This is a genomic window from Carnobacterium iners (assembly GCF_900177385.1).
In the GTDB taxonomy this organism is placed as follows: Bacteria; Bacillota; Bacilli; order Lactobacillales; family Carnobacteriaceae; genus Carnobacterium_A; species Carnobacterium_A iners.
Map to the genome: position 1 here is coordinate 557,672 of NZ_FXBJ01000002.1, position 115,343 is coordinate 673,014.

Genomic DNA, 115,343 nt, shown 5'->3' on the forward strand with positions numbered 1-115,343 from the left:
GCAACAAACTCTTGTTTGGGATATGTTTTCTGCAAGTTTAGCTATTACGCCTTTTACCCAGCAAGCGAACTTAACCGGACAACCTGCTATTAGTTTGCCTGTTTATTTGACAGAAAAAGGCTTGCCTATGGGAGTCCAATTTACCGCTCCAAAAGGCAAAGAGGACTGGCTGTTATCAATAGGCTATGAAATAGAAAAAGCGGGTTTATTTATCTAAATAAAAAAACAGTCTACCTTTAAAGCTATAAGTGCTTTTTAAGGTAGACTATCTTTTTTAAGCTAGTTGAGCCAAAGCTTCTTCAAAGCTTCTTCAATACTTGTATCACCTGAAATCAAATCAACTGCTTGACGACTTATTGTTGGATAATCTAAAGCCGAAACAATCGTACTTGCTACGTCTTCTCTAGGAATTGCCCTAATGGCTGTCTCTGTTCCAATTTTTACGTTACCTGTCCCAGGCTTATTTTCTAGCATACCTGGACGGAAAATAAGATAATCCAAACCACTTTTTTCTAGCATTTGGTCCGCGTAAAATTTAGCAGCCATGTAAGGCTTCATATCCTCACTCCATTTTTCACGGTGATTCGATGCAATCGAACTAACCATTATAAAGCGTTTAACGCCGGCTTTTTCAGCAGCTTCTATCGTTTTAGCAGCACCATCTAAGTCAATCAATATCGTTTTATCGTAACCTGTAGAGCCACCTGACCCGGCTGAGAAAACAACTGCATCTATATCTTTCATTGTAGCTTGTATCGCATCAACTGAACCTTCTAAGTCAGCCAGTCTCGCTTCTATTCCTTTACTTTTGAAATCCGCTACTTGCTCTTCTTTTCGAACCATAGCTCGAACGTTGTGCTGCTTACCTTCTTGTAATTTTTCTACTACCATTTTTCCGATTTGACCATTTGCACCAACAACTAATACGTTCATCTTTAAACAACCTCCTTGTTTTATTATTCTAGTACTAGTCTAACAAAGATAGCCAAATAAGCCACTGAAAAGAACTTAGCAGCTTCTCTAGAATGTCTTAAAATTTAATAGAAATCAATCTAATGCAAAATAACCACAGACTACATCACCTACCGCTTTTGCAGCAACCATAATAGCCTCTTCATCGATATCAAACTTAGGATGATGGTTGGTATAATAGTCTTTTTCCCGTTGTGATCGGCAACCGACAAAGAAAAAACAACTTGGTATTTTTTGAGAATAATAAGAAAAATCTTCATTAGCTGCTTGCATTGGCGCTTCGACTACTTCATTCAAGTAATCATCAAGCCCATTTTTTAAATAATCCACTACGCTACTAGTCAGTTCAGGATCATTGGTTACTGGCGGACAGCCTTCTTCAAGTGTCATCGTTGTTTGAACAGCAAACATTTCTTCTAATCCTTTTACTAAATGCATCACTTCTTTATTTAAACTGTCAAAAGTAGCTTGTTTCATATAGCGTATATCACCTTCGATTGTAACGGTATCTTTAATGGTATTAAAGGACCCTCTACCTTCAAATGAGCCTACTGTAACCACACCAACTTCAAAGAGGTCCAATCGTCGACTAATGACCGTTTGGAGTACTGTTACAAAATAAGAGCCAGCTACAATCGCATCATTGGCTTTATGTGGTGTTGAAGCATGACCACCTATCCCTTTAATAATAATTTTGAACTGTGTTCCACCAGCCATCGCTGCGCCACTTCGATAGGCAACAGTACCAACTGGGTATTCAGGCATCACATGAATGCCCACTATATGATCTACATCATCTAAAATACCAGACTCCAAAATATATTTAGCCCCTCCAGGAGGCGCTTCTTCAGCGTGTTGGTGTACAATTTTTATTATTCCTGGAATTTCAGCCTTTAATTCAATCAAGCAATCCGCTAATACCATCAGATAGGCAGTATGCGCATCGTGTCCACAAGCATGCATGGTGCCTTTATTTTTTGATGCAAAAGATAAGCCAGTTTCTTCTTCAATTGGTAAAGCATCAAAATCAGCTCTTAAAGCGAGTATCTCGCCAGCCTTCCCACCTGCAATAGTTACAACAACGCCATTTCCACCTACATTTGTTTCCAACGTTACTTCTTTACCTTGATAAAAATTTGCAATATAAGCTGCCGTTTCTTCTTCTTGATAAGATAATTCTGGGTGTGCGTGCAAGTGTCTTCGAATTTCAATCATTTCTTCTTTTCGTGCATCTAACATCACCATCATTTTTTCTCTCATCTAAATTCCTCCAATTAAATTCAGTCTAGCTGATCTTTAACTTTTTAGTTGTGGTAACGTTATTTTATTTATTTAGTTAACTAAAAAATTGCAATAAAACACCGGCAGCTACGGCAGAACCAATAACACCGGCAACATTAGGACCCATTGCATGCATAAGTAAGAAATTTGACGGGTTTGCTTTTACTCCTTCTTTTTGGACAACACGTGCAGCCATTGGTACCGCTGAAACACCCGCTGCGCCAATCATTGGATTGACTTTACCATTTGTTAATTTACACATTAACTTACCCATTAATACACCGCCTGCTGTTCCAATCGCAAACGCAATTAGTCCTAACAAAATAATCTTAGCTGTTTGAATGGACAAGAACAGCTCCGCTTCAGCTTTTGCACCAACCGTTATACCTAAAAATATCGTGATGATATACATTAAAGAATTTTGAAGTGTATCGGTAATGTGTGGCACTCGGCCACTTTCTTTAATGAGATTTCCTAACATTAACATTCCGATTAAAGGAGCCGATGAAGGCACTAATAAGATAACGAAAATCGCCACAACTATTGGAAACAGTATTTTTTCTTTTTGTGAGACAGGTCTTAACTGCTCCATTTTTATCTCTCGTTCTTTTTTTGTTGTCAATAATTTGATAATAGGTGGCTGAATGATGGGAACAAGGGCCATATAGGAATAAGCTGCTAAGGCAATGCTTGAAAGTAAGTGAGGAGCCAATTTACTAGTTAGAAAAATAGCTGTTGGCCCATCTGCTCCACCGATAATTCCTACAGAAGCCGCTTCTGGACCTAACATCCCCATAGCTAAAGCACCAAAAAAAGCGACAAATACCCCAATCTGAGCTGCACCACCAAGCAGTAACGTTTTGGGATTTGCAATCAAGGGGCCAAAATCTGTTGCTGCCCCTAAACAAAGAAAAATTAAAGGTGGATAAATACCTAGGTTCGTCCCTTGATACAAATAATACAATAACCCACCATTATTACCATCCATAGGCGGCGACATTAATCCTCCTATTGGTAAATTGACTAATAACATGCCAAAAGCAATGGGAATCAATAAATAAGGTTCATACCCTTTTTTTATTGCTAAATATAGAAATAAACAAGCAATTCCAAGCATAATAACATGTTTATAGGATAAATTCGCAAATCCTGAATGCATCAATACGTCTTTTATTGCTTCAATCATAATAATAGCTCCTCACCTGACATTATAGTCTGACCAAACTAGCTCCTGCCTCGACTGCCATCCCTTTCGAAACCATTACTTCTTGTATTGTCCCATCTTCAGGTGCAACAATTTCATTTTCCATCTTCATTGCCTCTAAAACACATAAGACTTGTCCAGCTTTTATGGTCTCTCCTAACTGAACTAACACACTAATGATAGTTCCAGGCATTGGTGCTTTTACCTCGATTCCACTTAAAACGGGAGTCTTTACTGGTTCTTCTTTTTTGTTTTCATTATCTAAGGCTATTGCTTTATTTTTACTATCCGCTTCGTTGACTTCTTCTACTGAAACCTGGTAAACTTTATTGTTTACTGTAACTTCATACGTTTTCATCCTACTGAACTCCTTTATCTTACTCGTTTTATAGAGATCACTTGATAGTGTTTATCTTGTTGGTCTTCATTAGCTAAAATTAAAGCCGTTAAAACTGCCACTGTTTTTGTTTCGTCCTCTTCTTCTAAAGTGTTTTTTATTATTGGAAGAGGAGTCTTTTCTTTTTTTATTGTTTTTTCTTCTTTAAAAATATATTTAAACGACATCAAAATCAGTTGTAATCCAAAAAGCACAAGGAAAACAATCACAAGCGATGTGATAGACACATTAAGGCCTTCTAATAAGCTGATATCAGACATTTAATCCCTCCTACATACTCGCGTTGATTCGGATAACTTCCTTAACAGATACTTTTTTAGACTGGTATTTATTCTTTAGAAATGTTTCACCTAATTGCGGAAACATTGCATAAATTAAAACATCCTCATCCGTCTTAGCAAGAGAACTTATCTCTTTTTTTTGCTTTTCAAATTCTGGTTCTAGTAAATCTGCTGGTCTACCTGTGATAACTTCTTCTTTTCCAATGATGAGTAGCCTCATTGATTCACTAATCGGTGCTGGTGGAGTACCATACAAACCACGAACATAATCCTTAATCTCGTTTGGGATTATTTTATAGCGTTCACCTGATAAAACATTAAATACTGCCTGTGTTCCTATCATTTGACTCATTGGTGTTACTAGTGGAGGAAAGCCTAAGTCTTCACGTACTTTTGGTACCTCACGCAAAACTTCTTCATACCGTTCTTTTGCATTGGCTTGTTTCAGTTGTGAATACAGATTAGATAACATACCACCTGGAACTTGATACAGCAATGCTTTTGGGTCAGCGGTCATCATTTTAGGATCTAAAATCATCTCTTTTAAATAATGATCTTTAATTGGCTTAAAATAATCGGCTATTTCTTCTAAAACTTCTTTATTTAAATGGGTATCATAGCCTAACTCTGTCAAAACAATGCTTAAGGACTCAGTAGCTGGCTGACTTGTCCCACCTGAAAAAGGAGAAATAGCTGTATCGATAATATCTGCCTCTACTTCAATAGCTGTTAGATAGGTCATTTCTGACACGCCACTTGTTGCGTGTGTATGAATTTCGATAGGTAAAGAGGTAACCTGTTTAAGAGCGGGAATTAATTCTTTTACAACATACGGTGTTAAAATACCAGCCATGTCCTTAATGCAAATTGAATCTGCTCCTAATTCAACCAGTCTTTTCGTTAGGTCTTGATAATAATGAACCGTGTGGACTGGGCTAATCGTATAACAGATGGTTAATTGGGCATGTCCACCATGTTTTTTTATCGCGTTTATACACGCTTCCATGTTGCGACTATCATTTAAAGCATCAAATACTCGGATAATATCTATTCCATTCTCAATCGTTTTCTCGATAAATTTATCGACAATATCATCTGCATAATGGCGGTATCCTAATAAATTTTGACCACGTAAAAGCATCTGCAAAGGAGTGTGTGTTACTCTTTTTTTGATTTCTCTCAATCGTTCCCATGGATCCTCGTTTAAAAATCGTATCGATGCATCGAATGTTGCTCCTCCCCAACACTCAATAGCATAGTAACCTGCTTCATCCATTTTCTCTAGAATTGGCAACATATCTTCTGTTTTCATACGCGTCGCCATCAAACTCTGATGGCCATCTCTTAAAACTGTTTCTGTAAACTTGACTTCTTTCTTCTTATTCAATTCCTTCACATCCTATCTTAAGTCGTTTCTTAGCCCTTAAAATTTATTCTTCTGCAAATAAACTGATTTCCTCACAATCGACCTTTCTTGATTATTTTTCATTGAGTTTCTCCCTTAAGTAAAGCGCTTACATTTAAAAACTTACCCTTTGTGTTTATTTTAACATAAGATTCTATAATCGCACTGATTATCCTACTAAAAAAAGTTATTTCTTTAAAAATTGAATTTAAACTATTAGTACAGTAAACTTTAATCTATATGGGAACTCCTATTTTAAAATAAAAAACTAACATACTCTCTACAAAAAAGTTTAATGGAGGAATAATAGATGCGGATTGGAATTATTGGTTTAGGTGATATCGCTCAAAAAGCTTATTTGCCTGTTCTCAGTGAAAAAGAAGGAATTGAATTAATCCTTTGTACTCGTGATAAGGAGAAACTAGAGAGGCTTGCTAAAAAACACCGCATATCAGAATACGTACGGACTGTCGATGAATTAATTGATTTGAAGATTGATGCTGTTTTAATTTGTACTCCTTCTCCTACTCATTTTGAACTAATTAAAAAAATAATGGAAAATAATATTCATGTCTATATCGATAAACCAATTGCAATGAATTTAGCAGAAACAAAGCAAATTGTCCAACTAGCTAAAGAAAAAAAACTAATTGCAATGGTTGGATTCAATCGAAGATTCGCTCCAATGATTGCCGCTCTAAAAGATGAAGGAAAAGCGGATATGGTCGTAATCCAAAAAAATAGATACATTCTTCCTGGTGATAAGAGAAATTTTATCGTTCAAGATTTTATTCATGTTGTTGATACATTGCGTTTTCTTATGGATACACAAGTAATAGACTTAACGGTTCAGCATTTAGAAAAAGAGGACTCACTGTATAATGTTGTGATTCAATTAATTGGAAAAGATTGTACCGCTATTGGTATTATGAATCGCAATAACGGTACAACAGAAGAAATTATCGAGTATATGGCTGAAGGAAATAAGCTTGTTGTTAATGATCTCGTTGAAACGACTCATTATTTAAATAATAAAAAAACAACGCTTGATTTTAATGGTTGGGAACCAACCTTGGTTAAGCGAGGATTTCATCAAATTATCAATCACTTTATTGAATGTGTTAATCAAAATAAACAGCCTAATCCCTCTCTTTCTGATTCTCTTATTACCCACGAAATTTGTGAAGAAATTTATGAAAGAGTGACAAAATAGTCGCCTGCTTTAGCAGTCATTAAAATAAGTCCTAAAAATGTATCTTTATAAAATAGATACTTATTTTTAGGACTTATCTTTTTTCATATTTAGTTATGCCAATCTCTTGGACTCCACAGTCTTCCGTCTAGTTCACCTTCCATTTGATTTATCCGTTTAAATTGTTCTTTTACTAGTTCCATTGCCGCTTTAAGAAGTGCCTTTTGTTTGTATTCTTGGCTACTCGTAAACAATTTTTCTAGTTCTAATAATAGCCAGTCTTCTTTTTCCATCATAAACCTCCTAGTTCATATCATCTAATAAAATTTTCAAATCATCAATTGTTTCTCTATTTTCTTCGATCATTTCAATAACGTGCTGCAGTATTTCTTCGTTTCCTGTCCCTAACGTAGTCACATTCGTTTTTTCTAGTTGATTTAATAGCCAGTTTTCGCGCGATAATAAACTTTGTTCTGGATCACCAGTCACAAATAGTTGGTAGTCAATTAACAACGTCATTTTTTCTTGTTCGGTCATATAGACAAACTGATAGATAGAAAACGTCTTAAGAAATATCATTCCTGTTTTATGAGCCATTGCCTGGAAAGGTTTCGTTAATTCATCCATACTAAACAATTCTTTTCCACCAGCTTGGTAATCTGATTTTGCAGCACCTATCAACAAAACAAGCGCAAATTCTTTATTCTGTAATTGAGTGCCTTTTTTCCCATAGGCAAAATCACCTGTTAAGACTTCGTCCTGCCATTGTTTAAGCAATGCCGGCGAACTGTACCAGTAAAGCGGAAATTGAAAAATAATGCGGTCATGAGCGGCTACTAATTTTTGCTCCGCAACAACATCAATCGGAGTATCAGAATAAAACTCCTCTAAGTGATGGATGGTTAAATCATGGTCATCAGGAATTGAATGAAGCAAATATTGTTGACTACTTGATTCTTTAATTTCAGGATGAGAAATAATAATTAATGTTTTCACTTATTTATTCTCCTTCGTCTTTCATTTCTATACTCACTATAACCTGTTACTTATTTATAAGTATAAATAAATTAGAAAAAAAAAGAAAGAAATCGACTTTTATTGATTTCTTTCTTTTTTTCTTACTTTTATTATAAATAGTCGAGTAGTCCTTTTTTAAAAGCAGAAATCATTGGTAATTTTTGAATAGGAACTAACTCAATCTCTAAGTTAAGTAATAAATTTTCTAAATACCTAGCAACTCTGCAGTACTGATTAGTACTAACAACAATTTTAGGAGGCTTTTTATTTTCTGATAAAATTAATTGAATGAGTAACCGCTGAATCGTTTCGCTATCTCCTGGTTTGAAAAACTCACTGCAAATAATTTCACTTTCTTCACTATCTACTATTAGCAGCGCTAATGGAAAAAAAGGTCTCTCTCCTTCTATCGAGACAACAGGAGAGCTCATAAAATCAATATCTATTTCCCATATACCAGAACCAAGTTTTTGACTATTTACTCTTTTCATCTCAAAAGAGGTCAATAAAATTGGTGCGGTTTTTTTAAACTGAGAAGTTCCTTCCATTATTTTTTTAGGTAATCTAAATAAGCCATCTGTATAAGTATCATTTTTTTGATAGGTTCGAATGGGTATCTCTGAGGGGTGTTTTTTATCTTTATCAAGCACTAATTTCTTTTTAAAATCTTTAGCTGTTTCTATTAATTTTCCAATTACTTCTATGATTAATAAATTATCTGATTCATCCATTATTGAAGGGTAGTAACCTGGAAAATAATCCACAAAAATTGGCCAAGATTTTTTCCCTCTAAATGGTACGCCACTATCTTTGATGAGTCGGTACTCTTCTTCACTAATAGCCCCTCTGTCTTCGAATTCTAAAGACAGACAATTTTGTAATTGGATGACATCTGGCATAGCCCGAAAATTTTGTTGTTTTGCTCTTATTGTTGCTTCAAAAAAACAAGCTAATTCTTCTAAATTCCGATAAAATAAAAACCCATAGTTGTGATCTGTTTGACCCAACACAGAGATAATGACCGGCTCTTTCCGGTTAGCTAGTTGGATAGCGATCAAATCAGTCTTTAAATAATCATTCCAAAAATTTTCTTTATATAGTTGTTTAGCAAGTGAATACAACTGTTTTTGCTGATCCATCCTAGTCTAACCCCTCTCTTAAATAGCTAACTATCTTATTCTTTTTATTATACCAAATTAAACCGGTTACAAGTCAGTTATTTTATTGCGTTATTTAACTAACCTTTCTTCTACTACTTTGAGCTAAGTATTTGTTGTTATCTAAAAAAACGGTTACAATGAGAGAATAGAGACAAATAAATTAATAGGAGGACTTTTTAATGAAAAAAATTATGAATGATCCCTCATCCATTTTAGATGAGATGCTTGATGGTATAGCTTTTGCCTACGATAATTTGGTAGAACGTTTGCCTGAATCAAATGTTATTCATCGAAAAACTTCACATAACAAAAAAGTAGCACTTGTTAGTGGTGGAGGAAGCGGTCACGAACCTGCTCATGCTGGTTTCGTTGGGCAAGGAATGCTTTCTGCTGCAGTTTGTGGAGAAGTATTTACATCTCCTACACCAGATCAAATTCTAACAGGCATTAAAGCTAGCGACGAAGGACAGGGTGTTTTCTTAATTATCAAAAACTACTCTGGAGATATTATGAATTTTGATATGGCAAAAGAATTGGCTGAAATGGAAGACATCGCTGTTGACTTTGTTGTTGTTGACGATGATATCGCTGTTAAAGATAGTACCTATACGGCTGGAAAAAGAGGCATTGCCGGAACTGTATTTGTTCATAAGATTTTAGGTGCTGCAGCCGATGAAGGGTTCTCTTTAAAAGAAATCAAACAACTAGCTGACCAACTGATTCCAGCCATTAAATCTCTTGGCGTAGCTCTAGGTGCTGCTACTGTTCCAGAAGTAGGAAAACCTGGCTTTGAATTAGCTGAAGATGAAATTGAATTTGGTGTTGGTATTCATGGTGAGCCCGGTTATCGTAGAGAAAAAATTAAACCTTCTAAAGAATTAGCAAAGGAAATGATCAAAAAATTAAAAGATGAGTTTCAATGGGAAAAAGGCGAAAAATATGCCTTATTAGTTAATGGTATGGGCGCAACACCTTTAATGGAGCAGTTTATCTTTATGAACGATGTCAAAGAATTACTAATAAAAGAAGGACTCGAATTACCCTTTAAAAAAGTGGGAGATTACATGACCTCAATTGATATGCAAGGACTCTCATTAACGTTAGTCAAATTAGAGGATGACAAATGGCTTGACTATTTGAACGCACCTGTAAAAACTATTGCTTGGTAGGAAAGGATGACTAGTATGCTATCTTTAGAAAATACAAAAAAATGGCTCACTCTTTTTACAGCTCAATTAATAGAGAATAAAGCTTATCTTAGTGAATTGGACACAGCCATTGGCGACGGAGATCACGGCAACAATATGGCTCGAGGAGCAACAGCTTTAAACGATGCTTTAGATTCTGAAACTCCAGAAGATATTCCTTCTTTATTAAAATTAATTGGGATGACTTTAGTCAGTAAAGTCGGTGGTGCTTCTGGACCATTGTATGGCTCTGCTTTCATCAGTATGGCAAAAGCCAGTCAAGAAAGTTCTGATTTATCTCTCTTACTGGAAGCCGGCTTAGAGGGTATTCAAAAAAGAGGAAAAGCTGTAGTTGGTGAAAAAACAATGATCGATGAGTGGTTCCCAGTTATTGAAGCTATCAAAGAAAATAAGCTAACCGTTGAATTAATTGAAGAAAGTGTTCAACTTACTAAAGATATGAAAGCTACTAAAGGACGCGCATCTTATTTAGGCGATCGCTCAATAGGTCATATTGACCCAGGTGCTATGTCTAGTAGTTATCTATTTAAAACGATGATGGAAGCAGGTGTTTACGATAACTAGAGAGTATGCAGTTCTATTGATTTCACATGTAGAAGACTTAGCAAATGGTGTTGCAACATTACTAAACGAGATTGCCGCAGATGTTACAATTAAAACCGCTGGCGGAACTTCACAAGGAACGGTTGGAACTAGCTTTGATAAAATAAATGACAGGCTAGAATCTTTTGAAGAAGAAACTATTTTAGCTTTTTACGATTTAGGCAGTGCAAAAATGAATTTGGAATTAGCTTCTGAGATTTCCGATAAAAATATACTCGTTTATGACACAGCTTTTGTAGAAGGTGCCTACACAGCTGCTGCGTTACTGCAAGCAAAGGCTCCGCTCAAGGCAATTGAAGAACAGCTCATACCTCTGAAAATAAAATAAAAAGTATCTTTTTTCAAAAAAATATTTTGAATACGATGGCTAAAAAATAAAGCTAATTATCTATCAGCTTCCTTTTTAGTGTTCGTATTCATTTGCCTGTTATTTCTGTGAATAAGTGAGCATAAAGCGCTTTTTTATGATACAATAGATGTATAAATGAATAGGAGGTTATTTTTATGGCAATAGAAACATTTCATGCAGTAGCTAAATCAATCGGTGGATTAAAAGTCTCATGTACCTCAAGAAATTTTGAATTCATATTGGATGAACCAAAGAACTTAGGTGGATCAAATGAAGCGATGAATCCTGTTGAAGCGCTACTATCTTCTCTTGGTGGTTGTAAAGTAATCGTAGCTCGCTCTTTTGCTAAGATGCACGGTATTAACTTAAAAGATATTCGTGTAGAGTTAGAAGGCGAATTGGATCCAGATGGTTTTATGGGAAAAAATAAAGATGCTAAAATAGGTTTCTCCTCAATTGTATCTAAAATGTATATTGATGCAGATAATACAGATGAAGAAATTGCAAATTTCGTAGCTTTCATTGACCGCACTTGTCCAGTAGCTGATACGATTCATAATGCACCAACTACTAAAACAGAAATACACAAACTTTAATTCAAAAACACGAAATTTTTCTCTTTTACTTAGAGAAAAGTCTCGTGTTTTTTTAGTTGTTTTTAGTCATTTCGGTAACGAATAGCTAATCCTTTCAAGAAGTTTCTAGCGTAACGGTCACCACATTCTTTATAATTGCGCTGTCCTTCTCTTCTTAAAACAGCACTTAATTCACTTTTTGATAAGTGAACACCTGTTTCGTCTAAAATCCCTAATATATCATCACTAGTCAAAGAAAGAGCTATTTTTAATTTTTTCAACAAAACGTTATTAACACTTTGATCGTTTCTTATCATTACTTCTGCTTTTTTTATCGGTTCTCCTGGTTTAACTTCTTGTTTGCCTCTTTTAAAGACAATCAATCCATTTAAAAAAGATTCTAATACCGTATTCTTACATTTTTTCATGTATTCATTAACTGAGTAGCCTTCGTCATCTTCTTGATTTTGTTTGGCTTTAACCTTTGTTAAAAGTTGTTGAACTTCTTCTTTAGTTATTTCTAACTCACCTAATTTAAATATATCAACCATTTCTGCATCTTTAATGTCTAATGCATATCTTAAGCGTACAAGTCTATCATTATTATTCATTTTTCATCCTCCGATTCTATTGGATTAGGCTGCTTATCCCTAGACGAGTTCCTATACCTTGTTTATTGCATTATGCCATGAAATAATACTCTTGACCAGCTAGGCAAAAGTTACTGTTTCTATTACTAGTGAGTCCTTTTCTTAAAAATATCATTCCTTTATTGTAATTCCTATTTTTTACTGCTAGAATAATTGAAGCGAAGTCCTTTTAAACTAGTCCAGAGAGATTAGAAAGGGTAACAAATCAAATTTTGATACCTTAGGTCCTTTTGCGAATAACACATTCAAAAGGCTTTTTTTGTGCCTAAAACAGGGGGAATCATAGATGTCAAAGAAGAATATTATTCAAGTAGATGAAAAGGTCCCAGTAAAATTACTTATTCCTTTAAGTCTTCAACATACGTTTGCAATGTTTGGAGCATCGGTTTTAGTGCCTATCATTTTCGGAATTGATCCAAGTATTGTTTTATTAATGAATGGACTTTCAACATTGTTGTTCATTTTCATTACAAGAGGAAAGGCTCCTGCTTACCTTGGTTCAAGTTTTGCTTTTATCGGACCAACCAGTATCATTATTGCCAATCAAGGATTCCAATACGCACAAGGAGCATTTGTTGTTTTAAGTTTAATCGGTTGCCTTTTGGCACTCTTCATTCATCGAGTGGGAACAGGATGGATCAACGTTGTCCTTCCTCCAGCAGCTATGGGAGCCGTTGTCGCTTTAATTGGTCTAGAATTAGCAAGCAATACTGTTAATGGTGGGACAATCGGTGCTAACTTAATGACTGATACTGCGACTCCTCAAAACTTTATTATTTTCTTCATCACTTTAGGTGTAGCTGTTTTAGGCTCGGTATTATTTAAAGGCTTTTTATCTACTATCCCCATTTTAATCTCCATTATTGCTGGTTATCTTACCGCAATCGCATTTGGTATGGTTGATTTTGCTCCTGTTTTAGAAGCATCTTTGTTCACAATACCATATTTTCAATGGGCAAAATTTGATTTACAATCTACTTTAACAATGCTGCCGGTTCTTCTAGTGGTAACTTCGGAACATATCGGACACCAAGTTGTGACGTCTAATGTGATTGGCCGAGATTTAATGAAAGAACCAGGCTTGCACCGTTCATTATTTGCAGATTACTTAGCTTCGGCTATTTCCGGCTTAATTGGTGGTGTTCCTACAACTACTTACGGTGAGAATATCGGCGTGATGGCTATTACCGGCGTTTATAGCGTTCGAGTCATTGCTGGTGCAGCTATTTTCTCTATTTTCATGGCTTTTGTCGGACCATTAGCAGCTTTAATTTCTACTATTCCTGGAGATGTTATTGGCGGAGTAACCTTTTTGCTTTATGGAATGATTGGAACAAGCGGATTACGTTTATTAGTTGAATCAAAGGTTGATTACAGTCAATCTAGAAACCTCATCTTAACATCAATCGTTTTCGTAGCTGGTTTAAGTGGCCTAACTGTTAACTTTGCCGGCATTGAGTTAAAAGGAATGATTCTTGCCAGTGTTGTTGGTATTATCTTGAGTGTCTCATTTTACTTATTTGATAAATTAGGCTGGATGAACGAATAAATAAATAAACGAAAAAAAGATTCCATGCTAGTCAAAAGCATGGAATCTTTTTTATTTTGTAAAGGCTATTTTTTTGCATACCTTTTTAATTTTTGATTTAACTTTTGATAGATAACTTTCATCTCTGCTTCACTGCATGCCATAACGGCATCGTCTAATTCCTTCCATTCTACGCCACTGTTTTCATCCGGTTTAATAGAGGTTAATTCATCTTCATCTGCCTCAATGAGATAGGTAAGATTTAAATGCAGGTGTTTGGCTATTGGTTTATCTTTTTTTATATGAGCTGGAACTTCTAGAATCTCAATGGAGTAAATTTCTTTGGAAATTGCTGTAAGATTTGTCAAGCCTGTTTCTTCTTGTGTTTCCTTGAAAGCTACGTGTAGCAAATCAGTATCGCCGTCTGTGTGTCCGCCAACCCATGACCACGATTGATAAATATTATGATACGCCATCAATACTTTTGTTCTCTTCTTATTTACCACCCACGCTGAAGCAGTGAAATGAGCCTGTTCATTTTCTCTAGTTAATAAATTATCGAAAGTCATCAAGTAACGCAGTATTTCTTTTTGATCTACAGCTTCTCGATCATTGTACGGTTTATATTGAGTTAATTGTTCTTTTAAGTTCATCTAAGATTCTCCTTTAGTTCTATCATTTATTTAAGCTTTTATCTGATACCTATTATATCAGAAGAACCAACTGTAGAAAAATAAATCAGTTAAAACTAACTAAAACGCTTCTCTTAAAATAAATTAGTTCATTATTTGAAGAAAAAATGAATACTTCCTGTTCATTAGCTAAATAGGAAGATTGCTTGTCTTTCTCTACTTACTACTACCTTTTTTAAAATTTAATCTTTCAAAGATTTAATTAATTAACTGCAAATCATATTTATATACCCAGTATTACAATATAACGTTTTACATCTATCCATCCAGAAAGGTATAATGGACCAGTAGTATATAGATAGTTGTACTTACTTATTTATATATAAAGTAATTTGTTAGGGGAGATTTTATTGGAAAGAGCCGTTGGAACAGTTGTACGTGGTCTTCGAGGACCAATTATTAATGAAGGTGATAATATTGAGAAAATCGTAGTAGATACTGTATTGAATGCAGCAAAAGTTGAAGGCATAACTTTTGAAGATCGCGATATTATAACGATTACCGAATCAATCGTCGCACGCGCACAAGGAAATTATGTTAGCATCGATGATATTGCTGAAGATATTCAAACAAAATATGGAGACGAAAAAATTGGGGTTATCTTTCCAATTCTTAGTCGTAATCGTTTCTCAAATATTTTACGCGGTATTGCAAAGGGAGCAAAAAGTATTGTTTTGATGTTGAGCTACCCTTCTGATGAAGTGGGTAACCAACTTGTTGATATCGATGAATTAGATGTTAGAGGCGTTAATCCTTGGACAGATGTATTGACTGAAAGTGAATTCCGTGAGCACTTTGGTTATAAAAAACACGAATTTACTGGTGTTGATTATATCGAATACTATCGCTCAATCATCGAAGCTGAAGGAACGAGTTGTGAAATTATTTTCTCAAACGATCCAAAAACAATTTTAAAGTATACAAAAAGTGTACTAGCAAGTGATATCCATTCAAGAGCTAGAACAAAGCGAATTCTTACTAATGCTGGAGCCGAAAAAGTATACGGCCTTGATGATGTGTTATCAAAATCAATTAATGGCAGTGGCTTTAATGAATCTTATGGTCTACTTGGATCTAATAAAGCTACCGACGATACCTTAAAATTATTTCCTCATAGTTGTCAACCCATTGTTGATCATATTCAAGAAAAAATGAGAGAACAAACAGGTAAACTAATCGAGGTAATGGTTTATGGAGATGGAGCCTTTAAAGATCCTGTCGGAAAAATTTGGGAATTAGCAGATCCAGTTGTTTCTCCTGCTTATACGTCCGGTCTTGCTGGTACACCTAATGAGGTAAAACTGAAATATTTAGCAGATAACAACTTCTCGCATCTTCGTGGGAAAGAGTTGAAAGAAGCGATTTCTAGTTACATTGTAAACAAAAAAGAAGATCTTGTTGGCGCGATGGAAGCTCAAGGGACAACTCCTCGTAGACTAACTGATTTAATTGGATCTTTATCTGATTTAACTTCCGGTAGTGGAGATAAAGGGACGCCTATTATCTATATTCAAGGATATTTTGATAACTTTACAGAATAATTCACTTATCGAAAAATAGTTTAATAAAAAAGCAATAATCCTAATCTAAAATAGGATTATTGTTTTTTTTCATTCACGTATCCTTTTTATCTCTTCAAAATCGTTTAATTGTTTTTTGAAAACTAACTTGTCTACTATTTTATTGATTTTTAGATTTAGATAAGATTTCCGAATTATAGATAAGATAACTATCACTTCTCCTTAATCCTTATTCCCAGTGGTAAATGATTGTTTTAAATTTTATTAGTTTTATAAGTTGGATAAGGAGGTAAAGATAGTACGTGTCCTTCTGGCTAAACGACTGGTAGCTTTTTATTCGTTTCTCTTTGTTCAACACACTATCCTCTTTATCTACTTTTTACTTAACTCTCTTATAAACATGGACTTGGTTACGTCCTGCTTGTTTTGCAGAATATAATGCTTTATCCGCTTTATTCAATAACTGATCTATCGTTTCTATTTTATCCGGTACTGCTTGGGCTACTCCCATACTAAAAGTAACTGAGATAATCCCTTTAGAAGAATAAAGGCTCTGTCCTTCCAAACTTTCACGTAGCCTATTTCCTAATAACTCAGCCTCTACTGCTGTATATCCATTTAAGGATAAAGCAAATTCCTCCCCACCATATCTAGCAAAAATCTGTCCTTTTGTTAATTGGCTTTTAAAAATGTTTACAACATGTTTGAGTAATTGATCCCTTATATAATGTCCATACGTATCATTTACTTTTTTAAAATGATCAATATCCATCAAGATAACTGTAAAGGGAATCTCTTTCTGCTCTGCTTCTAAGAAATTTTGTTCGCAATGTTCCATAAAAGCACGGCGATTGTATATTTGAGTTAATCCATCATAGCTAGCCTGATACTCTAGTTTAATTTGTAATTCTCTCAATTCAGTAATATCTGTAAAAATTATAATCAGACCTTTGTTATTTCCAACTTCAATCAATGGCGAGACGCGAATTTGATAAATACGTTTTGTTTCTTTAACGACCAATTGTATCTCTTGGTTATGACTCTCCAGCTCAAGTACTAAGGGGAAAGTCTTACCTATTAGTTCAAGCCAAATATCGTAGAAATATTTTCCAATCAACGTCTTATTTAACTTCGGGAAATATTTCCCACAAATTTGATTAAATTCAATTAACTGAAGAGACTCATCCAATACCATTACTCCATCATTTATACTATTAAATATAAGGTTTTTTGCAACAGGCATTAATGTAAACATTCGAGACGAACTAATTGACCATAAATATAAAATCGAAGAAAGCCATAAAATCATTGGAACAGGATCAACCCCTCGAGGAGTAAGTTCCATTAAATATAAAAAAGCTGTTACCATAGGAATAAATTGTCCTAATATCAAAGAAAGTAACTGTGGCCGATATATTTTTGCTATCTCTTTCCAATGTGATATAGCTAGTAAAAGAGCGACTAGCATACAAAAAAAGATATACGCTCCATGAATCATATACCATAGGCCTATCTCTTGATTTATGTAAGGTGCTCCTAAAACAGGATCTATTTCAAAAACCCGATAATAAAGATGATGAAAGTCATTCGTTGCTACCATAATTGAAGTGATTATTGGTACAACAAGTAAAGCAACTATCTTAATTTTTGAAAGATGAAGTCCTAGATAGTGCATGATAAATAGTAAACCTAATATCGCAGAAATTGGCATACCGATGTATTGAATAGTTGTCCAAAATTTTATTTGTTCTAGTGTCACACTCATTAAAGAAAAAGCTGAAGCAAAACAATAAATCGCTATTGTTGCAGTATAGATCATAAAATAACAAGCAATATTTCTATAGCGTTGACGTTTAAAATACACATATAAACATAAATACACGTTTAATACGCCCGATGCAGAAATAAGTGCTATATAAGCTGTCAGAGGTGAGTTCATAGTTATATATCCTCTCCTGGTAAATTTCACAACGAATCATTAAACAGCTTTAATTTTTTATTTATTTAAGTAATAAAAAATCGTTACTTATTTCACTAAATAATTAACGATTTTTATTATAAGAGTTTAAAAAAAGTGACACATAGTCCGATTAATACCTGTAAGTCTCACCTTTCATTTTCTATTACATGTAGGGTGCGTAATCTTCTTCCATTACTTTGAAAAGCTGTCCTTTTAGCTCTGGAGTCGTGAAAGCACCTTTTAAGCCATTTAGGTTTAATAATTTCATTGTTGGATAACTAATTCCAGTATGTTCAGCTAATAGCATATATTCTTTCGTCAACGTTGTATTTGAAACGGTACGATTATCTGTATTGATACAACAGCTTATTCCTTTTTCCAAAAAATCGACTAAAGGATAATCTTCCCAGTCTTTAACCGCATTGGTTTGGATATTACTAGTCGGGCACATTTCGATGATGGTTTCCTTTTCTAAACAAAGTGCTTGCGCCGCTTCATTTTTTTGAATAGCTATCCCATGTCCAATACGTTTTGCTCCCAAGCGTATCGCTTGAACAACATTATGAGCACAACCACACTCACCAGAGTGAAGTGTGATTTGTAATTCATTTTCTTTTGCACAGGTCGTTAATGGTTCAATATGATCGTTTGCAAAATCAGGTTCTGGACCAGCCATATCAAAACCAACCATTAACTCTTCTTTTATCTTTATGACTTCAGATAACATCGTAAGATTATCTTCGTTAGAATGCTGGCGCATCCCACATATCAATAAATTTACTACAATGGTAGACTCTTCCATAGCACGGCGAATTCCTCCACTGACTGCTGCAATAACTTCTGGTACGGTTAAATCCGCTTCGATATGCAAGAGTGGAGCGAAACGCAACTCCATGTAGCGAACATTTTCTAAAGCTGCAGCTTTTGCAGTTGCGTAGGCTGACTCTTCCAGTTGCTCATAAGTTTGCATTAGCTGATGAATAATATCAAAACCTTTTAAATAATCGACTAAGTTAGTACATTTTGCTGGTGCAATAATTTGATCAAGTAAAGCTAGATCAAACTGTTGTTTTTTTGCCATTTTTTTTAGTGTTTCCATAGGAACAGAACCGTCTAAATGACAGTGTAATTCTACCTTAGGTAATTGATGAACGATTTTTTCCTCCATATTATTAAATCCCTTCTTAAATTATTTTGTAATTTAATTGCTCTTTTTAACAATGACTTATTTCTTCTTATCTCTTGAACTATAGAATCAGAATGTGCTAAAGTGTAGGCAAAATAAAAGTACTCTAGCTCTATATTTTCCCTTTAAATTTTTTTACTATTTACGACTACTTAAAATTAGCATGAATTAGTTATTTCTATTCATTATAAGTTATTAGAACGCTAATACAACCGTCTTCATCTTATTGATTAGTCACGATACATATTTTATATTCTACTTTAAAATAAATATAGCTTTTAAAAATAATAAGCAAAAAGTACCTCTATTAATAAAATCTGAATAAAGAATTTTGTAATTATAAATATAGCAGAAATCTTTCTATTTAACCCTGAATAATTCATAGCTTTTCTAAAAATACTAATCGATGTTGATTTTACAGCGTTTAAACTAATTTGCTTTATCACCCATTAGGTGATGAAAAAAGAACCCCTTTCTGCTATGGTTATATCATCACAACCAACCAATAGAAAGGGGTTCTCTCAATGATTACTTTACAAGAAAAAGCAATGAAATTCAATAACCATTTATATGTCTCTCATACAGGTGGTCGTTTATCGAGTGATTCAGGATTAATTTTAGTTGATGAATTAATGGATACTTTTCATTTTGAAGAATTGTCAAAAAAACTCATTTCATATAATGAAAATCGTCGCTATTGGAAACACACTAACCATAAAATTTTAAAACAACTAATTCTTCAACTAATTGCTGGCTATAAAGCTGATTCGTCTGCGACTATCTTACAATATGATCCAGTATTACAAACTCTATTACAAGAAGAGTGTTTGGCTTCTCAACCGACTATCTCTCGGTTTCTTGATCGCATTACAGACCAAACGATTAATGATTTACAAACCTTTAATCAAACATTAATTGACCAAGCGAGATTTGTTCGCAATGATATGAATATGATTATTGATTTGGATTCTACACACTCTGATACCTTCGGTATTCAGGAACAAACAGATTATAATGCCCACTATCGAACAAACGGTTATCATCCATTAGTCGTATTCGATGGATTAACGGGCGATTTTTTAAAAGCTAAACTTCGTTCAGGAAATCAATACACGTCTAAAGGAGTTAAAGGGTTTCTTGAACCGTTATTAGATCATTACAATCGAGCAGTCCCTACGACAGATATTTTAGTGCGTGGAGATAGTGGATTTGCAACACCTGATATTTATGAGTTATGCGAAGAATATGGGTCAAACTTTGTCATTCGCCTAAAACATAATAATAATTTATACCGATTAGCAGAAGAGTTTGTGTATTACGACGATAATTATCCTTGGAATGAAAAAGAAGAATACTATTATTCCGTTTCCTATCAAGCAGCGTCTTGGTCTAAACCGCGTAGAGTATGCATTCAATCCATTCGAGAAATGGGTGAATTACTTTTCAAGCATACGTTTATTGTCACAAATTTTTCAGAAAATATTTCATCAAAACAAGTTTTTAAGACGTATAAAAAGCGTGGTGCTATGGAAAACTACATTAAAGAAGCAAAAAATGGTTTCTATTTTGATAAGACAGATAGCCCTAAATTTATTGAAAATCATGCACGTATGATGATAAGTGTCCTTGCATACAACCTAATCAATTTTTTGCGTACAACTTGTTTTGATAAAAATTATAAAGGACTTCAAATTAATACGATTCGTCTTCGCTTATTCAAAGTAGCTGGCAAACTAGTGAGTACTGCGAGAGAAATGTATCTAAAAATTTCTAGTTCGCATGTTTATCAAGCGGAGTTTTATGCCGTCTTTAATCGAATCCAAAGGATTCGGCATTATATTTAAAAACTCCTTAATTTTTTTTAAAAAAACCAATCAAAACCAAGGACCAACTATGCCCAAAATTCGTACTTTCTTAATGAGAAACCAATAAATAAATGAATTAAGTACCAAAAAGTAAAACTATTAAACGTTAATTTGAAAAAAATTTGAAAAAAGTGTGTTAATTGATTAAAAACAACAAAAAATTAAAGGTATGAATTATTCAGGTTAACAACTCAACTTGTAATCGCTTTAATTATTTTGTGCTTGTTATTTTATTTGATTACTATGAGGTCTATTTATATAAAAAATCACTAGTGTTGCATGAAACATTATGTGTTTCACAAATTTGTTTATATTATTCCAATATGCAAAAAAGTCCTTTATACTGAACTCAGATGACTCATCCAAGACCAATAAAAAGGACCCAACACATGGATAAGTATAAAACAAATTCTGCTTTTAATAAATGGTTTTCTTCCATTAAGCTAAATCTTTTACCAAGCCCTATTCAAAAAAAGATTGTTGACTTTGATAAATACCATAAGAAACTTAGTTTCTTCCAAGCTCTTCAACTTTTTCTTCATGGAATCAATGACGAAAAAGAAAGTCTTAGAGAGATGGATGCGGCTTTTGTTTCGAAAGAACTTCAAAAAGAAATGGGTATGACTAGTATCAGTTATTCTCAGCTCTCTAGAACTCTCTCAAAAATAGATTCAGAGATTCTTTTAGCCATTTTTAGTCAGCTAGTTAGTCAGGCTAAAAATAAAAGGCCCGTAACGAAACGAAATAGTCTCTACCTAATTGATTCTTCGACGTTTTCACTTAACCAAAACCTTTATCAATGGGCTGATTTTCGTAAAACAAAATCAGGAGTTAAGCTTCACTTAAAACTCTGCTTTATGGATAATGACCATCTTTACCCAGATGAATTTACACTGACTAACGCCGTCGAGCACGATACAAATCAGTTAGAAGTATTGGTTAATCAACCTGAAGCGACTTATGTGTTTGATCGCGGTTACCTTGATTTTGAACGATTAGATACGATGCACTCGCAGGGCTACTTCTTTGTGACAAGAATCAAAAAGAATACAAAAGTTCATGTTTTAGAACCATTAGTAGCTTCCAAGAGTGAGTCCGTTATCAGCGACCAAATGGTCGCATTAGGTGCTCAGAACCATCTAACGTCCAGATTTCGTTTAGTAACCGTTCAAGACAAAAAGGGGAAAACTCTCCAGTTTATTACCAATCGTTTTGACTGCTCCTCTACTGACATTGCAGAAATGTACAAAGCACGTTGGCAAATAGAGCTGTTCTTCAAGCATATTAAACAACATATGACGATTAAAAAGTTTTTTTCGAGAAGTGAAAAAGGGGTTGTCAATCAGCTGATTTTAGCCATGATTGCCAGTTTATTAACCTATTTGATTAAGTTAAAAACAAAAAGTAACCAGTCTGTTTTCCAAATCAAACGATTTTTTCGTTATCTGTTATTTCAACCGGCAGAAGAATGGTTTAATCTTTTGATACCGACTTAGACCCTTAAAGAAAGGGTGTCCGTTGGTAATGGAATCAGTTGAATAAGTAAAATTTTCTGGAAATAGTCATCTTTTGCGTAAGCACTCCCTTTTTTTGCCTTTTTTCAGAAAAACAAGAAATGAGGTCAAATTAAGCTATGTTTATGCAACACTAGTGATAAAAAATATATCATTTTTCTTTTATCTTCCTTCAAGACTTTTTAGAATGTCCTATTCTATTACTAGCTTATTATTATATTTTACATTAATTAACAATAGGCGTTTCCAAAAATAATCTTTATATCATTATTGAGTATAAGTACCTCTATCGTCAAAAAAGTTGTTCATTTTTTAGAATAATTAAGATTTTATGACAAGCTTTTAGAGTTTCCTTCCTAGTTCCATATACCATCCAGAATAACATGTGTAAATTAATTACCAAAAAAGTTTATTATCACACAGATTTTTAGTATTAATGAACATAAAAAGCTAATTTCGTCTCAAAATTTTGACTACTCTCCTAATTAATAGAGCACATTTTCTTGTGTCCTATTTTTTAAATAGTAAATAGAATTAGATTATTTAGTGATAAAGAGTTTTTTCTGGTATTATATTCTTACTAACATTTAAATAGGAGGTAAAGACACCATGCTGAAATTTGAACATAAATTACGTGGAAACGTAGCACTAGGCATAAATCCAGTTGGATGTATGCAAGAAGTAGTGAATGAAATTGATTATGTAAAAAAGAAAGGACCTTATGAAGGAGCAAAAAAGGTTTTAATCGTTGGTGCATCATCAAGCTATGGTTTAGCTACTCGAATTAGTCTAGCTTTTGGAGCAGGAGCAGATACAATCGGTGTTTCTTTTGAAAAAGGCCCAAAAAGTGAAAGAAATTTAGGCACCGCTGGTTGGTATAATAATATTGCGTTTCGAGAAGAAGCTGAAAAAGAAGGATTAATTGCTAAAAACTTTGTTCAAGATGCTTTCAGCTATGAAAGTAAGCAAGAAGTTATCAATTATATAAAGAATGATTTTGGTGGTAAAATAGATTTAGTCGTTTATAGTTTGGCAAGTGGTGTTAGAAAAGATCCTGACACTGGAGAAGTCTACCACTCTTCTATTAAAGCTATTGGAGAACCCGTCGTTGGTCCAACCATTGACATGCAAGAACAACTGTACTACACTGAAACACTCGATTACGCAACGGATCAAGAAATCGCTGATACGGTAAAAGTAATGGGTGGAGAAGACTGGCAATTATGGATGGAAGCACTAAAAGAAGCGGACGTATTAGCTGATGGTGTTTTAACAACAAATTATTCTTATTTAGGAACTGAACTGAATCATTCTTATTATGGTCAAGCAACTCTTGGTGCTGCTAAAGCAGATTGCGATGAGAAGGCAAATAATATCAATGCATTACTGTCTGATATCAATGGTAAAGCTCAGATTGTTGTAGCAACTGCTGTTACGACTAAAGCAAGTGCCGTTATTCCTTTTTTCCCTGTTTATTGTATTGCACTTTATAAAGTAATGGCTGAGCAAGGTACCCACGAAACACCAATCATGCATCAAGATCGAATTTATCGAGAAATGATTTATGGTGGCAAACCTGAGTACGATGAGTTTAATCGACTTAGACCTGATAACTGGGAAATTGATGAAGATATTCAAGCTAAAACAAAGGCATTAGTCCAAAAAATAAATGCAGAAAACTTTAAATCTGATATGACAGCTTATGATATGCTTTTCAAAGAATTCTCAGTTTTAAGTGGCTTCTTAGTTGAAAACTATGTAGAAAAAGATGTTACTTTAGAAGAATTAAAAGCATTGAAGTATTAATTTCCACTATCTAAATCACCTATTTACCAATCTATCAAAAAACGGTATGTATCAAGAGGTTCTAGTCTCTTTGATAAATACCGTTTTTTACATTACCTATTAATCAGTATTAAGGCAATAATCGTCAAAATAATCGCTACTTGATTTTTTCTGGTTATTTTTTCTTTAAATAGTAAAAATCCACCTATATTAATTAGTACAATACTCCCTGCACTGTAAATTGGGAATACGACAGACGTTTTTAAAGTCGCTAATGCTAGAATTAAAAAATAAGAAGAAAACAAATTAGGTATTCCTACCGCAAAGCCTATGAGTATATCTTTTTTCATTATTTCTCCTTTTTTTCTAAACGTATAGAAAATACTAATTAAAAATGCTACAAAAAACAGAGCAAAAAGAAAGACATCTTTGTAGTCATTTAAAGCATATTTTTGATAAAACTTACTTGAAAACTCGGCCATCCCTCCAAAGATAAATAAGAAAATAATAGTCGGTTTAACGTCAAATTTTTCAAGAGACTTTTGTGATAAATTAACAATTAAGATGGAAACTAAGGATAGAATAATCCCTATCCATTGAATGGTAGAAGGAAATTCTTTCCATATTACGATTGAAAAAATCATTGGAATCAATATCCCTAATTTAGCAATTGTACCTGAAATCCCTACCCCATTTTCCTTTATACTTTTTTGATAGTAGACAAATGAAAGAAAAAAGAATGATCCAAATATTCCTCCGATGATTAATCCCCATATAATACTAGAATAAGGAGATAAAATGTAATCATTGTTACTAGATAACAATGAAAACTCAGTTGCAAATGAGCTTTCACGAGTAATACCAAATAATAATCCTTTTGAAAAAATTAGAAACAGACTGATAGCAAATGCGATAAAGTAGTTGGCATTTGTTATAACGTATCTATTTGCATTTGTTCCTTCTGTGTATTTAAAAATAAGAGCAATCGACGCACTACATATAATGGCTAACGTTAGATAAAACATACTAGCTCCTTTTCAAATTCCGGTATATTTTTAATAGCTAACAGAGATCGTCTTTGTTAGCTATTATTTTTTATTCTATTTAGATTTTTTATCCTTTAGGAGGTGCTCTAAAAAAGATCACGAGCTTGACGCAGTTCTTTAAAATCTTCTAAGCTATTTGCTTGAAGGAATAGATTGATCTTTTTCTCCCTACCAATCGTCGTTGGTAAGGTTGGTTGTCCTTTTGTACGCAAATCATTAGTTTTTACTAAGACTTCAGAAATCACCTTATTAGACGGTTCTATAGCCTGCGAAAAGCGTAAATTAGTTTGCGTATATTCATGCGCTGCGTATACTAGTACCTCATCATCTAATTGGTTAAATTTTTGTAAGGCATCGTATTGAGCTTGATAATCTTTTGTAAAAACTCGACCACAACCTGCTGAAAATAAAGCATCTCCGCAAAAAAGTATCTTTTTCGCTAAGTAACTAATGTGACCATCAGTGTGTCCGGCTGTTTTTATTACATTGAAATTTTTATTTAATAGATTAAAAGAGTCGCCTTCAACTACGATATGATTAGCTAAAGAACTTGTTTCTTCAGGTCCATAAATAGAAATGCCTGGATACGTTACCAAAATTTCTTGGACTCCTCCAATATGATCGTCATGATTGTGAGTTAGTAGGATAGCCTTCAACTCTAGATTCTTTTCTACTAGATAACCTATCACACCTCTAGCTTCTCCTGGATCGACTATTACTGCCTCTGTGCCTTCTTCAATAACCCAAATATAGTTATCAGAAAAAGCTTTTATTGGATGAATGGTCATCGTTAACCCTCCTCATTATAGCTAAATAATTCATTCCCAAGTAAATCAATAATTTTTTTCAAATCTTTAGCTAAAATAACCATCGTTTGGTCAGGTCTAGCAGGAGCAAAAACAAGTTTTTCTTGTTCAAAAAGCTCTTCATCTACTATTATTGGAATCGTATTTTCATATCCTAAAGGTGTTACTGCCCCTGCTTTTTGACCAGTGATCGTTTCCATTTCCTCTTGTTTCACAACAGCTACTTTTTCGCCTACAACTTGCTTTAATCGCTTAAAATCAGTTCGTTTCGTTGTAAAAGTTACAAATGAATAGTACTGTTCAGATTTTCCTTTTAAAAATAGTGCTTTAGTCTCCGTACCTGCGAATCCTTTTTCTGCTTTCATTATTACAGCATCTTCATTTGTATAAATAGGATCATGATTATACAATTCAAAATAAATGGAATGACTTCTTAAAAATTCTTCAAGATTTACTATCATCTTTTTTCCTCCTTATTTGTATATCTACATCTATTTTGTTCTTTTTGACTGTTTTTCAAAAGTACCGTTGAGATTGTCCTACTAAACTACTAATCAGCGACTCTTCATTAGTATAAAATAAAAAAGACCTGTTCACAAAAAAACAAGTCCCATTGTTTGTGTCAAGTTTTTCTCGGTCGTCCTATTACTAGGCTAGTTTGGCGTTCTACTTTTGTACACCTATCTGCTACCGCACGGCTTTGCCGTTTGCTGGCCCATCTGTTTGGAGAACGTTCCAAAAAAATGGAACCTTCCCCAAACAGACAGGAATTATCGAAAACTTTTAATTAACTGCCCCATTGCTGAAGAATGAGGGGCATACAACGGAATCGTTCCTTTCTTTGCCCCAACTGACTGACGCGTCTTTTGATGCATTAAAGACGATACACGAACGGTTTGTTTCACCTTACGTTGTTGTCTTGTACTTCTAGTTTGCTGGTGAAGATATGCTTTACGTAACGTTTGATTTAAGATCCCTTGTTTCACTTTCACCATGGCTTCACAACCGACTTCGCTCCAATGCATTCCACGTTTTTTCATCCGATAAGAAATATGGCGTTGATTCGATTCCATTGCGCCTAAACCTCTGGCATCCTTCGGTACTTGTTCTACTTTTTCTCGCCAATCAAAAATCCGATCCCAATTTCTTAAAAGATAAGTTCGAAAACTAGTCAGTTTTTCTACTGCTTGTGTTTCTTCTAAGGTACTTTCATAAGTGTCCAACCAGATCGTTAGGGCCTCTAAATCATGTTTTTTAAGCGCTTGATGAATGTTCTGTTTAAAGAGATTACTTTGTACACCAAAAGCACGGTTCAGGCCTTGAAAGATGTGATAAGCGTCTAATTGATTCAACACGGGATAATTCGACTGCGAAAAAGTTTCTTGGAATTTATCTGCGGTATAGCCTGGTCCACCATCGCTATTGGTAATGATTTGAGCGTGTTGTAACGCGTAATGAGTCGCTGTAAAAGCTTGTACTTCTGCCCAAAAACCAGCCGTCTTTTTAGTCGTCATAATGGCTTTAGGCTCGTTCAAGGAGACTCTCTTTCCATTTTTCTGCCAGCCTTCATAAACAAGTGCATGATGAACCTCTAAACTTTTTTTCTTTGTTGTCCCACGGACAAATACACCATCTGCTTCGGCATAGAAATAATCGACTTTTTTTCCTTCTGGTAACGCTGCTGACTCTTCTAGCTCAATCACCATTTCTTCGTCTTCACACGCTTGTGCTTCTCCCACTCGTTTAAGGAGGCTGCCTACTGTTTGATGGCTCATCGCTACTGCTGTCCATTCTTTCAGTGTTTCAGCGGTGTCCCGATAGGTACACTTACTGGCTAACTCTGCTACTTTGACTTCTACGAGTGGACTATGACGTTGGTATTTTCTAATCCCCAACCACTCATCTAATGGATAATGATTTTGATTCTCTTGATCTGCCATTAAAGTACGACGGTAACGGACAGGCCCAAAAATAAATTGGACTGTTTTCCAATCTTCTCGCTTTACTTTCCATCCTTCTTGTTGCTTTTGTTCCTTAATCGTTTGGTTTATGTGTATAAATATATCTCCTAATAATTCCGTAAATACTTCATACATATAAAGCTGAATAGATTCTTCTGTAGCAATTAAATCGCTTGATTCCTTTATTATTTCGTATAATTTTGATATAATGTTATCCATAAGAAGGCCTCTTCCATTTATGTATTTGCCGTGTAAGCATACATTTATGATAGAACGCCTTCTTTATTTTTGCTAGTAAAAAGATAATATCCTCTCGAGAACTATTTTACACGTACAGTCCCATTCATCTATTAATTCATCTATTAATTCATTTAAGATTTAAATCTGCTAACGAAACAATTTCTGAGGTGAGTTTGACTTGTCCAATAACTCCTAGTACTGTCGTTGGTGCAGCTAATAAAAATAAAGGACCAGATACGACGGTTGTAATCAGCCCACCTGAAATTTTAGAAAGCCACTTACCTTCACCGATTTTCACTTTTATTAAATTATCTGAAAAATCCTCAATTACGATAGTTAAAGCTTTACTACCAATGCCTAATGTCCACTTACTCTCTTTTTTTATCTGACAGACCCATTCTAACTGATTACCCTCTTGCTCTTGAAGTTCATAGTCTTTTGAAGCAACATATTTTCTGACGTTTTCTTTAAAAGAATCTAATTTTGATAAATCTTTTTTGTAATAAATCTCTTTCATTTTTTATTCTCCTCCGCTAAAAAATTAGTGTATAAGGGTATTATAACACGTTAAGTTTATTAAATATAAAAAGTTTTCTTGTTATTTTCACTACAAAAATAGATTAGAGATAAAAAAAGAGAGAAAGCATTTTTAAAACAATTTCTCTTCTTCTCTTTTTCTATAAAAGAAAATTTTATCTTGACCTACTCTCCAAGTGGTTGATACTCTACTTCTAAACCTTTTTGAACACCTGGTCGCTCTGCAATACGATGAGACCATTCTAAGAAATGAGGGTATTCATCTATATTTAAAAATTCGTAAGAACCTTTATATAATTTTCCTAAAGCTAAAAGACCATACCAAGACCATATAGCAATATCTGCAATACTGTAGCTATCTCCCGCGATATAAGGACGCTGTTCTAAGGTTTTATCAAGTAAATCTAACTGACGTTTCGTTTCCATCGTAAATCGATCGATTGGGTATTTCAACGGCTCTGGAGCATAAGCGAAAAAGTGGCCGAATCCTCCACCAACATAAGGGCCTGCTCCCATTTGCCAGTATAACCAATTAAGTGTTTCGGTTCGACCATGAATATCCGTTGGAATCAGTTGCTCAAATTTCTCAGCTAAATAAAGAAGAATAGAGCCTGATTCAAAAACCTCTAGACGAGGACTTTGGCTTTGGTCAACAAGGGCAGGAATCTTAGAGTTAGGATTAATTGTGACAAATTCTGAACCAAATTGATCGCCTTTCCCGATATCAATCGCATACAAATCATAATCTGCGCCCTCTACACCTAATTCCTTTAACTCTTCAAACATAATAGCGACTTTAATACCATTTGGTGTTCCTAATGAATAAAGTTGGAACGGAGCCTCCCCAATTGGTAATTTTTGCTCAAAACGACTGCCTGCTGTTGGACGATTGCCACCTTTTTTTGCGTTCTCTTCTTCCCACTGCCATACTTTTGGTAATGTATATTCCGTCATCATACCACTCCTCATAATAATCATTTGTGCCTTCATCATACTACTCCTAAACTAATATAACTAAAATTTAGCTCATTCATCTGTGGCAAAATTAGTCGTATCCTTTATCATGACTATTTTTATATCAATAATTTTGATACGAATCTCTCGACTCCTTTAGTACTCTCTCTGCTTTTACCTATTGATAATCACTAGTGTTGCATAAACATAGCTTAATTTGACCTCATTTCTTGTTTTTCTGAAAAAAGGCAAAAAAAGGGAGTGCTTACGCAAAAGATGACTATTTCCAGAAAATTTTGCTTATTCAACTGATTCCATTACCAACGGACACCCTTTCTTTAAGGATCTAAGTCGGTATCAAAAGATTAAACCATTCTTCTGCCGGTTGAAATAACAGATAACGAAAAAATCGTTTGATTTGGAAAACAGACTGGTTACTTTTTGTTTTTAACTTAATCAAATAGGTTAATAAACTGGCAATCATGGCTAAAATCAGCTGATTGACAACCCCTTTTTCACTTCTCGAAAAAAACTTTTTAATCGTCATATGTTGTTTAATATGCTTGAAGAACAGCTCTATTTGCCAACGTGCTTTGTACATTTCTGCAATGTCAGTAGAGGAGCAGTCAAAACGATTGGTAATAAACTGGAGAGTTTTCCCCTTTTTATCTTGAACGGTTTCTAAACGAAATCTGGACGTTAGATGGTTCTGAGCACCTAATGCGACCATTTGGTCGCTGATAACGGACTCACTCTTGGAAGCTACTAATGGTTCTAAAACATGAACTTTTGTATTCTTTTTGATTCTTGTCACAAAGAAGTAGCCCTGCGAGTGCATCGTATCTAATCGTTCAAAATCAAGGTAACCGCGATCAAACACATAAGTCGCTTCAGGTTGATTAACCAATACTTCTAACTGATTTGTATCGTGCTCGACGGCGTTAGTCAGTGTAAATTCATCTGGGTAAAGATGTTCATTATCCATAAAGCAGAGTTTTAAGTGAAGCTTAACTCCTGATGTTGTTTTACGAAAATCAGCCCATTGATAAAGGTTTTGGTTAAGTGAAAACGTCGAAGAATCAATTAGGTAGAGACTATTTCGTTTCGTTACGGGCCTTTTATTTTTAGCCTGACTAACCAGCTGACTAAAAATGGCTAAAAGAATCTCTGAATCTATTTTTGAGAGAGTTCTAGAGAGCTGAGAATAACTGATACTAGTCATACCCATTTCTTTTTGAAGTTCTTTCGAAACAAAAGCCGCATCTATCTCTCTAAGACTTTCTTTTTCGTCATTGATTCCATGAAGAAAAAGTTGAAGAGCTTGGAAGAAACTAAGTTTCTTATGGTATTTATCAAAGTCAACAATCTTTTTTTGAATAGGGCTTGGTAAAAGATTTAGCTTAATGGAAGAAAACCATTTATTAAAAGCAGAATTTGTTTTATACTTATCCATGTGTTAGGTCCTTTTTATTGGTCTTGGATGAGTCATCTGAGTTCAGTATAAAGGACTTTTTTGCATATTGGAATAATATAAACAAATTTGTGAAACACATAATGTTTCATGCAACACTAGTGATTGATAATAATATAAAAGATAACATGGGTGTATGTGTAAAATAGTTCTCGAGATACTATTATTTTTTACTAGCAAAAAGAAAGAAGGCGTTCTATCATAAATGTATGCTTGAGCGGCAAATACATAAATGAAAGAGGCCTTCTTATGAATAAGATTATATCAAAGATTTACCAAATAATAAAGGATTCAAGCAATTTAATAGAGACAGAAGAAGCTATTCAAGTCTGTATGTATGAAGTATTCGCTGAATTAGTAGGAGATGTCTTCACTCATCTCAATCAGGTAATCAAAGAGCAGAAACAAGAGGAAGGTTGGAAAGTGAAACGAGAAGATTGGAAAACCGTTCAGTTTATTTTTGGGTCTGTTCGTTATTGTCGTACCTTGATGATAGATCAAGAGAGTCAAAATCATTATCCGCTAGATGACTGGCTAGGTATTCGGAAATATCAACGCCATAGTCCACTAGTAGAAGTAAAAGTGGCAGAGTTGGCGAGTAACGTTACTTATAGAGATACTGCAGATATGTTAAATGAATGGACAGCTGTTACGATTAGTCATCAAACAGTCGGTAGTCTTCTCAAACGCGTTGGATCCGCACAAGCACGTGAAGATGAAGAGAGCGTATTGGAACTAGAAGAATCAGCTGAGTTGCCGGAAGGAAAAAAGGTAGACTATCTTTATGCCGAGGCTGATGGAGTTTTTGTCCGTGGGACAAAAAAGAAAAAGAGCTTAGAAGTTCGTCATGCCATCCTTTATGAAGGCTGGAATAAAAATGGAAAACGCGTCTCTTTAAAGGAACCCAAAGCCATTATGACGACTAAAAAAACCGCTGGTTTTTGGGCAGAGATTCAAGCCTTTACAGCGAATCATTATGCCTTACAACAAGCTCAAATCATTACAAATAGTGACGGCGGACAAGGGTATACCGCAGACAAATTCCAAGAAGCTTTTTCTCAATCGAACTACCCTGTTTTAAATCAGCTAGACTCTTATCATGTTTTTCAAGGGTTAAACCGTGCATTTGGCGTGAAAACTACCATTTTTAAACAGCAGGTCAAGCAAGCATTAAAGACGCATGATTTAGATCATTTAACTATTTGGTTGGATACGTATGAAAGTACGCTAGATGAAACTTCTGCAGTGGAAAAACTGACTACATTTCGAACCTATGTAGTACGAAATTGGGATCGAATTTTCGATTGGTGCGAAAAAGTAGAACAAGCGCCGAAGGACGCAAGAGGTTTAGGCGCAATGGAGTCCAATCAACGACGTATCTCTTTTCGCATGAAAAAGCGAGGAATGCATTGGAGCGCAGAAGGTTGCGAAGCTATGGTAAAGGTAAAACAAGGGATGTTTAATCACACCTTGCGTGAAGCCTATCTTCACCAACAAAATAGAAGTGCGAGAAATCAACGTAAGTTAAACCAAACGGTTCGTTTATCGTCGTTATTGCATGAGAAAACACGGCAGTCAGTCGGGGCAAAAAATGGGACTATTCCGTTATATGCCTCCCGTTCATCAGCAATAGGACAATTAATTAAAAGTTTTCGTTAATTCCTGTCTTTTGGGAAAAGGTTCCTGGTTTTAGGAACCTTCTCCCAAAAGATGGGCCAGCAAGCGGAGTAGCCGTGCGGTAGCTGATGAGTGTACAAGAATAAAACGTCTAAACTAGCATGGTAATAGGACGCTCGAGAAAAACTTGACACAAACAACATGGGTTAAAAAAATGCGTAGATAACCTATTCATGCTAGAATAAAAATAAGACATTATTGGAGGATGATATTATGAAACAAGAACTCGTTGAGATTTGCCTACGTGTCAGAAATATTGACGCTACTTTAGACTTCTATACTAATCTATTTGATTTTGAAGTTGCTAGCCGCAGAGAATTCCCTGAAAAAAAGTTTGATTTAGTTTATCTGAATTCTCCCGGTTCTTCTGTACAGATTGAGCTCACTTATAATTATGATGCTGAGCCATATAATGTAGGAAATGGCTTCAGTCATTTAGGTGTGGCTGTCGGTGATTTAGAAAAAATGTATGAAATTTGTACAGCCTCTACTTACGAAACAGGTGAGTTAAGAGGACTTTCAGGCGGTACACCAACCTATTTCTTTGTGACAGACCCTGATGGCTATCGCATTGAAGTAAAACGCGCAAAATAATTGTTTGAATAGTTAAAATAGATGCCTGTTGGTAATAACCAATAGGCATCTATTTTTATTCTTTAATTTCCTGCTGTTTTTATTTAAGATTAAATCAATTATTTTCTAAAAATAGTATCATTTATGGTACTATTCTCCGTGATGTATCTAAATGAGGTTTTAGAGTTTTCTCCATCAATAACTTTTTCTTTTCATAATCAATATACAATCGATCACTTACTTTTCTATACCTACGCAACTTATTGTCCTCTGAAATTTCCTTTAACCGAAAATTCCCAATATATCTATAGCTAAATTTCCCGAAATTATCTTTTATCTTAGCAAAAACCACTCTTAAATCACCTAATTCATGATCAACTGTTTTACCGTCTTCACGAATATTCTCTTCTGTGATAACACTCCAGTCTTCATTTAAGTAGTTCAACCATTGACTATGCTCTTCTTTTTCTTTTGTTGAAATAGTCGGAAACCAAACGTGCGTAAGTTCATCATCAATAGTAACTAAGAAGCTTGCTTGTTGCTAGCCTTTATAATTTTTGAAAAACAACTGGTTAGCAACGTCAGTAATTAAACGAAAGCGATAAAAATCATCAATCGATATATATTCTTTTTTCTTTATTTGCTCTTTAATAGATACATCTGTATCCCATTCTGTAATTTTTTTATCTACTATTTTTTCTTTTATCTCTGCTGAAACTGTCTCTATTCTCTCTGTTAATTTTTGTAATGGTAATGTTGCATCAATTCGTTTTAATTCAAATAGACTACTTTCGCGAATGGATGATAATTTTTCTTCAATAGTTAATTCACGTTTTAAATCAGATTTAGTATTTTTTTTATGAAAAGCCTCATCTACTTCTACGCCTACATTTATTTGGGGAAAGTATAAATCGATTAAATAGTATTTATTATTATCACCCTTTACATATTGCTGGGTTACAGGTCGTATATTTAAATAATTAGTTTTTTGCCAGATAGCATTAAGTATATAATTCTCATAATCCTTTCGTTTAGTACGAGAAAAAGTCTTAATTAAATATTCAAGCTTGTTCATCTAATCCTCCTTGTAAAAATTTTCTCTTTCTTTATAAAGTCAAAAATAAATGATTTTCTATAAAGATGATCTACTGATGGTATTATTATTGATTCTAAACTACTCATCTCATTTTTTTTGATACTGTTGTAAGTCGAAAATTATTATCGACAATATTAAATAAATAAATAAAATTATTCCAAAGTGTCGGATAATCTTTATTATCTTCAATCCAATCACGATTAACAATAATTGATACTTCTCTGACATTACCAGTATCACACATTTTTATTGGCTCTTCTAAACCTTTTTCATATCTTATTAAAACACTAGATTGCATATAATGTTTGTTTTCCCCTGAATATATTCATTAAATTTTTTTACTTATACATACTTTGAAATGTTAAAATATTCAATTACATCTTCTAATGACCATTCTTTCTCAATAGAATTGTCATTAATTTTTTCTATAACTTTATCCAATTCCCAGCTACATGCCAAATCATATTCAGATAAAAATTTAACTCTATTCATTTTTATCTCCCCCAATCTTAGTAATATTAAATATATCAGATTCACTAAATTAAGCTCATTTTATAACATATTCATATTTTCTTTACTTAATACTTAATTATAACTAAAAGATCACGCCTCTTGATTCTTTTCCATACCAATATTTTAAATATTTCTTACAAAACCTCATTTACTTATGATATGGTTCATTCTTCATAATGCGAAAACCACGATAAATCTGTTCAATAAGTACTAATCGCATCAATTGATGGGGAAGGGTCATCTTGCCAAAAGAAATCTTTGTATTGCTTCTTTTCATAACTGCTTCACTTAAACCTAAAGAACCACCGATAACAAATACAAGGTTACTTTTTCCTTGAACACCTAATTGCTCGATTTCTTTTGAAAATTTTTCTGATGTTCGTTGATCTCCTTCAATAGCTAGAGCGAATACAAAAGCTTGCTCAGGGATTTTAGCTAAAATTCGCTCTCCTTCTTTTTCTTTTACCTGAATCATTTCTGCTTCGCTCAATTTTTCTGGAGCTTTTTCATCTGCTACTTCTATTAACTCCATTTTACAATAGGCGCTTAATCTTTTAATGTATTCAGCGATACCCATTTTTAAATACTTCTCTTTTAATTTACCAACCGTTATAATTTTAATATTCATAGTTATCCACCTTTATAAATTAGTTATCCACAATAGTTACGCACATGTTCACAACTAGACCACTTCATATGGTATGCGAATGTCCGTTCTCTACCACATATATAGGTGCTGCCTCGCAATAAGCACACTTATCGTTTTGCTTGTCCACAGGTGAAAAAGCCTTCAAAACCGGCAATTCAAAACCTCCATAAACAGCGTCATCTAGACCTTCTTCAATATGTTCTTGACACGCTTTAATATGTTCCATCCACAGCACTCCTTTTATTTTGTGGATAACTTTGTAATCCACGAGTTCTTTCTTTTCTTATTTTACAGCACTTATCCACAATGTCCAAAACTTTTTATTATTTGTTATCCACAAAATAGCTAAGAAAAGAATAAACTCTTCCTTTTTACTACAAATAACCCCCGATTACCTATAAGGCAATCGGGGGTTATTTACAGATTAATTTAGGAGATTGATTCAGAAGTGGTCATCGTTACAGTTGTCTTTTCAAGTTTACCATCACGATAATAGTCTATTTCAACTTCCTTGCCTAATTCTGATTTATAGATTCCTTTACGTAAGGAAATCGTATTTTTAACTTCTTCACCATTAAATTTTACAATAACGTCATATTTTTGAAGTCCTCCTTTTTCTGCGGCTGAACCTTCCTGGACTTGACCTACGACAACACCTGCTGTTACCTCTTTAGGCAATTTGAGTACACTTTCTTTTTGTTGTTCAGAGATTTGAGAAATGTCTAATAAACTTATCCCTAGGACTGGACGAACAACTTTTCCTTCTGTTTCCAATTGATTAATAATATCAACAACATCATTACTTGGAATAGCAAAACCCAATCCTTCAACTGTATCTGCTGAGATTTTCATTGAGTTGATTCCAATAACTTGGCCTGCAATATTAATTAAAGCGCCACCTGAATTTCCAGGATTAATCGCTGCATCTGTTTGGATAACAGTCATTTCCCAGTCTACTACGCTATCCCCGTCTATATCTGTATCAACTGTTCTATTCTTTGCTGAAACGATCCCTTGGGTTACAGAAGAAGCAAAATTTGTGCCTAGAGGAGAACCAATTGCAATTGCTGGTTCGCCTACTTGTATGCTATCAGAGTTTCCGAATGTCGCTGCTTTCTTCACTTTATCAGCAGGAACAGATAGCACAGCTAAATCTGTCCATATGTCTGTACCGATTACTTCGGCTTTAAATTTTGTCCCATCTTTTAGTAAAATTTCTATCGCATCAGAATTATCGATAACGTGGTTATTCGTTACAATATAAGCAGTATCACCATCTATTTTATAAATAACGCCGCTTCCTTCTCCAATTGTTTGTAGATTCGTTTCATTTGTAGGTTCCGTAGTTCCTGAGCCAAAGACTCCATCGAATCCTTCTAAGTTTTGTTCTTTCATATTTATGACCGAAACAACTGAGTCTTCAACTTTTTTTACTGCTTCTGTCACTTCTGAAGTAACATTAACAGTAACATCTGTCGTTGTTACTTTTCCGTTGCCATCTACTAAACCAGATTCTTGTGTTGGAATTCCTCCACCATCTAGATTGTCAGTAGCATATAAATATCCACCACCGAGTAAGGCTACTATTAAACCACCGAGTAATCCGCCTAGAATAATTGCTTTAAATCCTTTATTTTTCTTAGGAGTTACTTCTTTTACATGGTCAGCTTTTTGTTTCATTTTTCACTCACCCCTTGTAATTATTTCTATTATCATTTTAACAGTCTATTTTGAATTTTTCGTGAATAACCAGTGACTTAAATAAGGAATATAAGCTAACAAAAATCTTATTTCATCTTACTAATGGTTGCTTTTATTCTACCGTTATTTTTTTAAAATGACTACTAAAAACCCTTTTCCATAAAAAAATTCAAAGTAGAAAAAGGACTTTTCTACTTTGAATTTTTTTTATTTTTCTAACTAAACAATAAATAATGAAGTTGGCTCACTAGGATCTGTATCATACACGGAAAAAGCTCTGCCAACATCTAGTTCTTTTTCTTTTAAAATATTTTCTGCCGTCATGTGCGCTAATTCTTTCATATTGTTATCTTTACTTAAGTGTCCCAAGTAAATACGTTTTGTTTTATTCCCAATCATTTCAGCTAAAGCTAATGCTCCATCTTCGTTTGATAAATGACCCTTATCGCCTAGAATACGTTGTTTTAAATGCCAAGGATACGGTCCCATTCGCAACATTTGTAAATCATGGTTGCTTTCAAATAAATAGGCATTTGCATCAGATAAAACGCCTCGCATCCGATCGCTAACATAACCTGTATCTGTTAACATAACAAATCGCTTATCATTTTTATGGAAACTATAGAATTGCGGTGCAATCGCATCATGAGAGACACCAAAACTTTCGATATCAATATCCCCAATTGTTATCACTTTGCCCATTTCAAAAATAAATTTTTGCTCGTTTTTAATCTCGCCAATAATCGGTGACATAGCCTGCCATGTTTTTTCATTTGCATAAACATCTAAATGATATTTTCGCGCAAGAACCCCAACTCCATGAATATGATCTCTGTGTTCATGAGTCACTAAGATAGCATCTAAATCTGCAGCATCTCGATCTATTTTTTTAAGCATTTCTATAATTTTTTTACCACTTAATCCACTATCTACTAATATTTTTTTTTTCTCAGATTCAATATAAGTCACATTTCCAGAACTGCCACTAGCTAAAATACTAACTTTTAATCCTTGATTTTGATTGTACAACATTTAACTAAATCCTCCTCGTTCCTCTCGTTTAGTTTATATCAAATTATCTAAAATATCCATAGAACTATTTTTTAAACTAATTTCAAAAAATAAAAAAAGTCATACTATTAGGTCCTGAAATCCTAATGGTATGGCTTTTTTTATTCTTTTCGAGAAGAAGAGTCGTTCGTTGAACTTGGATTAGATGAATCTGATTCGTTAGAAGGTTTTAACCTATTCTTCGTAGTGGACTGAGGTTGCTCCAGTGTTGGGACTTTCAACAGCGTCCCATTAATAGCATCTATACGTTTAACTTGTGTGTCTGTACTAGATTCTATTTCTATAAACCAAGCTGGAGCATACATACTCAGTTCTTCTAAATCTAGCGTCCTATAGTAACTTAATACTGGTTTCTTAACGATTGTATCTGCAGGTATTTCATTATTCTGGTATAAAATACCTACAGCACTCTTATCCGTTATTAATTCCCGACTTTCTCCTTGAACTGTTACTGGTCCAGCATAGCTTTGTTCATAGGAAATAACTCTTTTTGAATTATCTAAATGGAAAATCACTTCTGAGGTACCATCTGCGATAGGAATATTATTAGCGATTTGTGTGAATATGACTTGTTGACTATTCTTTATATAACGAAAAAACTGATAATCTTTATCAAATAAAACTTGGTTATTTTTTACATAAGACGTTAATTTTTCAATATCTTTAGCATTGAATTCTTTTTCCTCTGTTAGTAAGATGGGAGAAGATAAGATACTACTAAAAATAGAGCCTTTTTCTTCGATAATATCTACTTGATTCGCTAGGCTATAACTTTCTGCTAACAAACGATTCGCTTCAGATTGGACATAAGGAACCTTATTTTTTTCATCTTGAAAGGTAGGCAATTCAATATTTGATTTAGACATCTCTTCTATAAAATTCACTTCTGAATTAGAAGAATTTGATGAGAAGTCATTGTAGTTTTTATCAAAGTAAGTGGATAAAAGAAAAGCATTGAGTGCTAGAAAGGTTAAGACAAAAATGATTTCAATTCGTTTAAAGTCCATTTTCTAATCTCCCCCGTTCTCATCAAGTTCTTGAACATTTATCCAACTTCCTTCGGTATAAATATACCAATTCGGATCTAGCGTAATTACGCGATCTGATTCTAGATTGTTCGTCCACGTATATCCTATCTTGATATCATCAATCGTTTCAAGTGTGTAATTTTTTTCAGCTAGTCCTTTTAAAAGATCAGAACCACTCTGCAACGTCTTTGGATTTTTTTCATCAGAAATAGGTGTTTGAGCTACAACCATTGGAACTTGTAACCTAGACATACCGTCTTCTACTACAGTAAGATAAGTAGCACCATACCCTATCGGACTAAAGACAGGAAACCCATCAATGTAACGTCGGTAAGTTACTTCGTTTGTCTGCTTATTGTAATCAAAAAAATGTATTTCATCTGACCAACTTTCATAAAGTGTTAGTTCTTTAAATGAAAGCATTAACGTTTTTGTTAGCGGCATTGCTTTTGAAGAAGAACGGTTACGGTAATAATTTAAAATATTTGTTTCTTCATTTATTCTTATTTCGCTAATGTAATCAAGATACTGAACAGATTGTTCGCTTCTTTTTTCGCGTACTTCTGAAGTATCATCAAACAAACGTCCAATAAATAGGCTGTTGGGTTGTTTTTCTACCATATACGTCAAACAAGGCAATTTTATCTCGTTAATTGGAAGATAAATATACTTTTCACCGATTTCTCTTATTTCTACAAACCGATAAGGAACTCCCTGTCTATGAATAGCTGCCAGTAGTTGTTCTTGGTCAATCTCTTCTATTTCGCTCGTGTAAAGTAACTTATCAGCAGTATTATAAAAGTTGATTTCACTCGGATTTGTCTCAGTTAAATAGATACGGTCAAATGTTTTCTCTAAATATTCTTCTTGTAGATTAGAGAATAAATTACTCATTATACCAAAAGGAATGCTTTTGAAATAAAGCCACTCAATTTTATCATCTTGTTGACTTAATTCTGTTTGGTAATCTCCACTAGAAAAATTAATCGGTTCTTCTAACTTATCTAATTTAATTTCATTAAATACTTTATTTGAAGAGGTTAAAACTTCTTTTTTCATTGTCATTCTCGCTTGCCCTGCATGATGCAAAACAATTTGAGAGGGGCCAAATACACGAGAAAGTTGTCGTTTTATTACTACGGATGAAGACTTTTTCTGTTCATTCCCAGTCTGATTATCATACTGACTTGGCCCCGTCCAGATGCCCCACATCAAAACAAGACTAAGAAGAATTAGAATGATTAATAATGGTCGAATTAACTTGCTCCATTTCACTCCCAATCATCCTCCTCATAAGGAACATAAGGCAACAAGATGTAAAATGTTGTTCCCTCGCCCTCAATACTATTAGCCCAGATTTTACCGTTGTGTTTCTCGATTGCTTCTTTTGAAATAGCAAGTCCTAGACCTGTTCCACCCATTGAGCGTGCACGGGCTTTATCCACACGATAAAAGCGATCAAAAATATGTGGCAAATCTTTTTTAGGAATTCCCATTCCTTCGTCAGTAATACTGATGATGACGTTATCGTGCGTTTCTTTTAAGCTACAATTGATAACGCCGCCCTCAGGTGAATATTTAAGCGCATTATTCATAATATTATCAAATACTTGTATCATTTTATCTGTATCTATCTCCATCCAAATTTGACGATTGGTTATTTCCCGTTTAATTGTATACTTTTTTTCAAACTGATCAGCGGATTGAATCATCATATCAAATCGATCTAGCACATGATTAAATAATCGATTGATATTAACGTATTCTAGAGCTAATGTACTTTCACTAGCATCCATTCTAGATAAGTTAAGTAGATCGGAAATCATTCGAATCATGCGATCTGTTTCTTCTTGTGTAACTTGTAAAAATTTTGGAGCAATAGCTGGATCTTGCCAAGCACCATCAATTAACGCTTCTAAATAACTTTTCATACTAGTCAAAGGCGTGCGGAGTTCGTGTGAAACATTCGAAACAAAATCTCTGCGTTCACGTTCGATTTTTTCTTGTTCAGTAATATCATGTAACACACAAACTATTCCGCTAATAAAACCTGTTTCTCTTTGGATTAAAGAGAAGCCACCTTGTAAAATTAATGGCGTTTCAGGAGTTGAAAAGTCAAAAGTTAATTCTTGATCGTTTTTTAATAAATTACGTAAAGTAAACTCATTTTCTTTTTTTAGTATTTTCAAAATAGATTGACCTACAGCATCTTCTTGCGATGTATTTAACATCTCAAGTGCCATCTCGTTGATAATAATAATTTTCCCTCTACGATCTGTAGCAATTACACCATCTGTCATATGTGTAAGAACACTATTTAACCTTCGCCGTTCAGCTTCTGTGGATTCTTGAGCATCTTCTACTTTAATAGAAAGTTCATTGATTGCTAATGAAAGCTGACCTAATTCATCTTCACTGTATATTTTTACTTGTCCTGAATAGTTTCCACCTGACATTTGGACAGTTTGATTCGTCATTTCAGCAATAGGTTTAGTAATCGCTCTAGAGATAAATAAAGCTAATAAAATAGTTAGCCCCATCGAAATTAAGGATGCATTTAAAAAAATAAAAGTAATTTCTTCAATTTGTTCGTAAACCGTTTCGATATTAGTTTTCAAAGAAATAGCGCCCAATACTTTATTTGAGCCATCACTAGCAATAATAGGAGAAACCAACTTCCAGATTCGGTCGTTGGTTGTTTGGTCTCTATATTGGCTTGTTATTTTACTGTTCAATAATAGCGCTTGATGAACATCACGATCGTTAGAATTTTCACCAACAATCGATTGGTTTGTGCTATCACTCGTTCCTATAATACGATGTTTGGGATTAATAACTTGAGCTTCGATTACACCATTTCCGGAAAAATCCGTTAAAAGTCTAGTGATTTCCTCATTCAAGCTAAGATTTTTATCATCTTTTAATAAAGGTTGAAGAGTATTATCTAAAAATCCTACTTGAAGACGTCTTTCCTCTTGAAAATTATCAATTAACTTTGTTTCTAATTGTCTAACAAAATAAGCACCAATTAATTCTAATGCAACCAATAATAAAATAATGAAAACAAACACAATTTTAAAATCGATTGATTGAAAAAATCCAATTTTCTTTTTCATGAAATTCTACTCCTGTTCGGGGTTTCTTAAATAGTACCCAACCCCGCGCCTAGTAACCAACCAAGTTGGATGACTCGGGCTGTCTTCAATTTTTTCTCTCAATCTTCTTACCGTTACATCTACTGTTCGAACATCACCAAAATAATCGTATCCCCAAACGGTTTGCAATAAATGTTCTCTCGTCATCACTTGACCAAGATGTTTAGCTAGATAATGTAACAATTCAAATTCTCGATGAGTCAGTTCAATTGTTTCTCCTCTTTTTGAAACAATATAAGCATCTGGATGTACCGTTAGTGCCCCAACTTCAATATCATTAGTTTCTTCTTCTTCAACAACAACAGATTTTGCATTGCTGTGTCGTCTTAAGTTTGCTTTCACGCGTGCAACCAATTCACGATTTGAGAACGGTTTGGTTACGTAATCGTCTGCACCTAGTTCTAAGCCAAGAACTTTATCTATTTCCGAGTCTTTTGCTGTTACCATGATGATTGGCATATCGTGCGTTTTTCTTATTTCACGACAAACTTCTAATCCATCAATTTTAGGTAACATCAAATCTAAGATAATCAAGTCTGGCTCAACTTCTTTCACTTGTTCTAGTGCTTCTTCACCATCGTAAGCTATAAATACTTCATAGCCTTCTTTTATTAAATTGAATTTTACAATATCTGAGATTGGCTTTTCGTCATCAACTACTAAAATTTTCTTCATTATAATAAATCCTCCTTGGAGTTTTAATCTTTCAGATAAGGGAATAAAATAAATCTACTCTGCCCTCTATTATACCCAACACGTCGAGGAAGTGCAAAAAAGTAGTATCCGCTTTCTTTCATGAATTTAGCTAAGAACAGATTCTAAAATAGTTTTCTAACATTATTTCCCCGTCTTTTTAAAAACTGTTAACACAATAGTTTCACCAGCCAGTGCTTTTGCTTCTGGATTTAATTCATAGCGATACAAATCACTGCAACCATTGATAATTACTACCGATATCGTTAACTCTTTTTCTTGTTCGATTAAATAATCAAAATCTACCGTGGCTAAGAGCTCTCCACGCTTAACCAACATCCCTATTTTCAAAGAGCTTTTAAACCCTTGACCTCTTAAGGTTACCGTATCTAAACCAATATGAACCAGTACTTCAATGCCTTTATCTGTAACGATACCATATGCATGCAACGCATCTGCAACTTGAAATAACCTTCCGCTGACGGGCGAAAGTACACTCTCTGATGTAGGTTCTATTGCAAAACCATCACCCATCATTTTTTCTGAGAATACAGGATCTTTTACATCTTCAATTGAAATAATTTTACCATCCGTTACAGCATATAATTCTGTTTTTATCGTCTCTTCTACATTCGTTTCTTGTGCTGAATTTTTTGATAACATAATCACTTTAATCATCCCCCAATGACATAGTATCTGCTTATTTCAATAAATTTTTTTATTTGCTGTTCATATAACCTTTATTGTAACGGATAAAAGCTCATTTGACTATATGTTCAAATAAATATGCAGCTTTTATTCCTTAACTTCCTTGAGAAAAAAATGAATTAGACTAGCAGATATGATTACATATTATTTGGATATTCACTCATTTAATGGTAATCTTAAGACGTAAATTATCTTCAAGAATAGAAAGGAGCTCGAAAAATAGATGACTGGTGGAATTATTGCCTTAATCATTGCTGTTTTAGCTTTAATCGTGTTAACCGTATTCGGCTTGAATGTTTTGAAAAAAGTTTCTCATTTAATGAAAGAAATTGATAAAACAACTGTTACTGCCCAAGATAAAATAGATTTTTTTACTAAGGACACAGATGCCATTAAAACTAAACTAGATCAGATAACACAAAGAGTAAATGGATTGTCTATAGAATTAAATATAAAAATGGAAAAAATTGATTATTTTTCTAAGACGACAGCTGATTTTCAAGACGCTTTAGATGAACTAAAAAACTCAATCGAAAGTTTATTTTCAGGATTTTTTAATTTTTCGAACAAAAAATCACCTCAACATACATCTTCTGTTTCTATTTAAAAAAAAACAGCTAAAAAACTCGTTGAAAAAAGAAAAACAGTCTAAATTTATTTTTAGATTTATATAAATTAACTCAACTAAAGGAGAATGTCATCATGTCAAAAAATAATTTTATGGGTACTTTGTTTTTCGGAGCAGCAGCAGCTGTAACAGCTTTATTATTCGCTCCAAAATCTGGTAAAGAATTACGTAATGATATAAAAGAAGAATCACTGTCTATGAAGAGTCAGATAATGGACAAAGTAAATGAATTAGTAGATGAAGTAAAGGTAGCTTATAAAGAAGTTGAAGAAGAAATATACGATGATAACCAAGATTTAGCTGATACTATCGAAAGTATTGAAAATGATTTAGATATAACCGCAAATTTTTCAAATGAATCGGCTATCGAACTAGATCCAATGGCTATTCAAGATGAAGCTCCTCTTGATGAGTCAACAGTAGAAGAATTAACTGCTCATAATGATTTAAAAATAAATGATCACCGTGGACAATTTTAATTTATTTGAATAAAAAAGTTTCTCTGCTTAAAAATGCAGAGAAACTTTTTTTATTCAGTATTTTTTTTCACCCAGACAGACAATGAACCAGCCTCAACAATAAACTGGCCCCATCCATTCTCGTCAATCGTTACAAAATCTTGACTATTTTTTAAATAGTCTACGAATATCTCTCCAGATTGTTCTTCACCAACGTACATATTTTTGTATCCTTTTTCTGAATTAGAAAGAATTACCGCACAACCATGTGGGTTATCTTCATTGCCAAATCGAGTCCAACCAATACAATTAGCATGATCTAAATAATCAACTTGCTCTCCATACGCATAGTTAGCTCGGATATAAAGGAGTTGGTCAATTGTTTCTCTTTGAGGTTCAATTGGGTTATCTCCTTGAATACCATAATAATCACCATAAAAAATACAAGGATAGCCTTTTTCTCGTAATAAAATTGAACCATAGGCCATCGGTTTAAACCATGGCTCAACAAATGATTCCAGTGATTGACCTGGTTGAGAGTCGTGATTGTCAACAAACGTAACTGAATGAGGATCGTTTTTTTGCATCAGCGTTTCATCAAATAGCTTACGCAAGTCGTAATCATTTCCAGATTTTGATGCTTGTTCAAAATTTGTATGCAAACTTACATCAACTAAATCTAGATTAAAGTCTCCTGCTTCTAAATAATTTTCCATTTCGTCATAATCATTTCCCCAATACTCTCCAACTATATAAAATTGTTCGCCAAATTTGTTGCGTATTGTTTTAACTAAGTCAAAAATAAAGTCCTCATTAATATGTTTAATAGCGTCTAATCTGAAGCCGTCTACCCCTGTCTCTTCTACAAACCATTTAGCCCAATTCTTTGTTTCTTCAATTACATCTGGATGGCTATAGTCAATATCAGCGTACATTAAATAATCATAATTTCCATGTTCATCATTTACTTTGCTATCATCTGCCCAACTCTTGTTCTCTCCTTGGATAAGGTAAATAGCTTCCTTACCGTTAGCTTGATTGTAATCAATTCCTGTAAAATGTTCCCATGACCATTTAAATTTTGAGTAAGTATTTTTTCTGCCAGGATAAGTGAATTTAGTCCACCCCGTAATTTCGTAAGCATCACTAACTATTTTATTGCGATCATCAGGATCTACTTCAATAGCTAAAAATTTTTCTGTTTCATCTGCTCCAGCTTTATGATTTAACACAATATCTGCATAAACTTGAATGTCGTATTTGTGCAACTCATCTATTGCTGCTTTTAATTCTTGTTTTACTCCATACTTCGTTCGAATAACCTCTTTTTGTTTAAACTCTCCAAGATCATATAAATCATAAATACCATAACCAACATCATTCGTACCTGTTGCTTTAAAACAAGGTGGAATCCAGACGCTGGTTACTCCTATTTCACTCAAATGTTTTGCATCATCTTTTAATCGTTGCCAATGTTTGCCATCGTCTGCTACAAACCATTCAAAATATTGCATCATAACACCATTTTCCATCGTTTCATCTCCCTTGAGGTTATTTTTCCTTAGACTAAATAATAAGGCTTAAAAGAAATTTTGGCAATTTTAACTTAAGTACATAAAATAAAAAATGTTGAAATCGATTCTTAGTTTATTCGAATTCACTCTTTTTATACTATTATTTAATGATACATTCTACACTAGTCCATATTATTAATAGACTTTATATTTTTTATTCTCTAGTGTTTTTCTTATCTATTTCAAAACGTAAATTTTAAAAGTAAATCTTCAAGAAAAATAAAATAAGAAAACCTATTAGCCATGAAAAAGCTAATAAGTTTTCTTGTTTTGATGACTTGATAATGATTAAAGTTGTGTCCAAATATCTTCTAGCACATTTGTTTGTTCACGATCTGGACCTACTGAGAAAGTTAGGAGAGGTACTCCAATTAATTCAGAAACACGTTGAACGTACTGTCGTGCTTGAATGGGTAGTTCTTCTAAGGTTTTACAACCTGTAATGTCTTCACTCCAACCAGGTAATTCTTCGTATACTGGTTGGCACTCTGCTAATTCTTTTAAGCTTGCTGGGTAGTGCAAAATATGTTTGCCATTTCTCTCGTAAGCTGTACATATTTTAACTGTTTCTAATCCACTTAAAACATCAATTGAGTTTAGTGAAAGGTTGGTAATTCCTGATACACGCTTAGAGTGGCGCATAACGACAGTATCTAACCAACCAATACGACGTGGACGACCAGTTGTTGTTCCGTATTCTTTTCCAACGTCACGGATACGCTGCCCGATTTCATTTTGTAGCTCTGTTGGAAAAGGACCGTCCCCAACACGAGAAGTATACGCTTTGCATACTCCAACTACTTTATCTATTTTGGATGGACCTACGCCACTTCCAATCGTCACTCCTCCAGCTACAGGGTTAGAGGATGTCACAAAGGGATATGTCCCCTGGTCAATATCAAGCATAACTCCTTGGGCGCCCTCAAATAATACACGTTTATTATCATCTAATGCTTCATTTAAAATAACTGAAGTATCACAGATATAGTGCTTTATTTCTTGACCGTATTGATAATATTCTTCGAAAACATCTGAAAATTCAACTGGCTTTGAATCAAATATTTTTGTGAATAATTGGTTCTTTTCTTCTAGATTAATACGTAAACGTTCTTCAAAAATTTCTTTGTCTAGTAAATCTGCGATTCTAATCCCTACTCTGGCAGCTTTATCCATATAAGCAGGTCCAATTCCTTTAATGGTTGTCCCGATTTTTTGATCGCCTTTTGAATCTTCTTGTAATTGATCTAATTGAATATGATAAGGTAGGATAACATGAGCTCGATCAGAAATACGCAAATTATCTGTACTTACTCCATTTTCATGTAGATAAGCCAGTTCTTTAATAAGAGCTTTAGGATTAATAACGACACCATTTCCAATAACGCTTATTTTTTTAGAAGCAAATATGCCAGATGGAATTAAATGAAGTTTAAACGTCTTACCATCAAACTTAATCGTATGTCCTGCATTGTCTCCTCCTTGATAACGTGCAATAATTTCTGCTTTTTCACTTAAAAAATCTGTAATTTTACCTTTTCCTTCATCGCCCCATTGCGTACCAACTACTACTACTGAAGACATCAAAACACCTCGTTTATTTTTATTTTATAAAACACTCGATTAGTTTATCAGTATTCTTAAAAAAATTCAATCAAAATCCGAATATTCCTTATTAAAAAAACGGATTATCATCATATAAGCGAATGATTAGTATTTTATCTATAAAAAATAAAGTTAAAAACGAACGATATCGTCTTTAACCTTATTTTTTATCTTTGGGGTATATCATCTGGGAAATAAGATAGGGATGAAAATTTATTGTATTCCTTAATAAATAAAAGTTTAACGGTCCCACGTGCCCCACTTCTATTTTTCTCAATAATGACTTCTATAATATTTTCTTGACCAGCCATATCTGAGTCTTTTTCTTCATCGCCGTCTTCACGATCGTAATAGTCATCTCGATAAAGAAAAGCAACAATATCCGCGTCTTGCTCGATAGAACCAGACTCACGAATATCACTCAATACTGGACGTTTATCTTGTCGTTGCTCTACTCCACGTGACAATTGGGATAATGCCATAACAGGTACATCCAATTCTTTAGCTAATTTCTTTAATTGCCGTGAAATTTCAGAGACTTCCTGTTGACGGCTCTCTCTACCAGTTCCTTCAATGAGCTGCAAATAATCAATTAAAATAAGACCTAATTCGCCTTTTTCTTGTTTCAATCGACGACATTTTGCTCTGATTTCAGCAACTCTAATTCCTGGTGTGTCATCTATATAAATACTCGCTTTAGATAGACTACCCATCGCTACAATTAGATTTTGCCATTCCTCTTCGGAGAGATTACCGGTCCGTAAATTACTAGCATCAATACTTCCTTCAGCGCAAAGCATTCGATTAACAAGTGACTCTGCACCCATTTCTAAACTAAATATAGCAACTGTTTTATCTGTCTTTGTTCCAACATTCTGAGCAATGTTTAAAGCAAAAGCCGTTTTACCAACAGCTGGTCTAGCAGCTAAAATAATTAGTTCTTCTTTTTGAAGTCCTGCCGTCATCTTATCTAGTGCTTTATAACCTGTCGGTAACCCCGTAATTTCTTCATCGTTTTGGTACAATTCATCAATTCGTGCAATAGAAGTGTTCAAGACTTCTGAAATAGACAAAAAACCGCTCCTGCTACGCTTTTCGGAAACTTCTAATATATTACGCTCTGCTTCATCTAAAATAGATGCAAGCTCTTCTCCTTCATCATATCCTTTTGCAACGATTTCTGTGGCTGTTCGAATTAAATTTCTTAAAATAGATTTTTGCTCAACAATCTTAGCATAATGCTCCATATTGGCAGCAGTTGGAACTATGATAGCTAGTTCAGCTAAGTAAGCCATTCCACCAACATCTTCTAATTGATTTTTAGATGCCAGTGCATTTGTAATGGTTACAATATCAATAGCTTCATTATTGTTATTTAAATCCAACATTGTTTGAAATATAAGTTGGTGCCCGCGTCGATAAAAATCTTTTGCTTCAATAAATTCTAATGCCCCTACAACCGTATCAGGATCTAAGAAAACAGAGCCTAATACAGCTTGTTCAGCTTCGATACTCTGAGGTGGTAAGCGGTCCTGAAAAGCTTCATTTGCCAATTTTCCTCTTCCTTTCAATAGTACAATTTCATTCTACTATTTTTAACGGATTATTCTCCTTATTTTACCTTAGTCCTTTAATAAATACAATCAAATAATACGAACATTTGTTCTTTTTTTATTGCATTAAAAAATGTTTAATCAGCTTTTTCTCTGATTAAACATTTCAGTAAATCGTTTTTATTCAGGTAATACGTTTACTGTCATTGTCGCAACAACTTCAGGATGGACTTTAACGTCTACTTTCATTGATGTAACTGTGCGAATAGGAATATTTAATTCAATTTTACGTTTATCTAATTTTATTCCTAATTGTTTTTGAGCTGCTGCTGAAATTTGTTTGGTTGTAATTGAACCAAATAATCGACCATCCTCAGCTGCTTTAGACTTTATTACTAGTGCATTAGATTCTCTTTCTAATAATTCTTTTATTTCTTGTGCTTCTTGCTTTATTTCTGCTTGTTGTTTTTCTTCAGCATGAATTTTACCTTTTAATTCGCTTAAAGAACCTGTGGTTGCTTCTTTAGCTAATCCATTTTTAATTAAGAAGTTATGTGCATATCCATCAGCTACATTTTTAACTTCTCCTTTTTTACCTTTACCTTTTACATCTTTTAATAAAATAACTTTCATTTTCATTCCTCCTCATCTTGTTTAGCCACTACTATACGCAAATTTTCTTTTGCTTGTGCAATAGTGCAATTTTCTATTTGCGTAGCTGCGTTTGATAAGTGACCGCCGCCACCCAATTCTTCCATAATAATTTGAACATTTATTTCACCTAAACTTCGTGCACTGATTCCTACTTTTCCATCTGAACGTTTTGTGATGACAAAAGCAGCATCGACGTCTGTCATTCCTAACATAGTGTCTGCTGTTTGTGCCGCTACTACTGTATCATAAATCTTATCTTCTTCGCCAACGGTAACAGCCATTTTATCACTAATGAATTCGATTGTTTTAATTAAATGGCTACGAAGTAAATAAGTATCTTTATCTTCTTTTAAGAATCGCTGAATTAAAACAGCGTCAGCTCCACAAGATCTTAGATAACTGGCTGCATCAAATGTACGAGAGCCTGTACGTAAAGAGAAACTTTTAGTATCGACTATAATACCACCTAGCATAGCTGTTGCTTCAATCTTATTAATCGATTCTGATTCATTTGGTTGGTATTCGAATAGTTCTGTAACCAATTCAGCAGTTGAAGAAGCATAGGGCTCAATATAAACTAATACCGGTTTTTCTGGAAACTCTTCACTTCTTCGATGATGGTCGATAATAACGATGTCATTGATTTGATTAACTAGTTTGGGTGCTATAGAAAGTGAAGGCCGATGGTGATCTACCATCACTAGTAAAGTAGTAGAAGTAATCATTTCCTCAGCAATCTCAGGTGTGATAATATAACGACTAATAGAATTATCTTTTTCTACTTCTGCAACTAATTGAGTAATATCTTTACTAAGATTATCCGGATCTATAATAATCCACGCCTCTTTGTTATTCATCTCAGCGATTCTTCGAACACCCAGTGCAGATCCTATAGCATCCATATCAGGATAACTATGTCCTATAATAAAAATCTGATCTGCTTGTTTCATCAATTCTTGTAGAGCTTGACTAATTATCCTGGAACGAACACGCGTTCTTTTTTCCATTGGGTTTGTCTTACCGCCATAATAACGTGGCTCACCGCTCGATGATTTGACAACAACTTGATCTCCACCTCTTCCTAATGCTAAATCAAGATTAATTTGAGCTTGCTTAGCTAAGAGACTCAAGTCATTGTTGTCATAAGCTAATCCAATGCTTAATGTTAATGGAAAATTTTGTTTAGAAGTTCTTTCTCTGATTCGATCAATAATGGCAAATTTATCTTCTTCTATTTTTTCTAAAGACCATTGGTACATCATAACGATGAAGCGATCTTCCGATACTCTTTTTAAATAAATATGGTGTTCTTTTGCCCAATTAGATAATTCTGTTGTAACAAAATTATTCAAATTAGAAATACTTCGATCATTCATCCCTTGAATAATTTCATCATGATTATCTACAAAAATATTTCCAATCGCAATTTTTTCGTCTTCGTATTTCACTTTAATTTGGGCATATTCAGTAATATCCATCAAATAAACGACACGGATATCTTCTTGAACAATAATTTGATAAACGTTCTCGCCCCAATGAACTGTTTGTAAGCCGGAAGACTGACTACTTTGAATGACATCTGCTAATTCTTTATCAATCTCAGTAATTTTTTTACCAAGAACTCCTTGATGCCCGAAATAATTCTGAAGATAAGGATTTGTCCATTGTACTTCATACTCTTCATTAAACAATAAAATACCAATCGGCATTTTGATAAGTGCTTCTTGTTCCCCTCTTTTAATTCGGTATGATAAATCAGTAATATACTTACGAGTTTCTATACTAATTTTTTTAGCCAAATAATATAAAGAAAGAACCGTAATGATAAAAGCAACTAGCAAAACTATTCCAATCGTAAAATGTACAAAAAAACCTAATATGATTGTAACTGTCTGTAACAAACCAATAACAACAGCAAACCATTTAAATTTATTATCATTTAAAAAATTCGGGAGCTTTTCTATAGATAACTTTTCCATAATTAACTCCTTTTAATCTGTCCCTTTATTTAACCAACTACTTGTATTTTAACATGTTTTCTATTCGGATACTAGATATTAGATTTTTTAAAAATTGTTTCATGTGAAACAATTTTTAAAAAATCTAAAACTAAAAACGAAAAAAAGAATCATGATAAATTATCACGATTCTTTCTAACTTTCTTATTCAGCTGTGACGAATGGTAATAATCCCATGATACGTGCACGTTTGATTGCGATTGTTATTTTACGTTGGTTTTTAGCTGAAGTGCCACTAACACGACGAGGTAAAATCTTACCTCTTTCAGAGATGAATCGTTTTAAAAGATCAAGATCTTTAAAATCGATATGTTCAATGTGGTTAGCTGCAATATAATCAACTTTACGGCGCTTGCGTCCGCCTCTACGTTGGATAGCCATTTTTTCTATTCCTCCCTTATGTTTCTAATTTAAATTAGAACGGTAAATCATCATCTGAAATATCAATCGGTTGGCTACTCTTCTCGAATGGATCAGAGTTTCCAAAATCAGGATATTGTGAATTTTGATTTTGAGGAGCTGATTTTTGCGAATAATTATTTTGTGTTTGGCTAGCTGAATTTTGTTGATGTGTTTTCGCTGTATTATCTGTATCATCTGAACCCCGACGTTGATCGTTGGCAGACTTAGATTCTAACATTGAAAAATTCTCAACGACTACTTCAGTAACATAAACACGCTGCCCTTGTTGGTTATCGTAAGAACGTGTTTGAATACGCCCTTCTACACCAATCAACGATCCCTTACGAGTAAAGTTGGCTAACGTTTCAGCCGTCTTTCTCCAAGCTACACAGTTAATGAAATCTGCTTCTCTTTCACCTTTTTGGTTTGTAAACTGCCTGTTTACCGCTACAGTAAACGATGCAACAGCTGCACCATTTGAAGTGTATCTCAAATCCGCATCTTTAGTTAATCTTCCAACTAAAACAACATTATTAATCACAATAATAGCTCCTTTCAAAAAAATGTTTCACATGAAACAATCACAAATTTAAGCTTCTACTTTAATAGTCATATGACGTAAAATATCATCATTGATTTTAGATAGACGATCGAATTCATTGATTGCTGCTGCGTCTGTTGCTGATAGTTTTACGATATGGTAAATTCCTTCGTGGAATTTTTTAATTTCGTAAGCTAAACGGCGTTTAGACCAGTCTTTAGATTCAGTGATTTCAGCACCATTATCTTTTAAAATAGTATCGAAACGTTCGATCAAAGCAGCTTTATCAGCTTCTTCAATGTTTGGACGAATAATGTATAAAATTTCGTAGTTTGTTACTTTGCTCATCTTGACTGTCACCTCCTTATGGACTTTGGCTCATTCATTTGAACGAGCAAGGAGAGCATCTATATATAGATTACTCACGTTTAATAAATATATCATATCCTCCAACAAACAGCAATACTTTTTATTGAAACTTATGCTCTATTTTAAAATTAAATAGATTTATGTCCATGCTTTTAAAAAACATTCTATATTGTCTAATGAATTAGCTAATTCGCTTGTCCAAACTAAAAACAGACTTCAACTGAGGTGACGAACCGCTCATTTGAAGTCTATTCGACTTATTTATTCTTTTTAGTCGCTTTCTTCTTCGTTAAACAATGGTTGGTCTACAACAGGCTTTGATTCTGCTGTAAGTATTTGTTCATCCGTTGATGTACCCTCTAAATCAGTCTTTTCTTCTTCAACGTCTACTTCTTCAGCCTCTACTTTTGCCATAGTAGATACGGCACCATTATCCCCCACACGTATTAAGCGTACACCCAACGTTACACGTCCAGTCTGCGAGATGCTAGATGCACTAAAGCGAATGATTACGCCAGCATTAGTAATTAGCATGATGTCTTCTTCACCTTTTACAGTCGTTAAACCAGCCAATTTTCCATTTTTATCGGTAACATTAGCCGTTTTGACTCCCTTACCGCCACGGCCTTTAATAGCATATTCACTTGCACTTGTGCGTTTGCCATATCCTTTTTCGGTAATAATCAACACTTCAGATTCAGGTGTTAATAAGTCCATACCAACAACATAATCCTCTTCACGTAAACGAATGCCACGAACACCACTAGCACTTCTTCCCATATTACGTACTGCATTTTCTTCAAAGCTCACTGCGTAGCCTTGGTGAGTCCCAATGATAATGTTTTGTTTTCCATCTGTGATAGAAACTTTCATTAGTTCATCGTTTTCACGCAATACAATTGCCCTGATTCCATTGCTTCGAATATTTAAGAAGGCTGAAATACTTGTCCGTTTAACGGTTCCTTGACGCGTTGTAAAGAAGAGGTAACGATCATCGTCTTCTTTATTTTTCAAGTTAATAACCGTCTGGATTTTTTCATTGGAATCTATTCCTAATAGATTAATGACAGGAATACCTTTAGCTGTACGGCCGTATTCTGGAATCTCATAACCTTTAGAACGATATACCTTTCCGCTATTCGTAAAGAATAGTAACGTATCATGAGTTGAACAAGAAACCAACGTTTCAATAAAGTCATCGTTGTGAACGCCCATTCCTTGTATGCCACGACCACCACGTCTTTGAGTTTTGAACTCTGAGCTTGCAATACGCTTAACGTATCCATTATGAGTCAACGTGATAACTACTTCTTCTTCTTCGATTAGATCTTCATCTTCAAGGCTTAGTACTTCACCGACCAATAATTCTGTTCGACGAACATCACCAAATCGATCCTGTAATTCCAATAATTCTGTTTCAATAATAGTGTGGACGCGTTCCGGATTATCTAAAATATCCTTTAAATCAGCAATTAACGCAATCAAATCGTTGTATTCAGACTCTATCTTCTCACGTTCTAAGCCCGTTAAACGAACCATCCGCATATCTAAGATTGCTTGAGTTTGTTTATCAGATAAGCCATATGTTTCAATCAACGCGTTTTTAGCAATTTCACCTGTTTTAGATCCACGAATAATGCGGATGATTTCATCTATATGATCTAGCGCAATGCGTAACCCTTCAAGAATATGAGCACGCGCTTCTGCTTTTCGCTTATCGTAAGCTGTTCTTCTACGAATGATGTTTTCTTGGTGTTTTAAATATTCTTCTAAAATTTCTTTTAAGCTTAATACTTTTGGAATACCGTTAACAATAGCTAACATATTGAAGCCAAATGACGTTTGTAGCGAAGATAATTTGTATAAATTATTTAAAACAACACTGGCACTCATATCACGACGAACATCAATAACCACGCGCATGCCATCACGGTCTGATTCGTCCCCTAAATCAGTTATTCCCTCAATTCTCTTATCCCTTGCCAAATCGGCAATACGTTCCACTAAGCGGGCTTTATTGACCATATAAGGCAACTCATGCACGATGATTCTTTCTCTGCCCGTTTTTGTAATCTCAATTTCTACTTTTGCACGAATTGTAATAGATCCACGGCCTGTTTCATAGGCTCTTCTAATACCTGATTTACCCATTACTAATCCACCAGTTGGAAAATCTGGACCAGGTAAAGCTTCCATCAAATCAGCAGTGGTTGCTTCAGGGTCTTTCATCAAGATATGAAGCGCAGAGATAACCTCGGTCAAGTTATGTGGTGGAATATTTGTTGCCATTCCTACAGCAATTCCTGTTCCCCCGTTAACTAAAAGATTAGGAAAGCGAGCAGGTAAAACTTCTGGTTCTCGCTCTGACCCATCATAGTTATCACGATAATCAACTGTATCTTTATTTAAGTCACGCAACATTTCTAAAGCCATACGAGTCATACGAGCTTCGGTATACCGCATTGCTGCAGCCCCATCTCCATCAACTGAGCCAAAGTTCCCATGTCCATCCACTAACGGATAGCGGTAACTAAAATCTTGTGCCATACGAACCATTGATTCATAAATCGCACTGTCACCATGAGGGTGGTACTTACCCATAACGTCTCCAACAATACGAGCTGATTTTTTATGTGCTTTATCAGGCGTGACGCCTAATTCACTCATTCCATACAATATTCTACGATGAACTGGTTTTAAACCATCACGTACATCCGGCAATGCCCGTGCTACAATAACACTCATTGCGTAATCAAGGAATGATGTCCGCATTTCCTGGCTTAAATTTTTATGTTCAATATTTTCTTCAAATTCTTCGGCCATTCTTCATTATCCTCCCTCGATTAAATATCTAAGTTCTGAACGTAGCGAGCGTTGTCTTCGATAAATTTACGACGTGGTTCCACTCTGTCACCCATAAGCATATCCATTACTTGATCTGCTTCAATTGCGTCTTCAACAGTTATCTGAAGCAAACGTCGATTTTCTGGATTCATTGTTGTATCCCATAGTTGTTCAGCATCCATCTCTCCTAGTCCTTTGTAACGTTGAATAGAAGGTTTTGGAGCAAGAGGCCATTCTTTCAATAGATTATCTAATTCCTCTTCAGAATCAAGATAGACCATCTTTTTACCTTGTTTTACTTGATATAAAGGCGGTTGTGCGATATAAACAAATCCTGCCTCGACGACTGGCCGCATATAACGATAAAAAAGTGTTAATAATAATGTACGAATATGTGCCCCATCAACATCGGCATCCGTCATAATAACTAATTTATGATAGCGAGCTTTTGATAAATCAAAATCTCCACCAAAGCCAGTTCCCATAGCGGTAAAGAGCGCGCGTATTTCTTCGTTTCCTAAAATCCGATCTAATGTCGCTTTTTCAACGTTTAGAATTTTACCACGGATAGGCAGAATTGCTTGGAATAAACGAGAACGTCCTTGCTTAGCTGAACCTCCAGCAGAATCTCCCTCAACAATGAATATTTCACTGATTTCTGGATTTTTGCTAGAACAGTCTGCTAATTTACCAGGTAAATTACTAATTTCTAAGCCACTCTTTTTACGTGTCACTTCACGAGCACGTTTTGCTGCTAAGCGAGCTCTAGAAGCTAAAAGCCCTTTTTCAACTATTTTTCGGGCTGTCTGAGGATTTTCCATTAAAAATTTATCAAAATGTGCAGAAAAAAGACGATCGGTAATCGTTCTTGCTTCAGAGTTACCTAATTTTGTTTTTGTTTGTCCTTCAAATTGTGGATCTGGATGTTTAACCGAAACAACAGCCGTTAATCCCTCACGGACGTCTTCACCTGTTAGGTTATCTTCGTTTTCTTTTATTAGTTTATTGCGTTTTGCGTAATCATTAATGACACGTGTTAAAGCCGTTTTAAAACCCGACTCATGTGTTCCACCTTCGTAAGTATGAATATTATTAGCAAATGTTAATAAATTAGAATGATAGCCATCTGTGTATTGCATCGCTACCTCGACTGCAATACCTTGTTGCTCGCCTTCTAGGAAGATTGGCTCTTCGAATAAAATATTTTTATTTTTATTTAAAAATCCAACATAACTCTTAATTCCACCTTGGTAATGGTATTCTTGAATTTGAGGTTTTTCTTCTCTCTTATCCTCAATCGTTATTTTCAATCCTCGATTCAAGAACGCTAATTCGCGAACACGAACAGCTAATCTGTCGTAATCAAACTCAATCGTTTCTTTGAAAATATCCGTATCTGGCAAGAAATAGACTGTTGTACCGTGACGATCGGTATCCCCAATAATTTCAACGTCATTTAAAACGGCTCCTCTAGAGTAACCTTGGAAATAAATTTTTCCATTCTTGTATACTCGCACTTCTAAACTTGATGATAAAGCATTAACAACAGAACCACCTACGCCATGTAAACCACCAGAGACTTTGTAGCCTCCACCACCAAATTTTCCTCCAGCATGAAGAATAGTAAACACTGTTTCAAGAGCTGGACGACCCGTTTTCTTTTGAGTATCAACAGGAATTCCACGCCCATTATCGATTACAGTGATACCATTATTAGCTTCGACAGTAACATTAATTTCATCCGCAAAGCCAGCTAAAGCTTCATCAATTGAGTTATCTACGATTTCCCATACTAAATGATGCAAGCCTTCTCCACTCGTTGATCCAATATACATACCTGGTCGTTTACGTACAGCTTCTAATCCTTCTAATACTTGAATTTGACTTGCATCATAATCTTGGGCAATATCTTTTTTACTTCTAATTTCTTCAGACAAATTCATTCACTCTCCATTTCTACATGACCATTCTCAATACGGAAGACCTTGGGAGCTTCCAACATTTCTTTTTTAACTCCGTCTAAACTAGTTGTTGTTAAAAAAGTTTGAACTTTATTTTGAATCGCCTTTAGCAAATGCGTTTGGCGTTCATCATCTAATTCAGACAGGACATCATCCAGTAATAAAAGTGGATATTCACCCGTCATTTCTTTCATCAAATCAATTTCAGCTAATTTAATACTTAAGGCTGCTGTTCTTTGCTGACCTTGAGAGCCATAAGTTTGCACATGGCGCCCATTAACTTTAAATTTCAAATCATCTCTATGAGGGCCAAAAAGAGTGATCCCTTGATCTAATTCTCGTTTTTGTCCCTCTTTATATGTTTGGAGCAAATCTAAGTAGATTTGTTTTTTATCTTGCGTATTAGATAAAGTAATAGTGCACTGATAATCAATTCCTAAGTGTTCTTTTTGTTTAGAAATTTCATAATGAATCGGAGCAGCCCAATTTCCTAATTTAGCTACAAACAAATAGCGTTCAGCCAAAATAGCTGCACCATGCTCGGACAATTGCTCCGTTAAGACCTCTAAAAAAGTAAGGTCTTTTTTTTTTTGAAAAGCTAGTTGCTTTAAATACTGGTTTCGCTGTTTTAATATCCGCTGATATTGCACTAAATGGTGTAAATAAATAGGGCTCATTTGCCCCATTTCCATGTCTATGAATTTTCTTCTTACAGATGGCGAACCTTTGACTAAAGATAAATCCTCGGGAGCGAAAAGAATGACATTTAAATTACCAATATAGGCGCTTAATTTTTTCTGCTCTAATTGATTAAATTTAGCTTTTTTTCCTTTGGTGGAAATTGAAATAGCTAAAGGGAAATTAGAGTTCTTTTTTTGAATTCTTCCACTTACTCTTGCGTTATCTTGTTCCCAGCGAATTAATTCTTTATCATTTACTGTTCGATGGCTTCTTGCCATAGCCAACACATAGATAGCTTCCATTAAACTCGTTTTACCTTGTGCATTTTCTCCTAAAAAAACATTAATTCCTTGGGAAAAAGTTACTTCTGCACTTTCATAATTACGATAATTTAACAGTTTAATATCTTTTAAAAACATTAGTGCTCATCCTTAATTGTTTTATTAGCTGAATGAACAGATTGAACAAAAAATGTTCCTTCCCCTGGAATTTCTACAACTGTTCCTGGATAAAGTTTTTTGCCTCTTCGATTTTCTAGCTCATTATCTACTAAAATAGTATTTTCAGCTAAGTAGCCTTTTGCCATTCCACCACTACTAATAATATTAGCATGCTTTAAAAATTGACCTAAAGTAATAAATTCGTTGTTAATTGAAATATTTTTTTTCATTAAATCACCTGCTTTCATTAAAATAAGCGTAGAGTGTAAAAACCACGCAAGTCGCACTTATTCATTAATTCTATTATACCTTCTTTTCACGAAGAATACAATCGCTATAAGTATTTAGATAAGGTTCTTTACGTTTTAATGATTAAATACAAAAAGACCTTAAATACTCGAAAGTTGCTTAAAAGTGAAAATAAACCTGTTTTTGAATGATTCAACAAAAAACGACTCTCCTGATAATTCAGAAAAGTCGTTTTTATTTATTAAAATGTACGAACAGGAGTAATCAATTGAATAAAGGTTTGATCATTTTCACTTGGTACTAAAATAAACGGTCTAACAGGTGAAGTAAATTTAATTTTAATTGTTGTCTGCCCAAAGGTTCTTAAGGCATCCTTCATATAATCTGGATTAAATGATAGCTCAATTGGATCACCACTAACAGATATATAATCTAATTCTTCTTGAACATTGCCTATATCTGGTGAATTCCCTGAAATTTCAACTAAGTCTGGATTAATTGTGATTTTAACAACATTATTTTTCCCTTCATGTGAAAGCAAAGATGCTCTTTCAATTGCACCTAATAACGTATTTGCGTTAAATTCGATTTCTGCTACTGATGTTTCAGGTATCAAGCGTTTCGTATCTGGATAATAGCCTTCCAGCAAGCGAGAGTAGAAAAACATATTTTCTGTTTTAAATAAAACCTGATTTTCGGCAATCGTTAATTCAATTGTCTCAGAATTATCATCCAGAGTACGAGACAATTCAATTAAACTTTTACCTGGAATAATAACGTTGTATTTTTTCCCAGCTTGTTCTTCAGTCATTTCTAAAGGAATAATTCTTTGACTTAACCTATGGCTGTCTGTAGCAACAGCTAAAATTTGCCCGTTTTCAATGACCATATTGATTCCTGTTAGGATTGGTCTGCTTTCATGAGTAGAGACAGCAATCACGGTTTGCCCTATTACTTGTTTAAATAAGCCTACTGGTAAATGAAAAGATTCATTTGTGTCAATCACTGGTAAATGAGGATAGTTATTTGCATCTAAGCCATTAATAGTAAATGAAGCACTTGCTGAAGTAATTAATGTCTGAAAATGATCAAGAACTTCTATTTCCATTGTTTCTTCAGGTAATTTTTTTACAATTTCACTAAAGAAACGGGCTTGCAATACGATGCTACCGGTTTTTTCAATGATTAAAGTATTGGATTCATCTGATATTGGAATAAATGTTTCTATAGAGATATCTGAATCACTACCAGTTAACGTAATTCCTTCTTCATTTGCTACAATTTTTATTCCGGTCAAAATGGGAATAGTTGTTCTCGAAGAAATGGCTCTCTGAACGTCAGCCATACTTTTCAAAAATGCGCTTCTTTTTATTGTAAATTTCATTGAATAAACCTCCAAAATATAGTTAATTAATTTAATAAGATCTTTAGTAATAGTAGTAGGGCCTGTGGATACTGTTGGTAAGTAAGTTGAGCCTAAACACAACAAGGTTTTACACATGTGGATAACTTGTGGAAAAAACGAGTACAACTTTAGCAGTTATACACATGTTAATAAATCTGTTTTGTTGATGAACAAGAAAAAAATAGCTAACTATCATTTCTTTCGTTCAAAATAATGTAAGAAAAAAGGATGGTTATTCTTGAAAGTTAGTTTAGTTTATTTTTTATTTCTTCTATATCTTGTTTTAATTGATAATCTTTTGTAATGGCACGATTGATTTTTTCGTAGGCATGAATAACGGTGGTGTGATCTTTTCCACCAAACTCAGCACCGATTTTTGGTAAAGAGTTTGCAGTCAATTCGCGTGAAAGGAACATAGCAATTTGTCTAGGTAAAACAATCGCTTTAACGCGCTTTTTACCTTTTAAATCCGTTAATGAAATTTGATAATACTTAGAGACAACGTTTTGAATATCTAAAATAGACAAGATATTTGGTTTGTTTGAAGGAAGCATACTTTTTAGAGCATCTGCTGCGAGGCTAGTTGTGATATCACGATTTTCGATAGCTGCGAAGGCTTGAACCCGTACTAAAGCTCCTTCTAATTCACGAATATTAGAATCAATTTGTCCAGCAATATAACTTAAGGTATCATCAGGAATCTCTAACCGTTCTGCATTTGCTTTTTTTCTCAAAATCGCAATGCGTGTTTCAAGATCAGGTGGAGTAATGTCTACAGATAAGCCCCAAGCAAAACGTGAAATTAATCGTTCTTGTAATTTAGGAATCTCATTAGGTAGTCGATCACTGGTCAAGACAATCTGTTTACGATCATCATATAAGGCATTAAAGGTATGAAAGAATTCTTCTTGTGTTCCTTCTTTATCTGCAAAGAACTGGATATCATCAACCAATAACAAGTCAACACTGCGGTATTCGTTTCTGAATTTTTCTTGTGTCTTATTTTGGATTGAGTTAATAAAATCATTTGCAAATGTCTCACTACTTACATACTTCACTTTTGCGTCTGGATCGAGCAGCAACATTTGGTGTCCAATAGCATGCATTAAATGTGTTTTTCCTAATCCAACGCCACCATAGAAAAATAAGGGATTATAGATGGTTCCTGGTTCTTCTGCAACGACTAATGCAGCAGCATGAGCCATTTGGTTGCCTTTACCAATAACGAAAGTATCAAATGTATATTTATCGTTTAATTGAATATCTTTTCTAAAGGAATTTTTTTGTATCAAAGTTTGACTTTGTTGCCTTCCATTATGATTGGAATTTTCTTGTTCGTTCTTTATAACAAATAGCGGTGAGATCTCGCGACTAGAGTATTCATAAATATTTTCAACAATACGAGTAGCTAAATTATTTTCCCAATACTCTTTATGTAAAGAGGATGGAACTTCAATAATAATATTATTTTCAGTTATACGAATCGGATTGGCACTTTCAATCCATGTATCGTAACTGACCTTTGATAATGACTCTTTAAATTTTTCCTTTAAAAAATTCCATAGAGATTGTAAATCATCCAAACAGAGAACCTCCTTTATAAATATGTCTGTTTCATTTTAGCACGTTAATAAAAAGTTTTCCACAGATAGTTTAAACCTGTTAAATATTTATACCTAGCCTGTAGATACAGTTATCCACAGGCTAGAAAAAACTGTTAACAACTATATTTTTTCCACCACTTATAAGGCTAAAAGTGGATAAAATATCTTTCTGAAGATTGATTTAATAACGTTTTAAAAGGTTATCCACAGAACTATTAGATTCCAGGCAGCATCATATACACAGGCTGTTCATTTGTGGATAACTATATTGTAACTTAAATTTAATAAAATCACAAAAAAAAGTTATACTGGAACATGTGGATAATAAAAATGGATTGTGGATATCTTTTTACTGATAGAAAATACAAGGTGAGCGACTATAAGATTTTAGTTATAGCTGCTTGTTATAAGTAAAAACAGCTATTATTTACTAGCTGCTTAGATTGCCCATAATGACTAAATAGAGTGTCTTTTTATAAAAAGAATTAAAGAAATTGTAGGTTAAATAAATTAAACTCAATAAATAGTAAAAAAAATTCAGTGGAAATATGAAAAGAAGGTTTCTTATTTTTTTTATTTATGCTATCATGTTGAAGTGAATGATTGAAAATAAGAAGTTCTTAATTTTGATAGGACTATTTTTATTTCGTTGTCATAAAATTAAAACTGTCTTATACTGATAAAAAATTAATGAGAGATAGTTATCGTAGGAGGTGTATTACGAATGAAAAGAACTTACCAACCTAAAAAACGTAAACGTCAAAAATTGCATGGCTTCCGTAAACGTATGAGTACAAAAAATGGACGTAATGTATTGCAAAGTAGACGCCGTAAAGGCAGAAAATCATTGTGTGCATAGATCACTGAACGTTTCAGTGGTCTTTTTTTTCTTTTTTTTTATTAATTTTGAAAAGAGTAGTTTAAGAAAAAGAGATGAGAGGTTATTTGAATGAGAAAAGCCTATCGTGTCAAAAAAGAATCAGATTTCCAAAAAGTTTTTCATAACGGAAAATCGACAGCCAATCGACAGTTTGTTCTATATATATTAGACAAAAAAGAGCAGCCCCATTTTCGCGTAGGATTATCTGTTGGAAAAAAAATTGGAAATGCTGTCGTTAGAAATAGCGTTAAAAGAAAAATACGACAAAGCTTAACAGAATTAAAGCCTAAATTAAAAACGGAGAAAGATTTTATTGTCATCGCCCGCAAACCAGCGGCAGATATGTCAGTAAAAGAAACTAAAAAAAGTTTGATTCACGTTTTGAAATTGGCTAAGATGTTAGATTAGCTTATTTTTTTATATATAGAATGTGGAGGGAAAACGATGAAAAACCGTAAGCGATTACTTCTTTTGCTCGGAACTGTTTTGCTGGCTGTTGTACTAGTCGGCTGCGGAACCGCGCCTATCAATGCGGACAGCACAGGTTTCTGGGATCGATATATTGTATTAAATTTTTCACGTGTGATTATTTGGTTGTCAGATTTATTTAGTGGAAGCTATGGACTAGGAATTATAGTCTTTACTTTATTAATTAGAATCGTTTTATTGCCCTTAATGCATGGACAAACTAAAAGTACGCGTAAAATGAGTGAAATACAGCCTCGATTGAAAGCTTTACAAGCTAAATATTCTTCTAAAGATGCTGAAACACAAGGCAAATTGAAAGAAGAAACGTCTAAACTTTATTCTGAGGCAGGAGTAAATCCAGCTGCTGGTTGTTTGCCTTTAGTCATTCAAATGCCACTTTTAATGGGATTGTATCAAGCTATTAGTCGTACTGAAGAATTGCGTTCGGGTAGTTTCTTGTGGTTGAATTTAGGTAGGCCAGATCCAATTTTTATACTACCAATTGTAGCAGCTGTTTTAACTTATGCCACAACTAAACTATCTACTATGAGCCAAGCAGAATCAAATCCAGCGATGTCATCAATGATGTACATGATGCCGGCTTTAATCTTATTTATGGGTATCACGTTGCCTAGTGCTTTATCTTTGTATTGGGTAGTAGGAAATGCGTTCTCTGTTGGTCAAACGTTGCTTTTAAATAATCCATTTAAAATTATAAAAGAACGTGAAGGGAAACTTCAAATTGAACGTGACCGTCAACGTACGTTAGAAAAAGCGTTAAATCCGAAAAAGAAAAAGAAAAAGAAATAATCTTTACTATCGTTTAACAAAAGATAGAACGGAGGATAAACAGATGGATAAGTACACAGCTCAAGCAGCAACAACAGCAGAAGCCATTCAAAAAGGATTAGAAATTTTAGGTATCAATAAAGAAAATGCTTCTATTGAGATTGTTACTGAAGGAAAGAAAGGTATCTTTGGATTTGGTAAAAAATACGCAATAGTTATAGTAGAAAAACGCTTAGTTGATGAAGAAAAAACGAATGAACAAAAAAAGACATCTACTCAAGGGTATTCTGAAACACTAACGGGAGATACAACAATAAGAGCCCGAAAGTTAGAAGAAGAGACAGATGAGAGTGATATGTCAAAAAATCAAGTTGTTCAAGATGATGATAAAGCTTTACAATTAGTTTCTGATTATTTAGTAGATATTTCTAGTAAAATGGGAATTGAAACGACGGTCACAACTGATGTTAATTTATCTGATCGACAAGTAGTTTTTCATATCCATACTGAGAATGCTGGTTTGATGATCGGCAAACATGGTAGAATTTTAAATGCTTTGCAATCGCTCGCGCAGGTTTTGTTGTATCAACAGGCTAAAACTAAATTTACTGTTATAGTAAATGTTGGTGATTACCGTGAACGACGTGAAGCTAGTTTGAAAAATGTAGCTGAACGCACTGCTGATAAAGTTGTACGTACTAATTTACCTGTTTTTCTAGAACCAATGCCTGCTTTTGAAAGAAAGCAAATTCATTTTTATTTAAGTAAAAATAAACGTGTCACAACACACTCTGAGGGCAATGAACCACATCGTTACTTAGTTGTTGAACCGTTAAAATAAATTTATTATTTGAGTATCTTGAGTAGCATAATAAGCTTAAGATGCTTTTTTTAATTTCTTGAATAAGACTAGTTAAAATGGTCTTTATAAAGTCTTAAAAAATAAACTCTAACAGACCTGTTGGAGTTTATTTGACTACCTATTTTTTTTTACCCATTTCAATAGCAACTTTTCAAAAATCAGTCATTTGCTTTGAAAGGTTGTGATGTAAAGTTGATAAATCTTGTTGAACAAGCAATTTATCGCGTACAATCTATTTTCCCTTAATCATGACATCTTGTACGTTACTAGCATACTAGTACAGAATAAGGATCAAAGGTGGGAAACATATTAGCTGAATTCGTTTCTACTAGAATTAAATCAGCTTTTTTACCTTTTTTTAAAGATCCAATCTTACTAGCCATACCTAATACTTCAGCACCTCCAATAGTAGCCATTCGAACAATGTTACGAGCTGGAAAAACAGAACAATCTTGTAAGAGCGTTTTGTGAAAATTAACAAATAGTTTCATTTAAATGAATAAATCTAACGTATTTCCACAACTAGGTTCATCAACTATCAAGCCAGCTTGTATCATTTTTTGTACTGGTGCAACTCCTTTAGCAGATTTTGTATTGGCACCGATACAATGAGCGATAGCTACATCAGCTTCTTTAAGAATTTTAATATCTTCATCATTAAAAAATATACCATGAGCGGCAATAACTTTTTTATTTAAGATAGCCAAATCAGCTAAATATGCAACAGGTGTTTTATTAAATTCTTTAGCATACTTCCGCATTTCAAAATCCATTTCACTCAAATGAATGGTAAGTGGTACTTCGTATTTACGGGCAATACGTGCTGCTTTTTGTAAAGAGGCATTAGTATTCGTGTAGGGTGCATGAGGAGCGATAGCGGGGTAATAAGATCATGATGCAGCCATTTAGCGATAAACTGTTCAGAATAAGCCAATCCACAAATGGTCCTCCTACATCGCATGCCTTTTCTAAAATACTTTGTCCTAATATAGCGCGTGCATCCATTTCATCAGTTGCATGTGCTAGTTCATCTTCATAATAATACATATCTAAAAAGGTTGTAATACCGGCTAACTGTATTTCAGCAATCGCATATTTCCCGCTATGACAAGCTAATTCTTTTGTCATACAAGCCTGCTCTAAAGGAAATAAGAAACGAGTCAATCGATCAGGTGTATCGTCACCCAATGAACGAAACGGAATCATCCCAATATGGGTATGAGTATTAATCATTCCTGGTAAAACAATTGCTCCTTTGCCATCCATAATTTGGATATCAGATAAAGGAGGAATAGTTGACATTGCTCCTATTTCTAAAATAAGTGTATCTTCGAGAAGGAGATAACCACAGGGGTATTCGCTAAAGGTATCATCCATAGTCAAGATATGAATATTAGTAATGACTGTCTTCATTCAATTGCCTCGATTAAAGGCACATGAGCGTGTGTATACACATCCATCATTCCAAAATCAGTTAGTTTTAACTTTGGTGAAACAGGCAGAGAAAGAGTAGAAAAAGACATAATTTCATTGGTGTTTTTATAGCCTAAATCAACCATAGCTTGTCTGACTTCTTTCAATTGATTTCCTACTTCATAAATAGATTTATCACTTAGAATCCCACCAATGGGTAAGGGACAACTAGCAGATAAACTCCCTTCTTTGCTGATGACATAGCCGCCTTTTAATTTTACTATCTGATGTTGTGCACGAAGCATATCTGCTATAGAAGTCCCCATTGCCATTAGATTATGGTGGTCATGTGCCTATGTTGTTGCAATTGCTCCTTTTTCTTTAAGAGCATTTTCGACTAAGCCATAACCGATATTGCCGTTCTTTCCGTAACACTCCATGACAATAATGAAAGAAAGGCCACTATTTTCCCAAATTTGAACGGTTCGTTGCACATGTTTAGTGAATGTTCCAACTTCTTGAATTTGAATGACATTACAGGTGACAGTATTTTGCTGCGTTTCTACTGAAATCTGTAAATCTTTAGCAGTCAAAGATTTACATTGGAGGCTATCATAAAAGTGGGCGGGAAACTTAGGTTTAGTAGAAGGATAAGCCATTTTATTTTCTCTTTGGTGAACACACTTCCCTTTTTTATATACACTTTCGATAGTTATTTTTTCTAAATCATCTACTAGTATAAAATCAGCTAAGAAGCCTGAAGCAATTGCTCCGCGGTCTTGGAAGCCCATGCGACGAGCTGGCGTATAAGTTGTCATATAGATAGCTTCTTCTACAGGCATGCCGCATTCAATAGCTAGACGTACGTTGGCATCCAAATGCCCCTCTAGTAAATCATCCGCCATAATATCATCAGTAATGAGAGCAACGTGTTCATAAAGACCATAATCTACAATGGTTTTAATATTTTCTGGAGTAATCGATTTTTTTGCAATTCTAAGAAAATACCATTTGTTACTTTTTCTAAAATCGATTCAGGTGTTTGCTGAGTATGATCGGCTGTTAGACCAGCAAACATAAATTTAGCTAGTGTTTCTCCTGAAACATTAGGGACGTGTCCTTCTAAAGGCATGAATGGTTTTGTATCTTGAACTTCTTTTAAAATTTATCTGATTAAAGAGTTGGGTTCGTCGGTAATGCCTTTGAAGTTCATAGCTTCAACCAAAGCAATGACTTTTGGGTGTTTTAAAAGTGACACAACTTCCTTTACTTCAATTAACCCGCCCGTTGTTTCCAATTGAGGTGTGGTAGAAGGAACAGAAGAAGGAATGGCATAAAAGATATCTAAGTCGGTTTTTTCTTGCATGAAGGCTTCCATTCCTGCTTGTCCAAAGACAATAGCAATTTCGTGAGAATCTGCTACAACTGTAGTAATTCCATAAGAGAGAGCAGCTCCTGAGAAAATAGAAGGAGGGATCATAGAACTTTCAATGTGCATATAGCAATCAATAAAGCCTGGAATAAGATATTTTCCATTCGCATGTAGTATTTTTTTTGGTTTAAGATAACGTAGATTTTCCTCACTGATAAAATAAAATTTTTCACCAGACAGAGCTATATTTTTCTTTTCAAAAATTTTTCTAAAGACATTAAACGAAATAAATAAAAAAGACTATCGCTTTTTTTTAAAGTAATTAGTTCTTATATAGATAAAACGCTTGCATTATTTTTTAAAATAGTATATATTCAACTTGTATATACAAGTTAGGTTTAACTTATTTATAAGGAGGAAAAAAAGAATGGCAGATTATAGTCAAGATGTAAAACAATTACTGGAATATATTGGAGGTTCTGCTAATATTTCAGCAGTCAGTCACTGTGCCACTCGGATGCGTTTTGTATTAAACGATCCATCACTTGCAGATAATAAGAAAATAGAAGATATTTCAGCAGTCAAAGGAACGTTTACTCAAGCAGGTCAATACCAAGTTATTATTGGAAATGATGTAGCTACTTTTTATAATGAATTTACAAAGATTTCTGGAAAAGAAGGCGTATCGAAAGATGATGTAAAAATAGCTAGCAAGCAAAATCAAAATCCAATTCAGCGAGCTATGTCTGTATTAGCAGAAATATTCACTCCCATTATTCCCGCAATTATTGTTGGTGGATTAATTTTAGGATTTAGAAATATTTTAGGAGAAATCCAGATGGAGTCATTAGGTCAACTTATGATCGATGGAATGGCTCAATTTACTGATGCAGGAGCTCCGATTTATAATCGAATTGTTGATGTTAGTCAATTTTGGAATGGTGTAAATGGTTTCTTATGGTTAATTGGTGAAGCGATTTTTCACTTCTTACCAGTAGGAATCACTTGGAGTATTGCTAAAAAAATGGGAACCACTCAAATTTTAGGAATCGTTTTAGGTATCACATTGGTTTCACCACAATTATTGAATGCTTACGGTGTAGCCGGAACTGCAGCAGCAGATGTTCCTTTTTGGGATTTTGGTTTTTTCCAAATTGATATGATTGGGTACCAAGCTCAAGTTCTTCCAGCGATGCTTGCAGGATTCTTATTAGCTTATTTAGAGTTAGGATTAAGAAAAATTGTACCACAAGCGATATCAATGATATTTGTTCCATTCTTTGCTTTAGTACCAACAGTGTTGATTGCTCATACGGTTTTAGGACCGATTGGTTGGGTTATTGGAGGTTGGGTTTCAAGTTTAGTTTACGCTGGTTTAGGCAGTTCAGTAAACTGGTTATTCGGTGCGTTATTTGGATTCTTGTACTCACCGCTAGTTATTACAGGGTTGCACCATATGACAAATGCTATTGATTTACAGTTGGTTGCTGACTTTGGTGGGACAAATCTATGGCCAATGATTGCTTTATCAAATATTGCACAAGGTTCAGCTGTATTAGCGATTATTTTCTTACATCGTGGTGATAAAAAAGAAGAGCAAATTTCTATTCCAGCAGCTATTTCTTGTTATCTAGGTGTAACAGAACCAGCGATGTTCGGAATTAACATTAAATATATCTATCCTTTCGTAGCAGCAATGATTGGTTCTGGTATTGCTGGAATGATTTCAACAATATTTAACGTCACAGCTAATTCAATTGGAGTAGGTGGATTACCAGGGCTTCTTTCTATTCAAAATGAATACTGGTTTATCTTCATTATTTGTATGGGCATCGCAATCGTGGTACCTTTTGTCTTGACGATTGTTTTCCGTAAGTACAATATTTTTAATAAATCAGATCAAACAGAACAAGCAATTGTTACTGAACCAGAATTAGGTAAATAAGTAAAAGAAAGTAGGAATAAAAGTGACTGCGTTTCATGAAAAAGTCGTATATCAAATCTACCCCAAATCTTTTAAAGACTCAAATGGTGATGGGATTGGTGATTTAAAAGGAATTATTGAAAAGATTCCTTATTTAGCCAGTTTGGGAGTGGATATGCTTTGGATTAATCCATTCTTTTCTTCCCCTCAAAAAGATAATGGCTATGATATTTCTCATTATACTGAGATTGATCCTTTATTTGGAACGATGGAAGACTTCGAAGTGCTCGTAGAAGAAGCAAAAAAAAATCAGATGGAAATCATGTTAGATATGGTTTTGAATCACACATCTATTGATCATGAGTGGTTTCAAAAAGCACTAGCAGGAGAAAAAAAGTATCAAGATTATTATTTGTTACGTGAACCGAAATCAGACGGAAACCACCCGACTAACTGGGTATCTAAATTTGGTGGCCCAGCTTGGGAACCGTTTGGTGATACAAGAAAGGAATACCTCCATTTATATGATGTCTCGCAAGCAGATTTAAACTGGCGTAATCCTGATGTTAGAGAAGAAATGTTTAAAGTTGTAAATTTTTGGCTAGATAAAGGTGTAACTGGTTTTCGATTTGACGTCATTAATGTTATTGGAAAAGATGAAGAATTAATTGATGCCCGAGATGGTGTAGGGAAATCGTTGTATACGGATCGGCCAATAGCACATGAGTATATCCATGAGTTAAATAAAAAAACATTTGGAAGAAAAGAAGCGATTATGACGGTTGGGGAGATGTCTTCTACTACTATTGAAAATGGAGCAGCCTATTCAAATCCTGAAAATGAAGAGTTATCTATGCTATTTAGCTTTCATCATTTAAAAGTAGATTATTTAGACAGTGAAAAATGGAGTCTGATGCCTTTTGACTTTATGGAGCTCAAACGTTTATTAAATGATTGGCAAACAGGTATGACAGAAAAAAGTGGTTGGAATGCATTGTTTTGGAATAACCATGATCAGCCTCGTGCCATTAGTCGTTTTGGGGATCCTGAGAATTACTTTTATGAGTCAGCAACTGTACAAGCTCAAACGATTCATTTATTAAGAGGAACGCCCTATATTTATCAAGGTGAAGAAATAGGTATGACAAATCCTGGTTTTTCAGAGCTAGCTGATTATGTCGATATAGAAACACACAATGCTTATGCCGAATTGATTGATAAAGGCTTATCATCAAAAGTGACAATGGCTATTATCAAAGAAAAATCTAGAGACAACAGTCGTACTCCTATGCAGTGGTCTGATGAAGATAATGCTGGTTTTACCACAGGCCACCCCTGGTTAAAGGTAGCAGATAATTACCGTCAAATTAATGTAGAAAAAGAAGAAGCGACAGGAAATATTTTATCGTATTATAAAAAATTAATTCAGTTACGTAAAGAAATGAAAGTTATTTCAGAAGGAAATTATCGAGGCATCTTGTTGGAGCATACAAGTGTTTATGCTTACGTGAGAGAATACGAAGGGCAACAATTACTGGTTTTAAATCATTTTTATGGTCAACCTGTTGATGTTGAGATTCCTGAAGAATTCTTAAATGGACAAATGAGTTATCTAATCGGAAATGGAAAAAAACGTGAGTTAACTTCTCAATTTATAATGGAGCCATACGAAACAGTAGCATTTTATTTTAACGATAAAAGCAATAAGTAAAAAACAATAAAAGACACCTTTTAGTATGAGGTGTCTTTTATTGTTTTTATTTAGGCTCGTTTGGATTTTTACGACGGGCAAAATCTACGAAACGAAACCGGTCTAAACGATGCCTTGATTCTGTATATTGAAACAAAGTCGTATCTTCCAAATAAACATCGCTACGGACAACGACTACGTGTGTATCATCGTATAAATTCATTAAACGTTGGTCTTCAGAAGTAGCTAGTTCAACGATTATTTCTTTTTGTGCGTAACTGATTACTAAACCTAACTCATTTTCAATATAACTATACAAAGAATCTTGGGCTGCTTTGTTTGGCATATCAGAAATAACAGAGGTTAAAAGATAATCTTTGTCTAAAATAACGACTTCGCCATCGACTTTGCGCTGTCTTTCTATATAAATGACTTGAGTGCTCTCTGGTAGCCTCAGACGCTCAGCTAAAGAACTTGGTAAGTTCATTTTAATATTTGAAGAGACAATCGTTTGGCTATTTATATGTTGAGCAGTTTGCAATTCTTTATAACTAGTTAAACCAGAGATTGGAAAATCAAAACGCTTTATATCTAAAACAATAGAACCTTTACCTTGCTGTTTCTGGATATACCCATTTTCTAACAGTAAAGATAGTGCTTTTCGAATGGTTTCACGAGAAACTTCGTGTTTTTTTGATAGTTCGTTCTCACTAGGTAAAAGATCTCCAGGTAAATAAATTTGATTAATAATAGCGGCTTGAATTTCTAAAGATATCTCGTTAAATTTGTTCACAGTAAAAGACCTCTCATTCCTTATGTTCCTTATCTAGTTTAGCATATTTAGTAGTAAAATGAGCTAAAACGAACGAATTTTTTAGAATATTAGTTAGGGCATGTTTGAAAACTATTTTGCTAAGAAAAAATAGCAGCGCTATAAACAAAGGCTAAGTACGACGTTGCGAGTTTATCGTAACGAGTCATAATAGGGCGGAAATTTTTTAACTTATTAAAAAAACACTCCATCAGATGACGCTCTTTATACAATCACCAATCAACAGCCCAAGATTTTTTCGTCTTTTTCTTTGGTGGAATGGTGTAGGTCGTATCGTGATCACCAACATAAGTCCGAATAGCCAATGAGCCGCAAGCACAATCACCAATGATATTACTGCCTTTTATCGTAACAGGATCAAGCACTTCAATCGCGATAACACTATCATGGAGATTGCCACCAGATAGTTGGAAATACAACGGATTCCCTAAGCCATCAACGACAACATGGATTTTTGTCGTGTGCCCACCATTGCTTTTACCAATAAGTTGCGAAATCGCAGAAATTAGCTCCTTTTTTTTGCACTAGCATTCTATTGATGCGCTGTTAAAACGGTTAAACCGATACTTAAATTTTCGTAATCGGCCTCACTATTCAAAGCTATAAAAAGAGAGTCTAGTAAATTCGTATCACGCCATAAGTAAAATCGACCGTAAACGATTTTCCGTGATCCGCAACGTTCTTTAGGGAGGTCGCGCCATGCGGCGCCACTTCTAGCGATTCATAAAATAGCATTGAACATGATGCGAATGTTTTTTGGCGGTCTACCAGTGCGATACGGTGGAAAGAGATTTTTCATTTGATTCCATTGCTCATCAGTTAATTTATACCATTCGATACTCATGATGTTCACTCCTGTTTTTCTTTTATTATACTAGAAATTAGGTTAGTAGTCAGTTTTCAAACACGTTCTAGTCTAAAAAAATCTCCCGAGATATAAAAGCACAAGCTTTTATATCTCAGAAGATTTTTTTTTAGATAGTGTCTGACAGAATGACTAACGATTCATAAATAAGATAATTATTATTTAGAAACTTGGACATTCAATGTTTGTCTACCGAAGTTAATTGCTCGATTAAGGTCAGTCATATGAATATCAATACGATTTCCTTGAATGGCACTACCTGTATCTCCAGCAATAAATGTTCCATATCCCGGAATAGTAACAGTAGAACCTAGCGGAATGAAGTTTGGATCGACGGCGATAACATTAGGATTAACATTCAAGTTAATCCCTGTTGCAGTTGTATCGCTTAACTCGGGTTGATTAGTTGAATATGCCGTTGCTTGAACAGCAATGGTTTGTCCTGTCGTTTGTTGAGTAGGCTTTTCTATAGGAGCTTCTTGTTTTGGAGTTTCTACTTCAACGACATCTTTTTCTGGAGTTACATTGTAACTAACTTTTTTGTCTTCTTTTTCAATGGTAACAGTTGAATGATCTGCAGATAAAGAAATCGTATTTCCCGTATAAATGATGTTAGCATTGTTAATATCGTTAACATTGATTAAAGAATCAAGAGAAGTCTCCGTTGCAGATGCAACGGAAGAAAGAGTGTCTCCCCATTGGATAGTGTATTCAGAACTACCATCTTCATTGTTTTTAATACTTTCTTTGATTTCAGAAACGGAACGTGCTTCCCATGTTGAAGCATTGTATTCTGCTGCTGATGCTTCTATTGGATTTGAAACAGCTATAACACCAGTCAGTGCTAGAGTTGTACTAGCGATAAATAATTTTGATTTTAAGTTAAACATATTGATTTAATCTCCTTTTTTTGTTTTCTTTAGTAGTAGTGAATCATTTTTGACTACATGTAGTAAGAGGAAGTGACTGTAGTTTTAAGAATGATTTATCTAATAATCATTTGTCTCTATTACTTAAACGAAGGGGTTATCCCTTCAACATTTGCTATCCTACCATGAATAAACATAAAATAAAGAAAAAAGCTCAATCGTTATATTTTCTTATCCTGTTTGTATTATTTAGCTAGAAGTTTACAAAAAAAAGAAAAAATTCAGTTTTTTTGTAAGAAAGAGCTTTCTTTGTAATTTTTTAGACATAGGTTTGATTTATTTGTAAAATAAAAAGTCTTTTATGATAAAAAACGACAGATTTTGATATCTTAACCACTAAAAAATTCAAATATGTAGTTAATAAAATCAGTTAAATAGATGAAAATCATAGTTATTTAGTATAAACAACGAAACGATTGTAATACAAGATAACTAGACAATAAGGAGTAAAGAATGGTTAAAATAAGTAGCTATTTCTTGAAATAGCTACTTAATAAACGGATTTATTAGACTACATATCCCGAATGCACAGAATTTATCAGACTAAATATAAACGAACGTATAATCAGACTAAATATAAACGAACGTATAGATAGTAGAAAGATAAAAAAACGTTCGAAAAAAACCTAATGAATAGTTAGCTTAGAAATTGGAAAAGACGATAATCACTATTTTTTGTAGCTAAGTTATTGACAAATAGTTAGAGAACTTGTATAGTCTAAACGGAACAGTGATTACCTAAAAATATAACTAAATATAAATTTATCTGAATGATAAAAGTAGTCAAAGTGCTTTATCCATTCCATTTGATTTCAACAAATGGGTGGAGTGGGCGCTTTTTTCGTGCAAAAAATTAAAAAGGAGTGAAGGAGTTTGTCATTAGAATTTGAAACAATAGCAGCTATTTCAACACCACCAGGAGAAGGTGCGATAGGGATTGTTCGTCTAAGTGGAGAAGAGGCACTAACCATTGCTGACCGTGTTTATAAGTCCGGTACAAAAAAATTAATAGAACAAAAAAGTCATACACTTCATTATGGGCATATTGAAAACCCAAAGACAGGTAAAATAGTTGATGAAGTAATGATTTCAGTAATGCGAGCTCCTAAAACCTTTACACGTGAAGACGTCGTTGAAATAAACTGTCATGGTGGGATTACATCAGTTAATCAGGTGTTACAAGTTGTTCTTCAATTTGGTGCGCGTTTAGCTGAGCCAGGAGAGTTTACTAAAAGAGCTTTCTTAAATGGACGGATTGATTTATCACAAGCAGAAGCGGTGATGGATTTAATAAGAGCTAAGACAGATAGAGCGATGCATGTTGCTTTACAACAACTTGATGGCAACTTATCAACGTTAATTAGAAACCTGCGCTCCGATATTCTAGACACCCTTGCCCAAGTAGAAGTTAATATCGATTATCCTGAATACGATGATGTAGAAACACTGACGTCTAAACTATTAGTTGAAAAAGCGAAGATGGTAAAGATTCAAATCCAACACTTACTGCAAACGGCCAGTCAAGGAAAAATCTTAAGAGAAGGTTTAGCTACAGCAATTATTGGTCGACCTAATGTAGGGAAATCTAGTTTATTGAATTTCTTATTACAAGAAGAAAAAGCGATAGTAACCGAAATTGCTGGAACGACTCGTGATGTTATTGAAGAATATGTAAATGTAAGAGGAGTTCCTTTAAAATTAGTAGATACTGCAGGAATACGTGAAACAGAAGATATCGTAGAACGAATTGGCGTGGAAAAAAGTCGCCAAGCGTTGGCAAATGCAGATTTAGTGTTACTAGTATTTAACCAAAATGAAAAATTGACTGAAGAAGATAATTTATTAATAAAAGCAACCGATCAAAATCATCGGATTGTTATTTTAAATAAAATGGATCTACCTAATCAATTAAATTTAACAAAACTAGAATCGTTAGTCGATCCTGATTCGATTGTCAAAACGTCTATTTTAACTAAATCGGGGATAGATATACTTGAAGAAAAAATCGCTAACTTATTTTTTGCAGGTGAAACTGGTGAAAAAGATGCAACTTATGTTTCTAATGTAAGGCATATTGCTTTATTAAATGATGCAGAATCTGCTTTAGACGATGTTATTACTGGAATTGAATCAGGAATGCCCGTTGATCTTGTTCAAATAGATATGACTCGTTCTTGGGAGTTGCTTGGAGAGATTACAGGAGACAGTGTTCAAGACGAATTATTAACGCAATTATTTAGTCAATTTTGCTTAGGTAAATAATAAAATGAAACATTTGTGTTTGATGTGGAACGCGAATAGGAGAGGAATGATTTGATGCAACAATATGAAGCAGGTAGCTTTGATGTTATCGTAGTAGGAGCAGGACATGCAGGTTCTGAAGCAGCCTTAGCTTCTGCAAGAATGGGAAGCAAGACCTTATTGATCACTCTAAACTTAGACATGATTGCTTTTATGCCATGTAATCCATCATTAGGTGGACCAGCTAAAGGAGTAGTTGTTCGAGAAATAGATGCTCTTGGTGGCGAAATGGGGCACAATATCGATAAAACGTATATTCAAATGAGAATGTTAAATACCGGAAAAGGCCCAGCAGTAAGAGCTTTACGTGCACAGGCAGATAAATTTATGTACGCAAACGAAATGAAGCGTACGATTGAAACGACTGAGAATCTTGTGTTAAAACAAGGGATTGCAGAAGAACTAATTATAGAAGAGGGTATCTGTAAAGGAATTATTACAAATACAGGAGCTATTTACCGTTCAAAAGCCGTTATTTTAACAGCAGGGACTTCTTCTCGCGGACAAATTATTATCGGAGAACTAAAGTATTCTTCAGGTCCAAATAATTCTCAACCGTCGATTAAACTTTCAGAAAATTTAATTGAGCACGGTTTTGAACTGAATCGATTTAAAACAGGAACGCCACCTAGAGTTAAAGCGTCTACTATAAATTATGACTTAACAGCAGAACAACCAGGTGATACAAAAGTAAATCATTTTAGCTATGAAACCTCAAATAATGCTTATTTAAATGATCAATTATCTTGTTGGTTAACGTATACTAATAAGAAAACTCATGATTTAATTCAACAAAATCTGCACCGCGCACCAATGTTTACCGGGATTGTTGAAGGAGTGGGCGCAAGATACTGTCCGTCAATCGAAGATAAAGTAGTTCGTTTCAGCGATAAACCAAGACACCAACTATTTTTAGAGCCAGAAGGCAGCCATACAGAAGAAGTTTATGTCCAAGGGTTATCGACTTCGCTTCCTGAAGATGTTCAAGAAGATATTTTACACACCATTGAAGGTCTAGAAAATGCTGAAATGATGAGAAGCGGTTACGCAATAGAGTACGATGTTGTTGTTCCTCATCAATTGCGTCCGTCATTAGAAACAAAAGCGGTTGAAAACCTCTTTACAGCCGGACAAATGAACGGAACATCAGGTTATGAAGAAGCTGCTGGGCAAGGCATAATGGCTGGAATCAACGCAGTTCTTAAAACGCAAGGCAAGGAACCGTTTGTGATGAAACGTAGCGAAGGGTATATTGGTGTCATGATCGATGATTTAGTAACGAAAGGAACAAGTGAACCTTATCGCTTATTAACATCAAGAGCAGAATACCGATTGCTATTGCGTCACGATAATGCTGATTTACGTTTAACAGAACTAGGTTATAAACTAGGTTTAGCAACAAAAGACCGTTACGAAGCACTCCTTATAAAAAAAGAACAAATAGAACAAGAAATGAATCGTTTAAGTCAAATTCGATTGAAACCAACAGAAGATATCCAAGCGTTTTTAGCAGGGAAAAATATCTCTCCACTAAGAGATGGTATTTTAGCGCTTGATTTCTTACGTAGACCAGAGATTTCTTATTGGGATATTCTTGAATTTGCGCCATTAGACGAAACGTGGCCTAGAGATGTAGAGGAACAAATTGAAATTCAAGTAAAATATGAGGGCTATATCAAAAAAGCTATTCAAAAAGTAGATAAGTTAAAAAGAATGGAAAATAAACGAATTCCTGAGAATATTGATTATTCTGCTATCAACGGGATTGCAACGGAAGCTAAACAACGTTTAACACTCATTCAACCCGAAACGATTGCACAAGCAAGTCGTATCAGTGGTGTTAATCCAGCTGATATTTCAGTTTTAATGGTATATGTAGAACAAGGGAAAATTGTAAAAGTATAAGGATAAAATGAGAACATAAATAAGAGCCGTACATTAAGGATTAATTTAATGTACGGCTCTTATTTATCTAGTAGATTAAATTTTGTTTTCTTTTAATGCTTGTTGAATAGCCTGAGCATTCTTTAAATCACAAGTAATAATAAGATGATCACCAACATGAATAATGGTGTGTCCATGAGGAAAGATGTATTCTTTACCCCTACGCATGGAAGAGATAATAATTTCTTCAGGCCACTGCACTTCGTCGATAGTTCTTCTAGATAGAGGACTATCAGGTTCGATTGTGTAAACAAAAGAGTGAGGTTTACTAACTACTACGTTAGCGTCATCTGGAATGATATTTTCTAACAAACTTTCGTAGATTGGTTTAACTTCTAAGAAGTCGGCCATCACATAGGCTATCAATGATACAACAGCTAACGGCATTAATTGATTGAAACCTCCAACCATTTCGGTAACTAATAAAATAGCTGTTACAGGTGCTTTTCCAATGGCAGTAAAGTAACCAGCCATAGCAAATAAAATAAAATGAGCGATATACTGACCGTCCATATTAAAATAATAAACCATGAGCTGAGCAAATAGTGCACCAATAATGGCACCTAATGACAAAATGGGTAAGAAGATGCCCCCTGGCAGACTAGCTCCATAAGAGATCATTGAGAAAATAAATCGAAAAATAAATAATCCAACTAAAACAGACAAGGATAAATTCCAATCTGCTAATTGCGTAATAATACCACTTCCACCTCCCATTAATTCTGGTAAAAAATAGCCGATTGGGATTACTAGTAAAAGTGGGATAACTGAATTAAAATGTTTAGGAATAAAGGGGAATAATTGATAAAATTTTGGAAGGACATCCAATAAGACCTTATTGTAAACTCAGCCTCCAAAACCGAGAATGATTCCTAATAATGGTAAATAACTATAATATTTAAGTGGCAAAGACGTAACTGCTCCGATGTCTAATATAGGAGTTAAACCAAAAATAGTTAAAGAGACGAAGTTGGCAACAATTGCTGAAGTAAACGTTGTTATCGCAACTAAGGGGGAGAAGTTGTGATGGACCTCTTCTAAGATAAACATTAAGCCTGCGATGGGCGCATTAAAGGCAGCTGCCAAACCAGCACCAGCACCACTTGATAATAAAATTTTCTCTTCTGTTTCATCTCCTTTTGTTAGTTTACTGACACCCAACCCTACTGAAGCTCCTAACTGAATAGAAGGACCTTCTCTACCAAGAAAAAGTCCAGATCCAATAGCTAATAGTCCGCCGATGAATTTTTTCCATAAGACGGACCACCACTCAATATGGATAATTCCTTGAACTTGACCTTCTACTTGAGGAATACCACTTCCTTTAATATTTGAATCGCTTTTTACAAGTAAACCAATAACAATTGCAATAACAATGGAAATAACCACCCATGGAATCAACCATAGAGGATTTGAATGGAAAAATTTATATAAGAGAATAATATTTTTAAAAATGATTTCTACACCTAAACGAAATAAACTTACGAGGAAGCCTACCAACACCCCAACTACTATACCTTTAGTGATGTATCGAATTCGTCGATCTTTAAGCGCAGTGAACAATCTTTTCATGCTTTAAACTTCCTTTTCTAAAATATATTTTAAATCTCACTCATCTATACTACACCTTTTAAGCGAGGAGAAACAAGATGGATAGTAAACGAAGAGAGTTAATGTAAATAAATAATTGGAAATTAAAAGCAAATGTAACAACTAGATTAAAAGTTTTTTGCGTAAAAATATAAAATAAAAGTAATTTCTTAATTTTATACTAAATAGAATATAATAGAAGAGGTTTAGTAGAAAGATTAGAAAGAAAAGATTTAAATCAAAAAAAGCAAGAACTTTTCTAGACAAAAAAAAGCAGAGAATTTTTTAAAAGCTTTACTTAAATCAAGCACTAGCTTATAATAAAACTAGCAAAGTTATATTAAGATAGAATTTGATATAAATGTAGGTTCCATAGCTCAGTTGGGAGAGCACTACCTCGACAAGGTAGGGGTCGCTGGTTCGAGCCCAGTTGGGACCATACTGTTAATTAAATAAAAGTTCTATAACGTTGATAGGTTTAACATCCTATCACGCTATAGGGCTTTTTTTTGACTGTCTATCTACTTATTGACAAATAATGACTAGCATTTTAGTAATAGGATTTAGGCTAAGTAATTTTTAAAATCTTTAAAACAGTCTAATCAAATGAGATATGTTATAATTTACTAAAAGCTTAAAGGAGAAAAGATGAAGAAAATACTTAAAGAAACTGTAGAAGAACTTAAGCAATTTATGTCGGGAAAAACAATAGATACAATCATTCCGCCAATAATCTACGTAATAGGAAATAATCTTTTTGGACTTAATGTAGGGATTATTCTTGCTTTATCGGTTGCTTTTCTTTTTGCTTTGTTAAGACTTCTAAAAAAAGAGAATATTCTCTATGCTTTGGGAGGCATTGGTGGAGTAGCTCTTGCTTCTGGATTTGCTCTTATTGCAGATAATGCAGCAAATTATTTTTTACCGAAGATAATAGGGAGCGGCGCTTTATTTTTAATCTCTACTATAAGTATTTTTGTTGGAAAGCCTCTTGCAGCAATTTTGAGTCATGTATCAAGAGGTTGGAGCTTTGATTGGTTTTTAAGAAAAGATATTAAACCAGCTTATAGAGAAGTAACCATCGTATGGGCAATTTTATTTCTAGCAAGAATGCTTCTCCAACTATTTTTATATAATAGAGGAAATTTAACAGAATTAGGTTGGGCAAGTATTTTACTGGGTTTTCCGGCAACACTGACCGTATTGGTTTTGACGCTTATTTATGGAGGATGGAGACTTAGAGTATTGGGAGGACCTGGTATAGAAGAGTTCCAAGAAGGGAAGAACCCACCATGGGAAGGTCAGAAAAAAGGGTTTTAATTTAGAAATCATCTATTTGAATAATCCAGCAATAAAAAATGTGATGATAGAAACAGACCCACCTAAGGTTGTTCCCCAAATTAAGTCAATAATAGTTATTTTAAGAGGCCAATTCTTTAAAGTAGCTAAATTAGTCAAGTCATAGGTAGCGTAGGTTAAAAATCCTAAAAACATTCCTGCAAATAAAGCATAAGTCCAACTGTTGCTTACTATTGCTGGGTTGATTACGAAAAATACCAAGCCAGCTATAAAGATTAAATAGAAAATAATAGCTGCAACCCAATTAGGTTTGTCACTCATAATAAAACCTAACTCTCGTTTATATAAATTTTTAGCAACCAATCCTAGCCAGATAAGATCAATAATTAAAAAAATAGTGAAAGCTATTGAATAATGCTTTAAAATTTCTAACATATTCATTTTCCTCCTTTTATTACGTACCGCCTTTTTTAAAATGATAGATGAATATACCTATGCAGTTATCTTATAAGGAAAAGAATAAACAAAATACTAATCAATTGAGTTTAATTAATCTATTTTTTTAATATATAAGATAATGCAACCGCACCAGCACCAGCACCAACAGCTATAATTGACGAAGTTTCTGTTATATATCTGGGTTTTGTGCCAATTAAATTTGTAAATAAGAGCTCTAATTCTTTTGCTTCTTCTAAATTGTTAACGTGGACAATACTATAGGATTCAATAGTATGATCTTTCATTATTTTCTTAACATGTTTTACTAACTTATTGAGACTAGCTTTAGTTGTAAAAGAAACGCTATCTAATGCGCCTTTTCCTTCTTCATCTAACGTTACAATAGGTTTCAATCCAATTTTCTTTCCTATTTTTCCAGTAGTTGTACTTAAACGACCAGATTTTATCATGTTATCTAAAGTCTTTACACGAACCAATATTTTACTTCTCGCTATATCGCTAGTTATTGTATCGACGATTTCCTTTTGTTTGTAACCTTCTGTAATTAAATCAGCGGCTTTAGCAACTAACAGTCCTTGAGCTCCTGAATTCTGCTTAGTATTGATAACATCTATTTTAAAGTCATCAGATTCCATTCTCTTAGCGACTCTTTTAATCGTACTATAAGTTCCGCTTAATTCTTTGGAAACAGTCATAACAATCAATGATTTATAGTGTGTAGAAAGATAGAGCAAAATATTTTCTATCGATTTTTCATCAGGCTGTGATGTTGTTGGTAAGTCTCTACTGTCTTTGGAATAGTCCAGTAGTTGTTTAGGAGTAATAGATAATTTATCGATAAAAGAAGTATTCTCGAATAATATGCTTAAATTAATGACATGAATTTGTTCTGCATCAATAAACTCTTGAGGGACGTCTGCTATACTGTCTGTCAATAAAGCGATATCTGATTTTCTTCGCAACATAGTATCTTGCTGTTTTTTCATATCGTCTACTTTCTGGTAGCCTACATTTCCATTTTGACGAAGTATTTCAAAAACACGTTCAGGTTCGTTGGAATGGATATGGACTCTTACTTGGTTTTTATTAGCAGCAACAATCAGAGAATCACCTAAATGGCTCAATGATTTCTTAATACTTTTAGTATCGATTTCGTCTGCTCTTAATAAACATTCTGTACAATAGCGGTAAGTAATTTCAGCATTCATATCGTGTTCAACTTCAACACTGATACTATCTTTTTGCAGTTTATTAATAGATTCTGGGCCTATTGAGTTTCCTTTTTTAAAGTATTCTAGCATCCCGTGAATAAAGAAAGCGAAGCCATTTGCTCCTGCATCTACAACTTTTGCTTTTCTTAACTCTTTTAGTTGAAACTGTGTTTTTATTACTGCATCATTCAATACGATGATTGCTGCTGACATGAGTTCTGTGATCGTATTACTTGAACCATCTTGTCGACTTAAGGCTTCTCCCCAATCTCTCATAACCGTTAAGATAGTGCCTTCTACAGGTTGTTCAATTGCGTCATACGCATATTCAGCTGCTTTCTTACTAGCTGAAGCATATTGATTGTAATCTATAAATTCTTGATCAGATATCTCCACGCTTAATCCGTAGATATATTGGGCAAAAATAATACCTGAATTTCCTCTAGCCCCACGAATCGCAGCATCAGAAAAAGATTCTAACGTTTGTTTAACCGTTTCTCCCTTAGCGGACTCATTGATAATTGTCTCCATTAATGAAGAAAGATTCGTACCCGTATCGCCATCTTGTATCGGAAATACGTTTATCTTGTTTAAAAATTGTCTATTTGAAACTACTTCATATGCCCCATGTAAAAATGCATTATACATATCTCCACTGGTTATGTTGGTATCAGCCATTCGTTTATCTTCCTTCCATAAAAAAATTATAATAAAATTAACTGTCAAAAAGTACATTTCAATCATTTTGACAATTGATATAGGCAATAAAAATTGTGAATTATATGATTAAGACTAGCTTTTTTTAATAAGTATGTCAAGCAACAAAGACTGGTATTCTCTAATCAGATAACACAGAAGAGCAAGCGTTCCACCAACGTAATAGATGGATTTTTGTAATTTCTATTTACTTTAGATTGAAATTACGAAATTAGCGTTATTTAATAAGGTCCTACTTACATTTATTATAGTATTTTAAATGCCTTGTGTACATTTTTGCGACTTATTTGAAATGATGTAAAATATAAGAGTGTTGGAAACCTGAAAAATGATTTCTAGATAAAGTTGATTTGAAATTTGAATTAACTATTTTTATCTTTTTATGTTGTAAAATATAATAGAGTGTAGGTTGTAGTGCTAAAAATGGATGGAGTAAATACCTTTTTAGTCGAGAGTAAACTTACGTGCGTTTATTAGCCTATTTTTTCTACCTGATAAAGTTCATTTAGTCGAATTAGTTAATAAAAAAAGTTAATAAAAAAAGTTTCTTCCTAATATAATATCAAAATAATATATTTCTTAGATTGCGAATAAGTCGCCGAATCAATAGCTGTTAAGGTGTCTAAGAAATGTTATTTAAAAAAAACAGACTATTTTAAAGGTTTCAATTTTTTTAATTCTCTAAAAGGATAAAAAAAGTTGGATTAGGCATTGCACTTAGACCAAATTTGTTATACAGTTAGACAGATGAACCTGTGAAACAAATTAGTGTTTCACGCTATAAAAGGAGTTGTCTTATGAATCCAGAAGAGTTTAAACTAGCCCTTCATAATAAAGGGATTGACGTTAACGAAAAACAAATGAAACAGTTTGATAATTATTTGCTTTTATTGCAAGAATGGAATGAAAAAATTAATTTGACAGCGATTACTGAAAGTGAAGAAGTTTATCTAAAACATTTTTATGACTCAATAACAGCTGGATTATATGTGGATTTTAATAAAGGGGTCCAAAGCTTATGTGACGTAGGTGCTGGTGCTGGGTTTCCGAGCATCCCCCTAAAAATTATTTTTCCAAAATTAAAAGTGACAATTGTGGATTCTTTAAATAAAAGAATTCAATTTTTAACTATTTTAGCAGAGACGTTACAACTAGAAGATGTTTATTTTTATCACAATCGTGCTGAGGATTTTGGTCAAAACAAACAATTTCGTGAATCATTTGATTTTGTAACGGCTCGTGCAGTTGCACGCATGAGTGTCTTAGCGGAGTTGTGCTTGCCACTAGTAAAAAAAGGCGGTCTCTTTATTGCTTTAAAAGCAAGTAGCAGTGATGACGAGATGAAAGATAGTAAAAAAGCTATTGCGATACTTGGCGGTAAGTTTCAAAAAGAGTTTATTTTTGACCTGCCTAAAGAAGCAGGGGAAAGACATGTTTTATTAATCGATAAGAAAAAGGAAACACCAAAAAAATATCCTAGAAAACCAGGAACACCTAATAGAAGTCCGTTATAAAAAGTGAATAAAGAGCGAAAAATGATAGATCATTTTGAACAAATGCGTAAGAGAAAGATACGTATTTGTATTCTTTCTCTTTTTATTTATTTAAAGTAAAAGACAGTTAAGATTATAGATGGAGGGAAAAGAATGGCACGAATTATAGCAGTCGCAAATCAAAAAGGCGGTGTGGGTAAAACCACTACAACAGTCAATCTAGGCGCTTCTTTAGCTTATTCTGGTAAAAAAGTCTTATTGGTCGATATTGATGCTCAAGGAAACGCAACGAGTGGATTAGGTGTTCGTAAAGTTGATGTAGAAAAAGATATCTATGATATTTTGGTGAATGAAACGTCTCTAGAAGAAGTCGTTTTGCCTTCTTCTAGAGAGAATTTATGGGTTGTACCCGCAACCATTCAATTAGCTGGTGCAGAGATTGAACTGACAAATCAGATGGCACGTGAAACTAGATTAAAACAAGCATTAGTTCAGGTTACAGATAACTATGATTTTATTCTAATTGACTGTCCACCTTCATTGGGTCACTTAACGATTAATGCATTTACAGCAAGTGATACAATTCTAATCCCTGTCCAATGTGAATATTATGCTCTTGAAGGACTAAGTCAGCTATTAAATACCGTTCGTTTAGTACAAAAGCATTTTAATCCTGATTTAAAAATAGAGGGCGTTTTATTAACAATGTTAGATGCAAGAACGAATCTAGGCTATGAAGTAGTCGATGAAGTTAAAAAGTATTTTCGTGAGAAGGTATATAAAACGATTATCCCTCGTAATATTCGTTTATCTGAGGCCCCAAGTCACGGGTTATCTATTATTGATTATGATCCGCGCTCAAAAGGAGCAGAAGTTTATTTGGAGTTAGCGAAGGAAGTGTTAGCGAATGGTTAATAAAAATAGTAAAGGTCTGGGTAGAGGAATTGATGCTCTTTTTAGTGAATATTCTGAGTTGGACAAAATTGATATTTCAAGTGAACAGGTTCAAGAAATTAAACTAGAAGACATTCGACCCAATCCTTATCAACCTCGTAAAACATTTGATGAAGAAGCACTCAACGAATTAGCTCGTTCAATCGAACAATCGGGTGTCTTTCAACCGATAATTTTACGCGAATCAACGATTAAAGGATATGAAATTATCGCTGGCGAACGACGCTTTAGAGCCTCTAAGTTAGCAGGCAAAACGACAATACCGGCAATTATTCGCGAATTTGATGAAGAAAAGATGATGGAAGTAGCTGTTTTAGAAAACTTACAAAGAGAAGACTTAACCTCCCTTGAAGAAGCAGAAGCTTATGATATGTTAATGAAAAAATTAAAATTAACACAAGAAGAAGTAGCAGCTCGTTTAGGCAAAAGTCGTCCATATATTGCAAACTATTTGAGATTGTTAGGTCTACCAGAAATAGTAAAACAAATGCTTCAAGCTACTGATATTTCAATGGGTCAAGCACGAACATTACTAGGATTAAAAGATAAAAAACAAATCGTTAAATTAGCTAAAAAAGTTATGAAAGAAAATTTAACGGTTCGCCAACTAGAGCAATTAGTTAATAAAATGAATCATCCAAAAGAAGAAGTCGAGAAAATAGAAAAAACAACTAAAAAGCCTTACTACATCCGTGAAAGTGAAGAAAGACTAATGGATAAGTTTGGTACATCTGTCATTATTCATGAAAAAGATCAAAAAGGTAAAATTGAAATTGAGTATCTTTCGACTGAAGATTTAACGCGTATTTTAGATGTTCTGGATATTCAATTTGACGATGAGTAGGTAAATTGAAACAGGAGTGTGACGAAATGTATGATTTAAATGATGTGGTTGAAATGAAAAAAGCACATCCATGTGGAGAAAACCGCTGGGAAATTATTAGAATGGGTATGGATATTCGTATCAAATGCTTGAATTGTGGACATATGGTTATGATGCCAAGAAGAGAATTTGAAAAGAAAATGAAAAAAGTATTAGAGCAAGCTGAGAAAAAATAACACTGTATTAAACTAAATTATTAAAAGGAAGAGTGAATTAAGAATGGCATTAACAGCAGGAATTGTCGGATTACCAAACGTAGGAAAGTCAACTCTTTTCAACGCGATAACAAAAGCAGGAGTAGAAGCAGCAAACTATCCATTTGCTACAATCGATCCTAACGTCGGAGTAGTTGAAGTACCTGACTATCGTTTAGACCGTTTAACAGAACTAGTTGTTCCTAAAAAAACAGTCCCAACAACATTTGAATTTACAGATATCGCAGGTATCGTAAAAGGAGCAAGTAAAGGAGAAGGCTTAGGGAATAAGTTTTTGGCTAATATTCGTCAAGTTGATGCTATTTGTCATGTTGTCCGTTGTTTTGATAATGATAATATTATCCATGTAACAGGTAAAGTTGATCCTTTATCAGATATTGAAACGATTAACCTTGAATTAATTTTAGCAGATCTTGAATCGGTTGAAAAACGGTATACTCGAGTAGCTAAAATTGCTAGAACAAAAGATAAAGATGCTTTAATAGAAGCAGCTATATTGGAAAATATCATTTCAACATTAGAAAAAGGCGAATCTGCTCGTACGATTGATTTTAGTGAGGAAGAAGAAAAATACGTTCAACAACTATTCTTGTTAACAACGAAGCCTGTTTTATATGTTGCTAACGTTGCTGAAGATGAGGTAGCAAATGCAGAAAATAATGAGTACGTAAAATTAGTTCGTGATTTTGCTGAAAATGAAAAATCTGAAGTAGTCGTTGTATGTGCTCAAATTGAAGAAGAAATTGCTGAATTAGAAGATGATGAAAAAGAAATGTTCTTAGAAGACCTAGGGATTGCAGAATCTGGCTTAGATAAATTAATCCGTTCAACATATTCATTATTAGGATTAGCAACTTATTTTACAGCTGGAGTCCAAGAAGTAAGAGCATGGACGTTTAAAAAAGGAATGAAAGCTCCTCAAGCAGCTGGAGTTATCCATTCAGATTTTGAAAGAGGTTTTATTCGTGCAGAAACTGTTTCATTTGATGACTTGAATAAATACGAAAACATGCAAGTTGCTAAAGAAGCTGGACGCGTTAGATCAGAAGGGAAAGAGTACATTGTTCAAGATGGAGATGTCATGTTATTCCGCTTTAACGTATAATAAGAGAGTTATCAGCTCGACCTGTCATTAATTTGTAAGATTTAATAAGGAGGCTTTTCAATTGGTAGTAGAAAATACAAATGAACAAATAACTGCACAAGAAGAAAACAAAGAATTATTTGGACAGTTGACTAAAAGAAACGAGCAATACATGATGAGTTTGGATAAAGCTTTAATTGCAGGCAATATCTCTGAAGAAAAACGTGTTATTATTTATAATGAGATGTTAAAAAACTTAATCAATGGACAAAAATCGGGCCAAACAGCACGTCAGATTTATGGAACAGTAACCGAGCGTACAAATGATTTGTTAGCTTCGCCAAAAGATAATGATACAGGTCGTTCTGAAGATTGGAAAATTATGTTAGACGGCGGATTATTAATGGGAGCTATGTTTGCTTTAATTACTGGTATATCTGCTTTCATTGGCAGCGGACAAGGATCCGAGATGGGTATCATAACGATGATCTTGAACTTTATTATTGGTGGATTTGTTATTTTGCTAATTTCTAAAAATTTACCAAATAAAAATAAAGGTAAAAAAGGCAATACCTTGCGCTATATACTAGTATCAACATCAGGAATGTTGGGTTGGATGTTTATTATGACAGCCTCAATGGCTCTTCTTCCAAGCTCTATCAATATTTTAATGTCAGCAGGTGTTAATATTGCTATTGGGGTAACAGCCTTTGCAGCGAAGATGTACTTTAAACGTAAATTAAATATTCGTGGTGGCTTATTCTAACATAGATATAAAGCTTTTAAACTCTTTTAATTTGATGAGTTTAAAAGCTTTTTTTGTAATAGTTTTATCTTATAACTCTCAGATTTATCAAAACTGGATCGAGATAACTTTTCTTGATTAACTTACATTTAAAAACTAGTCTTGACGGACAGCAGTATCTCTGTTATTTTTGTAAGTAAAATCTCAACCAAATTGCAAGTGGAAAATAAAAAAAGGAGTGTTTAACTAGATGTCAAATTGGGAAACGAAATTCGTAAAAAAAGGCTTCACGTTTGATGATGTTTTATTGGTTCCAGCAGAAAGTCATGTTCTGCCACATGAAGTAGACTTGAGTATTCAACTAGCTAAAAATATTAAACTAAATGTTCCAATTATGAGTGCAAGTATGGATACCGTTACTGATTCAAATATGGCTATTGCAATGGCTCGTCAAGGTGGATTAGGTGTTATCCATAAAAATATGAGCTCAGAAGAACAGGCTGGTGAAGTTAGAAAAGTAAAACGTTCTGAAAGTGGTGTTATTATTGACCCTTTCTTCTTAACTCCAACTCATTTACTTTCTGATGCTGAAAAACTAATGGGCCGTTACCGAATTAGCGGTGTTCCAATTGTTGATAATATGGAAGATCGTATTTTAGTAGGAATATTAACCAATCGTGATTTACGCTTTGTTACGGATTATACTAAACCAATTGAGGATGTTATGACAAAAGATCATTTAGTTGTCGCTCCTAAAGGGACTTCTTTAAAAGAAGCAGAGAAAATTCTACAACAGCATAAAATTGAAAAATTGCCAATTGTTGATAAAACTGGTCGTCTAAGTGGATTGATTACTATTAAAGATATTGAAAAAATTCTTGAATTTCCTAATGCAGCTAAAGATAGTCATGGTCGTTTATTAGTCGCGGCAGCTGTTGGTGTGACAACAGATACATTTGAACGTGCACAGGCGTTGATTGATGCAGGTGTAGATGCTATTATTGTCGATACTGCACATGGACACAGTGCTGGAGTAATACGTAAAATTAAAGAAATCCGCGAAACCTTCCCAGATATTACATTGATTGCCGGTAATGTAGCGACAGGAGAAGCAACTAAAGCCTTATATGATGTTGGGGTTGATGTTGTTAAAGTAGGAATCGGCCCTGGGTCAATTTGTACAACACGTGTTGTTGCAGGAGTAGGTGTGCCTCAACTAACTGCTATTTATGATGCAGCAGCAGTAGCGCGTGAATACGGACGGACAATTATCGCTGATGGTGGGATTAAATATTCTGGTGATATCGTTAAGGCTCTAGCAGCCGGTGGACATGCAGTTATGTTAGGAAGTATGTTAGCAGGAACAGACGAGTCTCCTGGAGAATTTGAAATATTCCAAGGTCGTCGTTTTAAAACCTATCGTGGAATGGGTAGTTTGGCAGCAATGGAGCATGGTTCAAGTGACCGTTATTTCCAAAGTGGCGTGAATGAAGCCAATAAAATGGTTCCAGAAGGTATTGAAGGTCGTGTTGCTTATAAAGGTGGCGTCTCAGATATTATCTTTCAAATGCTAGGTGGTTTAAGAGCTGGAATGGGATATGTCGGGGCAGCTAACTTGGAACAACTTCGTGAGGACGCACAATTTATTCAAATGAGTGGTGCTGGTTTGAGAGAGTCGCATCCACATGATATCCAAATTACAAAAGAAGCACCAAACTATTCTATTCAGTAATAGGAATAGGCAGGTTCTTTTGAAATAGTAGATTTAATCAAACTAAGTTAGCCACTGTTTCTTTAAACGGTTGAGTTAACTTAGTTTTTTTAATAAAAACTTTAGTAATTTCTGGTATGCTAGATAAAAATATGGCTAAAATGAGGTGGAAGTATGAAAATTTTAGTAGTCGATGATGATAAAGAGATTGTTGAACTGTTAAGTATTTACATTAAAAATGAAGGTTACGAAGTAGAAAATGCTTACAATGGAAAAGATGCATTAGCTAAATTAGTTAATCAGAAAGATATCGACCTAATGGTTTTAGATGTTATGATGCCAACAATTGATGGTATTGAAGTGGTCAAAACGATTCGAGAAAGTTCGCAACTGCCTATTTTGATGCTTAGTGCTAAAACAACGGATATTGATAAAATTAAAGGCTTGATTTCTGGAGCAGATGATTATGTAGCAAAACCATTTAATCCCCTAGAAGTAATGGCTCGAATCAAATCACTTCTAAGAAGAAGTACCTATTCATCTAGTCAAGAACGAGGTATAGATCAACTAGAAATAGGACCTTTGATTATTAGTAAAGAATCACATGAGGTTTGGACACTAACAAATCAATCGATTCAGTTAACTGCATTAGAATTCGGTATTTTATATTTGTTAGCTAGCCATCCAAATCGTGTTTTTAGTGCAGACGAAATTTTCGAAAGAGTCTGGCAACAAGAAAGCTTGATTTCTGCTAAAACTGTTATGGTCCATGTTAGTCATTTACGCGACAAAATAGAAGAAGCAACCGGTGGAGAAAAAGTCATTCAAACAGTTTGGGGCGTAGGTTATAAAATTGAAAATCGCTAAATGAAAAGATTGAAACCAGAGGAGCTGAAAAAAGAGTTTGAAAATTTCTAGAAAAGAAAAAAGTCAGTTAATTCTCGAAGGACTAGTTACGTTAGGATTGATTGGTTTGTTGTATTATGCTGCCTTCATTATTCTAAGTCGAATGGTGTTGGCTTTTCCAGGTATTATTCGTTCGCTTTGGATATTTGGTGATGCCATTATTAGTGTTCATAGCAATCAAGCGGTTTCGATTACGCCATTTTTTGGGTTGATTTTATTTGTTATCGCAACAATCGCCATTCACTGGCGTTTAAAAAGAAGGTATCGCCAAATGCAACTTCATCATATTATCAGCGAGTTACATTATATTGCAGAGGGCCATTATGAACATAGGATCGCGACAGATTTTAGTAGCGATATGAAAAAAGTCGTAGAGAGTATACACGTGTTGGTAGATAGCACTGTTCAAGCAATGGAAGAGGAACGTAGAATAGAGCAATCAAAAGATGAACTTATTACGAATGTCAGCCATGATATCCGGACACCATTAACATCTATTATCGGATATTTAGGTTTGATTGAACAAGGTAGTTACAAAGATCAAGAAGAATTACTGAAATATACACAAACAGCCTATAATAAGGCCCAGCAAATGAAAATTTTGGTTGAAGATTTATTCGAATATACACGAGTTCGTCAAACAACAACGCCTTTAACACTAAGTGAATTTGATATGGTGCAGTTGTTGGAACAATTAGCAGCTGACTTTGAATTCGAATCTAAAAAGAAAAATATGCAAATCGAAGTAACTTCTAAACAAGATGTTATCATGATGGAAGCTGATACCGAAAAAGTTGTGCGAGTATTTAATAATTTAGTTTCAAATGCTTTAAACTATGGCGATGATGGGTTACAAATTTCAATTGAGGTTGAAAAAATAGAAAGCGAAGTCATCATTTCTGTTAATAATGACGGCAATCCGATACCACCTCAATCATTGAACCAATTATTTGAGCGTTTTTACCGCGTAGAAGAGTCTCGATCACAAGAAACGGGCGGAACAGGACTAGGGTTAGCGATTGCACAAAGTATTGTAGAGTTACATGGTGGTTACATCTATGCGAAATCTGATGAAAAGTTAACTCAGTTTATAGTTCATTTCCCTTTACATCCAGCACAAAATAATGAAAAAATTGTTTCACGTGAATCAAATTCAAAAAATAGATTTAAAAACAAGTGTGAACTAATGAATGATGAAAAATAAGGTTGTTTTTTTTATAGGATTTCGCTAACATAGGAAAGGTGAGTGGGAATCCCATTTAAATCGTAAAACTTATTGAGGAGAATTTAATTAAATGAAAAAAACAATGAAATTTGGACTACTAATGACTATTACATTACTGATAGGAACTTTTCTTCCAGTTGATAGCTTAACAGCAAGTGTATCTGCGGCTGAAGTAACACCTAAAATAGAAGCCGAAGCAGCTTTTATTCTTGAGCCAAGTACGGGTAAAATTTTGATGAACCAAAATGGAGATAAAAAATTAGGAATTGCTTCAATGACTAAAATGATTTCAGAGTATCTTATTTTTGAAGCAGTTGAGAAAGGGACTATCAAATGGGATCAAGTTGTACCCATTAGCGATTATGCTCAACAATTAAGTCAAAATAATTCACTATCAAATGTTCCGATGAGACAAGATGAAACATATACGTTTAGAGAGTTGTATCAAGCAATGGCTATTTATTCTGCTAATGCTGCTACTATAGCGATGGCAGAAACAATCGCTGGAAGCGAATCTGAGTTTGTTGATATGATGCGAGAAAAGGTGGAATCTTGGGGAATTAAAGATTACGAACTTTATAATAGTACAGGCTTATCTAACTCAGATTTAATGGGGAATATATATCCAGGTAGCGATGAAAAGAGTGAAAATGCTATGTCAGCTCGCTCTATCGCAATTGTGGGACAAAACTTATTAAATTCTTATCCGGAAGTATTAGAAACAACGTCTATCCCTAAAATGACTTTTAAAGAAGGAACATCGGACGCTATTGATATGGATAACTGGAATTGGATGTTAAAAGGCCTAGTATCTGAGCGTGCAAACGTTGATGGACTAAAGACCGGTACGACTGATTTTGCTGGAGCAACATTCACAGGAACAGCAGAAGAAAACGGGATGCGTATTATTACGGTAATTATGAATGCAACAGATGGACAAGAAGATTTGCAAAAACGTTTTAAAGAAACGGATAAAATGATGGATTGGGCTTTTTCAAATTGGGAAAAAGTTCAAGTTTATAAGAAAAATGATAACTTAGATAGTGTTAAACCGCTAGAAGTAGAAAAAGGTAAAACAGATAGCTTGAAAGTAGCTGTAGCGTCAGACGTTTCATTATTAACTCGTGTTAATACAGATTTAAAAGATAAAGATGTTCTATTTACAGCTAAGAAAAATTTGATGAATGATGCTGGTAAAGTAGAAGCGCCTATTAAAAAAGACGCTAAAATAGGAACCGCAGAAATTTTATTGAAAAATGATGATTTAGGATATATAGATGGGGGAAAAGGTGCTAAAGTAGACGTCATTGCTGCTCAAAAGGTCGAAAAAGCTAATGTCTTTGTATTAGCTGGACGCTGGATCAAAGTATTTGTTTCTGACCTATTCTAATTGAAAATTAATTAAAGAGTGAATTCCTTATTATAGGGATTTGCTCTTTTTTTAAGACAGTCAGATATCAAAAGAACAGCACTTGTTTTCGTTGACTTAGTAACAAAGTTTAGGTAAACTAGAGTCATATAATTAAATAAAAATGAACGTTAGTAATACGAGATAGTAAAGTAAATAAATACAACTAGAGAGTCAGTGGTCGGTGTGAACTGATGGTTTATTTATTTGAATCCGTCGTATGAAGTAAACAATGAAATCAAACTAAAATTGACTAAATTGTTTCAGCTCCAGACTGTTATCTGATGTGAAGTGTAGAAGTGAATTAAAGACTTCTGAATATGGGTGGTACCGCGATTAGTTTAGGCCATTTCGTCCCTGTGTGTTATTCAGGGTGGAGTGGTTTTTTTGTTTGCATAAAAAAGATAAAAATAGTATAAAAAAAGGAGAGGTTCAGATGTTAGATATAAAAAAATTACGCAATGATTATGAGGACACAGCTAATAAATTAGTAAATCGTGGTGTCAAACGAGAAGTTCTAGATACATTTATGGCATTAGATGAAAAAAGAAGAACACTTTTGGTTGAGACTGAGAACTTAAAAAAATATCGTAACGAAGTTTCAGGAGCAATTGCTTCTTTAAAGCGTAACAAAGAGGATGCAGATAATAAAATTAAAGAAATGCGTGAACTTGGAGATGAAATTAAACTAAAGGACGAACAACTTCAAACAATCGATTATCAAATGGAAGATATCGCATCAGGATTACCTAATTTACCACATAAATCTGTTCCAATTGGCAATGATGAAGCAGATAATTTAGAGGTAAGAAAATGGGGGATACCAAAAGCATTTGATTTTGAAGTGAAATCCCACTGGGAAATTGCAGAATCATTAGATATCGTTGATTTTGAAAGAGGTGCAAAAGTTGCGGGTAGTCGTTTTGTTTTTTATAAAGGACTCGGTGCTAGATTAGAACGTGCAATCTATAACTTTATGTTAGATTTGCATACCGTAGAACACGGTTATACAGAGATGATCACACCTATTTTAGTCAACGGTGAGTCTATGTATGGAACGGGTCAGTTTCCTAAATTTAAAGAAGATGTTTTTCAGATTCAAGATAGAGATTTGACTTTGATACCGACAGCAGAAGTGCCATTAACAAATTACTACCGAAATGAGATTTTAAAAGAAGAACAATTACCTGCTTACTTTACGGCACTAAGTCCCTCATTTAGATCTGAAGCAGGGAGTGCTGGAAGAGATACACGTGGTTTAATTCGATTACACCAATTTAATAAAGTTGAAATGGTCAAGTTTAGTAAGCCGGAAAGCTCATACGATGAACTAGAGAAAATGACTAACAACGCTGAGGTAGTATTGCAGAAATTAGATTTACCTTATCGTGTTTTAGCATTGTGTACAGGGGACATGGGTTTTTCTGCAGCCAAAACGTATGATTTAGAAGTATGGATTCCTGCTCAAGACGTTTATCGTGAAATTAGCTCTTGTTCAAATACAGAAGCTTTCCAGGCTAGACGTGCAAAAATCCGTTACCGCGATGAGGCTACAGAAAAATTATCTTACGTGCATACATTAAATGGTTCAGGATTAGCTGTGGGTAGAACATTCGCTGCTATTTTAGAAAACTACCAAGAAGCAGATGGAACTGTTAAAATACCAGAAGCTTTAGTCCCTTACATGGGTGGAGTAACAGAAATTAAAAAATAAAATGACTCCCAATTTTTATAACTACGTATCTTACATACTGGATTTTTTTAATCTAGTATGTAAGATACGTTTTTTTATCGTTTTAAAGTAGTACAAGTCAAATGACTGGTAATTAAAAGAAGAATGATTTAATATAAATACAATATTAGCTAACAAAAAATAAGTATTAAAGTGATATCGGAGGAAAAATAATGAAAGCAATAGTAATTGAAAATTATGGTGGTAAAGAACAATTAAAAGAGACACAAATAGAAAATCCTAAAGCAAATGAAAAACAAGTAGTAGTAGAAGTTAAAGCAACCTCTATCAATCCGATTGATTGGAAATTACGTGAAGGTTACCTACAACAAATGATGGACTGGCCATTCCCTATTATTCTTGGATGGGATGTTGCAGGTATTATTAGTGAGGTTGGAAAAGAAGTAACAGAGTGGAAAGTAGGAGACAAAGTCTTTGCTCGTCCAGATACAACTCGCTTTGGCACGTATGCTGAGTTTACAGTAGTTGATCAACATCTGCTTGCTGAAATCCCAGCTAATATTAGTTTTGAAGAAGCAGCAGCTGTTCCATTAGCTGGTTTAACTGCTTGGCAAGCCCTATTTGATCACGGTAAGTTAAAAAAAGGCGAAACAGTTTTAATTCATGCTGGTGCAGGCGGAGTAGGAACGTATGCTATTCAGTTGGCGAAAAATATTGGTGCTAAAGTAATCACAACAGCTAGTGAGAAAAATCACGACCTATTAGTTGAATTAGGTGCAGACCAAGTCATTGATTATAAAACAGAAAAATTTGTAGATATTCTAGATGGAGTAGACTTAGTTTTGGATACTATGGGTGGAGAAATACAAAATGAAAGCTTTAAAGTTCTGAAACCAGCAACGGGCCGAATGATTTCTATTGTAGGACTTGCGGATGAAGAAGTTAGAAAACAATATGACGTAGAATTTGAAAGCATATGGTTAGATCCTAACGGTCAAGAGTTAGCAGAAATTGCAAATTTGATGTCAGCAGGAAAAGTTAAATCAATTATTGGTGCTCAATTTCCACTTACTCAAAAAGGAATTTATGATGCGCATGAATTAAGTGAAACACACCATGCCCTCGGAAAAATTGTTATTGTTGCTGATTGATTTTGAATGAATAATTTTAAAAAAGTGGCTTTTTCTTGACATCTAACTATAGAAGAATAAATTAATTTCTTCTGTTAAACAGTCATGATATAATCTATCTATTATTATAATGGAGGGAGAAATAAAGATGAATGAAGAAAAATTTCAAAAGGCAATATTCGCCGGAGGATGTTTTTGGTGCATGGTTAAACCATTTGATACACAGCCAGGTATAAAAGCTGTTGTTTCGGGGTATACTGGTGGACATACTGTTAATCCTACCTATGAAGAAGTTTGTAGCGATAAAACTGGACACACCGAGGCAGTTCAAATCACATTTGATCCAGAATTAATGAGTTATGAAGACTTAGTGGAAATTTATTGGCGACAAACAGATCCAACCGATGCGAGCGGTCAGTTTGCAGATAAAGGTTCATCTTATCGTCCTGTAATTTTTTATGATAATGAAGAACAAAGACAAGTAGCAGAATCTTCTAAATTAGCTTTACAAAATAGCGGAAGATTTAAGAAAATGATTGTGACAAGTATTGAACCAGCAGAATCTTTTTATCCTGCTGAAACTTATCATCAAGATTTTTATAAAAAAAATCCTGCGCACTATTCCGGATATAGTAAGGGATCAGGAAGAATTCGCTTTATTGAAAAGAAATGGAAAGATAAATAATGAAATAATTGTTGAACAAGAAACCAACGTTTTATAAACGGTGGTTTCTTTTTTTTAAACGAACATTACTGAATAAAAAAAAGAAAAAGATAAGTTTTGAGAACGATTAAATAACAAATTTTAATCTTTTTAGCATGAATGTTTGTCTTTTTTTAAGAACATAGTTTTATTTTCTGAAAAGCATTGACGGAGCTATGCATAGCTGTTATATTAATAGATGTCGCAGCGATACAACGCAGCAACGAAACGAAAATAAAAAAATGAATATTGAAAATTTGTTGACAAATTAGTCATCATCTGGTAATATTTAGAAGTTGTCAAAACGACAACGCAAGCAAATTAGACCTTTGAAAACTGAACAAAGTAGAACAATAAACTGTGAACGGCGGTTCGGCCAAGGGTCGAACCAAAAGAAACAAAGTGAAAGAAATTTCGCTAGCAAGTCATTTTAATGAGCTTCAAGCATCGTTAAAAAGCGAAACAATCCTAACGGGTTGCTTCAACTTTTATGAGAGTTTGATCCTGGCTCAGGACGAACGCTGGCGGCATGCCTAATACATGCAAGTCGAACGCTTCTACTATTGAGTGCTTGCACTCGATAGTAGAGGAGTGGCGGACGGGTGAGTAACACGTGGGTAACCTGCCCATAAGTGGGGGATAACATTCGGAAACGGATGCTAATACCGCATAATTCTGATTGCCGCATGGCAGACAGATGAAAGGTGGCTTCGGCTACCGCTTATGGATGGACCCGCGGCGTATTAGCTAGTTGGTGAGGTAATGGCTCACCAAGGCAATGATACGTAGCCGACCTGAGAGGGTGATCGGCCACACTGGGACTGAGACACGGCCCAGACTCCTACGGGAGGCAGCAGTAGGGAATCTTCCGCAATGGACGAAAGTCTGACGGAGCAATGCCGCGTGAGTGAAGAAGGTTTTCGGATCGTAAAACTCTGTTGTTAGAGAAGAACAAGGATGAGAGTAACTGCTCATCCCCTGACGGTATCTAACCAGAAAGCCATGGCTAACTACGTGCCAGCAGCCGCGGTAATACGTAGATGGCAAGCGTTGTCCGGATTTATTGGGCGTAAAGCGAGCGCAGGCGGTTCTTTAAGTCTGATGTGAAAGACCCCAGCTCAACTGGGGAAGGTCATTGGAAACTGGAGAACTTGAGTGCAGAAGAGGAGAGTGGAATTCCATGTGTAGCGGTGAAATGCGTAGATATATGGAGGAACACCAGTGGCGAAGGCGACTCTCTGGTCTGTAACTGACGCTGAGGCTCGAAAGCGTGGGGAGCAAACAGGATTAGATACCCTGGTAGTCCACGCCGTAAACGATGAGTGCTAAGTGTTGGGGGGTTTCCGCCCCTCAGTGCTGCAGCTAACGCATTAAGCACTCCGCCTGGGGAGTACGGCCGCAAGGCTGAAACTCAAAGGAATTGACGGGGACCCGCACAAGCGGTGGAGCATGTGGTTTAATTCGAAGCAACGCGAAGAACCTTACCAGGTCTTGACATCCTTTGACCACTCTAGAGATAGAGCTTTCCCTTCGGGGACAAAGTGACAGGTGGTGCATGGTTGTCGTCAGCTCGTGTCGTGAGATGTTGGGTTAAGTCCCGCAACGAGCGCAACCCCTATTATTAGTTGCCAGCATTCAGTTGGGCACTCTAGTGAGACTGCCGGTGATAAACCGGAGGAAGGTGGGGATGACGTCAAATCATCATGCCCCTTATGACCTGGGCTACACACGTGCTACAATGGATGGTACAACGAGTCGCAAGATCGCGAGGTCAAGCTAATCTCTTAAAGCCATTCTCAGTTCGGATTGCAGGCTGCAACTCGCCTGCATGAAGCCGGAATCGCTAGTAATCGCGGATCAGAACGCCGCGGTGAATACGTTCCCGGGTCTTGTACACACCGCCCGTCACACCACGAGAGTTTGTAACACCCGAAGTCGGTGAGGTAACCCTTTTGGGAGCCAGCCGCCTAAGGTGGGATAGATAATTGGGGTGAAGTCGTAACAAGGTAGCCGTATCGGAAGGTGCGGCTGGATCACCTCCTTTCTAAGGATATAACGGAACCGTCACAGTCGTTTTACTTTGTTTAGTTTTGAGAGGTCTAATCTTCTCAGAAAGTAAGTAGTTGTTCTTTGAAAACTGGATAGTGTTTAACATGTAAGAAAAGCAAGAAACCAAGAAAACATCGCGTTTTATTTTTTAATGTATTTCTTCACCTTAGGGTGAATGGAATAGTTAACATGACCATAGGTTAAGTTAATAAGGGCGCACGGTGGATGCCTTGGCACTAGGAGCCGAAGAAGGACGGGACTAACGCCGATATGCTTTGGGGAGCTGTAAGTAAGCTTTGATCCAGAGATTTCCGAATGGGGAAACCCAACACTCTTTATCGGGTGTTACTATTGACTGAATACATAGGTCAATAGAGGTAGACGCAGAGAACTGAAACATCTAAGTACCTGCAGGAAGAGAAAGAAAAATCGATTCCCTGAGTAGCGGCGAGCGAAACGGGAATAGCCCAAACCAGAAAGCTTGCTTTCTGGGGTTGTAGGACTGAACACATAGAGTCATAAATGAACGAAGTAGGAGAAGCGACCTGGAAAGGTCCGCCGAAGAGGGTAAAAGCCCCGTAACTGAAACTTCGTTCACTCTGATCAGTATCCTGAGTACGGCGGAACACGAGAAATTCCGTCGGAATCCGGGAGGACCATCTCCCAAGGCTAAATACTCCCTAGTGACCGATAGTGAACCAGTACCGTGAGGGAAAGGTGAAAAGAACCCCGGAAGGGGAGTGAAACAGCACCTGAAACCGTGTGCTTACAAGTAGTTAGAGCCCGTTAATGGGTGATAGCGTGCCTTTTGTAGAATGAACCGGCGAGTTACGATCCCATGCGAGGTTAAGTTGATGAGACGGAGCCGTAGCGAAAGCGAGTCTGAATAGGGCGAATGAGTATGTGGTCGTAGACCCGAAACCAAGTGATCTACCCATGTCCAGGTTGAAGGTGCGGTAATACGCACTGGAGGACCGAACCCACGTATGTTGAAAAATGCGGGGATGAGGTGTGGGTAGCGGAGAAATTCCAATCGAACTTGGAGATAGCTGGTTCTCTCCGAAATAGCTTTAGGGCTAGCCTCGGAATTAGAATCATGGAGGTAGAGCAACTGTTTGGACTAGGGGCCCTTCTCGGGTTACCGAATTCAGATAAACTCCGAATGCCATTGATTTATATCCGGGAGTCAGACTACGAGTGATAAGATCCGTAGTCGAGAGGGAAACAGCCCAGACCACCAGCTAAGGTCCCAAAGTTTATGTTAAGTGGAAAAGGATGTGGGGTTGCTTAGACAACTAGGATGTTGGCTCAGAAGCAGCCATCATTTAAAGAGTGCGTAATAGCTCACTAGTCGAGTGACCCTGCGCCGAAAATTTACCGGGGCTAAACATAACACCGAAGCTGTGGATAGAACTTAGGTTCTATGGTAGGAGAGCGTTCTAAGGGCGTCGAAGCTAGACCGTGAGGACTGGTGGAGCGCTTAGAAGTGAGAATGCCGGTATGAGTAGCGAAAGACGGGTGAGAATCCCGTCCACCGAATGACTAAGGTTTCCTGGGGAAGGCTCGTCCTCCCAGGGTTAGTCGGGACCTAAGTCGAGGCCGATAGGCGTAGACGATGGACAACAGGTTGAGATTCCTGTACCAGTTTGTTTTGTTTGAACAATGGAGGGACACAGTAGGCTAAGGAATACGCACTGTTGGATATGTGCGTCCAAGCAACAAGTCTTGAGGTGAGTCAAATGCTTGCCTCTATTAAGGACAAGTTGTGATGGGGAGAGAAATTAAGTATCGAAGTTCCCGATGTCACACTGTCAAGAAAAGCTTCTAGTTAGAAACAATCTGCCCGTACCGCAAACCGACACAGGTAGTCGAGGAGAGAATCCTAAGGTGTGCGAGCGAACTCTCGTTAAGGAACTCGGCAAAATGACCCCGTAACTTCGGGAGAAGGGGTGCTGACCATTTGGTCAGCCGCAGTGAATAGGCCCAAGCAACTGTTTATCAAAAACACAGGTCTCTGCTAAATCGAAAGATGACGTATAGGGGCTGACGCCTGCCCGGTGCTGGAAGGTTAAGAGGATGGGTTAGCTCTCGAGCGAAGCTCAGAATTGAAGCCCCAGTAAACGGCGGCCGTAACTATAACGGTCCTAAGGTAGCGAAATTCCTTGTCGGGTAAGTTCCGACCCGCACGAAAGGCGTAATGATTTGGGCACTGTCTCAACGAGAGACTCGGTGAAATTATAGTACCTGTGAAGATGCAGGTTACCCGCGACAGGACGGAAAGACCCCATGGAGCTTTACTGCAGTTTGATATTGAGTGTTTGTACAGCTTGTACAGGATAGGTAGGAGCCTATGAAGCCAGGACGCTAGTCTTGGTGGAGGCAATGGTGGGATACTACCCTTGCTGTATGACCACTCTAACCCTCAGCCATAATCTGGCTGGGAGACAGTGTCTGACGGGCAGTTTGACTGGGGCGGTCGCCTCCTAAAGTGTAACGGAGGCGCCCAAAGGTTCCCTCAGAATGGTTGGAAATCATTCGTAGAGTGTAAAGGCAGAAGGGAGCTTGACTGCGAGACCTACAAGTCGAGCAGGGACGAAAGTCGGGCTTAGTGATCCGGTGGTTCCGTATGGAAGGGCCATCGCTCAACGGATAAAAGCTACCCTGGGGATAACAGGCTTATCTCCCCCAAGAGTCCACATCGACGGGGAGGTTTGGCACCTCGATGTCGGCTCATCGCATCCTGGGGCTGTAGTCGGTCCCAAGGGTTGGGCTGTTCGCCCATTAAAGCGGTACGCGAGCTGGGTTCAGAACGTCGTGAGACAGTTCGGTCCCTATCCGTCGCGGGCGCAGGAAATTTGAGAGGAGCTGTCCTTAGTACGAGAGGACCGGGATGGACACACCGCTGGTGTACCAGTTGTTCTGCCAAGAGCATCGCTGGGTAGCTATGTGTGGACGGGATAAACGCTGAAAGCATCTAAGCGTGAAGCCCCCCTCAAGATGAGATTTCCCATCACGTAAGTGAGTAAGACCCCTGAGAGATGATCAGGTAGATAGGTTGGAAGTGGAAGTACAGCGATGTATGGAGCGGACCAATACTAATCGGTCGAGGACTTAACCATTTTTAAACGATGAAGAAACGGTTTTATTGTCTTATAGTTAAACACTATCCAGTTTTGAGAGAACAACGTTCTCTTATAGCTAAAAGATGTGTGGTGGCGATGGCAAGAAGGTCACACCTGTTCCCATGCCGAACACAGTAGTTAAGCTTCTTAGCGCCGATGGTAGTGAAGGGTTTCCCTTTGTGAGAGTAGGACGCTGCCGCGCATCTTTAAAAAAGTATCATCTTCGGATGGTGCTTTTTTTATTGTTAAATTTTATATTCAAATTAAAACATGTTAAGATGAAGGATACAAAGAATGTAAAAAAAAGGATGGATACAATGAATAGAAAAAAATCAGTTATATGGGGACTAGCTATTTTTTTAACAATAATTGGGATATTCTACGTTACGTTAAGTATGCAATATAAAAATCAGTTTCTACCTAAAACAACTGTTAATGGTATAGAAGTTGGGAAAAAGACAGTTAAAGAAGCAAATCAAGAAATTAAAAAATATTATCGAGAAAAAGAAATCAGAGTAATGGAAAATAAAAAAGAATTATTTACTTTTACGGGCAAAGATATAGGCGTTACATCTGAGTTTATAAAACCACTAGATAAAGAAATAAGAAAACAGAATAGTTGGTCTTGGCCAATAAAGCAAATTAGTTCAAACCATGCAAAACTAATAATTAAAAATTTAACATTTGAGGATAGTAAACTTGAAACATATATTTCAAGTTTACTATTAAATCAAGAAAATCGTACAAAACCTAGTAATGCAGAGATAATAAAAGTGGATAATCAATTTAGTATTCAACCTGAAGTAAAAGGTAACTTTTTAGACCAGTTTAGAGTGGTAGAATTATTAAAAGAATCTTTTAAAGAAGGTGATTCAAAACTTGATTTAAAGCAAGCATATGAAAAACCTGGTATCCTTGCTTCTGATAAGACTTTAGAATCTAAATTAGGTGAGTTACAAAAATTAAGTGAACTGTCTGTTGTTTATACTATTACTGGTTCAAAAGAAGTTGTGCCACGTGAAACATTGGTTAGCTGGTTAGGCGTAGATGAGGCAAATTCGATAACAGTAGATAAAATAGGAGTTACTGCATATATCGAAGGACTAAGTGTGAAATATAGCACTTACGAAAAAACAAGAAATTTTAAAACGAGTAAAAGAGGTGTAGTTAATGTGCCACCGGGAACTTATGGTTGGACACTAGATGTAGCTCGTGAATCAGAATTGCTGGCAACTGATATTTTACTTGGGGAAAATATCGAACGGACTCCACTTTACAATGGATCAGGCTATTCGGATAATGAAAATGAGTTTGGAGAAAATTATATAGAAGTTGATTTGGCCTCGCAACATATGTGGGTATATATCAATGGACAGCGATTCTTAGAAACAGATATTATTTCTGGAAAACCAAAAACACCAACACCAAAAGGAGTTTTCTATGTTTGGAAAAAAGATCGTAATGCTACTTTAACTGGTGAAGATTATGCTACTCCAGTTGATTATTGGCTTCCAGTTGATTGGGACGGAGTGGGGATACACGATTCTCCTTGGCAATCTATCTATGGTGGAAACAATTATATAACCAAGGGTTCCCATGGGTGTATTAATACGCCACCAACTGTGATGTCAAAAATATATAATCAGGTTGAGGTAGGTATACCCGTAATAATTTATTAAATACCATTAAGGTACGACAGGAATACAAACCTGTTGTACCTTTTTCAAATTAAAATTTACGATCTGTTTAAAAGTAATAATTATAGGAATGAAAAATAGAAATAGAATCAGTTAAATGAAAGAAATTAAATCATTACTTTAAAAAAATATCGCCTTGAGTTATAAGTAAAAAAATGGGAAGATATGAAAAAATTTAGAATATAGATGCTTAAGGTAAACCTTTAATGGTTGATACTACCTAATTTCTGAATTTAAATAGATACCTAAGTTAGTAGAAGAGGAGAAAAAAGAAAATGCGAATAGAAAAAGAAAAGATGATCAACGGAGAAATGTATGATGCTTCTGATTTTGAATTGTCAAAAGCTAGAAATCAAGCACAAAAAGGATTAACAAACTTTCATCAAACACAAGAATTAAATAAAAAAAAAGCTATACTTAAAAAGTTGTTTGGAACAACGGGGCAGAATTTCCATGTAAATCCTGGTCTAATAGTAGATTATGGATTTAACATTCATATTGGTGAAAAATTTTATGCTAATTTTAATTGTACTTTACTAGATATTTGCCCAATAACAATTGGCAAGAATTGTATGTTAGCTCCGAATGTTCAATTATATACCGCTACCCATCCGCTAGATCCGATTGAACGTAATACGTCAATTGAATATGGCAAGCCAATTACATTTGGAGATAATGTATGGGTTGGTGGGGGAGCTATTATTATTCCAGGCGTAACGTTAGGAAATAATGTAGTTGTTGGAGCAGGAGCTGTTGTAACAAAATCTTTTCCTGATAACGTTGTTCTTGGAGGCAATCCCGCAAAGATAATTAAAACACTAGATTCAAAATAAAAGAACTGAGATTTGGATTTTCATCCTAATTTCAGTTCTTTATGTTAAGGGGTTAACCGTTAGTTGAGTTATCTCTAACAAATAAATGTTAGATGATAGACGTATTAAATAAGGACAGCCTCTGTTTCAGGGTCAAAGAAAAGGCTCTTATTAAGGTTGAATGCCAAGTCAATAAATTCTCCAGGCTTGTGGTAATCACGAGCATCTACTTTAGAAATAAATTCAGTATTGTCTACACGTGTGTACAACATCGTCTCAGCACCTAGTAATTCTGATACAACAACTTCTGCGTGAACAACACTATTAGGATCTGTATCTAAAGCAATTTGCTCACTATGGATGTCTTCTGGACGGATACCAAAAACTAAATTTTTACCGTCATAGCCTTTAGAAATTAAAAATTTACTTTTTCCTTCAGGGATAACTAATTTTAAACCTGCTCCATTTGTTAGAACATTTCCATTTAAAGTAACATCAAAGAAGTTCATTGCTGGAGATCCAATGAAACCAGCTACAAATTTGTTAACGGGAGTATCATAAACTTGTTTAGGAGAACCAATTTGTTGAACAAAGCCATCTTTCATAATAACAATACGATCGGCCATTGTCATAGCTTCGGTTTGGTCATGAGTAACATAAATCGTCGTTGTTTCAAGACGACGGTGTAATTTAGCGATCTCTGCACGCATAGCTACACGTAATTTTGCATCTAAGTTAGATAAAGGTTCATCCATAAGGAAGACTTTAGCATCACGTACAATAGCACGTCCTAGTGCGACACGTTGACGCTGTCCACCTGATAATGCAGCTGGTTTACGCTGTAAGAATTCAGTAAGTCCTAAAATCTCACCAGCTTCTTCTACACGACGGTTAATTTCTTCTTTTTTATATTTACGTAATTTTAAACCAAAAGCCATGTTATCATATACGGTCATATGAGGGTATAAAGCATAGTTTTGGAAAACCATTGCGATGTCACGATCCTTAGGAGCAACATCATTCATTAATGTTTCACCAATCAACAGTTCTCCTTCGGAGATGTCTTCTAGTCCTGCTATCATACGTAAAGTTGTAGATTTGCCGCAACCAGAGGGTCCGACAAAAACGATGAACTCTTTGTCTTTTATTTTTAAGTTAAAATCTGTAACGGAATAATTTTCATTATTCTCATATTTTTTGTGAATATTATTTAAAGCAATTTCTACCATCCTGATCACCTGTCCTATTTTTATTAGTGTTTCAATAACGTTCTCATCAATATATTCAGTATAATGTAAACGTTACCTTTTCAAAACGGAGCAATGCACAAGTTTTTTCCTTTTTTTTGTGCATAGTGCACATCTAAGAAGTGAAAACTTATTTTTATGGGAAGAGGGATTCTCTTAGGGTGTGTTTGAAAACTAACCACTACCCTAATTTCTAGTATAATAAAAGAAAAAAAGGAATGAACATCATGAGTATCGAATGATATAAAATAACTGATGAGCAATGGAATTAAATGAAAGATTTCTTTCCACCATATCGCACTGGTAGACCTCCAAAAAACAATCGTCTCATGTTAAATATCATTTTATGAATCGCTAGAAGTGGCGCCGAATGGCGCGATAGGGACTTACTGGAATCTCTTTTTATAGCTTTGAATAGTGAGGCCGATTAAGAAAACTTAAGTATCGATTCAACCGTTGTAACAGCGCATCAACAGAGTGGTGGGCAACACAACAAAAATCCATGTTATCGTTGATTACTTAGGGAATCCGCTGTATTTCCAACTATCTGGTGGTAATGTCCATGATAGTATTCTCGTGATTGAAGTGCTTGTTCCTGTTGCGATCTACACTATTCTGCCAAAGAAAAAGACGAGAAAACCTTGGACTGTTGATTGATGGCTGTATAAAGAGCGTCATTTGGTGGAGTGTTTTTTTAATAAGTTGAAGAATTTCCGCCACATTGCCACTCGTTACGATAAACTCGCAACGTCGTGCTTTGACTTTGTTTATGTCGTTACTATTCTTCTCTTAATAAAATAGTTTTCAAACACGCCCTGATAAGAAAGAAGAGTTATCGTAATGCGATTAAATATTTGTTATACTAATTAAGACGATTTTTAATCGGTGGAATTTGTAATATTAGATTTTAAATTTTACTTGATTTACTAAAGGGGATAAAGAAATGAATAAACAACGTGGTTTTGAAATTGTGACAGATTATCAAGGAAAAGAAATAAAGTTACCAATTAGAGCAACATATCATGCAGCGGGCTACGATTTTGAGGCAGCCGAAGATTGTTTAGTGCCTTGTATTTGGAAAGCTTTATTAAAAAACAAAAATATGGTAAATGAAAAAAAAGATTTCTCTCTTGGAGAAGAAAATCAAGAATATTTGAAATCAACTTTAGTACCGACGGGTATAAAAGCCTATATGGGAGAGGACGAATTTCTTCAACTAGCAAACCGTTCGAGCAATCCAATTAAAAATCAGTTGTTGCTACCTAATGGGATAGGAATCATCGATTCAGATTATTATAATAATAAATCGAATGAAGGCCAAATTTATTTTCAATTTATTAATTATGGTATTAAGGATCGTCTTATTAAAAAAGGGGATCGAATTGGACAGGGTATTTTCTTGCCCTTTTTAAAAGCTGATAACGAAAGAAGCACACAAAAAAATCGTTTAGGTGGCTTTGGTTCTTCAGGAAAATAAAAATAGAGTTATGATAAAACTACAGAAAAGCTGAGAATAATATTCTTACCTTTTCTGTAGTTTTTTTAAAAAATAAGCTGGTTTAATAACTAATTAAATTTATCCTATTTAATAAAGATAAAATCAAAGTGAGTAAGATACTATTAAATGATTTAGTATCGAGAATAAAAGGACTTTAAAACCTTTTGCTCTCATTTTTGTGGTAAAATACATTTACAATCTATGCAATAAACGAAGGGAAGGTTCGATCAGTGGCAAAAAAAATATCAACTAAGTTTGTCTGCCAAGCTTGTGGATACGAATCTCCGAAATGGATGGGACGTTGCCCAAACTGTGGTGCATGGAATCAAATGGAAGAAGAAGTGATTGCAGATAAGAACAATCGTAGAAGTCGTGTTAGTATGACTGGAAAGTCTGCTAAGGCTCAAACGATTCAAGAGATTACTGTTTCAAAAATACCAAGAGTAAAAACGAAATTAGCCGAATTAAATCGTGTACTAGGTGGAGGGGTCGTTCCAGGCTCTTTGATTCTAATTGGAGGAGATCCAGGAATTGGTAAATCAACCCTCTTGCTACAAGTTTCTGCTCAGTTAAATGATACTGGTGGTAAAGTGTTATACGTATCGGGTGAAGAAAGTGCAAGTCAACTAAAAATGAGTGCAAATCGATTAGGCGTTAAAGGTGATAATTTTTATATTTACCCTGAAACAGATATGGCCGCTATTCGTCAGACGATTGAAGAAATAAAACCAGACTTTGTTGTTATTGACTCAATCCAAACGATGAGTCAACCAGATGTTTCAAGTGTTGTTGGAAGTGTTAGCCAAGTACGAGAAAGTACAGCAGATTTAATGAAAATAGCCAAGACTAATAATATTGCTATTTTTATTGTAGGACATGTAACTAAAGAAGGGTCTATTGCTGGGCCTAAAATGCTAGAACATATGGTAGATACGGTTCTTTATTTTGAAGGAGACCGACACCACACGTTTCGTATTTTAAGAGCTGTTAAAAACCGTTTTGGTTCAACGAATGAAATTGGAATCTTTGAAATGAGAAATGGTGGTTTAGTAGAAGTTCTCAACCCTTCTGAGATGTTCCTTGAAGAACGACTAGCTGGAGCAACAGGATCAGCTGTTGTAGCTGCAATGGAAGGCACAAGACCAATCCTAGCAGAGATTCAATCGTTGATTACACCGACTGTTTTTGGAAACGCCAAACGGACGGTAAGTGGCTTAGATCATAATCGAGTATCACTAATTATGGCTGTTTTAGAAAAAAGAGCAGGTATGTTGCTACAAAATCAAGATGCCTATTTAAAAGCAGCTGGTGGAGTGAAATTAGATGAGCCTGCTATCGACTTAGCGATTGCGATGAGTATTACCTCTAGTTATCAAGAAAAAGAAACACGTCCAAAAGACTGTTTTATTGGTGAGATAGGGCTTACGGGAGAAGTAAGAAGAGTAAGTCGTATTGATCAAAGGGTTCAAGAAGCTGCCAAATTAGGGTTCACTCGTATTTTTATTCCTAAAAATAATATTGGTGGGTGGACATTCCCTAAAGATATTGAAGTCGTAGGAGTATCAACTATTACGGACAGTATTCGAAAAGCTTTTGATAATAAATAAATTAAGTAGCTGGCATAGTCTTTATTTTAAAATTAAAGTAGAGAACATACCGTTATTGAAAAAGGAGGATTATTTTGGCTAAAAAAATTATTATGGGAATGTTTGTATTAATTGGTGGAAGTATTGGAGCAAGCTTTTTACCATTAGTATGGGATATTTTTAATGTTTCAAATCAATTTATGGACTATAGCTTTGTGAATATTGTGATTGGTGCTATTATATTTTTATTCATTTCTCTTCCCACCACAAAGTATATTGAGCAAGGGATTAAAAAAATAGAAGTATTATTAAGCCAGCAAAGCCTTACTTACTTGTTATTTGGAAGTATTGGAACAATTACAGGGATGGTGTTAGCTTGGTTAGGTAGTCTTTTCTTAATCGGTTTATCATGGCCGTTTATCAGCAGCATCTTACCCATTATTTTAATGTTTATTTTTGCTTATCTTGGTTTTCGTATTGGTACAACTAGACGCGAAGAGTGGCAAAAAATGTTCCAAACGAAATCTAAAAGGAATGTAGAATTAGAAGAAGAAAACCAGTTGTTAGAAAGAAAGTCAGATGAAACCTTTAGAAAATATAAAATTTTAGATACTAGTGTGATTATCGATGGCAGGATTTATGATATTGCTAAAACAGGTTTTGTTGAAGGGGTATTGTTAATACCTAACTTTGTTTTGCAAGAATTACAATACATTGCAGACTCTTCAGATAGCCTTAAGCGTGTAAGAGGACGTAGAGGACTAGATATTTTAAATGCTTTGCAAAAAGAAAATGATATGGATGTCGAAATGTACGATGGCGACTTTGAGGATATTGCTGAAGTGGATACAAAATTAATTAAACTTGCAAAACTTTTAGATGGAGTAGTTGTTACTAACGATTACAATCTAAATAAAGTTAGTGAGTTCCAAAACGTACCCGTACTAAATATCAATGAACTAGCTAATGCTGTAAAACCGGTTGTGATACCAGGTGAACAAATGACCGTAATGGTTGTTAAAATCGGGACAGAACGCAATCAAGGAGTAGCGTATCTAGATGATGGGACAATGATTGTAGTAGAAGACGGGCAGTACTTTATGAATAAAACAATCAATGTAGTTGTGACAAGTGCACTTCAAACGGCTGCAGGCCGTATGATTTTTGCAAAACCAGTTCATTCTCAAAAAGGAATTAAAGAAAAAGAATAGGAGCCTTGTGATGAACAAAGACTATGAGCTGATTTTACTAGCGGCAGGTCATGGAAAGCGCATGGGAATTTCGGGAAATAAGGTCTTGCTACCATTGTTAGATGAACCATTAATTGTCTATCCCTTAAGGACTTTTCTAAAGGATAACAATTGCTGCCACATTATCATTGTGGCAAAGAAAGATGAAATTCCTTTGCTAAAAGAATTGGCCAAAAAAGAAAGTGTCTCAACAACTATTCCTTTTACGTTTGTAGAAGGTGGTGCTGAGCGCCAAGATAGTGTGAATTATGGATTGAGAAAGTTAGAAAATATAAAGGGCTTTGTCATGATCCATGATGGAGCTCGACCTTTTGTTGAAAGCCACTTAATCGAGGGCTTAAATGAGGTTGTTCATCAGACAAAAGCGGCGATTTTAGGTGTTCCTGTTAAAGATACAATCAAAAAAGTTGAAAATAAACTGGTTGTAGAGACAATAGTACGTTCGGCTTTGTGGCAAGTTCAGACGCCTCAAGCATTTAGTAGCCAATTAATACTTAAGGCACATAAAACAGCAAGAATAGAAAATTTTCTAGGGACAGACGACGCCTCACTTGTAGAACGACTTGGCGAAAAAGTTGTAATGGTACCAAGTAGCTATGATAATATTAAAATAACTACACCTGAAGATTTAATTGTAGGTGAAGCGATATTGAAACATCAGCAAAAATCACAAAAGGAGAACAAGATGCAAAGAGTCGGTCAAGGATATGATACCCACCAATTAGTTGAAGGGCGACTTTGTATTATTGGTGGTGTAGAATTGCCATTTGAAAAAGGTCTTGTTGGTCATTCTGATGCCGATGTTTTAATTCATGCCATTATTGATGCATTGCTTGGAGCTGCAGGAAAAGGCGATATCGGACAGTTATTTCCTGATACAGATCTAGCTTTTAAAGATGCAAACTCTAGAGAATTATTGCAACAAGTTTATAAACAGTTAATAGGTGAAAAATTTAGTATTATTAATATAGATGCGACAATTTTAGCAGAAAAGCCAAAAATGCAACCGTATTTAAAAGAAATGCAAAAAAATATAGCATTTGATTGTCAAATGGATACAGAACGTGTTAACGTAAAAGCGACAACGTCTGAGAAAATGGGTTTTGTCGGAAGACAAGAAGGTATTGCAGCAATGGCTATTTGTTTAATTGAAAAAAATACTATTTAGAGATGAGGAAACTATTATGACGAAAAAAGTTCGCGTACGCTATGCACCAAGCCCAACCGGAAATTTACACATCGGAAACGCTCGAACAGCTTTGTTTAATTACTTATTTGCTAAGCATAATAATGGTGATTTTATCATAAGAATTGAAGATACAGATCAAAAACGTAACATTGAAAATGGCGAAAAGAGTCAATTAGAAAACCTGAAATGGTTGGGAATGGATTGGGATGAAAGTCCCGAGAAACCGGGTAAATACGGCCCATACAGACAATCTGAAAGACGATCTATTTATGATCCATTAGTTGATCAATTACTAATGGGAAGTCGTGCATACAAATGTTACTGTTCTGAAGAAGAACTAGAATCAGAACGTGACGCGCAGCGTAATCGCGGGGAAATGCCTCACTATGGTGGGAAATGTGCTAACTTATCTCCTAAAGAGCAAAAAGTTAAAGAAGCTGAGGGTATTGAACCTGTTATTCGTTTTAGAGTTTCACCAGAAAACACTTATAGTTTTGAAGATATGGTAAAAGGAACGATTACATTTGAAGCAAGTAGCGTTGGGGGAGATTTTGTTATTGCTAAACGTGATGGTATGCCAACATATAATTTTGCTGTAGCAGTAGATGATCATTATATGGAAATCACTCATGTATTGCGTGGAGACGATCATATCGCTAATACGCCAAAACAATTGATGATTTATGAGGCATTTGGTTGGAAACCACCTACTTTTGGGCATATGACTTTAATCATTAATAGTGAAACAGGTAAAAAATTAAGCAAACGTGATGAAAGTATTTTACAATTTATTGAACAGTACCATGATTTAGGTTATTTACCAGAAGCCATGTTTAATTTTATTGCTTTACTTGGTTGGTCACCAGTTGGAGAAGAGGAGATCTTTGACCAAGCGAACTTTATAAAAATGTTTAATCCAGACCGCTTGAGCAAGTCGCCAGCAGCCTTTGATCCTAAAAAATTAGATTGGATCAATAACCAATATATGAAACAAACGGATTTAGAAACACTAACGACATTAGCTATGCCTCATTTGGTTAAAGCAGACTATGTAGAAGAAAATTTATCTGACGATAAAAAAGAATGGGTCCAAAGAGTGATTGGTTTGTATCATGATCAAATGAGTTATGGTGCTGAAATCACAACATTAGCTAGTTTGTTCTTTACAGAAACGCCAGAACTAGATGAAGCAGCAAAAGAAATATTAGCTGGAGAAACGGTTTTAGAGGTGCTTAATGCATTTGATAAAGTTATTTCAGACTTAGAAAGTTTTGATGCAGTTAGTATTAAAGCAGGTATCAAATCTATCCAAAAAGAAACAGGTATTAAAGGAAAGAATCTCTTTATGCCAATTAGAGTTGGAGTAACAGGACAAGTTCATGGTCCTGAGTTACCTGAAACGATTGAATTACTTGGTCGCGAAAAAACAAAGGCGCATTTGCAAACGGCTATTTCTCATCTTTGAAAGCAACTAGATAAAAATAATTAAATAATCTAAAAACTGTGACGAGAAAGAGTAACTTTTAAAAAAACTAAAGAGAGTCTGTGGTGGTGTGAGCAGATGTTTTTTAAAAGCGAAGTGCCTCTCTGAGTTGTGATATTGAAAAAAAGTAGGTATCAACCGGTAGCAACCGTTAACTTGTCCAATACAATCAGATAAGTAAGAAAGATTTATTTATATCGATAGAAGTGAAATAGAAAAGTGGAATAACGCTAACAGCGTCTTTTATAAAGATAAAAGGCGCTGTTTTATTTTTATTTAAATGTGTGGAGGGATACGATGAAACGAATGAGAGAAGATCTTAAGACAATCAAACAAAAAGATCTTTCTGTTAAAAGTACACTTGAAATCATTTTAACTTATCCTAGTTTTTATGCTATTCTTTTACATCGCTTAGCCCATAAATTATATTTAAATCATTTTTATTTACTTGCCCGTATACTTGCTAATTTTTCTAGATTTTTAACAGGAATTGAAATTCACCCAGGAGC

97 protein-coding genes, 1 tRNA gene, 3 rRNA genes, 6 pseudogenes and 2 other annotated features (2 of these 109 running past the window's edge) are annotated in these 115,343 nt (G+C 34.9%); of the genes and pseudogenes, 51 read left to right on the forward strand and 56 right to left on the reverse strand.

Annotation, left to right across the window (positions count from 1 at the left end; genetic code table 11):
• A protein-coding gene (locus B9Y54_RS02905) for an amidase (protein WP_085558885.1) crosses the window boundary here: on the forward strand, positions 1–217 show its 3' portion. Its footprint begins 1,244 nt before the window's first position; 217 of the gene's 1,461 nt are visible here — the last part of the coding sequence; its start codon lies beyond the left edge, outside the window; its stop codon occupies positions 215–217.
• Positions 218–279: 62 nt separating this feature from the next.
• On the opposite strand, the gene B9Y54_RS02910 is transcribed toward B9Y54_RS02905, so the two are convergent.
• The 6 genes from B9Y54_RS02910 to B9Y54_RS02935 form a co-directional block, all read right to left on the reverse strand.
• Positions 280–933 (reverse strand): SDR family oxidoreductase, encoded by a 654-nt coding sequence (locus tag B9Y54_RS02910; protein WP_085558886.1) that lies wholly within the window; start codon positions 931–933, stop codon positions 280–282.
• Between the two features lie 114 nt (positions 934–1,047).
• Entirely contained in the window at positions 1,048–2,232 is a 1,185-nt protein-coding gene (locus B9Y54_RS02915; RefSeq protein WP_085558887.1) for an amidohydrolase, read from the reverse strand.
• A 76-nt stretch (positions 2,233–2,308) separates the two neighbouring features.
• Positions 2,309–3,439 (reverse strand): sodium ion-translocating decarboxylase subunit beta, encoded by a 1,131-nt coding sequence (locus B9Y54_RS02920; RefSeq protein WP_085558888.1) that lies wholly within the window; start codon positions 3,437–3,439, stop codon positions 2,309–2,311.
• Positions 3,440–3,461: 22 nt separating this feature from the next.
• Positions 3,462–3,815, reverse strand: a complete 354-nt coding sequence (locus B9Y54_RS02925) for a biotin/lipoyl-containing protein (protein ID WP_085558889.1) — start codon at positions 3,813–3,815, stop codon at positions 3,462–3,464.
• 14 nt (positions 3,816–3,829) lie between these two features.
• Complete coding sequence (locus B9Y54_RS02930; RefSeq protein WP_085558890.1) at positions 3,830–4,114, reverse strand: OadG family protein; 285 nt, start codon at positions 4,112–4,114, stop codon at positions 3,830–3,832.
• A 10-nt stretch (positions 4,115–4,124) separates the two neighbouring features.
• Entirely contained in the window at positions 4,125–5,522 is a 1,398-nt protein-coding gene (locus B9Y54_RS02935) for an oxaloacetate decarboxylase subunit alpha (protein WP_085558891.1), read from the reverse strand.
• A 328-nt stretch (positions 5,523–5,850) separates the two neighbouring features.
• Here B9Y54_RS02935 and B9Y54_RS02940 point away from each other — a divergent pair, with 328 nt between their 5' ends.
• The gene (locus B9Y54_RS02940) at positions 5,851–6,753 is read left to right on the forward strand and encodes a Gfo/Idh/MocA family protein (RefSeq protein WP_085558892.1); all 903 of its coding nucleotides are present in this window, start codon (positions 5,851–5,853) and stop codon (positions 6,751–6,753) included.
• An 89-nt stretch (positions 6,754–6,842) separates the two neighbouring features.
• Here the strand turns inward: B9Y54_RS02940 and B9Y54_RS02945 are convergent, their stop codons facing one another.
• From B9Y54_RS02945 to B9Y54_RS02955, 3 genes are all read right to left on the reverse strand, one after another.
• Positions 6,843–7,025, reverse strand: coding sequence for a hypothetical protein (locus B9Y54_RS02945; RefSeq protein ID WP_085558893.1), 183 nt, complete (start codon positions 7,023–7,025; stop codon positions 6,843–6,845).
• Positions 7,026–7,035: 10 nt separating this feature from the next.
• Positions 7,036–7,728, reverse strand: a complete 693-nt coding sequence (locus B9Y54_RS02950; RefSeq protein WP_085558894.1) for an NAD(P)H-dependent oxidoreductase — start codon at positions 7,726–7,728, stop codon at positions 7,036–7,038.
• Between the two features lie 131 nt (positions 7,729–7,859).
• Positions 7,860–8,888 (reverse strand): DUF7309 domain-containing protein, encoded by a 1,029-nt coding sequence (locus B9Y54_RS02955; protein WP_085558895.1) that lies wholly within the window; start codon positions 8,886–8,888, stop codon positions 7,860–7,862.
• Positions 8,889–9,088: 200 nt separating this feature from the next.
• Between B9Y54_RS02955 and dhaK the strand changes: the two genes are divergently transcribed.
• The 4 genes from dhaK (at position 9,089) to B9Y54_RS02975 (ending at position 11,665) form a co-directional block, all read left to right on the forward strand.
• Positions 9,089–10,078: a dihydroxyacetone kinase subunit DhaK gene (gene dhaK, locus B9Y54_RS02960; RefSeq protein WP_085558896.1), complete on the forward strand. Its 990-nt coding sequence runs from the start codon at positions 9,089–9,091 to the stop codon at positions 10,076–10,078.
• Positions 10,079–10,093: 15 nt separating this feature from the next.
• Entirely contained in the window at positions 10,094–10,681 is a 588-nt protein-coding gene (gene dhaL, locus B9Y54_RS02965; protein WP_085558897.1) for a dihydroxyacetone kinase subunit DhaL, read from the forward strand.
• Positions 10,674–11,048 (forward strand): dihydroxyacetone kinase phosphoryl donor subunit DhaM, encoded by a 375-nt coding sequence (gene dhaM / locus B9Y54_RS02970; protein WP_085560488.1) that lies wholly within the window; start codon positions 10,674–10,676, stop codon positions 11,046–11,048. The genes dhaL and dhaM overlap by 8 nt, the downstream gene beginning before the upstream one ends.
• A gap of 176 nt (positions 11,049–11,224) precedes the next feature.
• Positions 11,225–11,665, forward strand: coding sequence for an OsmC family protein (locus B9Y54_RS02975; protein WP_085558898.1), 441 nt, complete (start codon positions 11,225–11,227; stop codon positions 11,663–11,665).
• A gap of 62 nt (positions 11,666–11,727) precedes the next feature.
• Here B9Y54_RS02975 and B9Y54_RS02980 read toward each other — a convergent pair whose 3' ends face one another.
• Positions 11,728–12,255, reverse strand: coding sequence for a YehS family protein (locus B9Y54_RS02980; RefSeq protein WP_085558899.1), 528 nt, complete (start codon positions 12,253–12,255; stop codon positions 11,728–11,730).
• Positions 12,256–12,580: 325 nt separating this feature from the next.
• On the opposite strand from B9Y54_RS02980, the gene uraA reads away from it, so the two are divergent.
• A complete protein-coding gene (gene uraA, locus B9Y54_RS02985) occupies positions 12,581–13,843 on the forward strand; it encodes a uracil permease (protein WP_085558900.1) in 1,263 nt (420 codons plus the stop codon).
• A gap of 65 nt (positions 13,844–13,908) precedes the next feature.
• Here uraA and B9Y54_RS02990 read toward each other — a convergent pair whose 3' ends face one another.
• Positions 13,909–14,475 (reverse strand): NUDIX hydrolase, encoded by a 567-nt coding sequence (locus tag B9Y54_RS02990; protein WP_085558901.1) that lies wholly within the window; start codon positions 14,473–14,475, stop codon positions 13,909–13,911.
• A 389-nt stretch (positions 14,476–14,864) separates the two neighbouring features.
• On the opposite strand from B9Y54_RS02990, the gene B9Y54_RS02995 reads away from it, so the two are divergent.
• The gene (locus tag B9Y54_RS02995; RefSeq protein ID WP_085558902.1) at positions 14,865–16,055 is read left to right on the forward strand and encodes a coenzyme F420-0:L-glutamate ligase; all 1,191 of its coding nucleotides are present in this window, start codon (positions 14,865–14,867) and stop codon (positions 16,053–16,055) included.
• A gap of 358 nt (positions 16,056–16,413) precedes the next feature.
• Here B9Y54_RS02995 and B9Y54_RS03000 read toward each other — a convergent pair whose 3' ends face one another.
• Both B9Y54_RS03000 and add read right to left on the reverse strand, forming a co-directional pair.
• Positions 16,414–17,973 carry a histidine kinase N-terminal 7TM domain-containing diguanylate cyclase gene (locus B9Y54_RS03000; RefSeq protein WP_085558903.1) on the reverse strand — a complete coding sequence of 520 codons (1,560 nt, stop codon included), beginning with the start codon at positions 17,971–17,973 and terminating at the stop codon, positions 16,414–16,416.
• Between the two features lie 184 nt (positions 17,974–18,157).
• Positions 18,158–19,162 (reverse strand): adenosine deaminase, encoded by a 1,005-nt coding sequence (add, locus tag B9Y54_RS03005; RefSeq protein WP_085558904.1) that lies wholly within the window; start codon positions 19,160–19,162, stop codon positions 18,158–18,160.
• A gap of 542 nt (positions 19,163–19,704) precedes the next feature.
• Between add and B9Y54_RS03010 the strand changes: the two genes are divergently transcribed.
• The 3 genes from B9Y54_RS03010 to fabV all read left to right on the forward strand — a co-directional run bounded on the left by B9Y54_RS03010 (position 19,705) and on the right by fabV (position 24,365).
• On the forward strand, positions 19,705–21,024 hold the full coding sequence (locus B9Y54_RS03010) for an IS1380 family transposase (RefSeq protein ID WP_085558905.1): 1,320 nt from the start codon (positions 19,705–19,707) through the stop codon (positions 21,022–21,024).
• 410 nt (positions 21,025–21,434) lie between these two features.
• Positions 21,435–22,541, forward strand: a complete 1,107-nt coding sequence (locus B9Y54_RS03015; protein WP_085558775.1) for an IS4 family transposase — start codon at positions 21,435–21,437, stop codon at positions 22,539–22,541.
• A 627-nt stretch (positions 22,542–23,168) separates the two neighbouring features.
• Positions 23,169–24,365: an enoyl-ACP reductase FabV gene (gene fabV / locus B9Y54_RS03020; RefSeq protein WP_177173772.1), complete on the forward strand. Its 1,197-nt coding sequence runs from the start codon at positions 23,169–23,171 to the stop codon at positions 24,363–24,365.
• Between the two features lie 92 nt (positions 24,366–24,457).
• On the opposite strand, the gene B9Y54_RS03025 is transcribed toward fabV, so the two are convergent.
• From B9Y54_RS03025 to B9Y54_RS03055, 7 genes are all read right to left on the reverse strand, one after another.
• Positions 24,458–25,369 (reverse strand): EamA family transporter, encoded by a 912-nt coding sequence (locus B9Y54_RS03025; protein ID WP_085558906.1) that lies wholly within the window; start codon positions 25,367–25,369, stop codon positions 24,458–24,460.
• Positions 25,370–25,476: 107 nt separating this feature from the next.
• Positions 25,477–26,178 (reverse strand): hydroxyacylglutathione hydrolase, encoded by a 702-nt coding sequence (gloB, locus tag B9Y54_RS03030; protein WP_085558907.1) that lies wholly within the window; start codon positions 26,176–26,178, stop codon positions 25,477–25,479.
• A 2-nt stretch (positions 26,179–26,180) separates the two neighbouring features.
• Positions 26,181–26,654: a YbaK/EbsC family protein gene (locus tag B9Y54_RS03035; protein WP_085560490.1), complete on the reverse strand. Its 474-nt coding sequence runs from the start codon at positions 26,652–26,654 to the stop codon at positions 26,181–26,183.
• Between the two features lie 312 nt (positions 26,655–26,966).
• Positions 26,967–28,376, reverse strand: a complete 1,410-nt coding sequence (locus B9Y54_RS03040; protein WP_085558908.1) for an ISLre2 family transposase — start codon at positions 28,374–28,376, stop codon at positions 26,967–26,969.
• A 148-nt stretch (positions 28,377–28,524) separates the two neighbouring features.
• Complete coding sequence (locus B9Y54_RS03045; protein WP_085558909.1) at positions 28,525–28,914, reverse strand: hypothetical protein; 390 nt, start codon at positions 28,912–28,914, stop codon at positions 28,525–28,527.
• 185 nt (positions 28,915–29,099) lie between these two features.
• A complete protein-coding gene (gene yghU, locus B9Y54_RS03050) occupies positions 29,100–29,888 on the reverse strand; it encodes a glutathione-dependent disulfide-bond oxidoreductase (protein ID WP_085560491.1) in 789 nt (262 codons plus the stop codon).
• Positions 29,889–30,234: 346 nt separating this feature from the next.
• Complete coding sequence (locus B9Y54_RS03055) at positions 30,235–31,341, reverse strand: IS4 family transposase (RefSeq protein WP_085558910.1); 1,107 nt, start codon at positions 31,339–31,341, stop codon at positions 30,235–30,237.
• Between the two features lie 267 nt (positions 31,342–31,608).
• Here B9Y54_RS03055 and B9Y54_RS03060 point away from each other — a divergent pair, with 267 nt between their 5' ends.
• Together B9Y54_RS03060 and B9Y54_RS03065 are read left to right on the forward strand one after the other, a co-directional pair.
• The gene (locus B9Y54_RS03060) at positions 31,609–33,018 is read left to right on the forward strand and encodes an ISLre2 family transposase (protein WP_085558911.1); all 1,410 of its coding nucleotides are present in this window, start codon (positions 31,609–31,611) and stop codon (positions 33,016–33,018) included.
• A gap of 231 nt (positions 33,019–33,249) precedes the next feature.
• Positions 33,250–33,630 (forward strand): VOC family protein, encoded by a 381-nt coding sequence (locus B9Y54_RS03065; RefSeq protein ID WP_085558912.1) that lies wholly within the window; start codon positions 33,250–33,252, stop codon positions 33,628–33,630.
• A gap of 121 nt (positions 33,631–33,751) precedes the next feature.
• On the opposite strand, the gene B9Y54_RS03070 is transcribed toward B9Y54_RS03065, so the two are convergent.
• The 13 genes from B9Y54_RS03070 to B9Y54_RS03125 all read right to left on the reverse strand — a co-directional run bounded on the left by B9Y54_RS03070 (position 33,752) and on the right by B9Y54_RS03125 (position 44,178).
• Positions 33,752–34,126, reverse strand: coding sequence for a hypothetical protein (locus tag B9Y54_RS03070; RefSeq protein ID WP_159446094.1), 375 nt, complete (start codon positions 34,124–34,126; stop codon positions 33,752–33,754).
• 24 nt (positions 34,127–34,150) lie between these two features.
• Positions 34,151–34,684 (reverse strand): AbaSI family restriction endonuclease, encoded by a 534-nt coding sequence (locus B9Y54_RS03075; protein ID WP_085558914.1) that lies wholly within the window; start codon positions 34,682–34,684, stop codon positions 34,151–34,153.
• A 103-nt stretch (positions 34,685–34,787) separates the two neighbouring features.
• Entirely contained in the window at positions 34,788–35,003 is a 216-nt protein-coding gene (locus B9Y54_RS12265) for a hypothetical protein (RefSeq protein WP_085558915.1), read from the reverse strand.
• A gap of 44 nt (positions 35,004–35,047) precedes the next feature.
• The gene (locus B9Y54_RS12270; protein WP_159446042.1) at positions 35,048–35,197 is read right to left on the reverse strand and encodes a hypothetical protein; all 150 of its coding nucleotides are present in this window, start codon (positions 35,195–35,197) and stop codon (positions 35,048–35,050) included.
• Between the two features lie 169 nt (positions 35,198–35,366).
• Positions 35,367–35,846, reverse strand: coding sequence for a 23S rRNA (pseudouridine(1915)-N(3))-methyltransferase RlmH (gene rlmH / locus B9Y54_RS03085; protein ID WP_085558916.1), 480 nt, complete (start codon positions 35,844–35,846; stop codon positions 35,367–35,369).
• Positions 35,847–35,910: 64 nt separating this feature from the next.
• Positions 35,911–36,093, reverse strand: a complete 183-nt coding sequence (locus tag B9Y54_RS03090) for a CxxH/CxxC protein (protein WP_085558917.1) — start codon at positions 36,091–36,093, stop codon at positions 35,911–35,913.
• 203 nt (positions 36,094–36,296) lie between these two features.
• Positions 36,297–37,547: a S1C family serine protease gene (locus tag B9Y54_RS03095; protein ID WP_085558918.1), complete on the reverse strand. Its 1,251-nt coding sequence runs from the start codon at positions 37,545–37,547 to the stop codon at positions 36,297–36,299.
• Positions 37,548–37,787: 240 nt separating this feature from the next.
• Entirely contained in the window at positions 37,788–38,600 is an 813-nt protein-coding gene (locus tag B9Y54_RS03100) for an MBL fold metallo-hydrolase (protein ID WP_085558919.1), read from the reverse strand.
• 140 nt (positions 38,601–38,740) lie between these two features.
• Entirely contained in the window at positions 38,741–39,646 is a 906-nt protein-coding gene (locus tag B9Y54_RS03105; RefSeq protein WP_085558920.1) for a two-component system regulatory protein YycI, read from the reverse strand.
• 3 nt (positions 39,647–39,649) lie between these two features.
• Positions 39,650–40,942: a YycH family regulatory protein gene (locus B9Y54_RS03110; RefSeq protein WP_085558921.1), complete on the reverse strand. Its 1,293-nt coding sequence runs from the start codon at positions 40,940–40,942 to the stop codon at positions 39,650–39,652.
• Positions 40,939–42,783: a cell wall metabolism sensor histidine kinase WalK gene (gene walK, locus B9Y54_RS03115; RefSeq protein WP_085558922.1), complete on the reverse strand. Its 1,845-nt coding sequence runs from the start codon at positions 42,781–42,783 to the stop codon at positions 40,939–40,941. Before walK ends, B9Y54_RS03110 begins: the two co-directional genes overlap by 4 nt.
• Positions 42,784–42,789: 6 nt before the next feature.
• Positions 42,790–43,497: a response regulator YycF gene (gene yycF, locus B9Y54_RS03120; RefSeq protein ID WP_085558923.1), complete on the reverse strand. Its 708-nt coding sequence runs from the start codon at positions 43,495–43,497 to the stop codon at positions 42,790–42,792.
• Positions 43,498–43,659: 162 nt separating this feature from the next.
• On the reverse strand, positions 43,660–44,178 hold the full coding sequence (locus tag B9Y54_RS03125; protein WP_085560492.1) for a PTS sugar transporter subunit IIA: 519 nt from the start codon (positions 44,176–44,178) through the stop codon (positions 43,660–43,662).
• Between the two features lie 268 nt (positions 44,179–44,446).
• Here B9Y54_RS03125 and B9Y54_RS03130 point away from each other — a divergent pair, with 268 nt between their 5' ends.
• Together B9Y54_RS03130 and B9Y54_RS03135 are read left to right on the forward strand one after the other, a co-directional pair.
• A complete protein-coding gene (locus B9Y54_RS03130; protein WP_085558924.1) occupies positions 44,447–44,830 on the forward strand; it encodes a DUF948 domain-containing protein in 384 nt (127 codons plus the stop codon).
• A gap of 95 nt (positions 44,831–44,925) precedes the next feature.
• Complete coding sequence (locus tag B9Y54_RS03135) at positions 44,926–45,330, forward strand: YtxH domain-containing protein (protein WP_085558925.1); 405 nt, start codon at positions 44,926–44,928, stop codon at positions 45,328–45,330.
• Positions 45,331–45,380: 50 nt separating this feature from the next.
• Here the strand turns inward: B9Y54_RS03135 and B9Y54_RS03140 are convergent, their stop codons facing one another.
• The 14 genes from B9Y54_RS03140 to dnaA all read right to left on the reverse strand — a co-directional run bounded on the left by B9Y54_RS03140 (position 45,381) and on the right by dnaA (position 63,185).
• The gene (locus B9Y54_RS03140; RefSeq protein WP_085558926.1) at positions 45,381–46,841 is read right to left on the reverse strand and encodes an alpha-amylase; all 1,461 of its coding nucleotides are present in this window, start codon (positions 46,839–46,841) and stop codon (positions 45,381–45,383) included.
• A 330-nt stretch (positions 46,842–47,171) separates the two neighbouring features.
• Complete coding sequence (locus B9Y54_RS03145) at positions 47,172–48,464, reverse strand: adenylosuccinate synthase (protein WP_085558927.1); 1,293 nt, start codon at positions 48,462–48,464, stop codon at positions 47,172–47,174.
• A gap of 188 nt (positions 48,465–48,652) precedes the next feature.
• Positions 48,653–50,038 (reverse strand): replicative DNA helicase, encoded by a 1,386-nt coding sequence (gene dnaB, locus B9Y54_RS03150; protein WP_085558928.1) that lies wholly within the window; start codon positions 50,036–50,038, stop codon positions 48,653–48,655.
• A gap of 180 nt (positions 50,039–50,218) precedes the next feature.
• Positions 50,219–50,671 carry a 50S ribosomal protein L9 gene (gene rplI, locus B9Y54_RS03155; RefSeq protein WP_085558929.1) on the reverse strand — a complete coding sequence of 151 codons (453 nt, stop codon included), beginning with the start codon at positions 50,669–50,671 and terminating at the stop codon, positions 50,219–50,221.
• Between the two features lie 2 nt (positions 50,672–50,673).
• Positions 50,674–52,671 (reverse strand): DHH family phosphoesterase, encoded by a 1,998-nt coding sequence (locus B9Y54_RS03160; RefSeq protein ID WP_090005082.1) that lies wholly within the window; start codon positions 52,669–52,671, stop codon positions 50,674–50,676.
• Positions 52,672–52,854: 183 nt separating this feature from the next.
• Entirely contained in the window at positions 52,855–53,091 is a 237-nt protein-coding gene (gene rpsR, locus B9Y54_RS03165) for a 30S ribosomal protein S18 (protein WP_085558931.1), read from the reverse strand.
• 34 nt (positions 53,092–53,125) lie between these two features.
• The gene (ssb, locus tag B9Y54_RS03170) at positions 53,126–53,653 is read right to left on the reverse strand and encodes a single-stranded DNA-binding protein (RefSeq protein ID WP_085558932.1); all 528 of its coding nucleotides are present in this window, start codon (positions 53,651–53,653) and stop codon (positions 53,126–53,128) included.
• A 48-nt stretch (positions 53,654–53,701) separates the two neighbouring features.
• Positions 53,702–54,001, reverse strand: coding sequence for a 30S ribosomal protein S6 (gene rpsF / locus B9Y54_RS03175; protein WP_085558933.1), 300 nt, complete (start codon positions 53,999–54,001; stop codon positions 53,702–53,704).
• A gap of 291 nt (positions 54,002–54,292) precedes the next feature.
• Entirely contained in the window at positions 54,293–56,845 is a 2,553-nt protein-coding gene (gyrA, locus tag B9Y54_RS03180; protein WP_085558934.1) for a DNA gyrase subunit A, read from the reverse strand.
• A 20-nt stretch (positions 56,846–56,865) separates the two neighbouring features.
• Positions 56,866–58,809 carry a DNA topoisomerase (ATP-hydrolyzing) subunit B gene (gene gyrB / locus B9Y54_RS03185; RefSeq protein ID WP_420836102.1) on the reverse strand — a complete coding sequence of 648 codons (1,944 nt, stop codon included), beginning with the start codon at positions 58,807–58,809 and terminating at the stop codon, positions 56,866–56,868.
• Positions 58,806–59,927: a DNA replication/repair protein RecF gene (gene recF / locus B9Y54_RS03190; RefSeq protein WP_085558935.1), complete on the reverse strand. Its 1,122-nt coding sequence runs from the start codon at positions 59,925–59,927 to the stop codon at positions 58,806–58,808. The genes gyrB and recF overlap by 4 nt, the downstream gene beginning before the upstream one ends.
• Complete coding sequence (yaaA, locus tag B9Y54_RS03195; protein WP_085560494.1) at positions 59,927–60,178, reverse strand: S4 domain-containing protein YaaA; 252 nt, start codon at positions 60,176–60,178, stop codon at positions 59,927–59,929. Before yaaA ends, recF begins: the two co-directional genes overlap by 1 nt.
• A gap of 260 nt (positions 60,179–60,438) precedes the next feature.
• Positions 60,439–61,581 (reverse strand): DNA polymerase III subunit beta, encoded by a 1,143-nt coding sequence (gene dnaN, locus B9Y54_RS03200; RefSeq protein ID WP_085558936.1) that lies wholly within the window; start codon positions 61,579–61,581, stop codon positions 60,439–60,441.
• 266 nt (positions 61,582–61,847) lie between these two features.
• Positions 61,848–63,185 (reverse strand): chromosomal replication initiator protein DnaA, encoded by a 1,338-nt coding sequence (dnaA, locus tag B9Y54_RS03205; protein ID WP_085558937.1) that lies wholly within the window; start codon positions 63,183–63,185, stop codon positions 61,848–61,850.
• Positions 63,186–63,930: 745 nt separating this feature from the next.
• Here dnaA and rpmH point away from each other — a divergent pair.
• The 4 genes from rpmH (at position 63,931) to jag (ending at position 66,184) form a co-directional block, all read left to right on the forward strand.
• Positions 63,931–64,065 (forward strand): 50S ribosomal protein L34, encoded by a 135-nt coding sequence (gene rpmH / locus B9Y54_RS03210; RefSeq protein WP_085558938.1) that lies wholly within the window; start codon positions 63,931–63,933, stop codon positions 64,063–64,065.
• Positions 64,066–64,155: 90 nt separating this feature from the next.
• A complete protein-coding gene (gene rnpA, locus B9Y54_RS03215; protein WP_085558939.1) occupies positions 64,156–64,494 on the forward strand; it encodes a ribonuclease P protein component in 339 nt (112 codons plus the stop codon).
• A gap of 36 nt (positions 64,495–64,530) precedes the next feature.
• Positions 64,531–65,364, forward strand: a complete 834-nt coding sequence (gene yidC, locus B9Y54_RS03220; RefSeq protein ID WP_085558940.1) for a membrane protein insertase YidC — start codon at positions 64,531–64,533, stop codon at positions 65,362–65,364.
• Between the two features lie 43 nt (positions 65,365–65,407).
• Positions 65,408–66,184 carry an RNA-binding cell elongation regulator Jag/EloR gene (gene jag, locus B9Y54_RS03225; protein WP_085558941.1) on the forward strand — a complete coding sequence of 259 codons (777 nt, stop codon included), beginning with the start codon at positions 65,408–65,410 and terminating at the stop codon, positions 66,182–66,184.
• Positions 66,185–66,356: 172 nt separating this feature from the next.
• Here jag and B9Y54_RS13125 read toward each other — a convergent pair.
• Together B9Y54_RS13125 and B9Y54_RS03235 are read right to left on the reverse strand one after the other, a co-directional pair.
• Positions 66,357–67,618: pseudogene (locus B9Y54_RS13125) on the reverse strand (amidohydrolase).
• Positions 67,615–69,278: pseudogene (locus B9Y54_RS03235) on the reverse strand (adenine deaminase C-terminal domain-containing protein). The pseudogenes B9Y54_RS13125 and B9Y54_RS03235 overlap by 4 nt, the downstream one beginning before the upstream one ends.
• A 139-nt stretch (positions 69,279–69,417) precedes the next feature.
• Here B9Y54_RS03235 and treP point away from each other — a divergent pair.
• Together treP and treC are read left to right on the forward strand one after the other, a co-directional pair.
• On the forward strand, positions 69,418–70,935 hold the full coding sequence (gene treP, locus B9Y54_RS03240) for a PTS system trehalose-specific EIIBC component (RefSeq protein ID WP_085558942.1): 1,518 nt from the start codon (positions 69,418–69,420) through the stop codon (positions 70,933–70,935).
• A 22-nt stretch (positions 70,936–70,957) separates the two neighbouring features.
• Entirely contained in the window at positions 70,958–72,625 is a 1,668-nt protein-coding gene (gene treC / locus B9Y54_RS03245; protein WP_085558943.1) for an alpha,alpha-phosphotrehalase, read from the forward strand.
• A gap of 46 nt (positions 72,626–72,671) precedes the next feature.
• Here the strand turns inward: treC and treR are convergent, their stop codons facing one another.
• The 3 genes and pseudogenes from treR to B9Y54_RS03260 all read right to left on the reverse strand — a co-directional run bounded on the left by treR (position 72,672) and on the right by B9Y54_RS03260 (position 75,191).
• Complete coding sequence (gene treR / locus B9Y54_RS03250; RefSeq protein WP_085558944.1) at positions 72,672–73,397, reverse strand: trehalose operon repressor; 726 nt, start codon at positions 73,395–73,397, stop codon at positions 72,672–72,674.
• 119 nt (positions 73,398–73,516) lie between these two features.
• A pseudogene (locus tag B9Y54_RS03255) lies at positions 73,517–74,280 on the reverse strand (IS5 family transposase).
• A 179-nt stretch (positions 74,281–74,459) separates the two neighbouring features.
• The gene (locus B9Y54_RS03260; RefSeq protein ID WP_085558945.1) at positions 74,460–75,191 is read right to left on the reverse strand and encodes a 3D domain-containing protein; all 732 of its coding nucleotides are present in this window, start codon (positions 75,189–75,191) and stop codon (positions 74,460–74,462) included.
• Between the two features lie 912 nt (positions 75,192–76,103).
• Between B9Y54_RS03260 and mnmE the strand changes: the two genes are divergently transcribed.
• Together mnmE and mnmG are read left to right on the forward strand one after the other, a co-directional pair.
• Positions 76,104–77,492 (forward strand): tRNA uridine-5-carboxymethylaminomethyl(34) synthesis GTPase MnmE, encoded by a 1,389-nt coding sequence (gene mnmE / locus B9Y54_RS03265; protein WP_085558946.1) that lies wholly within the window; start codon positions 76,104–76,106, stop codon positions 77,490–77,492.
• Positions 77,493–77,546: 54 nt separating this feature from the next.
• Complete coding sequence (gene mnmG / locus B9Y54_RS03270) at positions 77,547–79,436, forward strand: tRNA uridine-5-carboxymethylaminomethyl(34) synthesis enzyme MnmG (RefSeq protein WP_085558947.1); 1,890 nt, start codon at positions 77,547–77,549, stop codon at positions 79,434–79,436.
• 75 nt (positions 79,437–79,511) lie between these two features.
• On the opposite strand, the pseudogene B9Y54_RS03275 reads toward mnmG, so the two are convergent.
• Positions 79,512–81,047 (reverse strand): annotated as a pseudogene (locus B9Y54_RS03275) (ClC family H(+)/Cl(-) exchange transporter).
• A gap of 384 nt (positions 81,048–81,431) precedes the next feature.
• Here B9Y54_RS03275 and B9Y54_RS03280 point away from each other — a divergent pair.
• Together B9Y54_RS03280 and B9Y54_RS03285 are read left to right on the forward strand one after the other, a co-directional pair.
• Positions 81,432–81,504, forward strand: a tRNA-Val gene (locus tag B9Y54_RS03280).
• Positions 81,505–81,713: 209 nt separating this feature from the next.
• Positions 81,714–82,385, forward strand: a complete 672-nt coding sequence (locus B9Y54_RS03285) for a DUF3159 domain-containing protein (protein WP_085558948.1) — start codon at positions 81,714–81,716, stop codon at positions 82,383–82,385.
• Positions 82,386–82,397: 12 nt separating this feature from the next.
• Here the strand turns inward: B9Y54_RS03285 and B9Y54_RS03290 are convergent, their stop codons facing one another.
• Both B9Y54_RS03290 and B9Y54_RS03295 read right to left on the reverse strand, forming a co-directional pair.
• Positions 82,398–82,799, reverse strand: coding sequence for a DUF2177 family protein (locus B9Y54_RS03290; protein ID WP_200805346.1), 402 nt, complete (start codon positions 82,797–82,799; stop codon positions 82,398–82,400).
• Positions 82,800–82,918: 119 nt separating this feature from the next.
• Positions 82,919–84,712, reverse strand: coding sequence for a DAK2 domain-containing protein (locus B9Y54_RS03295; RefSeq protein ID WP_159446043.1), 1,794 nt, complete (start codon positions 84,710–84,712; stop codon positions 82,919–82,921).
• Between the two features lie 836 nt (positions 84,713–85,548).
• Between B9Y54_RS03295 and rsmG the strand changes: the two genes are divergently transcribed.
• From rsmG to B9Y54_RS03385, 18 genes are all read left to right on the forward strand, one after another.
• Positions 85,549–86,265, forward strand: a complete 717-nt coding sequence (rsmG, locus tag B9Y54_RS03300; RefSeq protein ID WP_085558951.1) for a 16S rRNA (guanine(527)-N(7))-methyltransferase RsmG — start codon at positions 85,549–85,551, stop codon at positions 86,263–86,265.
• A 132-nt stretch (positions 86,266–86,397) separates the two neighbouring features.
• Positions 86,398–87,159, forward strand: a complete 762-nt coding sequence (locus B9Y54_RS03305; protein WP_085558952.1) for a ParA family protein — start codon at positions 86,398–86,400, stop codon at positions 87,157–87,159.
• A complete protein-coding gene (locus tag B9Y54_RS03310) occupies positions 87,152–88,042 on the forward strand; it encodes a ParB/RepB/Spo0J family partition protein (RefSeq protein ID WP_085558953.1) in 891 nt (296 codons plus the stop codon). Before B9Y54_RS03305 ends, B9Y54_RS03310 begins: the two co-directional genes overlap by 8 nt.
• Before the next feature lie 26 nt (positions 88,043–88,068).
• Positions 88,069–88,257, forward strand: a complete 189-nt coding sequence (locus B9Y54_RS03315) for a DUF951 domain-containing protein (RefSeq protein WP_085558954.1) — start codon at positions 88,069–88,071, stop codon at positions 88,255–88,257.
• Between the two features lie 43 nt (positions 88,258–88,300).
• The gene (gene ychF / locus B9Y54_RS03320) at positions 88,301–89,401 is read left to right on the forward strand and encodes a redox-regulated ATPase YchF (RefSeq protein WP_085558955.1); all 1,101 of its coding nucleotides are present in this window, start codon (positions 88,301–88,303) and stop codon (positions 89,399–89,401) included.
• Positions 89,402–89,462: 61 nt separating this feature from the next.
• Entirely contained in the window at positions 89,463–90,146 is a 684-nt protein-coding gene (locus tag B9Y54_RS03325; protein ID WP_234987800.1) for a DUF1129 domain-containing protein, read from the forward strand.
• 229 nt (positions 90,147–90,375) lie between these two features.
• Positions 90,376–91,857 (forward strand): IMP dehydrogenase, encoded by a 1,482-nt coding sequence (gene guaB / locus B9Y54_RS03330; protein WP_085558956.1) that lies wholly within the window; start codon positions 90,376–90,378, stop codon positions 91,855–91,857.
• A gap of 153 nt (positions 91,858–92,010) precedes the next feature.
• Entirely contained in the window at positions 92,011–92,703 is a 693-nt protein-coding gene (locus B9Y54_RS03335; protein ID WP_085558957.1) for a response regulator transcription factor, read from the forward strand.
• A 37-nt stretch (positions 92,704–92,740) separates the two neighbouring features.
• Complete coding sequence (locus tag B9Y54_RS03340; protein WP_085558958.1) at positions 92,741–93,946, forward strand: sensor histidine kinase; 1,206 nt, start codon at positions 92,741–92,743, stop codon at positions 93,944–93,946.
• Between the two features lie 91 nt (positions 93,947–94,037).
• Positions 94,038–95,357 (forward strand): serine hydrolase, encoded by a 1,320-nt coding sequence (locus B9Y54_RS03345; RefSeq protein WP_085558959.1) that lies wholly within the window; start codon positions 94,038–94,040, stop codon positions 95,355–95,357.
• A 143-nt stretch (positions 95,358–95,500) separates the two neighbouring features.
• Positions 95,501–95,737 (forward strand) — a binding site (T-box leader).
• A gap of 74 nt (positions 95,738–95,811) precedes the next feature.
• A complete protein-coding gene (gene serS / locus B9Y54_RS03350) occupies positions 95,812–97,089 on the forward strand; it encodes a serine--tRNA ligase (RefSeq protein ID WP_085558960.1) in 1,278 nt (425 codons plus the stop codon).
• A 191-nt stretch (positions 97,090–97,280) separates the two neighbouring features.
• Positions 97,281–98,219 (forward strand): NADP-dependent oxidoreductase, encoded by a 939-nt coding sequence (locus tag B9Y54_RS03355; protein ID WP_085558961.1) that lies wholly within the window; start codon positions 97,281–97,283, stop codon positions 98,217–98,219.
• Positions 98,220–98,346: 127 nt separating this feature from the next.
• The gene (msrA, locus tag B9Y54_RS03360) at positions 98,347–98,883 is read left to right on the forward strand and encodes a peptide-methionine (S)-S-oxide reductase MsrA (RefSeq protein ID WP_085558962.1); all 537 of its coding nucleotides are present in this window, start codon (positions 98,347–98,349) and stop codon (positions 98,881–98,883) included.
• A 504-nt stretch (positions 98,884–99,387) separates the two neighbouring features.
• Positions 99,388–100,945: ribosomal RNA gene (locus B9Y54_RS03365) — 16S ribosomal RNA — on the forward strand.
• A gap of 203 nt (positions 100,946–101,148) precedes the next feature.
• A 23S ribosomal RNA gene (locus tag B9Y54_RS03370) occupies positions 101,149–104,069 on the forward strand.
• Positions 104,070–104,158: 89 nt separating this feature from the next.
• Positions 104,159–104,274 (forward strand): 5S ribosomal RNA (rrf, locus tag B9Y54_RS03375).
• Together the 16S, 23S and 5S rRNA genes form the textbook arrangement of a ribosomal RNA operon.
• Positions 104,275–104,389: 115 nt before the next feature.
• On the forward strand, positions 104,390–105,751 hold the full coding sequence (locus B9Y54_RS03380) for a L,D-transpeptidase family protein (protein WP_159446044.1): 1,362 nt from the start codon (positions 104,390–104,392) through the stop codon (positions 105,749–105,751).
• Between the two features lie 293 nt (positions 105,752–106,044).
• Positions 106,045–106,602, forward strand: a complete 558-nt coding sequence (locus B9Y54_RS03385) for a sugar O-acetyltransferase (protein WP_085558964.1) — start codon at positions 106,045–106,047, stop codon at positions 106,600–106,602.
• A gap of 104 nt (positions 106,603–106,706) precedes the next feature.
• Here B9Y54_RS03385 and B9Y54_RS03390 read toward each other — a convergent pair whose 3' ends face one another.
• Positions 106,707–107,810, reverse strand: coding sequence for an ABC transporter ATP-binding protein (locus B9Y54_RS03390; RefSeq protein WP_085558965.1), 1,104 nt, complete (start codon positions 107,808–107,810; stop codon positions 106,707–106,709).
• 290 nt (positions 107,811–108,100) lie between these two features.
• Here B9Y54_RS03390 and B9Y54_RS03395 point away from each other — a divergent pair.
• The 8 genes and pseudogenes from B9Y54_RS03395 to epsC form a co-directional block, all read left to right on the forward strand.
• Positions 108,101–108,629, forward strand: a pseudogene (locus B9Y54_RS03395) (transposase).
• A gap of 142 nt (positions 108,630–108,771) precedes the next feature.
• Positions 108,772–109,305 (forward strand): dCTP deaminase/dUTPase family protein, encoded by a 534-nt coding sequence (locus tag B9Y54_RS03400; protein WP_085558966.1) that lies wholly within the window; start codon positions 108,772–108,774, stop codon positions 109,303–109,305.
• A gap of 251 nt (positions 109,306–109,556) precedes the next feature.
• Entirely contained in the window at positions 109,557–110,933 is a 1,377-nt protein-coding gene (gene radA, locus B9Y54_RS03405) for a DNA repair protein RadA (RefSeq protein ID WP_085558967.1), read from the forward strand.
• A 74-nt stretch (positions 110,934–111,007) separates the two neighbouring features.
• A complete protein-coding gene (locus B9Y54_RS03410) occupies positions 111,008–112,123 on the forward strand; it encodes a PIN/TRAM domain-containing protein (RefSeq protein ID WP_085558968.1) in 1,116 nt (371 codons plus the stop codon).
• 10 nt (positions 112,124–112,133) lie between these two features.
• Positions 112,134–112,805, forward strand: a pseudogene (gene ispD / locus B9Y54_RS12450) (2-C-methyl-D-erythritol 4-phosphate cytidylyltransferase); the annotation flags it as partial.
• A gap of 42 nt (positions 112,806–112,847) precedes the next feature.
• Entirely contained in the window at positions 112,848–113,330 is a 483-nt protein-coding gene (gene ispF / locus B9Y54_RS12455) for a 2-C-methyl-D-erythritol 2,4-cyclodiphosphate synthase (protein ID WP_200805371.1), read from the forward strand.
• Between the two features lie 16 nt (positions 113,331–113,346).
• A complete protein-coding gene (gene gltX / locus B9Y54_RS03420; RefSeq protein WP_085560496.1) occupies positions 113,347–114,816 on the forward strand; it encodes a glutamate--tRNA ligase in 1,470 nt (489 codons plus the stop codon).
• Positions 114,817–114,845: 29 nt separating this feature from the next.
• Positions 114,846–115,081: a binding site (T-box leader), on the forward strand.
• Positions 115,082–115,131: 50 nt separating this feature from the next.
• Positions 115,132–115,343 carry the start of a serine O-acetyltransferase EpsC gene (epsC, locus tag B9Y54_RS03425; protein ID WP_085558970.1) on the forward strand. 304 nt of this gene lie beyond the right edge of the window, so 212 of the gene's 516 nt are visible here — the first part of the coding sequence; its start codon is at positions 115,132–115,134; its stop codon lies beyond the right edge, outside the window.

What these genes read in the sequence shown, in the direction of transcription:
- B9Y54_RS02910 (WP_085558886.1), bottom strand. Translation starts at nt 933, where the DNA reads ATGAACGTATTAGTTGTTGGTGCAAATGGTCAAATCGGAAAAATGGTA.
- B9Y54_RS02915 (WP_085558887.1), bottom strand. Translation starts at nt 2,232, where the DNA reads ATGAGAGAAAAAATGATGGTGATGTTAGATGCACGAAAAGAAGAAATG.
- B9Y54_RS02920 (WP_085558888.1), bottom strand. Translation starts at nt 3,439, where the DNA reads ATGATTGAAGCAATAAAAGACGTATTGATGCATTCAGGATTTGCGAAT.
- B9Y54_RS02925 (WP_085558889.1), bottom strand. Translation starts at nt 3,815, where the DNA reads ATGAAAACGTATGAAGTTACAGTAAACAATAAAGTTTACCAGGTTTCA.
- B9Y54_RS02930 (WP_085558890.1), bottom strand. Translation starts at nt 4,114, where the DNA reads ATGTCTGATATCAGCTTATTAGAAGGCCTTAATGTGTCTATCACATCG.
- B9Y54_RS02940 (WP_085558892.1), top strand. Translation starts at nt 5,851, where the DNA reads ATGCGGATTGGAATTATTGGTTTAGGTGATATCGCTCAAAAAGCTTAT.
- B9Y54_RS02945 (WP_085558893.1), bottom strand. Translation starts at nt 7,025, where the DNA reads ATGGAAAAAGAAGACTGGCTATTATTAGAACTAGAAAAATTGTTTACG.
- B9Y54_RS02955 (WP_085558895.1), bottom strand. Translation starts at nt 8,888, where the DNA reads ATGGATCAGCAAAAACAGTTGTATTCACTTGCTAAACAACTATATAAA.
- dhaK (WP_085558896.1), top strand. Translation starts at nt 9,089, where the DNA reads ATGAAAAAAATTATGAATGATCCCTCATCCATTTTAGATGAGATGCTT.
- dhaL (WP_085558897.1), top strand. Translation starts at nt 10,094, where the DNA reads ATGCTATCTTTAGAAAATACAAAAAAATGGCTCACTCTTTTTACAGCT.
- B9Y54_RS02975 (WP_085558898.1), top strand. Translation starts at nt 11,225, where the DNA reads ATGGCAATAGAAACATTTCATGCAGTAGCTAAATCAATCGGTGGATTA.
- B9Y54_RS02980 (WP_085558899.1), bottom strand. Translation starts at nt 12,255, where the DNA reads ATGAATAATAATGATAGACTTGTACGCTTAAGATATGCATTAGACATT.
- uraA (WP_085558900.1), top strand. Translation starts at nt 12,581, where the DNA reads ATGTCAAAGAAGAATATTATTCAAGTAGATGAAAAGGTCCCAGTAAAA.
- B9Y54_RS02990 (WP_085558901.1), bottom strand. Translation starts at nt 14,475, where the DNA reads ATGAACTTAAAAGAACAATTAACTCAATATAAACCGTACAATGATCGA.
- B9Y54_RS03000 (WP_085558903.1), bottom strand. Translation starts at nt 17,973, where the DNA reads ATGAACTCACCTCTGACAGCTTATATAGCACTTATTTCTGCATCGGGC.
- add (WP_085558904.1), bottom strand. Translation starts at nt 19,162, where the DNA reads ATGGAGGAAAAAATCGTTCATCAATTACCTAAGGTAGAATTACACTGT.
- B9Y54_RS03010 (WP_085558905.1), top strand. Translation starts at nt 19,705, where the DNA reads ATGATTACTTTACAAGAAAAAGCAATGAAATTCAATAACCATTTATAT.
- B9Y54_RS03015 (WP_085558775.1), top strand. Translation starts at nt 21,435, where the DNA reads ATGGATAAGTATAAAACAAATTCTGCTTTTAATAAATGGTTTTCTTCC.
- fabV (WP_177173772.1), top strand. Translation starts at nt 23,169, where the DNA reads ATGCTGAAATTTGAACATAAATTACGTGGAAACGTAGCACTAGGCATA.
- B9Y54_RS03025 (WP_085558906.1), bottom strand. Translation starts at nt 25,369, where the DNA reads ATGTTTTATCTAACGTTAGCCATTATATGTAGTGCGTCGATTGCTCTT.
- gloB (WP_085558907.1), bottom strand. Translation starts at nt 26,178, where the DNA reads ATGACCATTCATCCAATAAAAGCTTTTTCTGATAACTATATTTGGGTT.
- B9Y54_RS03040 (WP_085558908.1), bottom strand. Translation starts at nt 28,376, where the DNA reads ATGGATAACATTATATCAAAATTATACGAAATAATAAAGGAATCAAGC.
- B9Y54_RS03045 (WP_085558909.1), bottom strand. Translation starts at nt 28,914, where the DNA reads ATGAAAGAGATTTATTACAAAAAAGATTTATCAAAATTAGATTCTTTT.
- yghU (WP_085560491.1), bottom strand. Translation starts at nt 29,888, where the DNA reads ATGACGGAATATACATTACCAAAAGTATGGCAGTGGGAAGAAGAGAAC.
- B9Y54_RS03055 (WP_085558910.1), bottom strand. Translation starts at nt 31,341, where the DNA reads ATGGATAAGTATAAAACAAATTCTGCTTTTAATAAATGGTTTTCTTCC.
- B9Y54_RS03060 (WP_085558911.1), top strand. Translation starts at nt 31,609, where the DNA reads ATGAATAAGATTATATCAAAGATTTACCAAATAATAAAGGATTCAAGC.
- B9Y54_RS03065 (WP_085558912.1), top strand. Translation starts at nt 33,250, where the DNA reads ATGAAACAAGAACTCGTTGAGATTTGCCTACGTGTCAGAAATATTGAC.
- B9Y54_RS03075 (WP_085558914.1), bottom strand. Translation starts at nt 34,684, where the DNA reads ATGAACAAGCTTGAATATTTAATTAAGACTTTTTCTCGTACTAAACGA.
- B9Y54_RS12265 (WP_085558915.1), bottom strand. Translation starts at nt 35,003, where the DNA reads ATGCAATCTAGTGTTTTAATAAGATATGAAAAAGGTTTAGAAGAGCCA.
- B9Y54_RS12270 (WP_159446042.1), bottom strand. Translation starts at nt 35,197, where the DNA reads ATGAATAGAGTTAAATTTTTATCTGAATATGATTTGGCATGTAGCTGG.
- rlmH (WP_085558916.1), bottom strand. Translation starts at nt 35,846, where the DNA reads ATGAATATTAAAATTATAACGGTTGGTAAATTAAAAGAGAAGTATTTA.
- B9Y54_RS03090 (WP_085558917.1), bottom strand. Translation starts at nt 36,093, where the DNA reads ATGGAACATATTAAAGCGTGTCAAGAACATATTGAAGAAGGTCTAGAT.
- B9Y54_RS03095 (WP_085558918.1), bottom strand. Translation starts at nt 37,547, where the DNA reads ATGAAACAAAAAGCTGACCATGTAAAAGAAGTAACTCCTAAGAAAAAT.
- B9Y54_RS03100 (WP_085558919.1), bottom strand. Translation starts at nt 38,600, where the DNA reads ATGTTGTACAATCAAAATCAAGGATTAAAAGTTAGTATTTTAGCTAGT.
- B9Y54_RS03105 (WP_085558920.1), bottom strand. Translation starts at nt 39,646, where the DNA reads ATGGACTTTAAACGAATTGAAATCATTTTTGTCTTAACCTTTCTAGCA.
- walK (WP_085558922.1), bottom strand. Translation starts at nt 42,783, where the DNA reads ATGAAAAAGAAAATTGGATTTTTTCAATCAATCGATTTTAAAATTGTG.
- yycF (WP_085558923.1), bottom strand. Translation starts at nt 43,497, where the DNA reads ATGAAGAAAATTTTAGTAGTTGATGACGAAAAGCCAATCTCAGATATT.
- B9Y54_RS03125 (WP_085560492.1), bottom strand. Translation starts at nt 44,178, where the DNA reads ATGTTATCAAAAAATTCAGCACAAGAAACGAATGTAGAAGAGACGATA.
- B9Y54_RS03130 (WP_085558924.1), top strand. Translation starts at nt 44,447, where the DNA reads ATGACTGGTGGAATTATTGCCTTAATCATTGCTGTTTTAGCTTTAATC.
- B9Y54_RS03135 (WP_085558925.1), top strand. Translation starts at nt 44,926, where the DNA reads ATGTCAAAAAATAATTTTATGGGTACTTTGTTTTTCGGAGCAGCAGCA.
- B9Y54_RS03140 (WP_085558926.1), bottom strand. Translation starts at nt 46,841, where the DNA reads ATGGAAAATGGTGTTATGATGCAATATTTTGAATGGTTTGTAGCAGAC.
- B9Y54_RS03145 (WP_085558927.1), bottom strand. Translation starts at nt 48,464, where the DNA reads ATGTCTTCAGTAGTAGTAGTTGGTACGCAATGGGGCGATGAAGGAAAA.
- rplI (WP_085558929.1), bottom strand. Translation starts at nt 50,671, where the DNA reads ATGAAAGTTATTTTATTAAAAGATGTAAAAGGTAAAGGTAAAAAAGGA.
- B9Y54_RS03160 (WP_090005082.1), bottom strand. Translation starts at nt 52,671, where the DNA reads ATGGAAAAGTTATCTATAGAAAAGCTCCCGAATTTTTTAAATGATAAT.
- rpsR (WP_085558931.1), bottom strand. Translation starts at nt 53,091, where the DNA reads ATGGCTATCCAACGTAGAGGCGGACGCAAGCGCCGTAAAGTTGATTAT.
- rpsF (WP_085558933.1), bottom strand. Translation starts at nt 54,001, where the DNA reads ATGAGCAAAGTAACAAACTACGAAATTTTATACATTATTCGTCCAAAC.
- gyrA (WP_085558934.1), bottom strand. Translation starts at nt 56,845, where the DNA reads ATGGCCGAAGAATTTGAAGAAAATATTGAACATAAAAATTTAAGCCAG.
- gyrB (WP_420836102.1), bottom strand. Translation starts at nt 58,809, where the DNA reads ATGAATTTGTCTGAAGAAATTAGAAGTAAAAAAGATATTGCCCAAGAT.
- recF (WP_085558935.1), bottom strand. Translation starts at nt 59,927, where the DNA reads ATGTTTTTAAAAGATATTAAACTGTTAAATTATCGTAATTATGAAAGT.
- yaaA (WP_085560494.1), bottom strand. Translation starts at nt 60,178, where the DNA reads ATGAAAAAAAATATTTCAATTAACAACGAATTTATTACTTTAGGTCAA.
- dnaN (WP_085558936.1), bottom strand. Translation starts at nt 61,581, where the DNA reads ATGAAATTTACAATAAAAAGAAGCGCATTTTTGAAAAGTATGGCTGAC.
- rpmH (WP_085558938.1), top strand. Translation starts at nt 63,931, where the DNA reads ATGAAAAGAACTTACCAACCTAAAAAACGTAAACGTCAAAAATTGCAT.
- rnpA (WP_085558939.1), top strand. Translation starts at nt 64,156, where the DNA reads ATGAGAAAAGCCTATCGTGTCAAAAAAGAATCAGATTTCCAAAAAGTT.
- yidC (WP_085558940.1), top strand. Translation starts at nt 64,531, where the DNA reads ATGAAAAACCGTAAGCGATTACTTCTTTTGCTCGGAACTGTTTTGCTG.
- jag (WP_085558941.1), top strand. Translation starts at nt 65,408, where the DNA reads ATGGATAAGTACACAGCTCAAGCAGCAACAACAGCAGAAGCCATTCAA.
- treP (WP_085558942.1), top strand. Translation starts at nt 69,418, where the DNA reads ATGGCAGATTATAGTCAAGATGTAAAACAATTACTGGAATATATTGGA.
- B9Y54_RS03260 (WP_085558945.1), bottom strand. Translation starts at nt 75,191, where the DNA reads ATGTTTAACTTAAAATCAAAATTATTTATCGCTAGTACAACTCTAGCA.
- mnmG (WP_085558947.1), top strand. Translation starts at nt 77,547, where the DNA reads ATGCAACAATATGAAGCAGGTAGCTTTGATGTTATCGTAGTAGGAGCA.
- B9Y54_RS03285 (WP_085558948.1), top strand. Translation starts at nt 81,714, where the DNA reads ATGAAGAAAATACTTAAAGAAACTGTAGAAGAACTTAAGCAATTTATG.
- B9Y54_RS03290 (WP_200805346.1), bottom strand. Translation starts at nt 82,799, where the DNA reads ATGTTAGAAATTTTAAAGCATTATTCAATAGCTTTCACTATTTTTTTA.
- B9Y54_RS03295 (WP_159446043.1), bottom strand. Translation starts at nt 84,712, where the DNA reads ATGGCTGATACCAACATAACCAGTGGAGATATGTATAATGCATTTTTA.
- rsmG (WP_085558951.1), top strand. Translation starts at nt 85,549, where the DNA reads ATGAATCCAGAAGAGTTTAAACTAGCCCTTCATAATAAAGGGATTGAC.
- B9Y54_RS03305 (WP_085558952.1), top strand. Translation starts at nt 86,398, where the DNA reads ATGGCACGAATTATAGCAGTCGCAAATCAAAAAGGCGGTGTGGGTAAA.
- B9Y54_RS03310 (WP_085558953.1), top strand. Translation starts at nt 87,152, where the DNA reads ATGGTTAATAAAAATAGTAAAGGTCTGGGTAGAGGAATTGATGCTCTT.
- B9Y54_RS03315 (WP_085558954.1), top strand. Translation starts at nt 88,069, where the DNA reads ATGTATGATTTAAATGATGTGGTTGAAATGAAAAAAGCACATCCATGT.
- ychF (WP_085558955.1), top strand. Translation starts at nt 88,301, where the DNA reads ATGGCATTAACAGCAGGAATTGTCGGATTACCAAACGTAGGAAAGTCA.
- guaB (WP_085558956.1), top strand. Translation starts at nt 90,376, where the DNA reads ATGTCAAATTGGGAAACGAAATTCGTAAAAAAAGGCTTCACGTTTGAT.
- B9Y54_RS03335 (WP_085558957.1), top strand. Translation starts at nt 92,011, where the DNA reads ATGAAAATTTTAGTAGTCGATGATGATAAAGAGATTGTTGAACTGTTA.
- B9Y54_RS03345 (WP_085558959.1), top strand. Translation starts at nt 94,038, where the DNA reads ATGAAAAAAACAATGAAATTTGGACTACTAATGACTATTACATTACTG.
- serS (WP_085558960.1), top strand. Translation starts at nt 95,812, where the DNA reads ATGTTAGATATAAAAAAATTACGCAATGATTATGAGGACACAGCTAAT.
- B9Y54_RS03355 (WP_085558961.1), top strand. Translation starts at nt 97,281, where the DNA reads ATGAAAGCAATAGTAATTGAAAATTATGGTGGTAAAGAACAATTAAAA.
- msrA (WP_085558962.1), top strand. Translation starts at nt 98,347, where the DNA reads ATGAATGAAGAAAAATTTCAAAAGGCAATATTCGCCGGAGGATGTTTT.
- B9Y54_RS03380 (WP_159446044.1), top strand. Translation starts at nt 104,390, where the DNA reads ATGAATAGAAAAAAATCAGTTATATGGGGACTAGCTATTTTTTTAACA.
- B9Y54_RS03385 (WP_085558964.1), top strand. Translation starts at nt 106,045, where the DNA reads ATGCGAATAGAAAAAGAAAAGATGATCAACGGAGAAATGTATGATGCT.
- B9Y54_RS03390 (WP_085558965.1), bottom strand. Translation starts at nt 107,810, where the DNA reads ATGGTAGAAATTGCTTTAAATAATATTCACAAAAAATATGAGAATAAT.
- B9Y54_RS03400 (WP_085558966.1), top strand. Translation starts at nt 108,772, where the DNA reads ATGAATAAACAACGTGGTTTTGAAATTGTGACAGATTATCAAGGAAAA.
- ispF (WP_200805371.1), top strand. Translation starts at nt 112,848, where the DNA reads ATGCAAAGAGTCGGTCAAGGATATGATACCCACCAATTAGTTGAAGGG.
- gltX (WP_085560496.1), top strand. Translation starts at nt 113,347, where the DNA reads ATGACGAAAAAAGTTCGCGTACGCTATGCACCAAGCCCAACCGGAAAT.